Annotated in this window: 100 protein-coding genes, 1 other RNA gene and 1 pseudogene (1 of these 102 cut by a window edge); 67 read left to right on the top strand and 35 right to left on the bottom strand. The window is 73.7% G+C overall.

Going from position 1 to position 113815, the window contains the following annotated elements; all coding sequences use genetic code 11:
* From ACTG9Q_RS08685 to ACTG9Q_RS08670, 4 genes are all read left to right on the top strand, one after another.
* A protein-coding gene (locus ACTG9Q_RS08685; protein WP_455572710.1) for a carbohydrate ABC transporter permease crosses the window boundary here: on the top strand, window positions 1-62 show its end. The gene continues 865 nt to the left of window position 1, outside the view; 62 of the gene's 927 nt are visible here — the last part of the coding sequence; the start codon falls outside the window, past its left edge; it ends in the stop codon at window positions 60-62.
* Window positions 62-892 (top strand): carbohydrate ABC transporter permease, encoded by an 831-nt coding sequence (locus ACTG9Q_RS08680; protein WP_455572137.1) that lies wholly within the window; start codon window positions 62-64, stop codon window positions 890-892. The genes ACTG9Q_RS08685 and ACTG9Q_RS08680 overlap by 1 nt, the downstream gene beginning before the upstream one ends.
* 6 nt (window positions 893-898) lie before the next feature.
* A complete protein-coding gene (locus ACTG9Q_RS08675) occupies window positions 899-2080 on the top strand; it encodes an ABC transporter ATP-binding protein (RefSeq protein ID WP_455572136.1) in 1182 nt (393 codons plus the stop codon).
* 115 nt (window positions 2081-2195) lie between these two features.
* Window positions 2196-2552, top strand: a complete 357-nt coding sequence (locus tag ACTG9Q_RS08670; RefSeq protein ID WP_455572135.1) for a peptidase inhibitor family I36 protein — start codon at window positions 2196-2198, stop codon at window positions 2550-2552.
* Here the strand turns inward: ACTG9Q_RS08670 and ACTG9Q_RS08665 are convergent.
* Together ACTG9Q_RS08665 and ACTG9Q_RS08660 are read right to left on the bottom strand one after the other, a co-directional pair.
* On the bottom strand, window positions 2549-3412 hold the full coding sequence (locus ACTG9Q_RS08665; RefSeq protein WP_455572134.1) for a chromosome partitioning protein ParB: 864 nt from the start codon (window positions 3410-3412) through the stop codon (window positions 2549-2551). The two genes, ACTG9Q_RS08670 and ACTG9Q_RS08665, sit on opposite strands and share 4 nt — an antisense overlap.
* A 1-nt stretch (window position 3413) precedes the next feature.
* Window positions 3414-3761, bottom strand: a pseudogene (locus ACTG9Q_RS08660) (metallophosphoesterase); the annotation flags it as partial.
* Between the two features lie 191 nt (window positions 3762-3952).
* On the opposite strand from ACTG9Q_RS08660, the gene ACTG9Q_RS08655 reads away from it, so the two are divergent.
* Complete coding sequence (locus ACTG9Q_RS08655; protein ID WP_455572133.1) at window positions 3953-5140, top strand: PPE domain-containing protein; 1188 nt, start codon at window positions 3953-3955, stop codon at window positions 5138-5140.
* 735 nt (window positions 5141-5875) lie between these two features.
* Here ACTG9Q_RS08655 and ACTG9Q_RS08650 read toward each other — a convergent pair.
* On the bottom strand, window positions 5876-6187 hold the full coding sequence (locus tag ACTG9Q_RS08650) for a hypothetical protein (protein WP_455572132.1): 312 nt from the start codon (window positions 6185-6187) through the stop codon (window positions 5876-5878).
* A 147-nt stretch (window positions 6188-6334) separates the two neighbouring features.
* Here ACTG9Q_RS08650 and ACTG9Q_RS08645 point away from each other — a divergent pair, with 147 nt between their 5' ends.
* From ACTG9Q_RS08645 to ACTG9Q_RS08625, 5 genes are all read left to right on the top strand, one after another.
* Window positions 6335-6508 carry a hypothetical protein gene (locus tag ACTG9Q_RS08645; RefSeq protein WP_455572131.1) on the top strand — a complete coding sequence of 58 codons (174 nt, stop codon included), beginning with the start codon at window positions 6335-6337 and terminating at the stop codon, window positions 6506-6508.
* A gap of 1 nt (window position 6509) precedes the next feature.
* Window positions 6510-7328, top strand: coding sequence for an ESX secretion-associated protein EspG (locus tag ACTG9Q_RS08640; protein WP_455572130.1), 819 nt, complete (start codon window positions 6510-6512; stop codon window positions 7326-7328).
* A gap of 91 nt (window positions 7329-7419) precedes the next feature.
* Window positions 7420-8760, top strand: coding sequence for a WXG100 family type VII secretion target (locus ACTG9Q_RS08635; RefSeq protein ID WP_455572129.1), 1341 nt, complete (start codon window positions 7420-7422; stop codon window positions 8758-8760).
* A 507-nt stretch (window positions 8761-9267) separates the two neighbouring features.
* Entirely contained in the window at window positions 9268-9606 is a 339-nt protein-coding gene (locus ACTG9Q_RS08630; protein ID WP_455572128.1) for a hypothetical protein, read from the top strand.
* Window positions 9606-10424, top strand: coding sequence for an ESX secretion-associated protein EspG (locus ACTG9Q_RS08625; RefSeq protein ID WP_455572127.1), 819 nt, complete (start codon window positions 9606-9608; stop codon window positions 10422-10424). The genes ACTG9Q_RS08630 and ACTG9Q_RS08625 overlap by 1 nt, the downstream gene beginning before the upstream one ends.
* 150 nt (window positions 10425-10574) lie before the next feature.
* Here ACTG9Q_RS08625 and ACTG9Q_RS08620 read toward each other — a convergent pair whose 3' ends face one another.
* Window positions 10575-11663 (bottom strand): magnesium and cobalt transport protein CorA, encoded by a 1089-nt coding sequence (locus ACTG9Q_RS08620; RefSeq protein WP_455572126.1) that lies wholly within the window; start codon window positions 11661-11663, stop codon window positions 10575-10577.
* 372 nt (window positions 11664-12035) lie between these two features.
* On the opposite strand from ACTG9Q_RS08620, the gene ACTG9Q_RS08615 reads away from it, so the two are divergent.
* Window positions 12036-12542, top strand: coding sequence for a MaoC family dehydratase (locus ACTG9Q_RS08615; RefSeq protein ID WP_455572125.1), 507 nt, complete (start codon window positions 12036-12038; stop codon window positions 12540-12542).
* A 40-nt stretch (window positions 12543-12582) separates the two neighbouring features.
* Entirely contained in the window at window positions 12583-13701 is a 1119-nt protein-coding gene (locus ACTG9Q_RS08610) for a DUF2332 domain-containing protein (RefSeq protein ID WP_455572124.1), read from the top strand.
* 6 nt (window positions 13702-13707) lie between these two features.
* Here ACTG9Q_RS08610 and ACTG9Q_RS08605 read toward each other — a convergent pair whose 3' ends face one another.
* Window positions 13708-14130, bottom strand: a complete 423-nt coding sequence (locus tag ACTG9Q_RS08605) for an NUDIX hydrolase (RefSeq protein ID WP_455572123.1) — start codon at window positions 14128-14130, stop codon at window positions 13708-13710.
* 144 nt (window positions 14131-14274) lie between these two features.
* Between ACTG9Q_RS08605 and ACTG9Q_RS08600 the strand changes: the two genes are divergently transcribed.
* From ACTG9Q_RS08600 to ACTG9Q_RS08585, 4 genes are read left to right on the top strand one after another with little or no spacing between them, the layout of a single operon-like run.
* Window positions 14275-14436, top strand: a complete 162-nt coding sequence (locus ACTG9Q_RS08600) for a hypothetical protein (protein WP_189208286.1) — start codon at window positions 14275-14277, stop codon at window positions 14434-14436.
* 19 nt (window positions 14437-14455) lie between these two features.
* Window positions 14456-15025, top strand: a complete 570-nt coding sequence (locus tag ACTG9Q_RS08595; protein ID WP_455572122.1) for a PH domain-containing protein — start codon at window positions 14456-14458, stop codon at window positions 15023-15025.
* A gap of 57 nt (window positions 15026-15082) precedes the next feature.
* On the top strand, window positions 15083-15946 hold the full coding sequence (locus ACTG9Q_RS08590) for a PHP domain-containing protein (protein ID WP_455572121.1): 864 nt from the start codon (window positions 15083-15085) through the stop codon (window positions 15944-15946).
* On the top strand, window positions 15946-16560 hold the full coding sequence (locus ACTG9Q_RS08585) for a MarC family protein (RefSeq protein ID WP_455572120.1): 615 nt from the start codon (window positions 15946-15948) through the stop codon (window positions 16558-16560). The genes ACTG9Q_RS08590 and ACTG9Q_RS08585 overlap by 1 nt, the downstream gene beginning before the upstream one ends.
* On the opposite strand, the gene ACTG9Q_RS08580 is transcribed toward ACTG9Q_RS08585, so the two are convergent.
* Complete coding sequence (locus tag ACTG9Q_RS08580) at window positions 16547-16906, bottom strand: ArsC/Spx/MgsR family protein (RefSeq protein ID WP_455572119.1); 360 nt, start codon at window positions 16904-16906, stop codon at window positions 16547-16549. The genes ACTG9Q_RS08585 and ACTG9Q_RS08580 overlap by 14 nt on opposite strands.
* 87 nt (window positions 16907-16993) lie before the next feature.
* On the opposite strand from ACTG9Q_RS08580, the gene ACTG9Q_RS08575 reads away from it, so the two are divergent.
* Both ACTG9Q_RS08575 and ACTG9Q_RS08570 read left to right on the top strand, forming a co-directional pair.
* On the top strand, window positions 16994-17800 hold the full coding sequence (locus tag ACTG9Q_RS08575) for a RecB family exonuclease (RefSeq protein ID WP_455572118.1): 807 nt from the start codon (window positions 16994-16996) through the stop codon (window positions 17798-17800).
* Window positions 17779-18141 carry a hypothetical protein gene (locus tag ACTG9Q_RS08570; RefSeq protein ID WP_455572117.1) on the top strand — a complete coding sequence of 121 codons (363 nt, stop codon included), beginning with the start codon at window positions 17779-17781 and terminating at the stop codon, window positions 18139-18141. Before ACTG9Q_RS08575 ends, ACTG9Q_RS08570 begins: the two co-directional genes overlap by 22 nt.
* 12 nt (window positions 18142-18153) lie before the next feature.
* Here the strand turns inward: ACTG9Q_RS08570 and ACTG9Q_RS08565 are convergent, their stop codons facing one another.
* Genes ACTG9Q_RS08565 through ACTG9Q_RS08555 form a run of 3 tightly spaced genes read right to left on the bottom strand, consistent with a single transcriptional unit; the run spans window position 18154 to window position 22574 of the window.
* Window positions 18154-19020, bottom strand: coding sequence for an alpha/beta fold hydrolase (locus ACTG9Q_RS08565; protein ID WP_455572116.1), 867 nt, complete (start codon window positions 19018-19020; stop codon window positions 18154-18156).
* Window positions 19021-19054: 34 nt separating this feature from the next.
* Entirely contained in the window at window positions 19055-20848 is a 1794-nt protein-coding gene (locus ACTG9Q_RS08560; RefSeq protein WP_455572115.1) for an Rv3212 family protein, read from the bottom strand.
* Between the two features lie 4 nt (window positions 20849-20852).
* Window positions 20853-22574, bottom strand: a complete 1722-nt coding sequence (locus ACTG9Q_RS08555; protein ID WP_455572114.1) for a DEAD/DEAH box helicase — start codon at window positions 22572-22574, stop codon at window positions 20853-20855.
* Window positions 22575-22827: 253 nt separating this feature from the next.
* On the opposite strand from ACTG9Q_RS08555, the gene ACTG9Q_RS08550 reads away from it, so the two are divergent.
* Together ACTG9Q_RS08550 and ACTG9Q_RS08545 are read left to right on the top strand one after the other, a co-directional pair.
* A complete protein-coding gene (locus tag ACTG9Q_RS08550) occupies window positions 22828-23496 on the top strand; it encodes a ferritin-like fold-containing protein (RefSeq protein ID WP_455572113.1) in 669 nt (222 codons plus the stop codon).
* A gap of 101 nt (window positions 23497-23597) precedes the next feature.
* Window positions 23598-23822 carry a DUF3107 domain-containing protein gene (locus tag ACTG9Q_RS08545; protein ID WP_455572112.1) on the top strand — a complete coding sequence of 75 codons (225 nt, stop codon included), beginning with the start codon at window positions 23598-23600 and terminating at the stop codon, window positions 23820-23822.
* A gap of 70 nt (window positions 23823-23892) precedes the next feature.
* On the opposite strand, the gene ACTG9Q_RS08540 is transcribed toward ACTG9Q_RS08545, so the two are convergent.
* A complete protein-coding gene (locus ACTG9Q_RS08540) occupies window positions 23893-24219 on the bottom strand; it encodes a DUF4873 domain-containing protein (RefSeq protein WP_455572111.1) in 327 nt (108 codons plus the stop codon).
* Between the two features lie 9 nt (window positions 24220-24228).
* Entirely contained in the window at window positions 24229-24963 is a 735-nt protein-coding gene (locus ACTG9Q_RS08535) for a TetR/AcrR family transcriptional regulator (protein WP_455572110.1), read from the bottom strand.
* A gap of 73 nt (window positions 24964-25036) precedes the next feature.
* On the opposite strand from ACTG9Q_RS08535, the gene ACTG9Q_RS08530 reads away from it, so the two are divergent.
* Together ACTG9Q_RS08530 and ACTG9Q_RS08525 are read left to right on the top strand one after the other, a co-directional pair.
* Window positions 25037-25948, top strand: coding sequence for an AurF N-oxygenase family protein (locus ACTG9Q_RS08530; protein ID WP_455572109.1), 912 nt, complete (start codon window positions 25037-25039; stop codon window positions 25946-25948).
* Window positions 25949-26070: 122 nt separating this feature from the next.
* Entirely contained in the window at window positions 26071-27087 is a 1017-nt protein-coding gene (locus tag ACTG9Q_RS08525; RefSeq protein ID WP_455572108.1) for an alpha/beta fold hydrolase, read from the top strand.
* Window positions 27088-27096: 9 nt separating this feature from the next.
* Here ACTG9Q_RS08525 and ACTG9Q_RS08520 read toward each other — a convergent pair whose 3' ends face one another.
* The 3 genes from ACTG9Q_RS08520 to ACTG9Q_RS08510 all read right to left on the bottom strand — a co-directional run bounded on the left by ACTG9Q_RS08520 (window position 27097) and on the right by ACTG9Q_RS08510 (window position 28745).
* Window positions 27097-27234 carry a hypothetical protein gene (locus ACTG9Q_RS08520; RefSeq protein ID WP_455572107.1) on the bottom strand — a complete coding sequence of 46 codons (138 nt, stop codon included), beginning with the start codon at window positions 27232-27234 and terminating at the stop codon, window positions 27097-27099.
* Between the two features lie 115 nt (window positions 27235-27349).
* Window positions 27350-28063 carry a PP2C family protein-serine/threonine phosphatase gene (locus ACTG9Q_RS08515; protein ID WP_455572106.1) on the bottom strand — a complete coding sequence of 238 codons (714 nt, stop codon included), beginning with the start codon at window positions 28061-28063 and terminating at the stop codon, window positions 27350-27352.
* Window positions 28064-28112: 49 nt separating this feature from the next.
* A complete protein-coding gene (locus ACTG9Q_RS08510; protein ID WP_455572105.1) occupies window positions 28113-28745 on the bottom strand; it encodes a TetR/AcrR family transcriptional regulator in 633 nt (210 codons plus the stop codon).
* A gap of 174 nt (window positions 28746-28919) precedes the next feature.
* Between ACTG9Q_RS08510 and ACTG9Q_RS08505 the strand changes: the two genes are divergently transcribed.
* The 4 genes from ACTG9Q_RS08505 to ACTG9Q_RS08490 all read left to right on the top strand — a co-directional run bounded on the left by ACTG9Q_RS08505 (window position 28920) and on the right by ACTG9Q_RS08490 (window position 33158).
* Entirely contained in the window at window positions 28920-29867 is a 948-nt protein-coding gene (locus ACTG9Q_RS08505) for an alpha/beta fold hydrolase (protein WP_455572104.1), read from the top strand.
* A 54-nt stretch (window positions 29868-29921) separates the two neighbouring features.
* Entirely contained in the window at window positions 29922-31016 is a 1095-nt protein-coding gene (locus tag ACTG9Q_RS08500) for a DUF3152 domain-containing protein (protein ID WP_455572709.1), read from the top strand.
* Window positions 31017-31111: 95 nt separating this feature from the next.
* Window positions 31112-32290 (top strand): adenylyltransferase/sulfurtransferase MoeZ, encoded by a 1179-nt coding sequence (moeZ, locus tag ACTG9Q_RS08495; protein WP_455572103.1) that lies wholly within the window; start codon window positions 31112-31114, stop codon window positions 32288-32290.
* A 79-nt stretch (window positions 32291-32369) separates the two neighbouring features.
* Window positions 32370-33158 carry a TIGR02569 family protein gene (locus ACTG9Q_RS08490; RefSeq protein WP_455572102.1) on the top strand — a complete coding sequence of 263 codons (789 nt, stop codon included), beginning with the start codon at window positions 32370-32372 and terminating at the stop codon, window positions 33156-33158.
* Here ACTG9Q_RS08490 and ACTG9Q_RS08485 read toward each other — a convergent pair.
* The gene (locus ACTG9Q_RS08485) at window positions 33155-33886 is read right to left on the bottom strand and encodes an esterase/lipase family protein (protein ID WP_455572101.1); all 732 of its coding nucleotides are present in this window, start codon (window positions 33884-33886) and stop codon (window positions 33155-33157) included. The genes ACTG9Q_RS08490 and ACTG9Q_RS08485 overlap by 4 nt on opposite strands.
* Before the next feature lie 265 nt (window positions 33887-34151).
* Here ACTG9Q_RS08485 and ACTG9Q_RS08480 point away from each other — a divergent pair, with 265 nt between their 5' ends.
* The 3 genes from ACTG9Q_RS08480 (at window position 34152) to ACTG9Q_RS08470 (ending at window position 39169) form a co-directional block, all read left to right on the top strand.
* Window positions 34152-36215, top strand: a complete 2064-nt coding sequence (locus ACTG9Q_RS08480; protein WP_455572100.1) for a molybdopterin oxidoreductase family protein — start codon at window positions 34152-34154, stop codon at window positions 36213-36215.
* Window positions 36212-37654: an FAD-dependent oxidoreductase gene (locus ACTG9Q_RS08475; RefSeq protein WP_455572099.1), complete on the top strand. Its 1443-nt coding sequence runs from the start codon at window positions 36212-36214 to the stop codon at window positions 37652-37654. The genes ACTG9Q_RS08480 and ACTG9Q_RS08475 overlap by 4 nt, the downstream gene beginning before the upstream one ends.
* Before the next feature lie 123 nt (window positions 37655-37777).
* Window positions 37778-39169, top strand: coding sequence for an MFS transporter (locus ACTG9Q_RS08470; protein WP_455572098.1), 1392 nt, complete (start codon window positions 37778-37780; stop codon window positions 39167-39169).
* A 7-nt stretch (window positions 39170-39176) separates the two neighbouring features.
* On the opposite strand, the gene ACTG9Q_RS08465 is transcribed toward ACTG9Q_RS08470, so the two are convergent.
* Together ACTG9Q_RS08465 and ACTG9Q_RS08460 are read right to left on the bottom strand one after the other, a co-directional pair.
* Entirely contained in the window at window positions 39177-40991 is a 1815-nt protein-coding gene (locus ACTG9Q_RS08465) for a hypothetical protein (RefSeq protein ID WP_455572097.1), read from the bottom strand.
* A 68-nt stretch (window positions 40992-41059) separates the two neighbouring features.
* Window positions 41060-41644: a hypothetical protein gene (locus tag ACTG9Q_RS08460; protein ID WP_455572096.1), complete on the bottom strand. Its 585-nt coding sequence runs from the start codon at window positions 41642-41644 to the stop codon at window positions 41060-41062.
* 197 nt (window positions 41645-41841) lie between these two features.
* Between ACTG9Q_RS08460 and nirB the strand changes: the two genes are divergently transcribed.
* The 6 genes from nirB to ACTG9Q_RS08430 all read left to right on the top strand — a co-directional run bounded on the left by nirB (window position 41842) and on the right by ACTG9Q_RS08430 (window position 48100).
* The gene (nirB, locus tag ACTG9Q_RS08455; RefSeq protein WP_455572095.1) at window positions 41842-44358 is read left to right on the top strand and encodes a nitrite reductase large subunit NirB; all 2517 of its coding nucleotides are present in this window, start codon (window positions 41842-41844) and stop codon (window positions 44356-44358) included.
* Window positions 44355-44702 (top strand): nitrite reductase small subunit NirD, encoded by a 348-nt coding sequence (gene nirD, locus ACTG9Q_RS08450; RefSeq protein WP_455572094.1) that lies wholly within the window; start codon window positions 44355-44357, stop codon window positions 44700-44702. Before nirB ends, nirD begins: the two co-directional genes overlap by 4 nt.
* A 23-nt stretch (window positions 44703-44725) precedes the next feature.
* Window positions 44726-45856: a uroporphyrinogen-III synthase gene (locus ACTG9Q_RS08445; RefSeq protein WP_455572093.1), complete on the top strand. Its 1131-nt coding sequence runs from the start codon at window positions 44726-44728 to the stop codon at window positions 45854-45856.
* Window positions 45853-46524 (top strand): sirohydrochlorin chelatase, encoded by a 672-nt coding sequence (locus ACTG9Q_RS08440; RefSeq protein WP_455572092.1) that lies wholly within the window; start codon window positions 45853-45855, stop codon window positions 46522-46524. Before ACTG9Q_RS08445 ends, ACTG9Q_RS08440 begins: the two co-directional genes overlap by 4 nt.
* Window positions 46525-46607: 83 nt before the next feature.
* Entirely contained in the window at window positions 46608-47585 is a 978-nt protein-coding gene (locus ACTG9Q_RS08435; protein ID WP_455572091.1) for a pirin family protein, read from the top strand.
* A 326-nt stretch (window positions 47586-47911) separates the two neighbouring features.
* On the top strand, window positions 47912-48100 hold the full coding sequence (locus ACTG9Q_RS08430) for a hypothetical protein (RefSeq protein ID WP_455572090.1): 189 nt from the start codon (window positions 47912-47914) through the stop codon (window positions 48098-48100).
* A 56-nt stretch (window positions 48101-48156) separates the two neighbouring features.
* Here the strand turns inward: ACTG9Q_RS08430 and ACTG9Q_RS08425 are convergent, their stop codons facing one another.
* Window positions 48157-48444 carry an MGMT family protein gene (locus ACTG9Q_RS08425; protein WP_455572089.1) on the bottom strand — a complete coding sequence of 96 codons (288 nt, stop codon included), beginning with the start codon at window positions 48442-48444 and terminating at the stop codon, window positions 48157-48159.
* A complete protein-coding gene (locus tag ACTG9Q_RS08420; protein ID WP_455572088.1) occupies window positions 48441-49190 on the bottom strand; it encodes an alpha/beta fold hydrolase in 750 nt (249 codons plus the stop codon). Before ACTG9Q_RS08420 ends, ACTG9Q_RS08425 begins: the two co-directional genes overlap by 4 nt.
* A 120-nt stretch (window positions 49191-49310) precedes the next feature.
* On the opposite strand from ACTG9Q_RS08420, the gene ACTG9Q_RS08415 reads away from it, so the two are divergent.
* The 4 genes from ACTG9Q_RS08415 (at window position 49311) to ACTG9Q_RS08400 (ending at window position 57373) form a co-directional block, all read left to right on the top strand.
* On the top strand, window positions 49311-52439 hold the full coding sequence (locus tag ACTG9Q_RS08415; protein ID WP_455572087.1) for an ATP-dependent helicase: 3129 nt from the start codon (window positions 49311-49313) through the stop codon (window positions 52437-52439).
* Window positions 52440-52494: 55 nt separating this feature from the next.
* Window positions 52495-55764 (top strand): ATP-dependent helicase, encoded by a 3270-nt coding sequence (locus ACTG9Q_RS08410; RefSeq protein WP_455572086.1) that lies wholly within the window; start codon window positions 52495-52497, stop codon window positions 55762-55764.
* 107 nt (window positions 55765-55871) lie between these two features.
* The gene (locus tag ACTG9Q_RS08405) at window positions 55872-56933 is read left to right on the top strand and encodes a potassium channel family protein (protein WP_455572085.1); all 1062 of its coding nucleotides are present in this window, start codon (window positions 55872-55874) and stop codon (window positions 56931-56933) included.
* Window positions 56934-56962: 29 nt separating this feature from the next.
* Complete coding sequence (locus tag ACTG9Q_RS08400) at window positions 56963-57373, top strand: hypothetical protein (RefSeq protein WP_455572084.1); 411 nt, start codon at window positions 56963-56965, stop codon at window positions 57371-57373.
* A gap of 12 nt (window positions 57374-57385) precedes the next feature.
* Here the strand turns inward: ACTG9Q_RS08400 and ACTG9Q_RS08395 are convergent, their stop codons facing one another.
* Window positions 57386-58621 (bottom strand): neutral zinc metallopeptidase, encoded by a 1236-nt coding sequence (locus ACTG9Q_RS08395; protein ID WP_455572083.1) that lies wholly within the window; start codon window positions 58619-58621, stop codon window positions 57386-57388.
* Between the two features lie 67 nt (window positions 58622-58688).
* On the opposite strand from ACTG9Q_RS08395, the gene ACTG9Q_RS08390 reads away from it, so the two are divergent.
* From ACTG9Q_RS08390 to nudC, 5 genes are all read left to right on the top strand, one after another.
* On the top strand, window positions 58689-60392 hold the full coding sequence (locus ACTG9Q_RS08390; protein ID WP_455572082.1) for a DUF2207 family protein: 1704 nt from the start codon (window positions 58689-58691) through the stop codon (window positions 60390-60392).
* A gap of 94 nt (window positions 60393-60486) precedes the next feature.
* Window positions 60487-61902: an LPXTG cell wall anchor domain-containing protein gene (locus ACTG9Q_RS08385; RefSeq protein WP_455572081.1), complete on the top strand. Its 1416-nt coding sequence runs from the start codon at window positions 60487-60489 to the stop codon at window positions 61900-61902.
* Between the two features lie 104 nt (window positions 61903-62006).
* Window positions 62007-63290: a M16 family metallopeptidase gene (locus tag ACTG9Q_RS08380; RefSeq protein ID WP_455572080.1), complete on the top strand. Its 1284-nt coding sequence runs from the start codon at window positions 62007-62009 to the stop codon at window positions 63288-63290.
* Window positions 63291-63327: 37 nt separating this feature from the next.
* Window positions 63328-64683, top strand: coding sequence for a M16 family metallopeptidase (locus ACTG9Q_RS08375; protein ID WP_455572079.1), 1356 nt, complete (start codon window positions 63328-63330; stop codon window positions 64681-64683).
* A 74-nt stretch (window positions 64684-64757) separates the two neighbouring features.
* Window positions 64758-65777, top strand: a complete 1020-nt coding sequence (nudC, locus tag ACTG9Q_RS08370) for an NAD(+) diphosphatase (RefSeq protein WP_455572078.1) — start codon at window positions 64758-64760, stop codon at window positions 65775-65777.
* A gap of 38 nt (window positions 65778-65815) precedes the next feature.
* Here nudC and ACTG9Q_RS08365 read toward each other — a convergent pair whose 3' ends face one another.
* Genes ACTG9Q_RS08365 through ACTG9Q_RS08350 form a run of 4 tightly spaced genes read right to left on the bottom strand, consistent with a single transcriptional unit; the run spans window position 65816 to window position 73794 of the window.
* Window positions 65816-66982 (bottom strand): DUF2399 domain-containing protein, encoded by a 1167-nt coding sequence (locus tag ACTG9Q_RS08365; protein ID WP_455572077.1) that lies wholly within the window; start codon window positions 66980-66982, stop codon window positions 65816-65818.
* A complete protein-coding gene (locus tag ACTG9Q_RS08360) occupies window positions 66972-71057 on the bottom strand; it encodes a TIGR02680 family protein (protein WP_455572076.1) in 4086 nt (1361 codons plus the stop codon). Before ACTG9Q_RS08360 ends, ACTG9Q_RS08365 begins: the two co-directional genes overlap by 11 nt.
* Window positions 71054-72277, bottom strand: a complete 1224-nt coding sequence (locus ACTG9Q_RS08355; protein ID WP_455572075.1) for a TIGR02678 family protein — start codon at window positions 72275-72277, stop codon at window positions 71054-71056. Before ACTG9Q_RS08355 ends, ACTG9Q_RS08360 begins: the two co-directional genes overlap by 4 nt.
* A complete protein-coding gene (locus tag ACTG9Q_RS08350; RefSeq protein ID WP_455572074.1) occupies window positions 72277-73794 on the bottom strand; it encodes a DUF2397 domain-containing protein in 1518 nt (505 codons plus the stop codon). The genes ACTG9Q_RS08355 and ACTG9Q_RS08350 overlap by 1 nt, the downstream gene beginning before the upstream one ends.
* 103 nt (window positions 73795-73897) lie before the next feature.
* Between ACTG9Q_RS08350 and ACTG9Q_RS08345 the strand changes: the two genes are divergently transcribed.
* A complete protein-coding gene (locus ACTG9Q_RS08345; protein WP_455572073.1) occupies window positions 73898-74830 on the top strand; it encodes a cobalamin biosynthesis protein in 933 nt (310 codons plus the stop codon).
* Window positions 74831-75008: 178 nt separating this feature from the next.
* Here ACTG9Q_RS08345 and ACTG9Q_RS08340 read toward each other — a convergent pair whose 3' ends face one another.
* The 3 genes from ACTG9Q_RS08340 to ACTG9Q_RS08330 are packed head-to-tail and all read right to left on the bottom strand — an operon-like array spanning window position 75009 to window position 77106.
* Window positions 75009-75797 (bottom strand): SURF1 family cytochrome oxidase biogenesis protein, encoded by a 789-nt coding sequence (locus ACTG9Q_RS08340; RefSeq protein ID WP_455572072.1) that lies wholly within the window; start codon window positions 75795-75797, stop codon window positions 75009-75011.
* A 20-nt stretch (window positions 75798-75817) separates the two neighbouring features.
* A complete protein-coding gene (locus ACTG9Q_RS08335; RefSeq protein ID WP_455572071.1) occupies window positions 75818-76660 on the bottom strand; it encodes a fructosamine kinase family protein in 843 nt (280 codons plus the stop codon).
* The gene (locus tag ACTG9Q_RS08330; RefSeq protein WP_455572708.1) at window positions 76657-77106 is read right to left on the bottom strand and encodes a low molecular weight protein-tyrosine-phosphatase; all 450 of its coding nucleotides are present in this window, start codon (window positions 77104-77106) and stop codon (window positions 76657-76659) included. The genes ACTG9Q_RS08335 and ACTG9Q_RS08330 overlap by 4 nt, the downstream gene beginning before the upstream one ends.
* Window positions 77107-77486: 380 nt before the next feature.
* Here ACTG9Q_RS08330 and cobC point away from each other — a divergent pair, with 380 nt between their 5' ends.
* Genes cobC through ACTG9Q_RS08310 form a run of 4 tightly spaced genes read left to right on the top strand, consistent with a single transcriptional unit; the run spans window position 77487 to window position 81176 of the window.
* Window positions 77487-78518, top strand: coding sequence for an Rv2231c family pyridoxal phosphate-dependent protein CobC (cobC, locus tag ACTG9Q_RS08325; RefSeq protein WP_455572070.1), 1032 nt, complete (start codon window positions 77487-77489; stop codon window positions 78516-78518).
* Window positions 78515-79354 (top strand): Nif3-like dinuclear metal center hexameric protein, encoded by an 840-nt coding sequence (locus tag ACTG9Q_RS08320; protein WP_455572069.1) that lies wholly within the window; start codon window positions 78515-78517, stop codon window positions 79352-79354. Before cobC ends, ACTG9Q_RS08320 begins: the two co-directional genes overlap by 4 nt.
* Window positions 79351-80088, top strand: coding sequence for a zinc ribbon domain-containing protein (locus ACTG9Q_RS08315; RefSeq protein WP_455572068.1), 738 nt, complete (start codon window positions 79351-79353; stop codon window positions 80086-80088). The genes ACTG9Q_RS08320 and ACTG9Q_RS08315 overlap by 4 nt, the downstream gene beginning before the upstream one ends.
* Window positions 80089-80090: 2 nt before the next feature.
* Window positions 80091-81176, top strand: a complete 1086-nt coding sequence (locus ACTG9Q_RS08310) for a bifunctional RNase H/acid phosphatase (RefSeq protein ID WP_455572707.1) — start codon at window positions 80091-80093, stop codon at window positions 81174-81176.
* An 8-nt stretch (window positions 81177-81184) separates the two neighbouring features.
* Here the strand turns inward: ACTG9Q_RS08310 and ACTG9Q_RS08305 are convergent, their stop codons facing one another.
* A complete protein-coding gene (locus tag ACTG9Q_RS08305; protein WP_455572067.1) occupies window positions 81185-81721 on the bottom strand; it encodes an NAD(P)H-dependent oxidoreductase in 537 nt (178 codons plus the stop codon).
* 73 nt (window positions 81722-81794) lie between these two features.
* Between ACTG9Q_RS08305 and rnpB the strand changes: the two genes are divergently transcribed.
* The 12 genes from rnpB (at window position 81795) to ACTG9Q_RS08245 (ending at window position 93561) form a co-directional block, all read left to right on the top strand.
* Window positions 81795-82174: RNase P RNA component class A (gene rnpB / locus ACTG9Q_RS08300), an RNA gene on the top strand.
* Between the two features lie 345 nt (window positions 82175-82519).
* Window positions 82520-82804: a hypothetical protein gene (locus tag ACTG9Q_RS08295; protein ID WP_455572066.1), complete on the top strand. Its 285-nt coding sequence runs from the start codon at window positions 82520-82522 to the stop codon at window positions 82802-82804.
* 19 nt (window positions 82805-82823) lie between these two features.
* Complete coding sequence (locus ACTG9Q_RS08290) at window positions 82824-83276, top strand: hypothetical protein (RefSeq protein ID WP_455572065.1); 453 nt, start codon at window positions 82824-82826, stop codon at window positions 83274-83276.
* Window positions 83260-86184, top strand: a complete 2925-nt coding sequence (locus ACTG9Q_RS08285) for an ATP-binding protein (RefSeq protein WP_455572064.1) — start codon at window positions 83260-83262, stop codon at window positions 86182-86184. The genes ACTG9Q_RS08290 and ACTG9Q_RS08285 overlap by 17 nt, the downstream gene beginning before the upstream one ends.
* Before the next feature lie 40 nt (window positions 86185-86224).
* Window positions 86225-88237: a magnesium transporter gene (locus ACTG9Q_RS08280; RefSeq protein ID WP_455572063.1), complete on the top strand. Its 2013-nt coding sequence runs from the start codon at window positions 86225-86227 to the stop codon at window positions 88235-88237.
* 3 nt (window positions 88238-88240) lie between these two features.
* Window positions 88241-88870 carry a hypothetical protein gene (locus tag ACTG9Q_RS08275; protein ID WP_455572062.1) on the top strand — a complete coding sequence of 210 codons (630 nt, stop codon included), beginning with the start codon at window positions 88241-88243 and terminating at the stop codon, window positions 88868-88870.
* A gap of 1 nt (window position 88871) precedes the next feature.
* Window positions 88872-89873: a C40 family peptidase gene (locus ACTG9Q_RS08270; protein ID WP_455572061.1), complete on the top strand. Its 1002-nt coding sequence runs from the start codon at window positions 88872-88874 to the stop codon at window positions 89871-89873.
* 17 nt (window positions 89874-89890) lie between these two features.
* Window positions 89891-90373 (top strand): hypothetical protein, encoded by a 483-nt coding sequence (locus ACTG9Q_RS08265; RefSeq protein ID WP_455572060.1) that lies wholly within the window; start codon window positions 89891-89893, stop codon window positions 90371-90373.
* Between the two features lie 8 nt (window positions 90374-90381).
* Window positions 90382-90585, top strand: a complete 204-nt coding sequence (locus tag ACTG9Q_RS08260; protein ID WP_455572059.1) for a hypothetical protein — start codon at window positions 90382-90384, stop codon at window positions 90583-90585.
* A 27-nt stretch (window positions 90586-90612) separates the two neighbouring features.
* Window positions 90613-92010 (top strand): RNB domain-containing ribonuclease, encoded by a 1398-nt coding sequence (locus tag ACTG9Q_RS08255; RefSeq protein ID WP_455572058.1) that lies wholly within the window; start codon window positions 90613-90615, stop codon window positions 92008-92010.
* A 92-nt stretch (window positions 92011-92102) separates the two neighbouring features.
* A complete protein-coding gene (gene npdG / locus ACTG9Q_RS08250; RefSeq protein WP_455572057.1) occupies window positions 92103-92777 on the top strand; it encodes an NADPH-dependent F420 reductase in 675 nt (224 codons plus the stop codon).
* The gene (locus tag ACTG9Q_RS08245) at window positions 92770-93561 is read left to right on the top strand and encodes a helical backbone metal receptor (protein WP_455572056.1); all 792 of its coding nucleotides are present in this window, start codon (window positions 92770-92772) and stop codon (window positions 93559-93561) included. Before npdG ends, ACTG9Q_RS08245 begins: the two co-directional genes overlap by 8 nt.
* Here the strand turns inward: ACTG9Q_RS08245 and pip are convergent.
* Window positions 93532-94455, bottom strand: a complete 924-nt coding sequence (pip, locus tag ACTG9Q_RS08240; protein ID WP_455572055.1) for a prolyl aminopeptidase — start codon at window positions 94453-94455, stop codon at window positions 93532-93534. The two genes, ACTG9Q_RS08245 and pip, sit on opposite strands and share 30 nt — an antisense overlap.
* Before the next feature lie 24 nt (window positions 94456-94479).
* Between pip and ACTG9Q_RS08235 the strand changes: the two genes are divergently transcribed.
* Complete coding sequence (locus ACTG9Q_RS08235) at window positions 94480-95406, top strand: glutathione S-transferase family protein (RefSeq protein ID WP_455572054.1); 927 nt, start codon at window positions 94480-94482, stop codon at window positions 95404-95406.
* A 41-nt stretch (window positions 95407-95447) separates the two neighbouring features.
* Here ACTG9Q_RS08235 and panB read toward each other — a convergent pair whose 3' ends face one another.
* From panB to secA2, 3 genes are all read right to left on the bottom strand, one after another.
* Window positions 95448-96311 carry a 3-methyl-2-oxobutanoate hydroxymethyltransferase gene (panB, locus tag ACTG9Q_RS08230; RefSeq protein ID WP_455572053.1) on the bottom strand — a complete coding sequence of 288 codons (864 nt, stop codon included), beginning with the start codon at window positions 96309-96311 and terminating at the stop codon, window positions 95448-95450.
* 126 nt (window positions 96312-96437) lie between these two features.
* Window positions 96438-98156, bottom strand: a complete 1719-nt coding sequence (locus ACTG9Q_RS08225; protein ID WP_455572052.1) for an NAD+ synthase — start codon at window positions 98154-98156, stop codon at window positions 96438-96440.
* 53 nt (window positions 98157-98209) lie between these two features.
* Window positions 98210-100552, bottom strand: a complete 2343-nt coding sequence (gene secA2, locus ACTG9Q_RS08220; RefSeq protein ID WP_455572051.1) for an accessory Sec system translocase SecA2 — start codon at window positions 100550-100552, stop codon at window positions 98210-98212.
* A gap of 249 nt (window positions 100553-100801) precedes the next feature.
* Here secA2 and ACTG9Q_RS08215 point away from each other — a divergent pair, with 249 nt between their 5' ends.
* Complete coding sequence (locus tag ACTG9Q_RS08215) at window positions 100802-102277, top strand: alpha/beta hydrolase (protein ID WP_455572050.1); 1476 nt, start codon at window positions 100802-100804, stop codon at window positions 102275-102277.
* On the opposite strand, the gene ACTG9Q_RS08210 is transcribed toward ACTG9Q_RS08215, so the two are convergent.
* The 3 genes from ACTG9Q_RS08210 to ACTG9Q_RS08200 are packed head-to-tail and all read right to left on the bottom strand — an operon-like array spanning window position 102261 to window position 105519.
* On the bottom strand, window positions 102261-103811 hold the full coding sequence (locus tag ACTG9Q_RS08210) for an MFS transporter (RefSeq protein ID WP_455572049.1): 1551 nt from the start codon (window positions 103809-103811) through the stop codon (window positions 102261-102263). The genes ACTG9Q_RS08215 and ACTG9Q_RS08210 overlap by 17 nt on opposite strands.
* A 1-nt stretch (window position 103812) precedes the next feature.
* Window positions 103813-104505: an LppX_LprAFG lipoprotein gene (locus ACTG9Q_RS08205; RefSeq protein WP_455572048.1), complete on the bottom strand. Its 693-nt coding sequence runs from the start codon at window positions 104503-104505 to the stop codon at window positions 103813-103815.
* A 51-nt stretch (window positions 104506-104556) separates the two neighbouring features.
* On the bottom strand, window positions 104557-105519 hold the full coding sequence (locus ACTG9Q_RS08200; protein ID WP_455572047.1) for a GlxA family transcriptional regulator: 963 nt from the start codon (window positions 105517-105519) through the stop codon (window positions 104557-104559).
* A 50-nt stretch (window positions 105520-105569) separates the two neighbouring features.
* On the opposite strand from ACTG9Q_RS08200, the gene ACTG9Q_RS08195 reads away from it, so the two are divergent.
* The 4 genes from ACTG9Q_RS08195 to ACTG9Q_RS08180 all read left to right on the top strand — a co-directional run bounded on the left by ACTG9Q_RS08195 (window position 105570) and on the right by ACTG9Q_RS08180 (window position 113415).
* A complete protein-coding gene (locus ACTG9Q_RS08195; RefSeq protein WP_455572046.1) occupies window positions 105570-106883 on the top strand; it encodes an MFS transporter in 1314 nt (437 codons plus the stop codon).
* 17 nt (window positions 106884-106900) lie between these two features.
* The gene (gene glnA / locus ACTG9Q_RS08190; RefSeq protein WP_455572045.1) at window positions 106901-108244 is read left to right on the top strand and encodes a type I glutamate--ammonia ligase; all 1344 of its coding nucleotides are present in this window, start codon (window positions 106901-106903) and stop codon (window positions 108242-108244) included.
* Window positions 108245-108257: 13 nt separating this feature from the next.
* Window positions 108258-109775, top strand: coding sequence for an amidase family protein (locus tag ACTG9Q_RS08185; protein ID WP_455572044.1), 1518 nt, complete (start codon window positions 108258-108260; stop codon window positions 109773-109775).
* 130 nt (window positions 109776-109905) lie between these two features.
* Complete coding sequence (locus ACTG9Q_RS08180) at window positions 109906-113415, top strand: FkbM family methyltransferase (protein WP_455572043.1); 3510 nt, start codon at window positions 109906-109908, stop codon at window positions 113413-113415.
* Window positions 113416-113815 lie beyond the last annotated feature (400 nt).

Here is a 113815-nt window from a genome sequence, read left to right as displayed (position 1 = left end):
CCTTCCTGTTCGTCAAGGTGTTCGGCACGGCGGCGCCGGGCAGTGACGGGGGGCGGCGCTGATGGCTGTCACGACCGGTACCAAGGCCAAGTGGACCCTGCTGGACATCGTCGTCGTCGTGTACGCGCTGGTGCCCGTGCTGTGGATCGTGTCGCTGTCGTTCAAGACCAAGGAGACCCTGACCGACGGCAACTTCATCCCGCGCGCCTGGACGACGCAGAACTACGTCGACATCTTCAGCACCAACACCTTCCTGCGCGCGCTGTTCAACTCCATCGGCATCGCGCTGATCTCCACCCTGATCGCGGTGGTGCTGGGCACGATGGCCGCCTACGCCATCGCCCGGCTCGAATTCCCCGGCAAGCGGGCCCTGGTCGGGGTCTCGCTGCTCATCGCGATGTTCCCGCAGGTCTCGCTGGTGTCCCCGCTCTTCGAGATGGAGCGCTCGCTGGGCCTGTTCGACACGTGGCCGGGCCTGATCCTGCCCTACATCACCTTCGCGCTGCCGCTGGCGATCTACACGCTCTCGGCCTTCTTCCGCGAGATCCCGTGGGAGCTGGAGAAGGCGGCGAAGATGGACGGCGCCACGCCCGCCCAGGCGTTCCGCCGGGTGATCGCGCCGCTGGCCGCGCCGGGGGTGTTCACCACGGCGATCCTGGTGTTCATCTTCTGCTGGAACGACTTCCTGTTCGCCATCTCGCTGACCTCGACCGAGGCATCGCGGACGGTGCCCGCGGCGTTGTCGTTCTTCACCGGGTCCTCGCAGTTCGAGGACCCCACCGGGACCATTGCCGCCGCCGCGGTGGTGATCACGGTCCCGATCATCGTGTTCGTGTTGTTCTTCCAGCGCCGCATTGTCGCGGGGCTGACGTCCGGCGCCGTGAAGGGCTGAGTGACCATGGCCGAGATCATTCTGGACAAGGTGAGCAAGCGTTACCCAGACGGCGCGCTCGCGGTGTCTGACGTGGACCTGGAAATCGCCGACGGCGAGTTCATCATCCTCGTCGGCCCGTCCGGCTGCGGGAAGTCGACCACGCTGAACATGATCGCGGGCCTGGAGGACATCACCTCCGGTGAGCTGCGCATCGATGGGCAGCGGGTCAACGAGCGCGCGCCCAAGGACCGCGACATCGCGATGGTGTTCCAGTCCTACGCGCTGTACCCGCACATGACGGTGCGCGAGAACATGGCGTTCCCGCTGCGGCTGGCGAAGGTCGACGACAAGATCGTCCAGCGCAAGGTCGACGAGGCCGCGGGCATCCTCGACTTGGTCCAGCACCTGGACCGGCGCCCGGCGAACCTCTCCGGCGGCCAGCGCCAGCGCGTGGCGATGGGGCGGGCGATCGTGCGCAACCCCAAGGCGTTCCTGATGGACGAGCCGCTGTCCAACCTCGACGCCAAGCTGCGCGTGCAGATGCGCACGTCGGTCTCGAAGATCCAGAAGCGGCTGGGCACCACCACCGTGTACGTCACCCACGACCAGACCGAGGCGATGACCCTCGGCGACCGGGTCGTGGTGATGCGCGGCGGGTACGTCCAGCAGATCGGGTCGCCGCAGTTCCTCTACGAACAGCCGCTGAACCTGTTCGTGGCCGGGTTCATCGGGTCGCCGTCGATGAACTTCGTGCCCGCGCGGCTGGAGAACGGCAGCGTGGCCAGCGCGTTGGGCACGTTCCCGCTGACCGACCGCATCCGCCACCTGCTGGAATCCGCCGACGCGCCGCGCGAGGTGATCATGGGCCTGCGCCCTGAGCACTTCGAGGACGCCGCGCTGCTCGATGAGTCGGCGGCGGCGGGCGGCGCGGTCTTCGACTCGACCGTGGACGTGCTGGAGTCGATGGGCTCGGACAAGTTCGCCTACTTCACCGTCGAGGGGGAGATCGCGACCTCGGCGGAGCTGGAGGAGCTGGCGGCGGACGCGGGCTCGGCCGAGCTGACCGCCGACGGCACCCAGATCGTCACCCGGCTGTCCGCGTCCTCACAGGCCAAGGAGGGCAGCGACGCCCGGATCTGGTTCGACACCGACAAGATCCACTTGTTTGACCCACAGAACGGCCGGAATCTCACCTACTCCGATTGAGGATGTGGACAACTCGGCGGCCTGTGGACAACTTCCGCGCCTGTCCGCCGGATCAGGGCAACCTGGACTTCGAGGCGCCCGCGACCGGCGGGCGCCCGAAGCCCAGGAGGTTTCCATGTCCATCCGCGCTTTCCTCGCCGCCCTGCTCGCCGTCGCCGGCCTCGCATTCCTGACCACGCCCGCGAGCGCGGACCCCGCGCCCGCGTGCGACCGCGGGGAACTCTGCCTCTGGTCGGCTTCGTCCTACCGGGGCGAGGCGATCCGGCTGAGCCTGTCGAACACCAATCCCGGGGAGTGCGTGCCGCTCTGGCTCGACACGCGCTCGTTCGCGAACCTGCTGAGCAGGGCGGTGACGATGTACCAGAGCGTCGACTGCGCGACCGAGGGTGAGTTCGACACCTATCCGGGGCAGGGGACATATGTGCCGTGCGCGCCCTTCGTGGTGCGCGCGGTGCAGGTCTGGTCGCCCTAGAGGCCCATGCGGCGGGCGAGCCGGGGGCCGTCGCGGATGGCGGAGATCACCTCGTCGTCCCAGCGGTGTGAGCGGATCAGCCGGTACCGCTCGGCGATCACCCACAGGTATGCCTCGGCCTCGGTCTGGGTGGTGATCAACCCGGCCTGGCGCACCATGGTCACGACGGGGACGAACTCCTCCTCGTACCAGCGGCGGGCCACGGTCCTGCGGTCGTGGAAGGTCTGCTCGTCCTGCATGAGGCGGAATCCCCACGCCTCGACGGCCTCGCTCAGCTCGCTGTACTCCCACGCGTCGGAGAGCCGGATCGCGTCGCGCGCGGGGGCGGGGAGCGGGACGCGGTCCAGGAAGATCCGGCGGTAGTCCTTGACGATCAGATCGCCGCGGTAGCGGATTCCCTCGGCGGAGAGGCGGGTGACGATGTCGGTGACGTAGGCGTCGATCGTGCGCAGGTTCATGGCGTGCGCCACCGAGACCCGGTGGTGCCCGTCGATGACGAAGTGCAGGTCGCCCACCCGGTAGACCGCGATCGGCGGGACGGGCTCACCCCGGCGCTGCGCCAAGGCCAGCCGTTCCCAGCGGGTGCGGGCGCGGCCGGAGGTGGGCCGGAACCGGCGGTCGAAGTCGCGGGTGCGGTCGACGCTGCCCACGATCGAGTCCAGGGTGATCACCCGCAGGCCGAGCTTGCGCTCGCCGAGCCTGCCCAGGGCGCCGACGACCTCGTCGAAGGGCAGCATGATGTTGACGTCGTCGGGCTCGCGGCGCAGCCAGGCACCGAGCCGGGAGAGCACCTGGCGCCTGCGCATGCGCAGGAAGTCGTTCTCGGCGTCGGCGGCGGGGAAACCCGTGTCACGGGGCATGGTCTGGCTCCGGGCTGTCCGGGATCGAGCCGCCGAGCCCGGCGATGCGCAGGCCCGCGACGTCGGCGACCCGCAGGTCGGTGTTCACCGCGCCCGCGGGTCCCGGCCACTCGGCGGGCAGCCCGTCGCGGGTCCAGAGCCCGCCGCCGGAGCGGCCGTGGCCGGAGAGGTCGACGTCGTGCTTCCTGGGGACGAACACGCACGGCCGGTCGTGGGCGTCGATGAGGAATTCGAGGTAGTCGAACGGCAGGTCGCCCGCGGCCAGCACGAGATCGACCCGGTGGCGGCGCACCTGGTCCGTCCAGAGCTGGTCGACCACCTCGTCGGCGACGGCGGGCACTTTCGGCACGCGTCGAGCGTACGTCCGGGCCGGTGACGCCGCGGGTCGGCGAAATGGCCGGGGCACACGGCAGTGAAACGCGGAACTGTGAAACGACGACAAAGGCGGAAGGGGGAACGAGTGGTGCTATCGGCGCGTCCGAGCGACTAGCGTGATCGTCGAAAGCGATCGTCTGCAGACCATCGAGGGGAGATCGGGCGATGGCCGCCGGGCAGACAGGCTCAGGGCAGTCGGGTCCAGGGCAGGCAGGCTCAGGGCAGGGGACAGGGGACACCGACGGCAGGCCGGTGGGGGACCGGTACGTCGTCGGCGGGGTCAACTGGGAGTCGTACTCGCTGGAGGCGCTGGTCGCCATGGTCGCCGACAACGCCAGCCCGGTCCAGCTCGAGGAGCTGGCCGACGACTGGCGCCAGGCGGGCAACGAGGTCACCGACGCCGCGGTGGTGCTGGAGACCGCGCTGTCGCAGCTGATGGAGTTCTGGTCCGGCTACGCCGCCGAGCAGGCCCGCCGCGACGTCGCCGCGAACGCCCAGTGGCTGGGCGACCTCGGCGAGACCGCCCACCACATCGGCGACCCGATCCAGGAGGCGGCTGGTGCGCTCAAGGCCGCCCAGGACGCCATGCCCGCGATCCCGCCCCCGCCGGTGGTCCCGCCCGCCCACTCCGTCGACGGCGCCGACGCCGCCCTGACCAGGGGCGGCCCGCTGGCCGCGGCCATCAGCGGCACCGCGACCGGCGCGGAGAGCGCGTTCGCCGCCGAGCAGGAGCAGGTCCGCCTCAAGGCCATGGCGGTGGAGGCCATGCGCCGCTTCGAGGGCGCGGCCATCGGCATCGACGAGGCCACCCCCGCCTTCGCCGAGCGCATCGAGTCCACCCCGGTGGTCCCGGGCAGGCCGGGCGGGCCAAACCTCCCCGACCCCGTCCAACTGCTCCCGCCGCCCACGTCGGTGCCGCCTACGGGAACCGACGAGGAGCGCTGGGACGCACTCACCGGCGGCACCTCGACGTCAGCATCCGCGGACCCCGCGGCCCGCTCAGCCCCGGCGGGCTCATCCGGCATGTTCGGCGGCGGCTCGGTCACCGAGGGGGGCGCGAGTGGCGGAGGTGGCGCCGGTGCCGCCGTCCGCCAGCCGATGCGCGGAGGCCCTGCCACCGGCCTCACCGAGACGTTCAACCCAGGCAACCGCCCGGCAGGCTCTCCCACAGGCGCCCCGCTCGCGGCGAGCGCGGGTGGCGCGGGCTCCGGCATGGGCGCGGGGATGCCGATGGGCGCGGGCATGGGTGCGGGCGCGGGTGAGGCGGGCGAACACCGCAGGCGGTACCCGTTCGACGCGGAGAACCCGTTCGCGAACGACCAGAAGGCGTCACCGCCAGTGATCGGACTCTAGGGGGCAGGGAAACCGACGATGCGAGACCAGTTCGACACCACGCCGAACCACCCGGCCCTCGACCCTTCCGCCACGCCCCACCCGGGCTGGCCGACAGCCGAACAGGCCGCCCCCTTCAGCACCCACGCCTTCCCGCTCCCCACCCAAGCCGGCACCTGGCGGCCGGATTCCGCCCAGGACGCGCCCCCCAGCAACGACCCTCTCACGGCCCAAACCCAGCCGGTCGGGTGGCCGTCAGGCCCCGCCCAGGGCGTGCCTGGCCAGCCCCAGGGCGCACCCCCCGCCCCGCCTTGGGCCGAGCCCGGAAACGCTGGAGCGGGTTCTGGCCAGGGTGGCCCGGGTGGCCCGGAGAGTGCCGTGTCCGCCCAAGGGGCGCCGCCGTCCGCCGGCATCGGCGCCACGCTGAACCCACCGTCGGGTCCCGACGACTTCGGAGGCGGAGCAGCTTCCGGCGCCCCCGCTCTGGCGGGCCCAGGCGCGGGCTCGCCGGTTTCATGGCCGCCTGGAGCCCCGGGACCGGCCACCGCAGGCCCGGGGCCGGGCGCGCCTGCGCAGGCAGGTCCGGAGCCGGGTGTTCCCGCTACTGGTGGGCCCGGTGGACCGCCCTCGGGCAACGGCGGACCTGCCGATGCCAGGACCGGGCTGGACACTCCGCCCGACCACAGCACCGATCCCGCCAAGCACCACACCGGACCGACCGGCAAGCCCGACGGCGGGCCGGACACCACAGGCCAGTCAGGCAATGGAGGACAGAACACCGGCCAGCCGGGCGGCAGCGGACAAGGCGGCAGCGAGCAGGACAGCAGCCAGGAAGGCAGCGGCCACCCAGGCACCGGTGGACAGGGCAGCGCCCAGCAAGGCACTGGTGGGCAGGGCCGCGGCCAGCAGGGCAGTGGTGGGGAGGGCAGTGGCCAGGCGGGCAGTGGTGGGCAGGGCGGCGGTCGGCAGGACTTGGATCGGCAGGGTGGTGGGGGACAGGGCAGCGGGCAGGGCAGTGGTGGGCAGGGTGGGGCTGGGCAGGGCGGGGCTGGGGAGTCGCGCGGGCACTGGGATGTTGATTTGGAGCGGTTGCAGGGGTTTGCGATCGCGGTGTCGGCGGCTCGGACTGGGTTGGGGGCGGTGCAGACGTTGGTGAGTCAGATGCAGGGGGAGGCGTATACGCCCAAGTTGGGGACCAGTCCGGTGGGGGAGCAGTTGGCGCGCAAGTTTGACGACCGGCTCAACAGCGCCGCCGGGTTGCGGCCGTTGCTGGCCGAGGCGGTGCGGCGGATGGATGAGTTCATCCGCAGTGCCGAGACCGTGCGGGACGCCTATGCCGAGTCCGAGGCGGAGGCGGAGGCGCTCATCCGGCGGGCTGGGCGGAGCTGAGATGACCGGGCTGGCCACCGAGCGGGATCGCGGCGGGGCGCGGGTCGCCGTGCTGCACCCGGAGGAAGTCGACCTGCTGTGCGCGTTCGCGGGGGTGGCCGCGCCGTTCCCGGTGCGCATCCGTTCGCGTGGGGAGACCGAGGCGGAGCGGCGGGCCGGGTTCTCGCGGGCGCGGGCGCGGCTGGCCGGGCGGGGGCTGGCCGACCACGGCGGGCCGCGTGGGGTGGCTGGCGACTTCGTGCACCTGCTGCGTCAGGGCGGGGGCGCGCTGGATCTGGTGGTGGCGCGGCGGGGGCGGGTGGCTGGGGCGGTGGTGCTCGCGCATCGGGAGGACGCCGTCCTGGTCGAGCAGGACATGGACCGCGCCTGCGGGCCCGTGCGGCTGCTCGCCCTGCCGGTGCGCGACGCCGTCGACGGGCTGCTGCGGCTGGTCCCCGACCACCCGGCGGCGATGGCGGCGCCGTTCAGCGTTTCGCGCACAGCCCTGGAGCGCGTCCACCAGGCCATCCTCACCGCCCCCGGGCCGCTGAACCCGGACGACCTCGACCGGCTGCGGGCCGCGCACGGCCTGGACGACCAGACCGCCCGCCGGATGGTCACCCATCTGCAGCCGGTCCTCGGCAACGGCCAGGCGGGCATCGCCGTACGCCGTGGCCTGGCCGAGGAGTGGACGCGCACGGGTGAGGAGCTGCGCTGGCTCGACACCGCCCGCGGCCGGTTCACGCTGGCGGGCGGCGCCGCGGAGTGGATGAGCGTCAACCCCTTCGGCCCGGACGACCTGCGCGCCGGGGTGCGGGCGCTGGCCGGGGAGCTGTGGTGAGATCCCCTCAACGTGCCTGCCCGGAAGGCTCCCGGACGTCGGGGGTCTTCGCTACCGTGACAGTCGGAACCGAGGGTTGAGGGGGTCGGGGATGATCGGCGAGGTCGAGCAGCTGGTCCAGCGCTATCGGGCGTCGGCGGAGGCGGCCGCCGCCGCGCGCGCCGAGGCCGAGCGCGACCGGCGCAGCCGCCGCAGGGAGAACGACCGCTGGGTGACCGGCGGCGTGCACTGGGACGGCTACAGCCTCAAGACGCTGCAGCGGATGGTCGGCAACAACGCCAACGCCAACCAGCTCGACATGCTGGCCGACCAGTGGGCCCAGCAGGGCAGGCGGATCAGCGACGGCGCGCAGGAGCTGAGCCGGTCGATGCAGCGGCTGCTGCAGTTCTGGACCGGTGCGGCCTCGGAAGGCGCGCAGCGAGCCGTGGTGCGCAACGCCGCCTGGCTGTCGGAGACCGCCGAGACGGCGTCGACCATGGCCGGTCCGGTCGAGCAGGCGGGCGGGGCGCTGCGCTCGGCGCAGAGCACGATGCCCGGCGGGTCGCCCAGCAGCCCGTGGCTGGGCACGATGGGCGGCGGGGCCGCGGCGGGCATGGCCATCGGCGGCCCGGTCGGCGCGGTCTTCGGCGCCGCGATCGGCGGCATCGCCAGCGCGTTCGGGTTCGGCAGCAACAAGAAGAAGATGAAGCGCAAGGCCGTGCAGACCATGCAGCGCTACGAGAACGCGCTGCTCGGCATCGACGGCCAGACCCCGCAATTCAGCGCCCCGGCCGACGGCGTCGATCCCGGCGCGAACCCGGTCCAGACCCGCCCGCCGAGCACCGGCGTGCCCGGCCCCGGCGTCACGCTGCCCGGCGGCACCGCGCCGGACCTGGTCGGCGGCCCCCGCGTGCCGCCGCCGATGCCCACCCCGGGCATGGGCACCACGCCCAGCTTCGTCCCCGGCTTCGACGCCGGCTGGGATCGTCGCTGGCAGGGCCTGACCGGGTTCGGCCCCGGCGCGGGCGGTGGCGCTGGCGCGGGCGGGGCGCACGGTCTCGGCATGGGCAACGGCCTCGGCTTCGGCGGGATGCCGGGCGCAGGCGGCCTCGGCGCGGGCCGCGGCGGCGCGGGCGCCGGGCGCGCGGGCATGGGTGCGGGAGCAGGACGCGGCGTCGGTGTGGGCGCGGGGGCGGGCGCGGGCGGCAACCGCGGCGGCGGCGCCTACGGCCGCGGCGGCGCCCTGGGCGAGCGCACGCGAGGCGCGGCGGGCCGCTTCGGCCGGGGAACCGGCTTCGGCGACCCCCACGGCCGCGGCACAGGCGGCTACGGCGCTGGCGCGGGCGGCGCCCGCAAGGAAGAGGACAGCGAACACCGCAGGCGCGTGCCACTGGAGGAAGACCCCTTCACCGCACACGACCTCCGCGCGGCGCCACCGGTCATCGGTCTGTAGGGAGGGTCGTGCGCGAGCCCACGCTGAAGGGCCGGTCCACGCCGCGCGGTCTTCGCGCGGCACCGCCGGTTGTCCAGGCGTGGGCGGGATTTGCGCGGAAGTCCGCATCGAGGGCTCCATGCGCGTCGCGTGGTCTTCGCGCTGCGCGGCCGGTTGTCGAGGCGTGGGCAGAACCTGTGCGGAAATCCGTGCGGTGCGCGTCGCGTGTGGTGCGCCCGGTCGCTGGTGTGTGGGGAAGGTCGGTGCGCGAGCCCGCGCTGGAGCGCCGGTTCATGCCGCGTGGACTTTGTGCGATGCCGCCGGTCGCCGAGGTGTGGGCGGGATTTGCGCGGGAGTTCGCGTCAAGGAATCGGTGCGCGTCGCGTGGCGTGGGTGTGGCGCGGCCGGTTGTTGGTGCGTGGGGAGGGTCTGTGCGCAGGACCGCGGTGGTGGGGGTGCTGGGATGACTTGTCAAGGCCGCGAGTTGCGGGTGGTGTCGTCGGGCAACGGGCTGTAGGAGGAACTTCGATGTATGTCGACAACGCGGGTTCGGGGTGGCAGGTCGAGCCTGAGCGGGTGCGGGAGTTCGCCGCCGCCCTCGAGGACGTGCGGCGGGATCTGGACGCGATCGTGGCCGACGTGGCCGGGTTGGGTGCGGCGGAGATGCAGCCGATGCTGGGGACCAGCCCGGTCGGGGAGGAGCTGGCCGAGAAGTTCAACGATCGGCTCAGCGGGGAGCTGGGGCTGCGCGGGCAGCTGGAAACGGCGTTGCGCCGGATGGAGGAGTTCGTGGCCAGCGCGGAGAAAACCGCGCAGGGCTACCAAGGCAGTGACGAGAACGCCGCCGAGCGCTTCCGCTTCACCTGATGGACCTGGTGACCCGGGCCGGGACGGCCCTGCACCCGGTGGAGGTCGACCTGCTGTGCACCTTCGCCGAGGTCGCCGCGCCCTTCCCCATCGACGTGCCCGCCAGTGGCGAGTCCGAGGTCGAGCGGGCCGTGCTCTTCCGCGACGCCGCCGAGCGGATGCGGGAGCGCGGGCTGGCCGACGAGCGGGGGCCGCTGGACGTGGCCGAGGAGTTCGTCTACCTCCTGCGCGCCTGCACCGGCGTGCTCGACCTCGTCGTCACCACCGACAAGGGCACCCGCGCCGTGGCGGTGCTGACCGCGCGGGACGACGCGCTGGTGGTCAGCCAGGACTCCGCCGACCAGTTCGGCATGATCCGGCTGCTGCCGACCACAGTGGACGACGCGGTGGCGCGTGTGGCCCGGCAGGTTCCGCAGGCCGACGCCCCGCTGACCACGCCGTTTACCCTGCCGCGCCGGGCGATCCAGGGCGCGTTCGAGGCGATGGTGACGCGGATGCCCGAGGACGGCGGCGATCCGGTGCCGATGACCGCCGCCGAGATCGACGAGCTCCTGCGCTCGCACGGCATCTCCGACCGCGTCGCCAACCGGATGGTCTCCGCGCTGAACCCGGTCGTGGGCCACGGCCAGGCCGGGATCGCGCTGCGCGACGACACCGAGGACCAGTGGCACCGCAGCGGCCCCGAGCTGACCTGGCTGGACACCCCGCGCGGGCGCTACCGCCTGGCCGCGGAGGACGAGGGCTGGATGAGCGTCAACCCGCTCTCCGCCGACGACCTGCGCGCGGAGCTGCGCGCGCTCGCGGCCAAGATCCGTTAGCGGCCCGTGGGGGAAACACGGCCTAGCCGGGGGCTTGCGAGATCAGCACGGTCACCATCGTGATCCAGGTGACGACGCTGGCCAGCAGCCAGAACTTCAGGTTGGACAGCAACCGGGCCATGGGAGACCTCCCATCGGTGGGGCGGGGAACTAGAGCCAGCGGTTCTTGCGGAAGATCCGGTACAACACCAGGCACGCCAGGAAGATCGCGAGCATCACCAGCGGATACCCGTAGCGCCACTTGAGTTCGGGCATGTGGTCGAAGTTCATGCCGTACACCCCGACCACCATCGTCGGCACGGCGATGATCGCCGCCCACGAGGTGATCTTGCGCATGTCGGTGCTCTGCTGGAGGGTGATCTTGGCCAGCGTCGCGTCGACCAGGGTGGTCAGCAGCTCGTCGTAGCTGCTGACGCGCTCGGTGACGGTGGTGAGGTGGTCGTCGACGTCGCGGAAGTAGGAGCGCACGTCCTCGGCGATCAGCGCGGAGCAGCCCTCGGCCAGGCGCTTGAGCGGGCTCGCCAGCGGCATCACCGCGCGGCGCAGCTCCAGCATCTCCCGCTTCATCAGGTAGATGTTCTCGGCGCTCACGGTGCTGCGCGGGGCGAAGACCGCCTTCTCGATCAGGTCGATGTCGGTCTCGAACGACGCGGTCACCGCGAGGTAGCTGTCCACGACCTGGTCGGCGATGGCGTGCAGCACCGCGGCGGGGCCACCGGCGCGCAGCCGCTCCGGCGAGCGCTCCAGCTCCGCGCGCAGCCCGTGCAGGCCCGAGTGCTTGCCGTGGCGGACCGTCACCACGTAGTCGGCGCCGAGGAAGACCATGAGCTCCCCGGACTCGACGATCTCGTTGGCCGTGGTCGGCGACTCGTGCTCGACGTACCGCACGGTCTTGAGGACCATGAACAGGTTGTCGTCGTAGCGCTCCAGCTTGGGCCGCTGGTGGGCGTGCACGGCGTCCTCGACGGCCAGCTCGTGCAGCCCGAAAGTGTCGGCCACGCCCTGGATCTGGCGCTCGTCGGGCTCGTGCAGGCCGATCCAGACGAACCCCTCACCGCGCCCGCGCACCTCGGCGACGGCGTCGGTGTGGCTCCAGCGGCCGGGCAGGCGCGCGCCGTCGACGTACACCCCGCAGTCCACGACATAGGCGGACAGCGGCACGGGCAGCGGCGGCAGCGCCCGGTCGGACGTGCGGTGGATGCGGCTCTTGCGGCCGCCCAGCGAGGGGATGTGAGGCATCGCGGGCTCCAGGGCTCACGTCACGACCACGGCGCGACGGGTCCGGAGGGCGCGCGGGCCGCTCCGGTGGCGGAGCGTCCTGGCCGGCGGTGCGGAGCCCTAGCGAACGGCTCCCCCGGTAAGGACGCGGGGACTACTGCATCCGGTCGCGTTTTCATGACCAGGTCCTTCACCCATGCGTCCTCACCTCCTCTGGCCGGTGGCGGCGGGGCGTCAGCCCGGCTCTCGCCACGGATTAAGGGTACCCGCGTCCGGCCAGGGGATGTGCGGCGGAGTGGCGATCACGCCGGTGGACTGCCTCACACAGGTGTTGCGGCAGGCCGGGCGGGGCCGTACAAGTGACCTACTCGCCAGTCACTTAGTGGAGGACCAGTGCAGTTCGGGCGGTACTACGAGGAGTTCGAGGTCGGCGCGGTCTACAAGCACTGGCCGGGCAAGACGGTGACGGAGTACGACGACCACCTGTTCTGCCTGATCACCATGAACCACCACCCGCTGCACCTGGACGCCAACTACGCCGAGAACACCACCGACTTCGGCAAGAACGTCGTGGTGGGCAACTACGTCTACTCGCTGCTGCTGGGCATGTCGGTGCCCGACGTCTCCGGCAAGGCCATCGCCAACCTGGAGGTCGAGTCACTGCGCCACATCGCGCCGACCTTCCACGGCGACACCGTCTACGGCGAGACCGAGGTGCTGGACAAGACCCCGTCGAAGTCCAAAGACGACCGCGGCGTCGTGTACGTGGAGACCCGCGGCTACAAGCAGGACGGCACCGTCGTCTGCGTCTTCCGCCGCAAGGTCATGGTCCCCAAGGTGTCCTATGGCGAGGCCCGCGGCGGCGAGCAGCCGGGGCGGCCGGAACCCAAGGCCCGCTAGCGCTCCCAGGCCCCGCCCGAGTGGACTAGCGTTGCCGGGCGTGGCTCCCTCGCACCCCCTCGACGAGATCCGGTCCCGGCTACGCGTCTTCGCCGACAGCGAGGCGGCGGGTGAGTCGCCGCTGTACGAGCACCTGGCGCGCCAGAGCGCCGAGGACCCCGACGTCGCCGCCCTGCTGACCGCGGCGCCCGCCGAGTTCGCCCAACCGACGCTGCTGCTGGCCGCCGCGCACCGGGTGCTGCAGGCCAACCCGTTCCACGAGCTGGTCAACTACTACCCCTCGATGGGCGGCACCTACGGGCTCGACAGCGGCACCTGGCCGCTGTTCCGCTCCTTCGTCCTCGACCACGCCGACGCCGTGCGCGCGCTGGTGGCCACCCGCACCACGCAGACCAACGAGGTCCGCCGCGCCGCCCTGCTGTACCCGGCGGTGGCGCTGGCCGCCAAGGCCGCCGCGGCGCCGCTCGGGCTGCTGGAGGTCGGGTGCAGCGCGGGCCTGCTGCTGGGCCTGGACCGCTACGCCTACCGCTACCAGACCGAGCAGGCGGGCCAGATCGCCGCGGGCCCGACCAAGACCCCGGTCGGCCTGCACTGCGCCCTGCAGCTGGCGCCGGGCGCGGTGCTGCCCGCCGTGCCCAAGAAGCTCTCCCTGGCCGCCCGGGTCGGCCTGGACCGCGCGCCGGTCGACCTCGACGACGAGGACGCCGTCGCGTGGCTGGAGGCGTGCGTGTGGGCCGACCAGCCCGAGCGCCAGCGCCTGCTGACCACCGCGGTGGGCCTGATCCGCAGGGACCCGCCCGAGGTCGTGCGGGGCGACGCCGTCGACGACCTGGCCGCCGCGGCCGCGCGCGTGCCCGCCGACACCGCGCTGGTGGTCCTGACCTCCAACACGCTGGCGTACCTGTCCGAGGACCGCCGCGCCGATTTCGTCGCCGCGCTCGCCGAGTTGGCGGGAAGCCGTCCCACGTGGTGGATAAGCCACGAGGGCTACCGGGCCGCGCTCTCTCTGGTGTTGCCCGATCGGAGTGATTTGGCAGGCGATTCCGGGAGTGCCACTTTCGGGGTCCTGGGTCTCACGACATGGGAACGGGGGCGTCCGAAAACCGCCGCCCTGGCCCGCACCGCGATGCACGGCGAGCGGCTGGCCTGGCTGGCCTGATCAGCCTCAACGGGGCAGCGCGGACCACCCGCGCAGGGTCTGCGCGAGTTCGTCCACGAGTTCACCGGATGTTTCCATTGTGGTGAACGTCGCAAGGTCTGCCCAGCGGACGTCCGAGGCATCGTCCCCGGCCCGAAGATCACCGCCCGTCACCGCGCAGGCGTAATCGTGGATCTCGAACACCCCGGAGGGCGCAAGGCGCTCCACGCGGCCGACGAACGCGCCGACGGTCGCGACGAGGCCGGTCTCCTCGCGCAACTCCCGCCGCAGCGCCGCCGCGTCGGACTCCCCGGGTTCCACCTTTCCCCCAGGTAGCGACCACTGTCCCGCCCCCGGCGGGCGGGCTCGGCGGATGAGCAGAATGCGCCCGGAATCGTCGTGGACGACCGCTCCGACGCACCTGATCCGCCCAGTCCCGCCACTAGTCACAACCACGCAGCGTAGTGAGGACCCGGTGGTGACGGTCCGCGTTGACCTATCCCGGGGACTGGACTCCCGCCCGTCAGCAGAGTGCGGTACAACGGTTTTCAACAGCGCCACAACGAGGTGCGTAAGGGAGCGGGGTAGATCGCCGTGGACGTCAAGAAGGTTCTCATCTTGACCGGGGCCGCGCTGCTGGTTTTCTTCTTGGTCACGCAGCCAGTCGCGTCTGCCGGAATCGTCAACTCCATCATCACGACCCTCCGCGAGGGCGCGGAAGCGATCATCACCTTCGTCCGTACTGTTTTCAGCTGACAGGCGGTAGCGTCGAACCATGTTCGCGCCTCGGGACCCAGACGAGTACCTGCTCGAATCCGAGCGCCGGGTCATCAGGGTGCGCAGGCATTGGGCGTTCCTGGCCTGGCAGGTGTTCGAGGCCGTCGCGCTCCTCGCTGTCTGCGTGATGATCTCCTACCTGCTGCCGCCGTCGATGTGGCTGCTGCAGAACATCCTGTGGTACGTCGCGCTCGCCGTGCTGCTGCGGTTCACCTACCAGGTCATCGAGTGGTGGGTCGAGCGCATCGTGGTCACGGACAAGCGGTTCATGATGACCACCGGGGTGTTCACCATCCGGGTGCTGATGATGCCGATCAGCAAGGTCACCGACCTGACGTTCAAGCGGACGTGGGTCGGCCGCCTGTTCGGCTACGGCACGCTGGTCGTGGAGTCGGCGGGGCAGATCCAGGCGCTGAACAGCATCGAGTACCTGCCCAGGCCCGAACAGGTCTACGACGCCATCTCGGAGCTGACCTTCGGCGACAAGAAGGCCCAGGCCGAGCGGTTCTCGATGATCAAGGCGCAGCGCATCGCCCGCGGCAAGCGCAAGGCGGCGGGCAAAGCCTGACCGGGCAAAGCCTGACCGGGTGGGGCGTGACCCGCGTCATCGGCCACACTGGCCTACGTGCGGATCGACCTCCACTGCCACTCCACGGCCTCTGACGGCACCGACAGCCCGGCCGGGCTGGTGGCCGCCGCCGCGCGGGCCGGGCTGGACGCCGTGGCGATCACCGACCACGACACCACCGCGGGGTGGGCCGAGGCCGCCGCCGCCCTGCCGCCGGGCCTGGCCCTGGTCCGCGGGGCCGAGCTGACCTGCGTGTCCCACGACGGCCGCGGCGGGCACTGCACCGTGCACCTGCTGGCCTACCTGTTCGACCCCGCCGCCGAGGCGATGGTGGCCGAGCACGCCCGCACCCGGGCCGAGCGGCGCGCCCGCCTGCACGTCATGGCCGGGCGGATGGCCGCCGACGGCTACCCGGTCGACGCCGACACCCTGCTCGCGGGCCTGCCCGCCGACGCCACCGCGGGCCGCCCCCACCTGGCCCAGGCACTGGTGAGGGCGGGTGTCGTGGGCTCGGTGAGCGAGGCGTTCGCCGAGCTGCTCAACGGCCGCAACAACTACTACGTGCCCAGCCACAAGACCCCCGTGCTGGACGCCATCGCCATGGTCAGGGCCGCGGGCGGGGTCTCGGTGCTGGCCCACGGCTTCGCCCACCGGCGCGGGCCGATCGTCTCCGCCGAGGTGGTCTCGGAGATGGCCGCCGCCGGGCTCGACGGGGTGGAGGTCGACCACCCCGACCACGACGCCGAGTCCCGCGCCCGGCTGCGCGCGCTGGCCGACGAGCACGGCCTGCTGGTCACCGGGTCCAGCGACTACCACGGCACCAACAAGACCACCGGCCTCGGCGCGGAGACCACCGACCCGGCGATGCTGGAGGCCATCAGCGAGCGGGCCACCGGCGCGGCCGTGCTGGTGGGCGCGTGATGAGCGTCTTCGACGCCACGCTGTTCGCCAATGCCACGATCACCCTGCTGGTGATCATGGACCCGCCCGGCACGATCCCGGTGTTCCTCACCCTGACCGGGCGCAAGACCAAGGAGACGCGGCTGCGCGCGGCCCGCCAGGCCGTGCTGGTCTCGTTCCTGGTGATCAGCCTGTTCGCCGTCGGCGGGGAAGCGATCCTCAGCTATCTCGGAATCGGCATCCCGGCGCTGCAGGGCGCGGGCGGACTGCTCCTGCTGCTGATCGCGCTGGACCTGCTGACCGGCCGCGGTTCCACGGAGCAGGAGATCGCCGAGGACGTCAACGTCGCGTTGGTGCCGCTGGGCACGCCGTTGCTGGCCGGGCCGGGCGCCATCGCGGCGACAATCGTGTTCGTGCGCCAGGCCGACGGGCAGGCATCGTCCTATTTGGCGCTCGGTGCCGCGATTGTCACCGTGCACGTGTTCCTGTGGTTGTGCCTGCGTTATTCCGGTGCGGTCATCCGGTTCATCAAGGACAGCGGCATCACGCTGCTGGCCAAGATCGCCGGTCTGCTGCTGGCGGCCATCGCGGTGCAGCTGATCGCCGACTCGGTCCGCGGGTTCATCTCCGGTTAGCGCCGATCGCCTCCTCGATCGCCTCCGGAGTGCGCGCGAGGACGGCGCGCCCGTCGTCGGTGAGGATGATCGGGCGCTCGATCAGCACCGGGTTCGCCGCCAGCACGGCGATCCACGCGCCGCGCTCGCGGGGCAGCCCCGCCAGGCCCAGCTCCGTGGCGCGGGGCTCCTTCATCCTGGTGATGTCCCACGGCTGCGCGTCCAGCCTGGTCAGCACGTCGTCCAGCTCGGCCCCGGTGGGCGGGTCGTCGAGGTAGCGGCGCTCGGTGTGGCCGGGCGCGACCTCCCCGAGAGCGGCCTTGGCCGAGCGGGACTTCGAGCAGCGCGGGTTGTGCCAGATCTCCATGGCCGAGATTGTGCAGGGCGGGCGCGGATAGTGTCGGTGGGGCTGCGTACGGTGTGGGCCGTGCATGGTCAGCTGGGTTTCGACAGCATGCCGCGTAAGTTGATCAAGGTGACGCCGTCGCGGCTGGGGGTGTGGGCGGACTGCCCGCGCCGCTTCCGCATGGCCTACCTCGACCGGCCGACGCCGCCGCGTGGTGGTCCCTGGGCGCACAGCACGCTGGGGGCGGTGGTGCACAACGCCCTCAAGGCGCTGTTCGACCTGCCGGTGCGGGCCAGGGGGCCGGAGGCGGCCGCGGGACTGGTGCGCACGCACTGGAAGGACGACGGCTTCGCCAACGCCGAGCAGGCCGCCGACTTCCGCGACCGCGCCGCGGGCTGGGTGCGCGATTACGTCACCGAGCTCGACGTCACCCACGAGCCGGTCGGGCTGGAGCGCTGGGTGTCCGCGCCGGTGGGCACGATCGTCGCCGAGGGCCGCGTCGACCGCATCGACCAGCGCGGCGACGAGGTCGTCATCGTCGACTACAAGACCGGCAGGCACGCCCTGACCACCGACGACGCCCGGGGCTCCCAGGCGCTGGCGCTGTACGTGCTGGCCGCCCGCCGCACGCTGCGCAGGCCGTGCACCAAGATCGAGCTGCACCACCTGCCCAGCGGCACGGTCTCGGCCTGGGAGCACACCGAGGAGTCCCTGGCCCGGCACCTGCGCCGCGCCGAGGAGAGCGCCGACGAGTTCCAGCTGGCCACCGACACCATGCGCGCGGGCGGCGACCCCGACGTGCTGTTCCCCGCCCAGCCGGGCCGCCAGTGCGGCTGGTGCGACTTCCGGCGCAGCTGCTCCGTCGGGCAGGCCGCTGTCCCCCCGCTGGAGCCATGGGCGATGCTGTCGACGTGACCGGCCCCACCGAACGCCTGCCCACCGCCGAGGAGACCACCGTCGAGCTGCCCCGCCAGGCCACCCGGCCCGGCGGGATCTGGCGCGACCTGACCGGCGCCATCGCCATCGGCCTGTGCGGCCTGGCCCTGGCCGTGCTCGGCCTGCAGATCTTCGCCTGGACCCAGCCCGACGTGCCGGGCCCCGGCGTCGTCGTCCTGCTCGGCCACTTCGCCGCCGCGGTCGCCGCGGTGATCGCCCAGCGCCAGGCGGACCGCACCCGGGGCGCGCAGGCCGCGCTGGCGATGCTGCTCGTGGCCATCGCCTGCGGCCTGGCCATCTGGTACTTCTGGTGGGCCTGACCCGAATCCGGGTCAGTTCAGCCAGGTCGACCAGGTCGGCAGCAGGACGTCCAGCAGCGCCTCCGGGGTCTCCACCGCGGGGGAGTGCGCCGCGCCCATGATCGCGGCGAAGTCGGCCTCCAGCCGGTCGGCCATGTCCCGCTGCACCGCGGGCGGCCAGGTGTCGTCGGCGACGCCGCAGGCCACCAGGCAGCCGGTGCTCGTGCTGCGCAGCCGCCGGGACAGGTCGGCGACCAGGTCCGGCTCGGTGCGCAGGCCGCGGCCCATGCCCAGCAGGCTCGCCGGGGTGTTGCGCATGAACCGGGCGCGGTAGAACTCCCGCAGCGGCTCGGGCAGGCTCTGCCAGCGCGGGTTGGTGCGGTTGAGCACCTCCTGCGCCTTCTGCGCGGCCTCGACGCCGTGCTGGCGCAGCAGCGGGTCGCCCAGCTCCAGCACCTGCCTGCGGGCGCCCTGCGGCAGCTCGCCGGGCCCGGAGCTCAGCAGCGTCAGCCCCGCGACGGGCGCGCCCGCCAGGACCGCGCGGCGGGCCACCAGGCCGCCGAAGGAGTGGCCGAGCAGCAGGACCGGCCTGCCGTCGGCGGCCAGCTTCTCCACCAGCTCGGCCAGGCCCGCGCCCAGCGCCGCGGGCAGGTAGGCCGTCTCGTCGTCGGGCCCGGGCGTCTCCATCTGCCCGGGCAGGTCGATGGCCAGTGCCTGATAACCCGCGTCGGCGATCGGGTCAAGCAGTGGCGCGAAATCCTCCTTGGACCCGGTGTACCCGGGGACCAGCAGGACCACCGGGCCGTCCCCGGTCGAGCGCAGTGCCGCGTAGCGGCCCGGCAGCTCGACGCGGACGGCGCGGTGCGGGGTCAGTTGCGAATACACCGGTACCTCGGACATAGCAACAGTGTGCGCCTGGGTGACCCCGTGAGTCTTATCGCAGAGCGACCAAGGTGTTGCCGCGCTGCTCCAAAACCATGGGTCCGATGGCGGCCAGGACGACCACGCCGGTGTGGGCGCCGCGGTCCACCGCCAGCGTGCCGACTAGGGAGCCGTCGACCTGGTCGAGCACCGCGAGCCCGTCGGCGACCGGCACCAGCATCCGCCCGGCGAAGACCACGCCCGGCCCGAGGGTGTCCTTGACCGTCCACAGGGGCGTCAGGTCTTCCATCGACAGCGCGATCGTCTGCGAGCCGCTGAACCAGTAGTAGGCGCCGGTGGCGGTCACGGTGTCGGCCACCGCGTCGGACACGCGCAGGTCCGCATCGGGCACCGCCAGCGGGGTGCTCGACACCTGCGAGCCGTCGTCGCCGTAGACGACCAGCCGCGCGGGGCCGGGCAGCGCGACCGCGGTGTACCGGTCGGTCATCGCCACGACCCGCCCGTCTTCGCTGCCCAGCACGATGCTGGTCAGCACCTCGGGGCGGTCGGCGTCCTTGCCGGTGGCCTTGTAGACCGTCAGCCGGTCGGCCACGTCCTCGGGGCACCGCTCGACGACCGCGATGCGGCCCGCGTTCATGAACACCGAGTCGTACGCGCAGCCGGTGCGCGGCTGGCGCTCGGGCACGACCGGCGCGGGGACTTGGCCGTACTCCATCGTCTCCACGAGGTCCGAGCGCAGGGTGGTGATCAGCTCGGTGCCGGAGGCGGTGAGGTAGGTGCCGTCGTCGATCAGCTCCGCGCCCGCCTCGGCGTCCCAGTTGCGCTGCGCCGCGCGGGTGCCGTCGGTCGAGGCCAGCGCGGTGACCTCGCTGCACCCGCCCGCGCCGCGCGGGTCGTGCCCGGGCAGCAGCTCACCGTCGGTGCGGTACACCGCGACGGCGCGCTCCCAGGCCCCGGTGACCGTGCACAGCGGCAGGTCGCGCCGGTAGCTCCAGAGGACGTCGCCGGTCTGCGGGTCGCGCCCGCTGACCTCGCCGCCGTCCCCGGTGACCACGACCGGGCCGGTGGCGACCGGCTCCGGGGTGGCCGGGCTCTCGGCGCGCCACGCCTCGCCCAGGGACGGGGGGAAGAAGTCGGGGGGCGCGGGCGAGGTCAGCTCGGGACCCACGAGCGGGGTCGCCGCGGTCGCCCTGATGTCGCTGGCCTGCCACGCGACCACGCTCGCGGCGACCACGGCCACGACGAGGCCGAGGCCGATGAGGAGGTCGCGGGGCCGGGTGAAGCGGGTCCGCTCGACCGGCTCGACCGGCGGCGGTGGCGGCCCGGCCAGCACGTCCTCGCCGATGGGCCAGGTCTGGAAGTCCTGGGCCCGGCCGTTGCCGCCGACGGCGGGCGAGAGCCCGTCGTCGTACGGCGCCGGGAAGCCCGTGGGGGTCGTCGCGTCGGAGCCGTCCACCGCGGGCGCCCGGTCACGGCCGCCGCTCGTCTGACCGCCCTGGTCGCCCCGGTCACCCTGGTCGCGCCGGTTGCCCTGTGCGGACGGTTCGCCCTGGTCGCCCTGGTCGCCCTGGTCGCCCCGGTCGCCCCGGTTGCCCTGGTCACCCTGGCTGCCCTGGTCGCGCCGGTCGCCCTGTGCGGACGGGGCCGGCTGGACCGGCTGGGCGGTTTCCGGGGGAGCTGGGGTGCCGTCGGCAGCGCGGGGGTGTTCGCCAGTCGCCGGGGGGGCGACTGGCGTCGCCTGGTCGCGCTGCGTGGGCTCCGACGGCGCCGCGGCGCCATCGGCACTGGTCGCGGGCCCTGGCGACGCCGGAGCGTCCCCAGAGCCGGGAGGCTCCGGTGCGGTCACCCCGTCAGTCTGCCGACCCCGGTGTTTCGCCGGTGTTCGACCCCGGCGTGTCGGCGCCGACCTCGGCCGTGTCGCCCGCGCGGCGGCGCCTGCGGGTCCGGCTGCGGGCGGGCTTGGCCTGCTCGCCCGCGCTGTCGGGGGCCTGCTCGTCGGTGGTCTGCGGCGCCTCGGCCTCGCCCGAGACGTCGGCCCCGGCCCGCCTGCGGCGCCTGCGCGGCCTGCTCGCGCTGTCGCCGGAGTCCTCGCCGGGGGTGGCCGTCTCCCGCTCGCCGGGACCGCCCGCGCCGCCCGGTCCGCCGCGGCGGGGGGTGCGGCTGCTGCTGGTGGTGCGCCGGGAGCGGTCGCTGCCGCCGCGCTTGTTGCGCCCGCCCAGGTCCTCCTCCGGCTCGGCGTCCAGCCCGGCGCGGGTGCGCTGGGCCATCGGGAGCCTGCCGGTGGACTTGTCCGGGATGTCCAGGTCGGCGAACAGGTGCTCGGAGGTGGAGTAGGTCTCCGCCGCCTCGGGCATGTTCAGGCCGAGGGCGTCGCTGATCATCTTCCAGCGCGCCTCCTCGTCCCAGTCGACCATCGTGATCGCCACGCCGGTCTTGCCCGCGCGGCCGGTGCGGCCGATGCGGTGGACGTAGGTCTTCTCGTCCTCGGGGCACTGGTAGTTCACGACGTGGGTGACGTCGTCGACGTCGATGCCGCGGGCGGCCACGTCGGTGCAGACCAGCACGTCGACCTTGCCGGAGCGGAACGCGCGCAGCGCCTGCTCACGGGCGCCCTGGCCCAGGTCGCCGTGCACCGCGCCCGCGGCGAAACCGCGCTCGACGAGGTCGTCGGCGACCTTCTGCGCGGTGCGCTTGGTCCTGGTGAAGATCATCGTCAGGCCGCGGCCCTCGGCCTGCAGGATGCGGGCCAGCACCTCGACCTTGTCCATCGAGTGCGCCCGGTAGACGAACTGGCGGGTGCGCTCGTGGATGGCGCCCTGGTCGTTCTCCTCGGCCCTGATGTGCGTGGGCTGGTGCAGGAACGTCCGGGCGAGGGTGATGATCGGGCCGGGCATGGTCGCCGAGAAGAGCATCGTCTGGCGCTCGTCGGGGACCATCGTCAGGATGCGCTCGATGTCGGGCAGGAAGCCCAGGTCGAGCATCTCGTCGGCCTCGTCGAGCACCAGCCCGCGGACCTTGCCCAGCACCAGGTGGCGCTGCTCGGCGAGGTCGAGCAGGCGGCCCGGGGTGCCGATGACGATGTCCACGCCCTTGCGCAGCGCGGCGATCTGCGGCTCGTAGGGGCGGCCGCCGTAGATGGCCAGCACGCGCACGCCGAGGTGCTTGCCCGCGTCCTTGATGTCGTGGGTGACCTGCAGGCACAGCTCCCGGGTCGGCACCACGACCAGCGCCTGCGGGGTGCCGTCGCCGGGGGAGACGACCCGCTGCAGCAGCGGCACGCCGAAGCCCAGCGTCTTGCCGGTGCCGGTGCGGGCCTGCCCGATCAGGTCGTCGCCCGCCAGGGCCAGGGGCAGGGTCAGCTCCTGGATGGCGAAGGTGCGCTCGATGCCCGCCTCGACAAGCGCGCGCACGATCTCGGGGTGCACGCCCAGTTCGGCGAACGTCGGCGAGTCCGAGCGCACCGGCGCCCCCGCCTGCAGCGGGTGCGAGGGGTCGGAGTCGGGGACGCCTGCCTCGCTGTGTTCCAGGGTGACCGGGTCGAGTCCGGTGTCGTCGTTAGTCAGGGTGATCAACCTCTCTATGTACCAGCGCGCACGGCCCTGGTCTGGCCGCTCGACCGCGCTGCCGGAATTCCCCCACGGACTCTGGCCTGCGCGGGAGGGCTCTGCGAGGCATGCGCGCACCCTCCGCCCCGGGCCGCGGCGGTTGCGCCGCGGGAGTGCTCCGGGGTCTTCGCCACCCGACGGCGCCGTGGTGTCGCGTGGCGCCCCGTCGTCGGGTGTCCTGCCGAGTCTACCCGTGGGGCCTGCCGGATACGCTTCCAGCATGGAGAACGCGGAGGTCGGGGGGCGCGCCGCGCTCTCCCCGGGTGTTGTCGACCTGCTGGGTGTGCTGGCCTACGGCGAACTGTCGGCCTTCGACCGCATGGCCGAGGACGCGCGGACCGCGCCGACGTTGTCCGGGCGGGCGGCGCTGTCGGAGATGGCCGCGGCCGAGATGGGCCACTACATGACCATCGCGAAATACCTGGCCGGGCACGGTGTGGACGTCGAGGACGCCATCCGCCCGTTCATCGGCCACATCGACACCTGGCACGCGTCCACCGCCCCGCGCTCCTGGCTGGAGTCCCTGGTCAAGGCCTACGTCGGCGACGGCCTGGCCGCCGACTTCTACCGCGAGATCGGCTCCTGGCTCGACGGGGACACCTCCGCGCTGGTGACCGAGGTGCTCGCCGACACCGGCCACTCGGCCTTCGCCGAGCGCGAGGTGCTCGGGGCCATCGAGCGCGACCGCACCGTCCGCGACCGGCTGGCCCTGTGGGGCAGGCGGCTGCTGGGCGAGGCGCTGACCCAGGCCCAGTACGTCGTCGCCGAGCGCGACGGCCTCGCCGAGCTGATCGTCGCGGGCACCGGTGACCTGGCCGGGATCGCCGCGCTGTTCCGCAAGTTGCAGCAGTCCCACGGCAAGCGGATGACCACCCTCGGCCTCGGCTGAATTACGCGCCGGGTGAACACGCTCGCCCCTGGCCGCCGCGCGGGTCCGCGCTCCACTAGCCTTCGTCCCAGGCAACTACCTGTTTTCCCATGGAGGTCGGCGTGGAGGTCAAGATCGGTGTCGCGGACACCGCGCGGGAGCTCGTGCTGAACAGCACCCTGACTCCTGACGAGGTCGAGGCCCTGGTCGCCGACGCCCTCAAGAACAGCTCGGGCCAGCTGGCCCTGGTCGACGACAAGGGCCGTCGGTTCCTCATCCCGTCCGCCCGCGTGGCGTACGTGGAGATCGGCGGCGTGGACTCCCGCAAGGTGGGCTTCGCGCCCTGACAGCAGCTCGACACGGAGAAGGGGCGCACCCGCAAGGTGCGTCCCTTCTCCGCGTTCGCGGTGGTGGGACTCAGACGTCGGCGCGGTCCAGGGTGGTCTGCACGACGAACGGCGGCCTGCTGGTGCCCATGATCCGGTAGCGGCCCCACGGGTCGGGGTCGGACAGCTCGCCCTCGGCCTCGCCGCCGGGGGTGCGCAGGACGGCCTTGGTCTTGCGCCCGCCCGCGAGCTCGGAGACCGCCGGGTCGGCCTGGATGCGGCCGTACCAGCGGTAGTAGCCGTCGATCGGCTGGAAGTGGCCGCGCAGCTCGACCCGGACGGGCAGCTCCCGCTCGCCGACGACGAGGGTCGCCTGGCCGGTGTAGCCGTCGTCCTCGGGGTTCTCCTGGTGGGTCATCAGTGCCTCCTAGCCTGCCGCGGCGCCGTCGCCCAGCTTGATCACTTTGTTGATCTCCAGGGGCTTGTTCGGGTCGATGGTGACGCCCTGCTTGCGCATCGTCCCGTCGATGGCCGCCCAGATGGTCTCGGTCAGGTACTCCACGACGGCGTCGCGGCTCATGGTGCGCCGCTCCAGCCACCACTCGCCGACGTTCTGCACCATGCCGACGATGCCGTGGCCCCAGACCTCGGCGCCGCCGGAGTCGAGCTTGAACGCGCGCATGTAGTCCCCGAGGAGGGTGGCCAGCGCGCCCGCGATGACGCCCTTGTCCTCGGCGACGATGTCGGAGTCGATGCGCCGGTCGCCGAAGGTGCGCCGGACCAGCAGCCGGTAGAGGTTGGGGTACTCCTCGATGATCGAGAAGAACGCGTCGAGGCTCTTGCGGATGCGCGGCAGCGGCGCCTCTTCCCGGTTCATCGCCGGGATCAGCCGCTCGAACAGGATCTCGGTGCCGCGCTGGCCCAGGGCGACGAACAGGTCGGCCTTGTCGGTGAAGTGGCGGTAGAGCACCGGCTTGGTGACCCCGGCCTCGGCCGCGACGTGCTCCATGCCCACGTCGGGGCCGTGCTCGGCCAGCGCGCGCAGCGCGGCCTCCACGAACTCCTCACGCCGCGCGGCCCGGTGCGACTTCCACCGGTCCCGCCGGGCGTCGCCGGACAGTTTCGCCGTGTGTCCCTTGACACGATCCGCCATGACACTCATGCTACCAGAGGTAACTGTTACTCGAAGTAACGCGCATGACGCGTAGACAGCGACTTGAGAAGGTGACTCGACGATGAGCCGCGCGCTGCAGGTGGCCAAGGTAGCCGATCGGGAGCGGACCGCGGGGCGGCTGCTCAAGTCCTCGGCCGACAAGTTCTACGACCCCGACGTCGACATCGACTGGGACGCCCCGATGGTCGAGGGCAAGCACTTCCACCCCGAGCACCGGGTCTCCCTGTACGGGACCGAGCTGTGGGAGCGGATGACCCCCGAGCAGCGGCTGGAGCTGGGCAAGCACGAGATCGCCAGCATCGCCAGCAGCGGGATCTTCTTCGAGGTGCTGCTCATGCAGATGCTGCTCAAGCAGGTCTACAAGCACGACCCGACGACCGACCACGTGCACTACCTGCTCACCGAGATCGCCGACGAGTGCCGCCACTCGACGATGTTCGGCAAGGCGTGCAAGCGCATCGGCGTGCCCGCCTACGGCCCGCGCAAGTGGATCAGGAGCCTGGCGAAGGTCCTGCCCGTGCTCGGCCGCGGCCCGTCGGCCTACGCCGCGATCCTGGTCGCCGAGGAGGTCCTGGACCGGATGCAGCGGGAGAGCACCGCTGACGAGGACCTGCAGCCGCTGGTCCGCATGGTCAACCGCATCCACGTGCTGGAGGAGGCGCGCCACGTGACCTTCGCCCGGCAGGAGGTCGCGCGCGGCATGGCCGAGGCGGGCTGGGCGGCCAAGCAGTACCACCGGGTCATGACCGCGCTCGTGTCCTACTTCGTCGCGCTGAGCCTGGTGAACCCCCGGGTGTACGAGGCCGTCGGGCTGGACAGGCGCGAGGCGTGGAAGGCGGCCAAGAACAACCCGCACTTCCAGGAGACCATGCGCTACTGGGGCGAGCGGATCATGGGCTTCCTGACCGAGGCCGACCTGGTGGGCGGGCCGTCGATGGTGCTGTGGCGCCGCTCGATGCTGCTGCCGAAGTGATCACCTCCGACGGCGGCGCCCCGCGCGTGGCCACACGCCCACGCGCTTGACCACGAGGTCGTGGACCCAGGTCACCTGCGCGGCCCTGGGACAGCAGGCTACTGAGTAGTAGGTTGGGGTCCATGTTCCCCATGTCCGACGGGACCGCCCTGCACGTCGAGGACAGCGCGGCCCCCGACGCCCCGGCCACCGTCCTCCTGTCGCACGGCTGGACCAGCGACCGCCGCGTGTGGGACGCCCTGCACCCCCTGCTGACCCCGCACGCCCGCGTGATCCGCTTCGACCACCGCGGCCACGGCCAGTCCGCCCCCTACCCGGCCGCCACCCTGGCGAGCCTCGGCGACGACCTGGCCGAGCTGATCACCACGTCCGTGCCCACCGGCAGGCTGGTCCTCGTCGGCCACTCCATGGGCGGCATGGCGATGATGGCCCTCGCCGCCCGCCACCCCGACCTGGTCCGCTCCCGCGTCCACGCGGCGTTTTTCGTCTCGACGTCCTCGGGCCGCATGAGCGAGATCACCTTCGGCCTCCCCCGCCCCCTGGTCAAAGCCGCCCTCTCCCTGCGCACCCTCCGCCCCAAACGCCCCACCCACACCAACCCAGCCGAGACCGCGCCCACCCTGGCAACCGACCCAGCCGGAACCGCGCCCACTTCGGCGAGCGACCCGGCCGAGACCGCGCCCAAGCCGCCCGCTCTCGATGTGACCGCGCCCGCCGAGGCCGCGCCCGCCGAGACCGCGGTGGTCACCTCGACCAGGCCCCAGCGCAAGCTCGGCCCGCTCCAGGCCCGAGCCCAGCGCGCCTTCCTCCGCTGGCTCCTGTTCGGCACCCGCTACGACCGCGCCGACCTGGACTCCGTCGCCGCCCAGCTGGCCGCCGTCCACCGCCGCTCCGCCGCCGCCCTGCGCACCTCGATCACCCGCCACGCCGCCGCCGAAGCCCTCCGCACCTACCGCGACATCCCCACCCAGGTCCTGACCGGCTCCCGCGACCGCCTCATCCCCGCCGAGCACTCCCGGGTGATCGCCACCGAACTCCCCAACGCCGAACTGGTGGTCTACGACAACGCGGGCCACATGCTCCCCTACGAGCGCACCACCGACCTCGCCACCCGCATCACCACCGCCATCCGCGACTGACCAGTCTGCTCAATCCTTGTCGAGGTCGACGCCGAACCCGGCTGCCACGTCCTCAAGGCCGTGCCGCTCGCCCGAGTCGGTGAGCGTGCGGGCCCACGCGACCGTGATCAGTTTCAGGCCGTCTTCCAGCGACTCCGGATACCGCAAGCGCTCCACCTCCTTGTGTCTCGCGGTCGTCGGGGCCTGCGCTGAGGAGGGCGCGGTCCAGGGCTGTCGGCCTGGTCGGCGGTGACCGGGCCGGGCGGGTGGTGGTGGTCGACGGTCAGGGCCGCCAGGCGCCGTCCTCCACGACGTCGCCCACGACGGCGGTCACGTTGTCGCGGGCCCCGGCCTCGCAGGCCAGGCGGACCAGGGTCTCCACGCACTGGTGGGGGTCCGCGGAGCGCAGGGTGGACAGGGCGGACAGCAGGTCGGCCTCGTCCAGGGCGTCGGTCAGCCCGTCGCTGCACAGCAGGTAGCGCTCGCCCGCCACGGCCGGGCGGGCCCAGACGTCCGGGCGCACCGTCGAGTCCATGCCGACCGCCCGGACCAGCGCGCGCCGGTTGGGGTGGCGGGCGCCCTCCTCGGCGGTCAGGTGCCCGGCGGCGACCAGCTCGGCGCCCAGCGTGTGCGGGGAGCTGAGGATCTCCACCCGGTCGGTCTGCACCAGGGTGACGCTGTCGCCGACGTGCGCCCCCCGCACCCAGCCGTCCGCGCTCAGCACCGCCACGGCGAGCGTGGTGGCCATGCCCTCGGTGGCCGGGTCGGTCGCGGCGTAGGCGCGCACGGCGGCGTTGGCCCGCGCGGCGGCCTCCTCCGGCGCCATGTCCGGGCCCGCGGCGGCCACCGACTCCACGGTCAGCCGGGAGGCCACGTCGCCCGCGGGCGCGCCGCCCACCCCGTCGGCCACCGTGATCAGCCGGTCACTGGCGTACCAAGAGTCCTGGTTCGTCTCGCGCCCGCCCAAGGCGCTGATTCCCGCTACTGAGAGCCGCATGTCACCACGGTGCCGGCCCGGTGCTGAGGACGGCAGGGGGAGGTCTCCCTCATTCGTGCGAGTGCAGCGGGAAGCCGCCGCCGATGCCGCGCCAGGCCAGGGTGGAGATCAGCGAGATGGCCTCCTCCTTCGGCACCGAGCGCGAGTCGTCCAGCCAGGCGCGGGCGGCCACCTGGCTGACCCCGACCAGGCCCACCGCCAGCAGCCGCGCGCGGTGTTCGTCCAGGCCGGCGTCCGATGTGATCGTGGCGGTGATCGCGTCGACGCTGGCGCTGGTCGCCCGGGAGACCGCGTCCTGCACCAGCGGCTCGTTGCGCAGGTCGGACTCGAAGACCAGGCGGAAGGCCTGGCTCTCGCCGTCGACGAAGTCGAAGTACGCGCGCACCGCGTTGCGGACCCGGGTCTTGTTGTCCGAGGTGGTCTCCATCGCCGTGGACACCCGGCTGATCAGCTCGTCGACGTGCTTCTCCAGCAGCGCCATGTACAGCTCGAGCTTGCCGGGGAAGTGCTGGTAGAGCACGGGCTTGCTGACGCCCGCGCGCTCGGCGATCTCGTCCATGCCCGCGGCGTGGTAGCCGTTGGCGGCGAACACGTCCTGGGCCGCGGCCAGCAGCTGGGCGCGGCGCGCCGTGCGCGGGAGTCTCGCCCCGCGGCCGCCGTTGTGCTGCATCGTCTCCGACATGCGTCCCCTCGCTCGCTGCGTGGTTCGGGCCGAGGTCATCCGGCCCAGTCATCGAGACTACTTGGCGGTAGCCCTCCGCCGGAATCTTTGTGCGATGACCCCGTCTGGCTCATTATCCGATGTGACCCAGAACACTGTGCGGCGCGTCGTGGTGAACCGTTGCACACTCGATGGATGACGGTCGAGCTCTCCGACGCACAGCTGCCCCCTGTCGATCCGGCCCGCCCGGCGTGGCCGGGTGAGGTGGAGACGATTGGCGGCGTGCGGCTCTACGTGCGCCGCACGCCGGGCCAGGGCGAGGTCCCCGCCGTCTACGTGCACGGCCTCGGCGGGTCCGCGACCAACTGGACGGACCTGGCCGACCAGCTCGCGGGCCACGCCCCCGGCATCGCGCTCGACCTGCCCGGCTTCGGCCGCAGCGCGCCGCCGGAAGACTACGACTACACGCTGCGCGCCAACGTCGACACCCTCGTCCAGGTGCTGAGCGGGCTCGACGCGGGCCCGGTGCACCTGCTCGGCAACTCGATGGGCGGGGCGATCTGCCTGCTGGCCGCCGCCCAGGCCCCGGAGCTGGTCAAGACCCTCACGCTGATCTCGCCCGCCGTGCCGGACCTGCGCCCCGACCCGCGCAGGCTCTCCGACCCGCGCATGGCCCTCGCCCTGCTGCCCCTGCTGGGCAGGCGCTTCCGCCGGAGCCTGGTCTCCATGAGCCCGCGCGAGCGCACCCGGCAGATGCTGGAGCTCTGCTTCGCCGACCCGACCCGGGTCAGCCCGCAGCGCGTCGCCGAGGCCGAGGCGGAGGCCGCCGAGCGCGCCGAGATGGCCTGGTTCCACCCCGCGCTGACCCGCGCCACGATCGACCTGATCCGCTCCTGGCTGGTGGTCGGGCCGCGCTCGATCTGGCGGGCCGCGCCCCGGATCACCGCGCCCACCCTGGTGGTCTGGGGCACCCGCGACCGGCTCATGTCCGTGCGCAAGGCCCCGCGCACGGCGCGGGCCATCCCCAACGCCCGGCTGCTCGTGCTCTCCGACGTCGGCCACGTCGCGCAGATGGAGCGACCCGACACCGTGGCCCGCGCGGTGCTCAGCCTGTGGTCCGCCGCTGCGGCCAACCGGTGGTAGCCCGGTTACGCGCCGCGCACGAGCGGGTATGGCACCCTAGACGCCGTGAGCCGGATGACGCAGGGGGAACGGGACACGTCGGCGATCTCGTCACCCTCCGCAGCCACCACCGGTGAGGAGCCAGCCCTGGCCACCGACGACCGCTACCGCCCCGGCACCCGCCGCACCTCGGGCGAGCCGCTGGCCGCGTCATGGCACCCGGAACCCCCGGCCGACCGCGCCGGCGGGCGCAAGCCCCCCCGGCGCGGCGTGCGCGGCTTCCTGACCACCTACGGCTGGCGGATCTACGCCGTCCCGCTTCTGCTAGCGGTGACCGTCCTCGTGCTCTTCCAGACCGCGGGCGAACGCGGTCCAGCGGGCGCGGGCGACGGGCTGAACCCGGCCATGTCCGCCCCCGCGGAGCCTGTCGACCCGGAGCAGACCGAGCCCGCCGTGCCCGGCATCACCGAGAAGCCCGGCCCGGTCGACCTCGACATCCCGAGCGCGGAACTGCCCGCCGGGCCCGCGTTCACCAAGGCGGGCAAGGCCACCTTCCGCACGGTCCCCGGCGCGGGCAAGAAGGTCGGCGCGGGCCAGCTGTTCACCTACACCGTGGACGTCGAGGAGGGCATCGACGCCGCCGAGTACGGCGGGGACGAGACCTTCGCCAAGCTGGTCGACCGCACCCTGGCCGACCCGCGCGGCTGGACCAGCCTGGGCGAGGTCGCCCTGCAGCGGGTCGGCCCCGAGCACCCCGACCCCACGTTCCGGGTCAGCCTGACCACGCCCGACACCGTGCACCGGCCGGAGATGTGCCTGTACTCGATCAAGTACGAAGCCTCCTGCTACCGCCACAGCGAGCGCCGGGTGCTGGTCAACCTGGCCCGCTGGGTGCGCGGCGCGGTGGCCTTCGACGGCGACATGCTCACCTACCGCCAGTACGCGATCAACCACGAAGTGGGACACGCCTTCCGGATCGGGCTGCAGCACGTCGGCTGCGCCAAGGCCGGTGAGCTGGCCCCGGTGATGATGCAGCAGAGCTTCGGGGTGGCCAACAACTACGTCGCGCAGCTCAACCGGGCCGTGGGCCTCAACGACCAGGTGAAGTCCGACGGCCTGGTGTGCAAGCCCAACGCCTGGCCCAACCCGCAAGCCCAACCCGCCAACTGAGCGCGGGCGTCCCGCCATCTGGGAAGCGGGAAGCGGTGGTGGGATCGTGGCGTTGCACGCCTTAGACGCGATACGCCCCTGTTATAGGAGGACCGATGGCCGGCAGTCTGCCGCCGCTTGTGGAGCCCGCAGCGGAACTGACCAAGGATGAGGTGGCCCGCTACAGCCGTCACCTGATCATCCCCGATGTCGGGGTGGACGGGCAGAAGCGGCTCAAGAACGCCAAGGTGCTCGTCGTCGGCGCGGGCGGCCTGGGCAGCCCGGCCCTGCTGTACCTGGCCGCCGCGGGTGTCGGCACCCTCGGCGTCGTCGACTTCGACGTCGTCGACGAGTCCAACCTGCAGCGCCAGGTCATCCACGGCGTCTCCGACGTCGGCAAGCCCAAGGCGCTCTCGGCCAAGGAGTCCATCGCCGAGATCAACCCGCTGGTGGACGTGGTCACGCACGAGGCGCAGCTGACCACCGCCAACGCGCTGGAGATCTTCGCCGACTACGACCTCATCCTCGACGGCACCGACAACTTCGCGACCCGCTACCTGGTCAACGACGCCGCGGTGCTGCTGGGCAAGCCCTACGTCTGGGGCTCGATCTTCCGGTTCGAGGGCCAGGTCAGCGTCTTCTGGGAGGACGCGCCCAACGGGCAGGGCCTGAACTACCGCGACCTCTACCCCGAGCCCCCGCCGCCGGGCATGGTGCCCAGCTGCGCCGAGGGCGGCGTGCTCGGCGTGCTGTGCGCGTCCATCGGCTCGATCATGGTGACCGAGGCGATCAAGCTGCTGACCGGCATCGGCGAGCCGCTGCTGGGTCGGCTGATGGTCTACGACGCGCTGGAGATGTCCTACCGCACCATCAAGATCCGCAAGGACCCCGAGACCAAGCCGATCGAGGGCCTGATCGACTACGACGCGTTCTGCGGCGTGGTCTCCGACGCGGCGCAGAGCGCGGCGGCGGGCAGCACCATCACCCCGCTGGAGCTGAAGGAGAAGTTCGACCGCGGCGAGGACTTCGTGCTCATCGACGTCCGCGAGCCGCACGAGTACGAGATCGTGAAGATCCCGAACTCGGTGCTCATCCCCAAGGACCGCATCCTCTCCGGCGACGCGCTGGCCGAACTGCCGCAGGACAAGCCGATCGTGCTGCACTGCAAGTCCGGCGTCCGCTCAGCGGAGGCGTTGGCCGCGCTGCACAAGGCGGGTTTCTCCGACGCGGTGCACGTCGGCGGCGGCGTGCTGGGCTGGGCCAAGCAGGTCGACCCCAGCCTGCCGACGTACTGACCCCTTCGGTGACGCGCGGGCGCCCGGCCCGCGCGTCACACCGGGGAAACGTCGTGCGCACCGGGTAGCGTCCCCGGCCGTGAGCACACCGCCCCCGCAACACGTCCGGGCCGCGTTCGGCGTCAGGGACGCCGAGCCCGCCCTGATCGAGAACGGGCCGGTGTGGCGCTGTGACGACATCGCGCTGCGCCCGGCGGGCAACCCGGCCGAGGCGTCCTGGGTGGCCCAGACCCTCGGTGAGCTGACCGTCCCGGACCTGCGCATCGCCCGCCCGGTGCGCTCCAGCGACGGCCGCTACGTCGTCGGCGGCTGGGTCGCGTTCCGGTTCGTGGACGGCAGGCCGGAGCCCCGCTACGACGACGTGGTCTCCGCGTCGCTGCGTTTACACGAGGTCACCAGGGACCTGGCCCGCCCCCGCTTCCTCGGGATGCGCGCCGACGTCTTCGCCATGGCCGACCGCGTGGCCTGGGCCGAGGAGCGCGCCGAGCTCGACCCCGGCCTCGGCGGCAGGCTGTTCGCCCTGCTCTCGGAGTCCCGGGGCGAGATCACCGCCAAGCCCCAGGTCGTGCACGGCGACCTGTTCGGCACCGTGCTGTTCGACGGCGACGCCGCCCCCGGCCTGGCCGACTTCACCGCCTACTACCGCCCCGCGGAGTGGGCGGCCGCCGTGGTGGTGGTCGACGCGCTGGCCTGGGGCGGCGCCGACGACGGGATCGCCCGCCGCTGGTCGCACCTGGCGGACTGGCCCCAGGCGCTGCTGCACGCCCTGCTGTTCCGGCTGGCGGTGCACGCCCTGCACCCCAAGTCGACACAGCGCTCGATGCGCGGCCTGGAGCGCGCGGCCAACCGCGTGACCGAACTGCTCTAGAGCGCGAAGCAGTTGAGGCGCACCGGTTCTCCGTTCAGCGCGTCGCGGACCCCGTCGTAGACGGTGCCGTCCAGCGCCATCCCGACGTGGGCCACCGCCCGCACCGGGCACTGGGACTGCACCAGCACGTTCGTCGCGCCGTCGGCCATCGCGGCGTTCCACACCGGCTGGACCAGCTCGTCGAGCAGGGTGAACAGGTTGGTGTAGCGGACGGACCCGACGGTGTCGTCGCCTGCGTTGAGCGTGCCGAGGAACGACGAGCCGACGCGCATCTGCTGGCAGGAGACGATCGTCAGGCAGTTGCCGCCGCCGAAGAAGTCGGCGATGTTGGCCACCACCGTCCCCTGGTTGGGCACGGCCAGGTTGACCAGGCTGCCCACCTTGTCCGCGCCGCCCTCGTACTTCAGGTACTGCCGGGCCACCAGCCCGCCCTGGGAGTGCGCGACCAGGTCGACCGCGCCCGCTCCGGTGCGCGCCCGGAAGTCCGCCGCGAAGCGGGCCAGGTCGCGGGCCGAGGTGCGGATGTCGGCGGTGCCCAGGCCGGTCAGCTGGAAGATGGCCACCTGCTTGCCGTCGGCGCGGAGCCGGGCGGCGAGTGGCTCGTAGAAGAATGCCGGTCCAAAGGTGCCTGCCACCACGATCACCGGCCGCGGCGCGGCCGACGCGGGGACGGCGGTGGCGGTGAGGACCAACAGGGCGGCGGCGATTGCTCCGATAAGTCGGCGCATCACAGGGGGCCTCCTTGCCCGAACGGCGGTTACCCGCCGGTAATTTGTGATCCGACTCACCGTAAGTTCGTCAACCCCCCACCGACAAGACGTCCCCCACCAGCATTGTTCCGGTAGACAACGACCTTTGTGCGCCGCATCCTCACGGCAGGCGCTGTTCTCCTGCGCAGGCAAGTTCGCACGCCGGAAACATGGCCGCATCAGCGGGTAACACGGCGTGCTTACGTTCACAAGCGTTCCCACGCCGCCGGACCAGGAGACGGGCATGACGAACGTGGCCGCCCCCGCCGTCGACACCCACTGCCCCTACTGCGCCCTGCAGTGCGGGATGCGGCTGTCCGGCGCCCGCGTCGAGCCGCGCGAGTTCCCCACCAACCGCGGCGGGCTGTGCCAGAAGGGCTGGACCTCCGGCGCGCTGCTCACCAGCGCCCACCGCCTCACCACCCCGCTCATCCGCGTCGGCGGCGAGCTGGTGCCCGACTCCTGGGACGACGCCCTCGACCTGGTCGCCGCCCGCGTCACCGCGCTGCGGGGCGAGCACGGCGCCGACTCCGTCGCGGTGTTCGGCGGCGGCGGCCTCACCACCGAGAAGGCGTACCTGCTCGGCAAGTTCGCCCGGGTCGCGCTGGGCACCGCGCAGATCGACTACAACGGCCGGTTCTGCATGTCCTCGGCCGCCGCCGCGGGGACGCGCGCGTTCGGCCTCGACCGCGGGATGCCCTTCCCCATCACCGATGTCGCCGCCGCCGACGCGGTGCTGCTGGTCGGGGCCAACCCGGCCGAGACCATGCCGCCGTTCCTCCAGCACCTCAGGAACGCCGCGGGCTCCGGCGGGCTCGTCGTCGTCGACCCGCGGCGCACCGCGACCGCCGAGCAGGCCACCCTGCACCTGCAGCCCCGCCCCGGCACCGACCTGGCCCTGGCGCTGGGCATCCTGCACGCCGTCGTCGCCGACGGCCACCTGCGCGGGGACTTCGTCGCCGAGCGCACCACCGGCTTCGACGCCGCCTGGCGGGTGGCCGCGGCCTGGTGGCCCGAGCGCGTCGAGCGGGTGACCGGCGTCGCCGCGGCCGACCAGCGCCGCGCCGCCGCGCTGCTCGCGGGCGCCGACCGCGCGGTCGTCCTCACCGGCCGCGGCAGCGAGCAGCACGCCCGCGGCACCGACACCGTCTCGGCCTGGATCAACCTGGCCCTCGCCCTCGGCCTGCCCGGCACCCCCGGCGCGGGCTACGGCTGCCTGACCGGCCAGGGCAACGGCCAGGGCGGCCGCGAGCACGGCCAGAAGGCCGACCAGCTCCCCGGCTACCGCAGGATCGACGACCCGGCCGCGCGCGCCCACGTCGCGGGCGTGTGGGGCGTCGACCCGGACTCCCTGCCCGGCGCGGGCCGCTCGGCCTACGAGCTGCTCGACTCCCTCGGCAGCGGCGGCGGACCCAAGGCGCTGCTGGTGTTCGGCAGCAACATCGTCGTCTCCGCCCCCCACGCCGGGCACATCACCGACCGACTGTCCTCTCTGGACCTGCTGGTCGTCGCCGACTTCGTGCTCTCGGAGACCGCCGCCCGCGCCGACGTGGTGCTGCCGGTCACCCAGTGGGCCGAGGAGGACGGCACGCTGACCAACCTGGAGGGCCGGGTCCTCCTGCGCGCCAAGTCGCTCGACGCGCCCGAGGGCGTCCGCAGCGACCTCGCCGTGCTGCGCGGCCTGGCCATGCGCCTCGGCCAGCCCGCCGAGCGCTTCCCCGACGACCCGCGCGCGGTCTTCGCCGAACTGCGCCGCGCCTCCGAGGGCGGCCCGGCCGACTACTCCGGCGTCACCTACGAGCGCCTGGCCGCCGGTGAGGAGCTGTTCTGGCCGGTCCCGGCGGAGGACCACCCCGGCACGCCCCGGGTGTTCCTCGACCGCTTCGCCCACCCGGACGGCCGCGCCCGCTTCACCCCCGTCGACCACGGCGGGCCCGCGGAGCCGGTCGACGACGACTACCCGCTGCTGGCCACCACCGGCCGCGTCCTGCAGCACTACCAGTCCGGGGCGCAGACCCGCCTGGTCGCCGAGCTGGCCGACGCCGTGCCCGAGGCGTTCGTCGAGGTGCACCCGGACACCGCCGAGCGCGCCGGGCTCGCCGACGGCGACTGGGCCAGGGTCGTCTCCCGCCGGGGCGAGACCCGCGCGCGGGTGCGCCACACCCTGACCGCCCGCCAGGACACGGTGTTCCTGCCCTTCCACTTCCCCGGCGCGCAGCGCGCCAACCTGCTCACCAACCCCGCGCTCGACCCGACGAGCCGGATGCCCGAGTTCAAGGTCTGCGCAGTCCGACTGGAGGTCTCATGAGCGCGCGCCGCGTGGTGGTCGTGGGCTATGGCATGGCGGGGGCCCGGCTGGCCGAGGAGGTCCGCCGCCGGGACCGCTCCGGGGAGCGGGTGGCGCTGACCGTGATCGGGGCCGAGCCGCACGCCGCCTACAACCGGGTGCTGCTCTCGGCGGTCGTCGCGGGGACCATGAGCCCGGACTCGGTGCGCCTGCAGGACGGCGACTGGGCCGAGCGCCACCACGTCGACCTGCGCCTGGGGGTCGCGGTGACCGCCGTGGACCGCGCCGCGCGCACCGTCGGCCTCTCGGACGGGTCCAGTGTGGACTACGACGCGCTCGTCCTGGCCACCGGCAGCCGCGCCTGGGTGCCGCCCACCGAGGGGCTGCGCACCGACGACGGCACCCTGGCCGAGGGCGTGGTCACCTTCCGCGACCTCGACGACTGCGCCGCCATCCTCGACCGCGCCCGCCCCGGCGCGCCGGTCGCGGTGCTCGGCGGCGGCCTGCTCGGCCTGGAGGCCGCCCGCGGCCTGGCGGGCCGGGGCAGCCTGGTGACCGTCGTGCACCCGGTCGGGCACCTGATGGAGCGCCAGCTCGACGCGGGCGCGGGCGCCGTCCTGGCCGCCACCCTGGGCAGGCTGGGCATCGAGTTCCGCCTCAACCGGGTCGCCGCCCGTTACGTGCCCGGCGACGGCCTCAAGCTCGACGACGGCAGCCACGTCCCGGCCGACCTCGTCGTGGTCTCCGCCGGGGTGCGCGCCGAGACCGGGATCGCCGAGGCGATGGGCCTGACGTGCGACCGAGGCGTGCTCGTCGACGACGCGCTGCGCACCAGCGACCCGCGCGTGCACGCCATCGGCGACTGCGCCCAGCACCCCGGCACGGTCTCCGGCCTGGTGCAGCCCGCGTGGGAGCAGGCCGAGGTGCTCGCCGACCTGCTCACCGGCGCCGCCCCCGCCGCCCGCTACCGCGGCACCCCGGTCGTCACCCGGCTCAAGGCCCGCGGCGTCGACCTCGCCGCCCTCGGCGACGTGCACGCGTCGGTCTCCGACGGCGACGCCGAGGTGCTGTGCCTGCAGGACCCGACCCGCGGCCGCTACGCCAAGCTCGTCCTGCGCGAGGACCGGGTGGCCGGGGCGATCCTGCTCGGCGTGCCCGACGCCGCGGCGCTGGTCACCCAGCTCTACGACGCGAAGACCCCGGCCCCGTCCGACCGGCTGGCCCTGCTGCTGGGCCGGGCGCTGCCCGCGGCGGGCGTGCCCGCGCACAGCCCGGCCGAGCTGCCCGCGTCGGCGGTGGTGTGCCGGTGCAACACCGTCTCCAAAGGACAGCTGGTCAAGGCGTGGCGGGGCGGCGCGTGCTCGGTGGCCGACCTCGCCGCCACCACCAGGGCCACCACCGGCTGCGGCGGGTGCGCCGAGGCGGTGCGCGGCATCGCCGACTGGCTCGCCAAGGCGTGACCCTCACCGCCGTGCCCGCGCCGCTGTGCGGACAACGTGCCGGGCCTGTCACGACAGGCCACCCGCCCGCAATCCCCGCTGCCTAGCGTTTCCCACGACACAGCGCCACGAGGAGGAACGTCCATGAGCACCACCGTCGAGTCGCCGCCAGAGCCGAAGGGCGTGGCCCGCAGGGGCCGCTGGATCGAGCACTGGGAGCCGGAGGACCCGGCGTTCTGGGCGGGAACGGGGCGCAGGACCGCGAACAAGAACCTCGTCTTCTCCATCTTCGCCGAGAACCTGGGCTTCAGCGTCTGGGTCCTCATGAGCATCGTGGTGGTCAGCCTCGGCTCGGTCGGCCACGACTTCTCCGTCGGCCAGACGTTCTGGCTGCTCATCGTGCCCAACCTGGTCGGCGCCGCCCTGCGGGTGCCCTACACCTTCGCGGTGCCGCGCTTCGGCGGTCGCCTGTGGACGACCATCAGCGCGGGCCTGCTGCTCATCCCGTGCGCCATGCTCGCCGCCGCGGTGCTCGGCGAGGGCACCCCGTACTGGTTCTTCCTGCTCACCGCGGCGGCGATGGGCTTGGGCGGCGGCAACTTCTCCTCGTCGATGGCCAACATCTCCTTCTTCTACCCCGAGGGCAAGAAGGGCCTCGCGCTCGGCCTCAACGCCGCGGGCGGCAACATCGGCGTCGCGCAGACCCAGCTGCTGGTGCCCATCGCCATCAGCGTCGGCACCGGGGTGAACCTGGTCTACGCCGCGCTGATGTGGATGCCGCTGATCGTCCTGGCCGCGGCCTGCGCCTGGTTCTTCATGGACAGCCTCACCTCGGCCAAGCCCGACGGCACCTCCTACCGGCAAGCGCTGTCCAACAAGCACACCTGGGTGATGTCGTTCCTCTACATCGGGACGTTCGGCTCGTTCATCGGCTTCTCCTTCGCGTTCCCGTCGCTGATCAAGATCGCGTTCGTCGACCACACGGGCTTCGTCGCGCTGGCCTTCATCGGCGCGCTCATCGGCTCGGTGACCCGGCCCTTCGGCGGCTGGCTGGCCGACCGCTTCGGCGGGGCGCGGATGACCATGGTCATCTTCGTCGGCCTCGGCGTGGGCGCGATCGGGGTGATGGCCAGCGTGTCCGCCAACAGCTTCGCGCTGTTCTTCGGCTCGTTCGTGCTGCTGTTCGTGCTCACCGGCATGGGCAACGGCACGACCTACCGGATGATCCCGGTGATCTTCTCCGCCGAGGTCAGGCGCACGGCCGCCGAGACCGGCGAGCACGTCGAGTCCGCGCTCAAGCGGGCCAAGCGACAGGCGGGCGCCGTGGTCGGCATCGCGGGCGCGGTCGGCGCGCTGGGCGGCGTGTTGGTGAACCTGGTCTTCAAGTTCTCCCTGGAAGCCGCCGGGACCCTCACCCCCGCGCTGGTCGCCTTCCTCGGCTTCTACGCGGTCTGCGTCGCCGTCACCTGGTGGTTCTACCTGCGCAAGTCCTTCGCCGTGGAGCGCGCGCCCAGCCTGGCGTACGCGGGGGTCTAGGCACGGCTCACCGGCCGGACCCGGAGGCCAGCACCGGCATCCGCCGCCAGGCCGCCGCGTCCGAGAGGTCCCGCGGCGCCTGCGCGCAGACCACGTAGCGGTGCGGCGCCATCGCCGCGGGCCTGCCCGCCAGCCCGTCCCGGCACCGCTCGTGCAGCTCGGCCACCGACGCCTCCCCGGTGACGTAGGCGACCAGCGCGCCGTCCTCGACGAACACCGCGGCCCCCAGCAGCGCGCGCACCTGCGCGAGGTCGACCCAGCAGGAGTCCACTTGGCACCACCCGGGACCGGGGACCACCCGGTCGATCCCGGACACCTCGGCGAACTCCGCGACCGGCACGTCGCGCTCGGCGGCGGCGAGCACCAGCCGCTCCACCGCGCGCAGGAACCGGGCCGGGTCGGGCACGTACGCGGTGTCGGTGTGCAGGCGCAGGTCGACCTCGGCGGCGGACACCGCGCCCAGGGTGAGGTAGAACGCCGTCGGCAGGGGGCGGTCGAACATCGGCTCGAACCGGGTCGCCGCGGGCTCACCGGGGTCGGGCTCACCGGGGTTGGGCGTGGCGGGGTCAGGCATGGCGAGATCGGGCTCACCGGGGTCGGGCATGGCGGGGTCAGGCATGGTGGGGTCGGGAGTGGCGGGGCCGGGGTCGGCGATGCCGAGGTCGCTGAAGACGCAGTCGCGGTGGAACCGGGTGCCGCGCTCGCGGCTGACGGCGTCGATGACCTCCCACAGCCGCACGGAGTCGAAGTGGGCGCACCGGTAGGCGGCCAGCGTCGCCGAGGCCATCTGCCGCGCCAGCCCGTCGAAACCGCCGCTGCCGGAGACGTCGTAGGACACCAGCGCGTCCTGGGCGAGCGGCCCGATGTAGTCGCGCCAGGCCGACCGGAACCGGTTGCCCGAGATCGACACCAGCACCCCGGGGTCGGTGCCGGTGTGCGCCGCGAGCAGGCCGACGGCCGCGGCCAGCACCACCGCCGACGGGCCGACCCCGGTGCGCGCCGCCACCGGCCCCAGCGCGCGGGCCAGCGCCGCCGACAGCATCCGCACCTCCCGGTGCCCCGGCATGCCGTCGGGGTGCGGCACGGTGAACACCGCCTGCGGCGCCTCCCGCAGCCTGGCCTCCCAGTGCCGCAGCGACGCCGCCGTGCGCCGCAGGCCCGCGGGGGAGTGCTCCCACTCGGCCTGGTCGAGCGGCTGGTGCCCGCTCGGCCCGCCCGAGTCCCCGCCCCCGCCTGAGCTGTCGCCCCTACCTGAGTCCTCGCCCCCGCCCGAGTCGTCGCCCCTGTCCGAGTTGTTGCCGCTGTCCGAGTTGTTGCCGCTGCCCGGGTTGTCGCCGCTGAGCAGGTCGGCGCACTGCTGCCCCAGCATCGCCGCGCTGGCCGCGTCGACGGCGGCGTGCGAGAGCAGCAGCACCGCGATGAACGCGGCGCCGTCGCGGGTCACCACCAGTGCGCGCACGGGCGGGTCGGCGGTGACGTCGAACGGCTCGCCGAGCAGCCGCAGCACCAGCGGCCCGACGAACTCGACCTCCTCGCCGACCAGCTCGTGCACGGTGACCGCCACCCGCCCGGACTCCAGCACCCGCTGGGTCCGGCCGTCGAACACCGTCCGCAGCGACTCGTGCCGCGCGACGAGCACCCCGAGCGCGTCGGCGACGTCCTCGGCGGTGCGCCCTGGCGGGACCGGCACGAACGCGGGCAGCGCGTCGCCGCCGTCGGCCCCGAGCCACCGCAGCACGTTGTGCTGGCCCAGCGTCACCGGCCCCGAGCGCGCGCCCGGGAGGCTGAAGGGGACCCACAGTGTGCGCACCGGCAGCGACATGGGCGGATCTTAGCCAACGTGGGGACGAAATCGTTGCGACGAAAAGGTTCCACGGTCGAGAGGACGGCCTAGATATCGTCGAGCTGGTCGAAGAGCACCTCGGTGATGGCCTTGGCCACCGTGCACGGCTTCTCGACGGCCTCGTAGGTGCCCAGCACGGTCAGGTGCGAGCCGTGCTGGTGCGGCCGCTTGGCCGCGTCGATGGCCACCGAGAACCCGCAGTCCTTCCCGGCGTTGCCGCCCACCTGGTAGGTGCTGTTGCCGAACAGCGCCGCGGTGGGCCGGTAGCTGGGGGTGCCGGGCGGCTCGGCGCGGAAGAAGACCGACGCCGTGGTCGTGCCCCGGTTGTAGGGCAGGGCGTAGCGGCACAGCTGCCCGGTGGACTCCGCCGCCCTGACCTCGACGTCGATGCCGGTGACCCGGCGCAGGACGGGCAGGTAGCGCCCGCAGTCCAGCACGGCGGGCGCCCGCTTGGGCGTGGTGACCAGGACCGTGCCCGCGGTGAGCACGGGCTCGTCGCCGACGGCGGCGGGCCCCGGGTCGGCCACGGCCGAGCGGGGCGCCTGCGCGGCCGGGTCGGCGGGCGCGCAGGCCGAGAGCAACAGGGCCGACAGCACGGTCGAGACGAGTGCCGCGGCGGATCGGGGACGCACGGCGACGACGGTAGGGCGCGCGGCGCCGGAAACCCAAGTTACTCCGGGGAAATCAACCGATCGTGCGCCAGGTCACCCGCACGGGCCGCCGACCCGCACGGAGAGGCATCCGTAACCGGCGGGAAACAACCGGGAATCCCGCGCGACACCAGCGAATCGGAGCATGGCGGGCAGGCTCCACGCGAGGAGGGCAAGGCATGACGCGGACAGTGGTCGTCGTCGGCGGCGGCATGGTCGGGCACCGGCTCGTCCAGGCATTGCGCGACCGCGACGCGGACGGCTCGTGGCGGGTCGTCGTGTTCGCCGAGGAGGGCCGCCCCGCCTACGACCGGGTCGCCCTCACGTCCTATGTGGACACCTGGGACCCCATGGCGCTGCAACTGGAAGGCGCGGAGTACACCGGCGACACCGCCGTCGCCCTGCACCTGGGTGACCCGGTCACCGCGATCGACCGCGCGGCCAAGACCGTCACCACGGCATCGGGCCGCACGCAGCCCTACGACGCGCTGGTCCTGGCCACCGGGTCGGCCCCGTTCGTGCCCCCGGTCCCCGGCCGCGACCTGCCCGGCTGCCACGTCTACCGCACCATCGACGACCTCGACGCCATCCGCGCCTCCGTCGAGGGCGCGCGGGGCGCCATGGGCCGGGGCGCGGCGATGGTCGTCGGCGGCGGCCTGCTCGGCCTTGAGGCGGCCAAGGCCCTGCGCGACATGGGCGTGTCCCCGCACGTGGTCGAGCTGGCCCCCCGGCTGATGCCGCTGCAGGTCGACGAGGGCGGCGGCGCGCTGCTCAGGCGCCTCATCGAGCGCCTGGACGTCACCGTGCACCCGGGCACGTCCGCCACCGCGATCGAGGGCGACCGGGGCAGGCTGCTGGCCAGGCTGGCCAACGGCACCGAGCTGGACCTGGACCTGATCGTGTTCTCCGCGGGCATCCGGCCGCGCGACCAGCTCGCCCGCGACTGCGGACTCGGCGTCGGCGAGCGCGGCGGCGTCGTGGTCGACACCGCCTGCCGCACGACCGACCCGGCCGTCTACGCCATCGGCGAGTGCGCCCTGGCGGGCGGCCGCGTCTACGGCCTGGTCGCCCCCGGCTACGCCATGGCCGAGGTGGTCGCCGACCGCCTGCTCGGCGGGGGCGCGGAGTTCACCGGCGCGGACATGTCCACCAAGCTCAAGCTGATGGGCGTGGACGTGGCCAGCTTCGGCGACGCGCACGCGGCCACCGAGGGCGCCTTGGAGGTGGTGGTCAACGACGCCGTCGCGGGCACCTACCGCAAGCTCGTCGTCTCCGACGACGCCAGGACCCTGCTCGGCGGCGTCCTCGTGGGCGACGCCACCGACTACGCCACCCTGCGCCCGCTGGTCGGCCGTCCGCTGCCCGCCGAGCCGGGCGTGCTGCTCGCCCCGGCGGGCGGCGGTGGCGGGGTCGGGGTGGGCGCGCTGCCCGACGACGCCCAGGTCTGCTCGTGCAACGCCGTGACCAAGGGCGCCATCCGCGACGCGATCCTCACCGCGGGCGCCGACGACGTGCCCAAGATCAAGGGCTGCACCCGCGCGGGCACCGCGTGCGGCTCCTGCGTGCCGATGCTCAAGCAGCTGCTGACCTCCTGCGGCGTCGAGCAGTCCAAGGCGCTCTGCGAGCACTTCGCGCACTCCCGCGCCGAGCTGTTCGAGATCGCGCGGGTCACCGGCGTCACCACCTTCACCGAGCTGGTGTCCCGGCACGGCACCGGCCGGGGCTGCGACATCTGCAAGCCCGTCGTCGCCTCGATCCTGGCCTCCCTGGGCAACGGCCACATCCTCGGCGGGGAGCAGGCGGCGCTGCAGGACACCAACGACCGCTTCCTGGCCAACATGCAGCGCAACGGCACCTACTCGGTGGTCCCGCGCATCCCCGGCGGCGAGATCACCCCGGCCAAGCTCATGGCCATCGCCCAGGTCGCCGCCGACTACGGGCTCTACACCAAGATCACCGGCGGGCAGCGCATCGACCTGTTCGGCGCGACCGTCGACCAGCTCCCGGAGATCTGGCGGCGGCTGGTGGACGCGGGCTTCGAGTCCGGCCACGCCTACGGGAAGGCCCTGCGCACGGTGAAGTCCTGCGTCGGGTCGACCTGGTGCCGCTACGGCGTGCAGGACTCCGTGGGCCTGGCCATCGAGCTGGAGCTGCGCTACCGCGGCCTGCGCTCGCCGCACAAGCTCAAGTCCGCGGTCTCCGGCTGCGCCCGCGAATGCGCCGAGGCCCGCGGCAAGGACTTCGGCGTCATCGCCACCGAGACCGGTTGGAACCTCTACGTGGGCGGCAACGGCGGCACCCTGCCCCGCCACGCCGACCTGCTCGTGTCCGATGTGGACAAGGAGACCCTGATCCGCACCATCGACCGGTTCCTGATGTTCTACATCCGCACCGCCGACCGCCTCCAGCGCACCTCGGTGTGGCTGGACTCCATCGAGGGCGGCCTCGACCACGTGCGCGACGTCGTCGTGCGCGACAGCCTCGGCATCGCCGCCGAGCTGGAGGCCCAGCTGGCCGACCACGTCGCCGGGTACGCCGACGAGTGGGCGGGCGTGCTGGCCGACCCGGAGAAGCTGGCCCGCTTCAGCTCGTTCGTCAACGCCCCCGGCACGCCGGACCCGACGATCTCCTTCCGCGCCGAGCGCGGGCAGTCGGTCCCGGTGCTGCTGGGCACCCCGGAGGTGGTCTCCCGATGACCCAGGTCGTCCCCGCTCCCGTGTGGACCCCGGTCTGCGCGCTGGCCGCGGTCCCGAGGGAGACCGGTGTCGCGGTCCTGCTGCCCGACGGCAGCCAGGTCGCCGTCTTCCGCACCCACGACGACGCCGTCTTCGCCCTGGGCAACATCGATCCGTTCAGCGGGGCCGCCGTGCTCGCCCGCGGCATCGTCGGCGACCTGCGCGGCACGCCGGTGGTGGCCTCCCCCATGCACAAGCAGCACTTCGACCTGCGCTCCGGGCACTGCGTCGACGACACCGACGTGTCGGTCCCCACCTACCCGGTCCGCGTCCTGGATGGAACCATTCAGCTGGGGCGCCGGTGACCGCGCTCCTGAAGGAGAGCGCCGTGACCACGACCCGAGTCGGCCCGCTGGCCGGCTACACCGTGGGGGTCACGGCCGCCCGGCGGGCCGACGAGCTGGGCGCGCTGCTGGAGCGCCGCGGCGCCGAGGTGCTCTACGGCCCCGCCATCCGCATCATCCCGCTGGCCGACGACAGCGACCTGCTGGCCGCCACCACGAGCCTGCTCAGCGGCCCGGTGGACGTGGTCGTGGCCACCACCGGCATCGGCTTCCGCGGCTGGATGGAGGCCGCGGAGGGCTGGGGCCTCGGCCCGCGGCTGCGCGAGGTGCTGGCCGGGGCGGACGTGCTCGCCCGCGGCCCGAAGGCCAAGGGCGCCGTCCGCGCGGCCGGGCTGGTCGAGGCGTACTCCCCGGAGTCCGAGGCCAACGCCGAGCTGCTGGAGCACCTGCTGGGCACGGGAGTGGCGGGCAGGCGGGTCGCCGTCCAGCTGCACGGCGAGCCGCTGCCGGAGTTCGTCGACACCCTGCGCGGCGCGGGCGCGGAGGTGGTGGAGATCCCGGTCTACCGCTGGACCGGGCCGCTCGACACCGCGCCGCTCGAGCGGCTCATCGAGGCCGTGCTGGCCGGCCAGGTGGACGCGGTCACCTTCACCAGCGCCCCGGCGGCGGCCAGCGTGCTGGAGACCGCCGACCGGCTCGGCCGACTGGAGCCGCTGCTCGACGCCCTGCGCGCGCGGGTGCTGGTCGTCGGCGTCGGCGCCATCACCGCCGGACCCCTTGTCCGCGGCGGCGTCCCCGTCGTGTGGCCCGACCGCGCCCGCATCGGCGCGCTCGTCCGCGAGCTGTGCGACACCATGCCCGGCCGCGCCACCCGCGTGCGGGTCGCGGAGCGGGAGCTGGAGCTGCGCGGGCAGGCGGTGCTCGTCGACGGCGAGCTGCGCCCGGTCGCGCCCGCCCCGATGGCCCTGCTGCGCGCCCTGGCCGCCAACCCGGGCAAGGTCATGTCCCGGCCCGCGCTGGCCGGGGTGCTGCGCCGCCACTCCGGCCGTGAGTCCACTGTGGATGAACATGCGGTGGAGACGGCGGTGGGCAGGCTGCGGGCCGCGCTCGGGGTCACCGGTGTGGTGCAGACCGTGGTCAAGCGCGGCTACCGGCTGGCGGTGACCGCGGCGTGACCCTCGTCCTCGTCGCGCACGGGACCAGGTCGCCAGCGGGCGCCGCCACCGTGGCCGACCTCGCCGAGCGGGTCCGCGACCGGCTGCCCGAGGTGCCCGTCCGGGTCGCCTTCGCCGACGTCCGCGCCCCGGACGTGACGACCGCGCTGCGCGCCGTGCGCGGCCCGGCCGTCGTCGTCCCGCTGTTCCTCGCCGCCGGCTACCACGTGCGCGTCGACGTCCCCGCCCAGGTCGCCCTCTCCGGGCGCGCCGCGGTGGTGACCGCGCACCTCGGCCCGGCCCCGACCCTGGTCGCCGCCCTGCACGAGCGCCTCGCCGCGGCGGGCTGGCGGCCCGGGGACACCGTCGTCCTGGCCGCGGCGGGCTCATCGGACCCGCGCGCCCTGGCCGACACCCGCCGGGCGGCGATCCTGCTCGGCGCCCGCACCGGCGGCCCCGTCCGCGTGGGCCACGCCGCCACCGCCGCGCCCGGTATCGCCGAGGTGGTGGCCGAGGCCCGCGGCCGGGTCGCGGTCGCCTCCTGGCTGCTGGCCCCCGGCCTGTTCCACCAGGCCGCGCTGGACAGCGGCGCCGATGTCGTCGCCGCGCCGCTGGGCGCGCACCCGAGGGTCGCTGACCTGGTCGTCCGCCGGTACGTCGAGGCCCGCGTGTACGCGACCGCCGCCTGACCCACGGAATAATTGCGCCAGCAACTAGGTTGACGGGGCTGAGCGCCACCGAACCCTGGGGGCCACGACCGTGAGGAGGCGACATGCCCGCCGTCACCGCGGACACGCTGACCCTGCCCCGCCTGCCCGACCTGCCCGAGCGCGCCACCGCGTGGCGGCGCGTCACCCGGACCGTGCGGGCCCAGAAGTTCCTGGAGGGCGAGGGCTTCCAGGTCCGGCGGCCCTTCCCCGGCGTCGACCTCTCCCTCGCCGACCCGTTCCTGCTGCTCGACCACATGGGCGCCGTCGAGTACGGCCCCGGTGAGGCCAAGGGCGCCCCGTGGCACCCGCACCGCGGGTTCGAGACCGTCACCTACATGATCGATGGCGCCATGCAGCACACCGACTCCATCGGTGGCGGCGGCCTCATCACCGACGGCTCGACGCAGTGGATGACCGCGGGAGCAGGGATTCTGCACAACGAGATGCCGCCGCAGGACATGGTCGCCAAGGGCGGGCTGTTCCACGGTGTGCAGCTGTGGGTGAACCTGCCGAGGTCGCTGAAGATGGCCCAGCCGCGCTACCAGGACATCGCCGCGGCCGACGCCCGGCTGCTCTCCAGCGACGACGGCGGCGCGCTGGTCCGGCTGATCGCGGGCGACCTCGCGGGCCACGCGGGACCGGGGGCGACCCACACCCCGATCACGTACCTGCACGCGACCCTCTCGCCGGGGGCGCGCCTGGCCATGCCGTGGCCGACCGAGTACAACGCGCTGGTGTACGTCCTCTCCGGCCGTGGCACCGTCGGCGCGGAGGCCCGTCCGCTCGCGGAGGGCGCCCTCGCCGTCCTGGGCGCCGGGGACGCGCTGACCATGCGCGCCGCCGACACCCAGCCCGGGTCACCCACCGGCTGGGAGGTCCTGGTGCTCGGCGGCAGGCCCATCAACGAGCCGGTCGCGCGCTACGGCCCGTTCGTGATGAACACCCGCCAGGAGATCGTCCAGGCGTTCGAGGACTACCAGGCGGGCAGGCTGGGCCAGATCCCCGTCGCCCACCGGACCACGGCCGACGAGTCGCGGTAACCGGGTGCCCGGATAACCGCGATTCGCGAGCGGTCCTCACGGAAGTGGGCGGCCATCGCGGGGGTATCGGACCAGGGAATGGGTCGTCCTCAGTGGACGGCCCATTCTTTGTGTCATTTCAGTAACGACGTCGCTGCGTATTGCGAACAGGCAAAGCCGATTGCGTCGAGTAACGCGTCGCTAACAGTACGAGGTGGGGCTATTTGGGGGTTGAGTCGATCACTTCTGCCTGAAAGAGTGAATTCTATTCGCGGCAGGCTACGCCGTGGGCTGCTCCACGTAGCGACCTCGACGCTCTCCCCGGCGGCCTGCCCAAGGAGGATTCGATGACGCTTGCCCAAGAAGTGGTCCCCGTGATCGGCCGTGCCGCGGCTCGTGAGCTGGAGACTCGGCACCACGCGAAGCAGTGCGCGCAGGCCATGCGCACGGTAGCCGACCACGCCAACGACGCCACGGACTGCGCCACCCTGCTGGAGATGCTCGGCCTGGACGCCGGCTACCGGACCGCGGGCTAGGACCTGTCCTCAAACCCCGATCGCGACTCTCATCGACCGGGGTTTGAGGACAGGCCCTAGGGCTCCCAGCGGTACCGGCGCAGGTCGACCCTCTCCCCGTCGGCCAGCACGCCCTCCGCGCGCAGCAGCTCCAGCTGCCGCCGGAGGATGTGCGGCGCCGGTGTGCCGCTCGCCCTCAACACCCGATGCCACGGCAGGTCGTGCCCGTCCTCGCTGAGGACGCGCCCGACCAGCCGCGGCGTCGACGCGCCCGCCAGCGCCGCGATGTCGCCGTAGGTCGACACGGCGCCCGGCGGGATCGACCGCACCAGGTCGCGGACGCGCTCGTGGAGTTCCTCGTTCACGCGAGCCCGGCCACCAGCTCGCCGACCCGGTCGGGCTCCTCCAGGTACACGACGTGGCCGCAGTCGATGTCGACCAGCTCGACGTCGGCGCCGCACCCGGCGAGGTACTCCGCGCCCACGTAGTCCGCCTGCCCCGCCCGCACGAGCACCGTGCGCACGCCCGGCGGCGGCACGGGGGCCTCGCGGCACATCTCGCTCCACGCCGTCGCGATCGCGGGCGGGCAGTAGCGCGGGTGCCACCCGCGCGCGGACTGCGTCCAGTGCGCCGCGACCTCCTCCTCGACCGCCTCATCGGTGGCCGATGGCCAGTCGCCCCGCTGGGCGGCAAGCGCTTGCCCGCGGTCGGCGACCGTGTCGCCCGCGCTCTCGGCGTTGGCCAGGGCGTCCTCGGGGCGCACGCACACCGCCGGGTCGAGCAGGAGCAGTGACCGCACCCGCCGCGGCGCGAGCCGGGCCAGGTGCAGGGCGACCACGCCGCCGTAGGAGTGCCCGACGACCATCGCCGAGTCCAGGCCGCGCGCCTCGATCACGGCGAGCACGTCGGCGGCGTGCTGCTCGAGCGTCCACGGCGGCAGCACCGTCGAGCGCCCGTGTCCACGCAGGTCGGGGGCCAGAACCCGGTACCCGGCGAGCTGCTTCTCGGCGAGCCCGCGGAACCGTCCGCCGTGGCCGGTCACGCCGTGCAGCGCCACCAGGACGGGCCCGTCGGCTGGTCCGAACTCGTGTACGTGCAGGGCGTCGGCCATGGTCGGCAATCCTTCCATGGGCGTGCCGCGCGCGGGTCCGCAGAGGCCGCGTGGTGCAATCGGCGCGTGGCAGGCGGAAGCTCCCCCTTCGCCCCGCAGCTCGTTCGACGGCCTGCGGCAGTGGGGCGCGCCACGCGGTGGGACGAGGACGCCCAGCGCGTCCTCGGGGGAATCGACGGTTTCGTCCGGGTCCTCGGTGGACCGGGCACCGGCAAGACCACTTTGCTCGCCGAGGCCGCCGCCGACCGCATCGCGGGCGGCGTCCGCCCCGACCACGTGCTCGTCGTCACCACGAGCAGGCGCGCGGCCACCGACCTGCGCGCCCGGATCACCGCCTTGCTCACCGAGCGCGGCGAGCGGGGCCTCTCGCGCACGGTCCGCGAGCCGCTGGTGCGCACCGTCCACTCCTACGCCTTCGCGGTCCTGCGCATCCAGGCGATGATCCACGGCGGACCCGGCCCCCGGCTGCTCACCGGCCCCGACCAGGACGCGGTGATCCGCGACCTGCTCGACGGCGACATCGAGACCGGGGCGCGGGACTGGCCGGAGCGGCTGCGGCCCGCGCTCGGCGTCGCCGGGTTCGCCGAGGAGCTGCGGGACCTGCTGCTGCGCGCCGCCGAACGCGGGCTGGGACCGGAAGACCTGGTCGAACTAGGCAAGAAGCACGGCCGGGACGAGTGGGTCGCCGCGGGCGTGTTCGGGCAGCAGTACGAGGAGGTCACGCTCCTGCAGGGCGCCGCGGACAGCGGTGTCGCCCACACGACCGCGCCCGCGCTGGACGCCGCCGAGCTGGTCGCCAGCGCCGTGCTGGCCTTCGAGACCGACGACGACCTGCTGGGCGCCGAACGCGCCCGCGTGCGCCACCTGCTCGTCGATGACGCCCAGCACCTCGACCCGCTGCAGTTCCGGCTGCTGCGAATCCTGGGCTCCACCGCCCGGGAGTTCGTCCTCGCGGGCGATCCCGACCAGGGCGTGCAGTCCTTCCGCGGCGCCGACGCGCGCCTGCTGCGCGACATCGAGCCCGACGACGGCACGGTGGTGCTCAAGCGCGGCCACCGCATGGCGCCCGCGGTGCGCAGGGCCGTCTCCCACCTGGCCGCCCGCCTGCCCGGCGCGGGCCGGGTCCGGCCCGACCGGAGCAAGGCCGAGGGCGGGTCGGTGCTGGTGCGCCTGCACGCGTCCTCGGCCGCGGAGGCGTCCTGGGTGGCCGACCAGCTGCGCCGGGCCCACCTCATCGACGGCGTGCCCTGGTCGGACATGGCGGTCCTGGTCCGCTCGGCCACCCGGTCGGTGCCGGTGCTGCACCGCGCGCTCGCGGCGGCGGGCGTGCCGGTGGCCGCGCCAGGGGACGAGCTGCCGTTGGCCCAGCAGCCCGCGGTGAGGCCGTTCCTGGCGCTGCTGCGCTGTGCGTCCGCCCCCGCGCAGCTGGACCCGGCCACGGCCGAGCTGCTGCTGTCCTCGCAGCTCGGCGGCGCGGACCCGCTGGCGCTGCGCCGGTTGCGGCGCGGGCTGCGCAGGCTGGAGGTCGCCGCGGGCGGGGACCGGCCCAGCGACGAGCTGCTGGTCGAGGTCCTGGACTCCGATGACCTGCTCACCGCCCTGGACAGCGCCGAGTCCGGCCCGGTGCGCCGGGTGGCGGGCCTGCTGAAGGCCGCCCGCCAGGGGATCGCCGAGGACATCGGGCTGGAGCGCGTCCTCTGGGAGGTCTGGCAGGGCAGCGGCCTCGAAGCCCGGTGGGTGGCGACCGCGGCGCGCGGCGGCCCGGTCGGCGCGCAGGCCGACCGCGACCTCGACGCCGTCGTGGCCCTGTTCCACGCCGCCGAGCGCCACGCCGACCGGCTGCCCGGCTCCGGCGTGGGCGCCTTCGTCGAACACCTTGTGGGACACCGGATCGCGGGCGACACGCTGGCCGCCAGCGCGCCGCGGGGCGAGGCCGTCGCGGTGCTGACGGCGCACGCCGCCGCGGGTCGCGAGTGGACGGTCGTCGCGGTGCCCGGCGTGCAGGAGGGGGCCTGGCCCGACCTGCGGCTGCGGGGGTCGCTGCTCGGCGTCGAGCGGATGGTGGACGTGCTCTCCGGCGTCGACCTGACCGAGGAGGTCTCGGCCACCGCGCCGCTGCTGGCCGAGGAGCGCCGCCTGCTGCTGGTGGCCGCCAGCCGGGCCCGGCGCAAGCTGCTGGTCAGCGCGGTGCGCGGGGAGGAGGAGCAGCCCTCGCGGTTCCTCGCCGAGGTCGCCGGGGTGGCAGCCGAGGACGCCGAGGAGCTGGTGCCGGTCGCCAAGGCCGAGCGCGCGCTCGTGCTGGCCGACCTCGTCGGCGAGCTGCGGCAGGTCGTCTGCGACGGCGCGGCCGACCCCGGGCGCCGGGGGCTGGCGGCGCGGCAGCTGGCCCGGCTGGCCGACGCCGGGGTGCCCGGCGCGCACCCGGACGAGTGGTACGGGCTGCCGGAGATGTCGACGCTGGTGCCGCTGCGCGAGGCGGACAAGCCGGTGCGGGTGTCGCCGTCGGTGGTCGAGGTGCTGGTCAAGTGCCCGCTGCGGTGGCTCGTGGAACGGCACGGCGGGTCCGATCCGGCCGAGCTCGCGGCGGTGACGGGCACGCTCGTGCACGCCCTGGCCCAGGCCGCCGCCTCCGGCGCCTCGCGCGAGCAGCTGATGAGCGAGCTGGACAAGGCGTGGTCGTCGGTGGACGCGGGCGCGCCGTGGTTCTCGCGCCGCGAGCAGCGGCGCGTGCGGGCCATGGTGGACACCTTCCTGGAGTGGATGCAGGCCACCCGCGGCGAGCTGACCCAGGTCGCCGTCGAGCGGGACGTGACCGTCGAGCTGCCCGACGGGGTCACCGTGCGCGGGCGGGTCGACCGGGTGGAGGCCGACGCGGACGGGCGCCCGGTGATCGTCGACATCAAGACCGGCAAGTCGCCGGTGAGCGTGGACGACGCCCGGGAGAACCCGCAGCTCGCGGTGTACCAGCTGGCCGTGGCGTACGGGGCGTTCAAGCAGGACGGGCTCGCCACCGAGCCCGGCGGCGCGACACTGCTCTACGTGGCCAAGCGCAGCCGCGGCAAGGCGACCGAGCGCGGCCAGGCGCCCTTGGAGGGCGAGGCGCTCGATCACTGGCTGAAGGTCGTGCGCGAGGCCGCGCAGTCCACGGTGGGCCCGGAATACGCCGCGATGGAGAACCCCGACTGTCCGCGGTGCCCGGTGCGGACCGCGTGCCCGCTCAATTCCAGTGGCCGCCAAGTCACCGAATGACCGGCAGGGCGATGAGAAGTCCCGGCGGTAGTCTCGAACGCGTGAGCGACCGGACATGAGCCTCCCCCTTCCCGGTCTCGCGCTGGTCAGCCCCGCCGAGCTGGCCCACGAACTCGGCATCACCGCCCCGACCCGGGAGCAGGCGGCGGTCATCGCCGCGCCCACCGAGCCAGCCCTGGTGGTGGCGGGCGCGGGCGCGGGCAAGACCGAGACGATGGCCGGGCGGGTGGTGTGGCTGGTCGCCAACGGGCTGGTCACCCCTGACCGGGTGCTGGGCCTCACCTTCACCCGCAAGGCCGCGCGCCAGCTCGCCGACCGCGTGCGGGCCCGGCTGCGCAGGCTGGCGGGCGCGGCCGTGCTGGACAAACTGGACCCGTCCGGCGAGCGGCGCGCCGCGGTCTACGCCGGTGAGCCGACGATCCTGACCTACCACGCGTACGCGGGCAGGCTCGTCGCCGAGCACGGCCTGCGGCTGCCGGTGGAGCCGGGCGCGCGGCTGCTCACCGAGACCGCGTCCTGGCAGGCCGCGCACCGGGTCGTCGGGACCTGGGGCCAGGACCTGGAGACCGACCTGGTGCCCGCCACGATCACCCAGCGGGTGCTCGCGCTCGCGGGCGAGCTGGCCGAGCACCTGGTGGACGAGGACGCGCTGCGGCGCTCGGCGGAGGAGCTGTGCGCGGCCATCGAGTCCGCGCCCCGCGCGCCCCGCCAGCGCCAGGAGCTGACCCAGAAGCTCCAGGAAATCCTGGTGACGCAACGGTTCCGCGTGGCGCTGCTGTCCCTGGTGGCCGGATACACCGAGCGCAAGCGCCGGGAGGGCGCCGTCGACTTCGGCGACCAGATGTCGCTCGCCGCGCGCCTCGCCGAGACGGCCCCGGAAGTCGTGGCGGGCGAACGGGCCCGCTACGGCGCGGTCCTCTTGGACGAGTACCAGGACACCGGGCACGCCCAGCGGGTGTTGCTGCGCGCGCTGTTCGGCTCGTCACTGTCCTATCCGGACGCCGAACCGATGACCGTCACCGCGGTCGGCGACCCGGCACAGGCCATCTACGGCTGGCGCGGGGCGAGCGCGGCCAACCTGCCCCGGTTCGCCACGGACTTCCCGCGCCGGGTGGGCGCCACGCTGGTGCCCGCGGCGAAGTACGGCCTGCTGACCAGCTTCCGCAACCCCGCCGAGGTCCTGGACCTGGCCAACGCCATCTCCGAGCCGCTGCGGGCGCAGGGCCTTGAGGTCGACGAGCTGCGCTCCCGCGACGGCGCGCCGGTGGGCGACGTGCGGCTGGCCCTGCTGGCCGACGTGGACACCGAGGTGCAGTGGGTGGCCAACCAGGTGGCCGACCGCTGGCACGCCGCCGTCCAGGAGCACGGCACGGCCCCGACCGCCGCGGTGCTGGTCCGCAGGCGCGCGGACATGGCCGAGCTGGCCACGGCGCTGCGCGAGCGCGGGCTGCCGGTGGAGGTCGTCGGGCTGGGCGGCCTGCTGGACGAGCCGGAGATCCGCGACCTGGTCAGCGCGCTGCGGGTGCTCATCGACCCGCTGGCGGGCACGGCGGCGGCGCGGCTGCTGACCGGGTCGCGCTGGCGCCTGGGCGCCGCGGACCTCGCCGCGCTGTGGGCGCGGGCCAAGTCGCTGTCGGAGGCGTACGCCCCGCGGCAGGCTTCCGGCCCCTTCGACGCGATGCCCGGCGAGGGCGCCGAGCAGGCCGGGCTGGTCGACGCCATCGACGACCCCGGCGAGCGCGTGGCGTACTCCGACCTCGGGTACCGGCGGGTGCGCGCGCTGGGCAACGAGCTGCGCAACCTGCGGCGTCGGCTGGACCAGCCGCTGCCGGAGCTGGTGGCCGACGTCGAGCGGACCATGCAGCTCGACATCGAGGCCACCGCCCGGCGCGGCGGCGCGGGCCGGGCGCACCTGGACGCCTTCGCCGACGTCGTGGCCGACTACGCGCGCGCCAGCCCGTCGGCGAGCCTGTCCGCGCTGCTGGACTACCTGGCGACCGCCGAGGACGCCGAGGACGGGCTGGAGCCCGGCGAGGTCGAGGTGGCCGATGACCGGGTGCAGATCCTGACCGTGCACTCGGCCAAGGGCCTGGAGTGGGAGATCGTCGCCGTCCCGCACCTGGTCAACTCGGTCTTCCCGACCGGGCGCCGCGGCGGGTCCTGGCTGACCTCGGTCAGCGAGCTGCCCGCCGAGCTGCGTGGCGACGCCCAGGACCTGCCGGTGCTGCGGTTGGCGGGCGCGGCCAACCGCAAGGAAGTCGAGAACCTGCTGGAGGAGCACAAGGCGGCCTTCGCGGAGCGCGCGCTGCTGGAGGAGCGCAGGCTCTGCTACGTCGCGCTCACCCGGTCCGAGCGCGCCCTGATCGTGTCCGGGCACTGGTGGGGGCGCACCGGCGGCAAGCCCCGCGGGCCCTCGGAGTTCCTGACCGAGCTGGCCGCGTTCGTCGGGGCCGCGGACCACGACGTGGTCGAGCTGTGGGAGCCCGCGCCGGCGGAGGACGCCGACAACCCCCTGGTGGCCACGGTGAGGTCCGCCCAGTGGCCTGCCGACCCCCTCGGCGACCGCCGCACCGACGTCGTGGCCGGGGCCGAGCTGGTGCGCGCCGAACTGGCCGTCCTCGGCAGCGCCCCGGACGACCCCCCCGACGACCCCGACGGCTGGGTGCGCGACACCGACGTCCTGCTCGCCGAACGCGCCGCCGCGGCGGCCCGCCGCGAGCAGGTCACCCTGCCGGAGCAGCTCTCGGTCAGCCAGCTGGTCGAGCTGGCCGCCGACCCCGACGCGCTGGCCAGGCGGCTGCGCAGGCCCCTGCCCTTCCCGCCCAACCCGGTGGCCCGCCGCGGCACCGCCTTCCACAGCTGGCTGGAACGCCGCTTCGGCTCCCGGGCCCTGATCGACCTCGACGAGCTCCCCGGCGCCGCAGACGACGACGCGGCCCCGGACGAGGACCTCGACGCCCTGCGGGAGGCGTTCCTGCGCTCGCCGTGGGCCGAGCGCGTGCCGCACGAGGTGGAGGTCCCCTTCGCCACCGAGATCGACGGCTTCGCCATCCGCGGCCGCATGGACGCCGTCTTCCGCGACCCCGACGGCGGGTGGACGGTGGTCGACTGGAAGACCGGCGCCCTTCCGGACGCGGATCGCCTGCCCGCCCTCACCGTGCAGCTGGCCGCGTACCGCCTGGCCTGGGCGGACCTGGTCGGGGTCCACCCGGACAACGTCCGCGCCGCCTTCCACTACGTCCGCGGGGACCGCACGCTGCGCCCCGCCGACCTCCTGGACAGCGACGGCCTGCGCGACCTGCTGCGGTCGGTGCCGCTCGCATGAGGTCGTGACCAGGCAATCGCCTGGTCGATACCGCCACCCTGGCCACCGTCGGGGCCGGGCGGGGGTTAACCTTCGGCCGTGACGCGGATCGCTCGGGGGCCTGGCCGATGACTCGGTTCAAAATCACTGGCGCGCTGAACGAGCGGAGCGAGCACGGTCTGGTCGGCGTCATCCGGATGCCCACCGCGCTGATCAGCCCGATCACCTCGATCATGCGCAGGGTCGTCGGCGCGCTGCTGGCGCTGTTCGCCACGGTGCTGATCGTCTACCTGGACCGGGACGGGTACAAGGACTCCAACGGGGACGGGGTGACGTTCCTTGACGCCTTCTACTACGCGACGGTTTCCCTCTCGACCACCGGGTACGGCGACATCACGCCGTTCACCGACGGGGCCCGGCTCATCAACATCCTGGTCATCACCCCACTGCGGGTGCTGTTCCTGATCGTGCTGGTCGGCACCACGCTCGAGGTGCTCACCGAGCGGTCCCGGCAGGCGTTCAAGATCCAACGGTGGAGGACGAAGGTGCGGGATCACGTGGTGGTCGTCGGCTACGGCACCAAGGGGCGCTCGGCGGTGAGCGCCGTGCTCTCCGAGGGGCTCGACCCGAGCCGCATCGTCGTGGTGGACACCGACCAGGGGATGCTCGACGCGGCCTCGCTGCTCGGGCTGGTCACCGTGCACGGCTCGGGCACCCGCTCCGACGTGCTGCGGGTCGCGGGCGTGCCGCGGGCCCGCTCGGTCGTGGTGGCGTCCAGCCGGGACGACTCGGCGGTGCTGATCACGCTCACCGCCCGCGAGCTGGCCCCCAACGCGCAGATCGTGGCCGCGGTGCGCGAGACGGAGAACGTCCACCTGCTGCGCCAGTCCGGCGCCAACCAGGTCGTGGTCTCCAGCGAGACCGCGGGCAGGCTGCTGGGCATGGCCACGCACACCCCGACCGTGGTGGACATGGTCGAGGACCTGATCACCCCGAGCGAGGGCCTGGCCATCTCCGAGCGCGAGGTCGAGGAGAGCGAGGTCGGCGGGTCGCCGCGGCACCTGGCCGACATCGTGCTGGGCATCGTCCGCAACGGCAAGCTCTTCCGGGTGGACTCCGCCGACGCCGACGCCATCGAGCGCGGCGACCGCCTGCTCTACATCCGCAAGGTCACGCCCGCCTCCGACTGAGGGCTTGCGCGGAGTGCGACGATCCGGGGGTGCGCGTGCCGCCGGAACTGCGGACGCCCGCCGCGGTGGCGGGGGTCGCGCTGCTGAGCGTCCTGGTGGCCGTGCTGTTCTCGGTGGCGGGCGCGTACCGGCTCTGGTCGGCGACCGCGCGCGGCTGGGAGACGACCGGGCGGGTCACGGTCGCGGTCTCCTGCGCCGACGGAACGCGCCCCGAGGAGGTCGAGTACCGGCGCGACGGCCCGCCGGTGCGCGCCGAGTTGGACGCGTGCGGGCACCGCGACGGCGAGGAAGTCCCCCTGACGGTCACCGACGACGGCGTGCACCTGGGCGGCGCCCGGTCGGGGGCGACCACCGACGCGCGCGTCCTCGGGGGAGTCCTCGCGGTCTTCGCCGGACTCGCGGGCGCGGGCTACGTCGTGCTCTACCGGCGCGGTCTTTAAGAGGCGCGGTCTTTAGGAGACGTGCTCCGAACCCGCTGCCCACGTGTTGCACGGGGCCGTGCGGTTGTTGGTGAAGCCGTGCTCCTGCCAGGCGCCGTAGTTCTGCGGGGAGCCGTGGTCGCGGGGCACGCCCTGCTGCCAGTCGCCGCGCTCGTAGCCGTCGGCGAGCATGTCGCGGATGACCGCGTCGCTCATCGAGCCGCCGCCGTGCTGCGCGCCCGCGAACCACATCCCGCCGAAGCACTGCGCCTGCAACTCCGAGCGGCGCGACAGCTCCAGGCCCGCCGCGGTCTGGTCGCCCGCCTCGTAGCGGGCGTCCCAGTAGGCCGCGTTGATGCCGGAGATCGCCTGGATGTGATGGGCGAACTCGTGGGAGAACACCGAGAGGTACTTGCCCGCGCGGTTGCCGTTGCGGTCGGTCTGCAGGCCGTCGAAGGGCATGTAGATCGTGTTGTTCTGGCCGCAGTAGAACGCCGACCACGTCGCGGCGCTGCCCCCGCCGCAGGGGCTGCTCCACCGCGTCCCGCTCGGGAACTCCAGCCCCGGGGTGGAGTACGGCAGCCCGGCCCGGTCCATCACCGGCGCCCACGCCTGCTCCATGCAGGGCAGCGCCGCGGTGAAGAACGCGGCGGCGCTCTTGGGGTCGCTGCGCCAGGCGGGGAGCTGACAGGTGACGACGTTGGCGCCGTTGCTCGCGCTGTGGATCGGGTTGTCCGCCAAGGCGTACACCGGCTTCGGACCCGCGGGGGTCGTCGGTGCCGTGGTGGTGGGTTCCGCGGTCGTGGTCTCGGTGGTCGTGTACTCGGAGGTCGTGGTCGCCGTCGTGTAGGCCGTGGTGGAGTACGGGGCGTAGGAGGAGTACTCGTACGCGGTGGAGGACGGGGACGCGTAGCCGACATCGTCGACCGGGTCGGAGTCGGCGACCACGCTGAGCGTGCCCACCAGGCCCGCGGCGAGGATCAGCACCGCGACCACCGACACCGCGATGACCGGGCCCGCGTTCGACTTGCGCGGCACCGGCCGGTAGTGCGGCCACGGCGGCGGGGCGTAGCCGTAGGGCTGTTGGTGGGGCTGCTGATAGGTCTGCTGTGGATAGTGGGGCATCGGGGGCAGCGGACGCGCGTAGGGCGGCGGGGCCACCGGGCGTGGCGGCGGCATCGGCATCGGCGGCTGCATCGGCGGCCGGTACCCGCCCTGGTGCGGCGGCCTGCCGGGCTGCTGCCACGGGCCGGGCGGCGGCTGCGTCATCGTCAGTTCCCCCAAGATGTCCGAGATCGCCGGTGAGCATAAGCGGGCTCGGCTATCGTTCGCTGCCGTGTTGACGAAATGGGGGGCCGCCGCCGGACTGGTGGCGGTCGGGATCGCACTCGCAGGCCAGCCGTCGTTCCCGTCGCCGCCCCCGGGCGCGCCGAGCATCGACTTCCCGATGCCCTCACTGGGGCCGACGGTGGGAGGGGACCGGCCGCCGATCATCGTCCCGGCGCCGCCGACCGGCGGCCCGCGGCCGACCCGCGAGCCCGGCAGGCCGATCGTGCTGCCGCGCAGCGTCAACGTCCAGCTCAAGGTGCAGCGCGACGGCAGCCTGACGGTGGTCGAACAGGTCATCGTGCAGGCCAAGGGCACCATGACCCGCACGGCCCCGCTGCGCATCGGCGACCGCGTGTTCACCGTGCGCGACACCGCTGTCGACGGCAACGGCACCGCCGAGGTGACCGCCGACGCGCTCGTGCTCACGCTCGGCGAGGGCGCCTCCACCGTGACCTACACAGTGGACGGCGCCGTCGCCGACACCGGGGACCACCAGCAGTTCCGCTGGCAGGTCGCCAGCGGCTGGGACACGAAGCTGGTGTTCGTGCGGGCCTCGCTGCTCACCCCGAAGCCCGGCCGGAACTTCGCCTGCCTCGCCGGGGCGGCCAACACCGAGGACCGCTGCGACTCCGCCATGACCGACTCCGGCGGCATCCTGCGGGTCGTGCACTCCAACTTGGACACCGGTGCGCGCGTCGATGTCGCCGCCGACCTGCCGCCGGGCCTGGTCCCGGCCACGGCCGAGTTCGACTCCGCCGCGGTGGGCGGCGGCCCGTTCGCGCTGACCCCGCTCAGCGGCGGCGGCCTCGGCGTGGTCCTGCTGCTGCTGATCGGCGGGTTCGCCGTGCTGCTGACCGCCCGCGGCCGCGACGCGCAGGCGCTGGCCGCCGACGCCGCGCCGGTCGACGTGCTCGTCGGCGAGGGCGACCGGGTGGCCTTCGCCTCCCCCGACGGCGTCCTCCCCGGCCAGGCGGGCACGGTGATCGACGAGCGGGTCGACCCGCGCGACCTGACCGCGACCGTGATCGACCTCGCCGTCCGCAACTACCTGTGGATCACCGAGGCGGGGCCGGACTGGCAGATCGTGGCGCGCAACGCGCCCGATGATTCCCTCACCAAGTACGAGCGCGCGGTCTACGCGGCGCTGCTGCCGCCCGGCACGGACTCGGTGACGGTCTCGGCGCTGCGCGGCTCGCCGCCGGAGGTCGCCGGTGTCCGGTCCGCGGTCTACGCCGACGCCGTCTCCCGCGGCTGGTTCTCCCGCACCCCCGGCGGCCTGGGCACGGTCGGTCTCGTCGGGGTGGCCGCCGCGGTGGCGGGCGTGGCGCTGGCGGTGGCCCTGGCGCTGAGCGGCGGTCCGGCTCTGTTGGGGGTCGCGCTGCTCCTGGCAGGCATCGGCTTGGCGCTGGGCGGACGGCTGCTGCCCGCCAGGACCAAGCGCGGCGGGCTGCTCGTGCGCCAGGTCCGCGGTCTGCACGGCCACCTGCGCGCGGCACGGCCGGACCGGGTGCCCGCGGCCGACCGGGAGATGGTGTTCTCTCGTTCCCTCCCCTACGCGGTGGCGTTGGATGAGACCGCGTCGTGGCTGGAGCGCAACGGCGTTATGGGTGGCCTGTATTGGTACGGAATCCAGCAGCCCGACCCGCGCGGGCTCGCGGCCCGATTCGTGGAGCTCATTGACGAATTGGACGCGGTGTTCGGCAAGCGCTGACCATCTTTTCGGGTGGGGGTGGAGTCGTTATCCGCGCCCGGGGTACCGTGCGCGAGATTTTCTCATCACCCGATCAGGTGCCTGGGGAGGCTCGTTGTTCACCACCGTGACCCGGGCGGTCCTCGCGGCCGCGGCTGGCCTCACGTTGGCCGCCGCAGTCGCGCCCGCCGCGTTCGCCCAAGAAGACCCGACCGACCTCCCCCAGCCCAGTGTGGTGATCCGCGCGGTCAGCGTGTGCGCGGAGGACGGGACCTCCGACGTCGAGGTCATCCTCGACGACGCGATGGACCCCTACACCGTGGCCCTGTCCGGGTCGGGGCACGCTCCCCAGGAGACCGTGTTCGACGAGGAGAACCAGGTCCACCGGACCGTGTTCGAGGACGTCGAGGTCGGCCAGTACGTGGTCGAGGTCGAGGGCGCGGACAACCCCTCCGACGGCGCGCCGGTCACGGTGAAGGCGTGCGCGGACAGCAAGCCCACCGACCTGGAGCTGACCGTCGAGGTCGAGTGCCGCGGCGGCTGGGGCCTGGCCACCTTCCAGGTCGCCAACCCCGACACCGGGGAAGTGCGCAACTACTCGCTGAGCATCGAGAACCCCACGGACTACGAGATCACCGAACTCGCCCCGGGGCTGTTCCTGCGCATCACCGAGAACCTGTTCGACGACGGCACCTACACCGCGTCGCTGTCCGGTGAGGCGCTCGCCGAGCCGATCACCGAGACCTTCGAGGTCAAGTGCGCGCCCGTCAACGCGCCCGGCGTCTACAGCTACGCGCGCTGCGACGGGAAGGGCGATGTGACCACCCCCGCGGTCGTCTACGCGGTCATCTCCAACCCGAACCGCCACGAGGTCGAGTACACGGTGATCGCGGGCGACGTGACGCGGCGGGTCGCCGTCGCGAGCAGCTGGCAGGAGACCGTCGACCTCGGGCCGTTCCCCGGCGGGGACTACCCGGTGACCGTGGTCGGCTCCGACGGCACCGAGACGCCCACCCACGTCGTGGTGGACCACTGCGAGGACGTCGCCATCGATGACGACGGGCTGCAGGTCGCGGTGCGGTGCGTGGACGGCGAGTCGGTCGTGACCGTGCGCTACTACGCCGTGGGCCCGTACCCGGCCAAGCGCACCTTCAAGATCAAGGACCTGCCGGAGTTCGACGAGGTCGTGGAGTTCACCAAGGACGGCCCGTACCAGTGGACGCGGTACGACAACGCCTTCGAGGACGGCGCCTACACCGCGACGCTGACCGGCGCCGGGCTCAAGACCGTCGAGACCTTCACCGTCGACTGCGTCGAGGGCACCCCGACCACCACCACCGCGCCCACGACCACGGGCACCTCGGTCCCGGCGACCACGACCACCCCGCTGCCCCAGGGCGCCCGCCCGCCCGTGGACGAGCTGCCGGTCACCGGCGCGGCCGTCGGCGGCATGGTCGCCCTCGGCCTGGCCGCGCTCGGCCTCGGCGGCGGGCTCGTCCTCGCCGCCCGGCGCAGGCGCCCGACCTCCTGATGGCCACCCCGGGAACGCCCGCCTGAGCTGGGCGTTCCCGGGGTTGTCCACAGGCGGGGAGTTTTGGTGACGGCGGGTGGCGCCGCTCCCGTAGGCTCGCTGCCGTGACCGTTTCCGAGAAGCTGCACAGGTCCACCCTTCCCAACGGCCTGCGGGTGGTCCTCGCCCCGGACCCGACCTCGCCGGTCGTCGGGGTGAGCGTGCACTACGACGTGGGCTTCCGCTCCGAGCCGGAGGGGCGCACCGGGTTCGCCCACCTGTTCGAGCACCTGATGTTCCAGGGCAGCGAGAGCCTGGAGAAGCTGGCGCACTTCCGGCACGTGCAGTCCTCCGGCGGCACCTTCAACGGGTCGACGCACCCGGACTACACCGACTACTTCGAGCTGCTGCCCTCGGCGGCCCTGGAGCGCGCGCTCTTTCTCGAAGCCGATCGGATGCGCGCGCCCAAGCTGACCGAGGAGAACCTCCGCAACCAGATCGACGTGGTGAAGGAGGAGATCCGGCTCAACGTGCTCAGCAAGCCCTACGGCGGGTTCCCGTGGATCCTGCTGCCGCCGGTGCTGTACCAGACCTTCCCCAACGCCCACAACGGCTACGGCGGGTTCGAGGACCTGGAGCAGGCGAGCCTGGCCGACTGCGCGGCCTTCTTCGACACCTACTACGCGCCGTCCAACGCCGTGCTGACCGTGGCGGGCGACTTCACCGTCGACCGGGCGCTCGCGCTGATCGACAAGCACTTCGGCGACGTGCCGTCGCGGCCGAAGCCGCGGCGGCCCTCCTTCGCCGAGCCGCCGCCCGCGGGCGAGCTGCGCGCCGACCACCCCGACGCGCTGGCCCCGCTGCCCGCCGTCGCGCTGGGCTACCGCGTGCCCGACCCGGAGACCGAGCTGGACGGCTACCTGGCGCACCTGGTGCTCGCCGGTGTCCTGACCGACGGCGACGGCTCCCGGCTCCAGCAGCGGCTGGTGTACGCCAACCGGATGGTCACCGACGTCAACGCGGGCTGCGGGCTGTTCGGGCCGTTCGAGGCGCGCGACCCGGACACCTTCACCATCAGCGCGATCCACTCGCCCGAGGTCGAGGTCGACCGGGTGCTCGGCGCGATCGATGAGGAGCTGGACCGGCTGGCCCAGACCCCGCCGGACGCCCAGGAGCTGGCCAAGGTCACCGCGCGCTGGGCGGCGAGCCTGCACAAGGAGCACGACCGGCTGGTCAGCCGCACCCTGGCGCTGGGCTCGTTCGAGCTGATGTTCGGCGACCCGAGCATGATCGACGCGCTGCCCGGGCGGATCTCGGCGGTGACGGGGGAGGCGGTCTCGGCCGCGGCCAAGTCCCTGCGGCCCGATTCGCGCGCGGTGCTGACCGTGACCCCGGCGGGGGACAAGTGATCACCCCCAGTCCGTCCCAGTGTGTAGGAGGAGCCCAGTGAGCCGTACCGCCGAGCAGATCGGGCGCACCGAACTCGGTCCGCGCCCGCTGCCCCCGCTCGGTGACCAGCGCCCGGCGACCCCGCCCGCCGCGCTCGACACCGTGCTGGCCAACGGGTTGCGGGTGATCGCCGTGCACCACCCGACCGTCCCGATGGTCGAGGTGCGGCTGTGCGTGCCGTTCGCGGGCGCCGACCCGACGCACGCCGCGCGCGCGGAGGTGCTGGCCTCGACGCTGCTCACCGGCACGCAGCGCCGCGACCGGGTGGCCGTGGACACCGAACTGGCCCTGGTCGGCGGCGAGATGTCCGCGGTCGTGGACCCCGAGCAGCTCACCGTCAGCGCGAACGCCCTCGCCGAGGGCTTCGACACCCTGCTCGACGTCCTCGCCGACACCCTCACCGGCGCGGTCCACAGCGACGACGAGGTCGACGGCGAGCGCGGGCGCCTGGTGGAGCGGATCACCGTCGCGGGCTCGCAGCCCAGGGTCATCGCCCGCAAGGCGCTGCAGAAGCACCGCTACGGCGACCACCCGTTCACCAGGGAGATGCCCGAGGCCGAGGACGTCGCCCGGGTCGAGGCGGCCGAGGTGCGCGCCCTGCACGCCGAGGCGGTCGTGCCGCGCGGCAGCGTGCTGGTCGTCGTCGGCGACCTCACCCCGCAGGACGTGGTGTCCCGGGTGGACGCCGCCCTCGGCGGCTGGGTGTCCGAGCGGTCCGCGAGCGTGCTGCCCCCGCTGCCCGAGCTGGTCCCCGGCGAGCTGGTGCTGGTCGGCAGGCCGGGCGCGGTGCAGTCCCAGCTGCGCCTCTCCGCCCAGGCCATCCCCCGCACCGACCCGCGCTACGCGGCCCTGCAGCTGGCCAACCTGGCCTTCGGCGGCTTCTTCTCCTCGCGGCTGGTGGAGAACATCCGCGAGGACAAGGGCTACACCTACCACGCCCGCTCCTACTCGGAGTTCAGCCCGAGCGGCGCGACCCTGCTGGTGGAGACCGACACCGCGAACGCCGTGACCGCGGGCGCGCTCCTGGAGATCCGCTACGAGCTGGGCAGGCTCGCCCTGAGGCCGCCGACGGAGTCCGAAGTGGAGACGGTCCGCCAGTACGCGGTGGGGCTGCTGCTGACCTCGACGGCGTCGCAGGCGGGCCTGGCCTCGCAGCTGTCCGGCCTGGCTCCCCTGGGGCTGGGCGTGGACTGGCTGGTGGGCCACTCCGAGCGGATCAAGGCGGTGACGGTGGAGCAGGTGGCCGAGGCCGCCCGGGAGTTCTTCGCCCCCAACCGGTTCACCGGCGTCATCGTCGGCGACCCGGCGGGCTTCCCCGAGCTGGAGCTGCTCGGCGGCGTGCGCGCGCTCTGAGCGTTCGGCTGGTGTTCGGCTGGTGTTCGGCGACCGCGTGAGCCGAGGGGCTGCGGCGCGGGTGGAAACGGAAAGTGAGTGTCGTGGACGCGGGAACAGGACGGCTGTTCGGCCTCGCGGAGGTGCCCGCCCTGTCCCGCTCCACAGTGGACCGCGACGACGAGGTCCGCAGGGACGGGTCCCGCCTGGACGAGCTGTGGGCCAAGGGCCAGGTCCTCCTCGTCGACCGCCAAGGCCGAACCCCAGTCCGGATCTCAGACCGCGTCGACCCGGCCACCACCCCACCCGCCCTGGCCTTGCGGAACGCGGTGGAGGTGCGGCCGGAGCGGCCCGGGGACGCGGTGTTGCTGGGGACGCTGGACGGGCTGGGGTACTGGTCCGTCCCCGCCGAGGAGCCCATGACCGGGGAGGCGGTGCCGCCGCCCAACTCCTGGGGCTTGTGGCCGGGGGCGCGGTCGGTTGCGGGGGAGGAGTGGCACGACCTGCGGGCGGTGGGCGGGCTGCTGGACGACACCGCGGCCGGTCTGTTCACCACCGCGGTCGCCGTGCACGGCTGGCACGCCCGCGCCGGGTTCTGCTCGCGCTGCGGGGAGCGGGTCCTGCGGATCGCGGCGGGCTGGGCGACGCGGTGTTCGGGATGTGCGCGCGAGGAATACCCGAGGACCGATCCCGCGGTCATCTGCCTGGTGCACGACGGCGTCGGGGACAACGGCGAGCAGGTGCTGCTCGCCCGCCAGCCGGTGTGGCCGCCGGAGCGGTACTCCGTGCTGGCCGGGTTCGTGGAGGCGGGCGAGTCGCTGGAGGGGTGCGTCGAGCGGGAGATCGCCGAGGAGGTGGGGGTGGCCGTGCGCGGCATCCGCTACCTCGGCAGCCAGCCGTGGCCGTTCCCCCGGTCGGTGATGATCGCCTTCACCGCCCACACCGACCCGACAACCCCCCTGCGGCTGGCCGCGGGCGAGATCGAGGACGCGCGGTGGGTCTCCCGCGCCGAGGTCCGCGCGGCCCTGGCCGCCGGTGGCGAGGTCCACGGCCTGCGGCTGCCGGGCTCCACCTCCATCGCGGGCCAGATGCTGGCAGGCTGGGCCCGCGCCTGAGAGCGGTCCGTGCTGAAGCAGGCGGCGCCCTCAGGTGGCTATAGGTCGTTGAGGAGCAGGTCGGTGACCACTTCCTCGGGCACCGCCCAGCCCGCGCGCATCGCGTCGGGGAGGGTGGGGTCCCAGGGGGTGGGGCCGGGGTCGCCGTCGAGGGCGGGGAGGTCGATGTCCTGGGCGCGGGCGTGGTCCAGGGCGGCGCGGTAGTCGTCGGCGGCCATGCGCCACGGGGTCGCGCCCAGGGCCAGGACCTGGCCGGTGACCAGGAGGCCCGCGGGGTCGAAGTCGGCGTGCACGGCGAGGTCGCCGCTCTCGGCCAGGCGGGACAGCAGCACCCGGGCGGTGGGGCTGAGCCGCCCGGACAGGCACACCAGCGGCGCCCGCAGGCCCGCGTCGGCGGCGGCCTCGACCAGGCGCGGGCGCGAGCACACCCACACCGTGTCCACAGTGGTCTGTCCCAGAAGCCGGTCCAGGCCGCGCAGGGGGACGTGCACCGGGCCGGTGAGGCCGGGGAAGCCGTGCACCAGGACGGCGTCGCCCGCGCCGTCGGTGACGCCGCAGCGTTCCCACAGGCGGGTCTCGTCGCGGCGGGACTTCGGCAGGGCGACGCCGTGGGCCAGGGCGGCTGCCCGCAGGACCAGGGCGCCCGCCTTGCGCCCCGGGTCCAGGCAGTGCTCGTCGCCCGCCTCACGGGCCACGCCGACGCGGGAGAGCCAGGTCGGCGGGGCGTGGGCCGAGGTGAGGTGCAGGCGGGCGAGCACGGCGGCGGCCCGGGCGGCGGGCTCGGCGAGGCGCTCGGGGGCGATCTTGGCGTAGCGGCGGACCTGGTCGACCCACACCGCCGCCCACGGGGCCGCCGAGAGACCGGCCGAGGCCAGGGCGTCCCGCAGGAGGTCGTCGGTCCACTCGCGGCGCGCGGCGTCGACGCCGGGCTGGTCGGGGCGGTGCTCCGCGGGGGAGCCGTGCACGTCGGCCAGCAGGTCGGACAGCCCGCGGTGGAACACCGACCGGACGGAGCCGTCCAGGTCGGCCACCGGGATGGTGGTGCCGACGCCCGCTTCCAGGGTCCGCCCGATGAGTGCCGTCACCGCGGCGGCGGCCGCCGGGGTGGGCGCCTTGTAGCCCAGCTTCACCTGCCCCCGCTGCACGGCCTTGCGGGCCTGCCGCCACAGGACCTCGTACTCGGGGCGCCGCGGGTCAGGGGTCATCTCGGTCCAACGCCGCGCCGTCCCAGGTGGTGTGCGTGCAGGCGACGCCGTGGCCGGACTTCGGGCGCAGGACGTCGTAGATGTGCATGCGGGGGATGCGGTCGGACACGCCCCAGCCGCTCGGCCAGGTGATCACCCAGTCCATGTCCAGGTCGACCAGCAGGCCCAGCATCCGGGCGATGGTCGGGTCGTCGAGGCGCTCGAACGCCTCGTCCAGCAGCACCAGCCGCAGCGGGGACATCGCCGAGCCCGAGCTGATCGCCCCGTAGAAGGCGGCCGCCGCGGCGAACAGGGTGACGTACGAGATCAGCCGCGTCTCGCCGGAGGACAGCTGGCGCAGCCGCCGCGAGCGCGGCTTGCCGTCGGGGCCGGTGTCGCGCACCCGCACCGTGAAGGAGTACCAGGAGCGGTAGTCCAGCGCGCGGGCCAGGATCTCGCCGAAGCCCGCCGACGCCGCGTCGCGCTCGGCCTCGATGCGCTCGGTGAACACCTGCTGGAGCCGGGCGTCCTGCTCCGGGGTGCGCTGCGCGAACGGCGTCCGCAGCAGCCTCAGACCCTCCAGGGTGGACTCGTCGAGCCACGGCGCCGGCTGCCACTCCAGCCGCACGTGCACGCCCTGGCTGGACCGCGCGGTCTCCAGCACCTCGTTCATCCGCCGGGTCAGGTCCTCGGCGACGGCGATCTGCGCGGAGAGCCGCTCGGCCAGCTCCCGCACCAGGTGCAGGGCGAAGATCCCCTGGTAGCGCTCGGTCAGGAAGTCCCGGCGCTCGGCCAGGTGCCGCGCCACCCGGCGGGCGGCGACGGCGACCGGCGCCGGGCCGTCCTCGGCGGAGACGACCACGGTCAGGATGCCCGCGTGCCGCTCGGGGGCGACGTTGTGCGTGCCCGCCAGCGCGGCCTGCAGCGTCTGGAGCTTGGTCAGCACGGCGTCCTCGCCGGGCAGGCGCTTGCTCGCCGCGACCGCGTCGGCCAGCAGGGCGAAGGCGTCCGCGTCCGAGGGCGGGCGCTCGACCGGCAGCGCGGCGGGCCACACCCCGGGCGCGTCCAGCGCCTCGGCGAACCCGCGCGCCGCGGCGGCGGCAGCGGCGGTCCTGCTGTCGATCTCGCCGCCGCGCGCCTCCAGCAGGGTCTGCGTCTTGACGACCTGGTTGGACATCTCCGTCGCCGCCCGCCGGGCCGACGGCAGCTCGTCGCGGGTCGCCTTGCGCTCGCGGTCCAGCTCGGCGAGCTGGCCCTGGACCCGCACGGCCTCGCCGCCGACCGCGGCGGTCAGCTCGGCGAGGGCGGCGGCCTCGCGGTGGAACTCCACGCACTGCTCCTCGGCCACGGCCTCGGCGGACTCCCGGTCGGCGACCGCGGCGTGGTAGTCGTGCATGGCGTCGGCCAGGTCGCGCACGGTGCCCGCGCAGCGCCTGCCCAGCGCGTCGCGCAGGCTCGCGGCCAGGTCCCGCAGCCCGGCGGCGGAGCGGTGCGCCGCGCGCAGGGTCTCGGTGTCGGTGGCCAGGCCCGCCTCGCCCGCGTCGCGGGCCAGCTCGCCCGCGGCGGCCTTGAGCCGTCCGTCGGCGGCGGTGTGGTCGCCGCGGCGCTGCTCGGCGCGGGCGGTGGCCTCGGCGGCCTGGCGGCGCGTCTCGTCGGCGCTGACCCGGGCGCCGATCAGCTCCCGGTCGTCGGGGAAGGCGTCGAGGTGGGCGTCCCAGACGGCGACGGCGTCGGAGTGCGCGCGCAGCCGCCCCTCGGCCTCGGTCAGCTCCTCGCGCAGCCGGGCCAGCTCCCCGGTCAGCTCGGCGGCGGCGCGCTGGCGGGCGGCGGCCCGCGCGCCCGCGCCGACGTACTCCGCGTCGGGCTTGGCCAGCAGGCCGTGCAGCACGCCCGCGCGCCAGCGGCCCGAGGGCCACACGGTCAGCCCGTCGTGCTCGCCGCCGTAGGACACCGCCAGCAGCAGGGCGCCGACGGTGTCGGCGGAGACCGGCGAGTCCGGTCCCACGGCGGGCACCAGGGCGGTCGAGAGCGGTTCGGCGGCGGCCCTGCCGGGCGCGGCGACGATGCCGCCCTCGTCGCGGGCGGTGCCGTCGGCGGCGACCCACGCGGAGAGCAGGCCGCTGGCCTGCAGCGCCGCCTCCAGCCCGGCGCGCTCCTCGGCGTCGACGCCGCTGGTGAAGTCGACCAGCCGGTAGAAGGGCGCGCCGGTCGCCGGGTCGCGGTCGGCCCGGTCGTACGGCGGGGCGGGCGGGGTGGCGTCGACGCCCTTGCGCAGCTCGATCGTGCGCGCCTCGGCGGCGGCGATCGCGGCGACCAGCGCGTCCACGCCCTGGCGCGCGGCGACGGCCCGCTGGCGCAGCCCGGCGAGGTGCGGCGCGGCCCACTGGCGCATGGCGTCGCGGGTGGCCCGCGAGACCTCCGGGTCGGCGAGCACGTCCATGGGGGTGGGCGGCATCGGCGGGCGCGGGGCGTGGTCGTCGGCGAACGGCCCGGCCGAGGTCCACGCCAGCACCCGCTCGCACCACACCTCGGCGGCCACGCCGAAGCGCTGGCGGGCCTCGTTGCGCCGACCCGCGGACTCGGTGGCCTCGATCTGGGCGTCGCGGGCGGCGGCGCGCCCGGCGTCGAGGGCGAGGCGGTCGCGGTCGAGCTTGATGGCGCGCTCGTGCAGGGTCATCGCCAGCGCGGCCCGCTGGGCCACGGCGCCGCCCACCTCGGCGGCGCGGTCGGCGGCCTCGGTCAGCGCGGTGGTCAGCGCCTCGGGGGCGACCCGCGGGGGCTCGCGGCGCTGCACTTCCAGCGGCTCGGCCTCCGGATCGGGCTTGGCGCGCACCCGGTCGGTGACCGTGGTGGTGGCCAGGTCGGGGGCCGGTGGCACGGTCGGGCACAGCCGCGGGTCGAGGCCCGCGGCGGCCAGACCGTCCGATGTGGACTCGGTGAGGGCGGTGGCGTCGGCCAGGTCGTCGCCGAGGCGGCGCAGGACCGTGAGCACGGTCTCCACCGCGCGGTCGGTGTGGTTGCGGCGGACCGCGGCGTTGTCCAGCGCGGTGCCCGCCGCCTCGCGGGTGCGCTCGACCAGCTTCTCCCGGTCGCGCAGGTCGCGCAGGCCCTGGTAGGCGGGCAGCGCCTGCAGGGTGTCGATCGCCGACTCCAGCTCGGCATCGCGCTCCTCCAGCACCCGCACGCGCTCCTCGGCAGCGGCGTGCCGGTCGGCGTCGGTGACGGCCTTGGCGGCGAGCTTGTCGACCTCGGCGTGCGCGGAGTCCAGCGCGCGGCGGGCGGCGTTGGCGCGCTCGCCCGCGGCGTGCAGGGCGCCGAGGGCGTAGCCGGAGTAGCCGGTGAGGAAGGCGCTCATCGCGGTGTCGGCGGCGCCGAGGCGGCTGATGTTCTCCCGGATGGACTCCAGGTCCTCGAACGAGGTGGCCAGCTGCTCGACCACGCCCGCCTCCAGCGGCGGCAGCGCGTCGGAGAGGATCTGCTCCAGCTGCCCGTCCTGCACCTTCAGCCCGATGTCAGGGTTGCGCAGGGTCCGCTGCAGGTGCAGCAGGTCGCCGTAGCGGGCGGCCGGGACGCCGTAGACCTCCTCGGCGACGCGGGCGCGGAAGCCGGTCTCGTCGTAGATCCGGTCGGCGCCGAGCACGTCGCGCAGGGCGGCGGGGCCCAGCGGCACCCGGTCGGCGGAGACGAGCCGGAAGTGCGTGCCGACCCGCGACGGGGTGACGAAGCGCCAGGAGTCGCTGATCGCCTGCGAGGTCGCCGACGCCTTGACCCCGAGCCCGCAGGTCAGGAACTCCTCGCCCGCGGGACCCTCCCTGCGCAGCTCGACCCAGGCGTAGCCGATGCGGTTGGGCCCGCCGTCGTAGTCCTCCAGCATGAGGCGGCGGATGGACACCGTGCCCGCGCCCTTGGAGCCCAGGTAGCGCAGGTCGCCGTCCAGGCACAGCGGCAGCAGCAGCTCCAGCGTGCGGGACTTGCCCGAGCCGTTGGTGCCCTGGAACACCGCCCGGCCGCCGGAGAAGTCGAAGGTCTGCTCCCGGTACTGCCAGATGTTGACGATCCCGCCGCGGTGCAGCCGCCACCGGCCGAAGTCGGTCACGGTGCTCCTCCCTGACTGTCGGTGCCATCGGTGTCGAACAGCGACCACCCTGGTTCCGGGGGCGGGGGCGCCGGGTCCGGCACCCGGCCCGGGGCGTCGTCCGGCCGCGGGAGCCAGCGGTGCGCGGCCGGGCTGAGCAGCCAGCCCGCGCCGTCGGGGGCGGCCAGCCCGAGCCGGGTCAGCAGGTCGGCGACATCGCCGACCAGCGTCGCCATCTCCTCGGTCGCCTGCCGGGACCACGCCGAGGGGAAGTCGTCGACCAGCCGGTCGCACACCACGCGCAGCCGGGTCCGGGTGACGGGCACGCGGCCGTCGGCGCGCCGCTCGCCGTCGAGCAGCTCCGGCAGGGCCAGCAGCGCGATCCGCGCCACCGTGCCCGTGCCCGGGAAGACTACGTCAGTCAGGTACTCCTCCGGGTCGGTCACCGCCACGCCCTCGGCGCGGATCTCGGTGACCAGGCCGAAGCAGCGCTCCAGGAGCACCGACTCGCGGCGCTGCCCGCGCAGCAGCCAGTCGCGGTGCCCGTCGGCGAGGTCCGCGCGCAGCGTGACCGGGTCCTCGACCAGCCGCCTGCGCACCGCGTGCTCGGGGGTGGCCGCGCTCGCGGCGCGGGCGATCAGCTCGGCGGCGGAGTCGGCCTCGGCCGGGCGGCCGGTGAGCAGCTGGCCCAGCAGGTCGGTGTCGATGGTGATGAGGGCCTCCGCGCCCGCGACCGTCCCGTCGGTCTCGGTGATCACGCCCAGCGCGATCAGGTGGCGCAGGGCGGCGGTGAGGGCGCGGCGGTCGGCGAGGTCGTCGGTGACGGTCAGGCCCGCCTCGTTCCCGGCGGCCCGGACGTCGGCGACCAGGCGGGAGAGCAGCACCTGCCTGCCGACGCCGGTCAGCGCGGCCAGCAGCAGGCACAGGTAGGCGTAGGCGCGCGGGGCCAGGCCCGGCTCGCCGCGCTTGGCGCCCGCTCCCGGACCGGCCTTGTGCAGCCGCGCGAAGCGGCGCTGCACGACCAGGCGGTAGCCCAGCAGCGCCGCGAACATCTCCTGGAGCGCGACCCGGTAGCGGTAGACCAGGGGCAGCAGGTCGCCGTCGGGCCCGCCGGGGCGCAGCAGCGGGTGGCGCAGCAGGACGCGCGCGCAGCGGGCCACGTTGGCGGCGTCGATGTCGGACAGCTCGCCCAGGACGTCCCGGCCGCGCACCGGGGTGTCGCGCATCGGGGTGCCGCGCATCAGGCGCCCGCCCTGCTGATCGCCAGCGCGGTGTCGCGCAGGGTCAGCGCGCCACCGTCGCTGCGGATGCGGGTGACCCGGCCGGGCGCCGGGGTGACCGTGAGGGTCAGGCCGCGCACCTGGTCGGTGGCCTCGCCCTCGTCCTGGGCGCTCTCCCGCTGGGCCATCGCCAGCGTCAGCAGCTCGCACAGCGCGCCGAGGGCCTGCCTGGACAGCACCGCGGCCTCGATGTCGGCCGCGGCGGCGGCCAGCTCGGCCGAGGCGGCCTCCCGGCGCTCGTCGGCGGCGCGGGCCTGGGCCAGCAGGCTCTGCTCGGTGATCGGGTCGTCCATGATCCGCGACGGCCGCCCGCGCGCGCCCCGGTCGCCGCGCCCGCGCACGCTCACCGACACGTCCACCGCGGGCCCGTCGCGCCACGGGGTGTGCTCGTCGTCGGCGTCGTGCTCGGGGGCGGGCAGCAGGTTGCGCGCGGAGTAGAGGCCGAACGCGGCGGCGTAGAGGTCGTCGGCGGTCTCGGTGTCGGCGGTGTCGAACCAGGCGGCGAGGCGCAGCAGCTCGCCGCGGCGGCTGGGCAGCAGCCCGCCGCCGGTGGTGGCCCGCCGGACGGTGGCCAGCAGCGCGCCGATCGCGCGGGTCGTGGCCTCGCGCAGCGCGGTGACCTGGCTGGGGTGGCCGGGGCGGTCGGCGAACCAGTCGGCCAGCTCCTGCCAGTCGGCCTCGCGGCGGCCGCGGGTGCGCTCGACGCCCGCGCCCAGCGGCTCGTCCGGGCTGAGCAGGCGCAACAGCTCGGCGCGCGCCGGGGCGAGGGTGCTCAGCGCGGTGGCGATGGCCGGGGTGTGGCGCAGCACGTCCTCGACGACGACCTGGATGTACTCGACCAGCAGGTTGCGGAAGCCGGAGATCTCCTCGGGCGCAAGGTGGTTGCGGGTCAGGACCTGGCCGAGGTAGGCGTAGAAGTCGCGGACGGTGGCGGCCAGCTCGGCGTGCTGCAGGAACAGCGTGGTCACCCGCTCGGCCAGCTGCTCGCGGGCCCGGCGCGCGGCGGGGTTCTCCCGCACGGCGGCCAGCGTGGCGCCCAGCTCGGCCAGGCCGCGCTCGATCGCGGGCAGCAGCTCCCGCGACACCTCGCGCGCGCCCTCGGGCACCCGCAGCAGCGCGTCGACGTCGCGCTGCACGCGCACGGCCAGCTTGCCGACCTGGTAGCGCATGCTGCCCTGTTGGAACTCGGCGATGCTGGCCGCGATCGTCTCCCGGCGGCCCAGCACGAGGTTGCCCCAGTCGACCAGCTGGCGCAGCCGCGGGATCACCACGTCGATGTGCGACTCGCCGATGTCGACGCGCCCGTCGCGCTCGGCGGCGGCCAGCGCCTGGGACACCTCGCCAGCGGACAGGTCGGCCAGCAGGGTGGAGGTGAACAGCCGCATGATCGCCAGATAGGTGCGGTGGTGCTCGCGGGGCTGCAGGTAGGCGTAGAGCTGGAGCCTGCGCTCGGGGTCGGTCTCCTGCTCGTGCTCCACGCCGGGCCACGATAGTCCGACCGCCCGACACCCGCGCAGCCTGCCCGCGTGCCCGCGATACGGTTCCCCCTCCAGGGGGAGCACGTTGCAGGGGAGGGACGCCGTGTCGGCGCCGCGCGCGATCGGACTGCTGCTGGGGGCCGCGGCCGACGCCGCGCTGGGCGACCCGCGCCGTGGCCACCCCGTCGCCGCGTTCGGCCGGGTGGCGGGGCTGGTCGAGAAGGTCGTGCACCGCGACCACCCCGCCGCGGGCGTGGTCTACACCGCCGGACTGGCCGGGGCGGTGGTCGGGCTCGGCGTGGCCGTCGAGCGGGCCGGGCGGACGCGGCCGGTGCTCAGGACGCTGACGACGGCGCTGGCCACCTGGGTCGTGCTCGGCGGGCGGTCGCTGGCCGCCGAGGGCACGGTCATCGGCAGGCACCTCGACGCCGGGGAGCTGGAGAGCGCCAGGCAGCGGCTGCCCGCGCTGTGCGGGCGCGACCCCGAGCGGCTGGACGGCCCGGCGATGGCCCGCGCGGCGGTGGAGTCGGTGGCGGAGAACACCTCCGACGCGGTCGTCGCGCCGCTGCTGTGGGGCGCGGTGGCCGGTGTCCCCGGGCTGCTGGGGTACCGGGCGGTGAACACGATGGACGCGATGGTGGGCTACCGCTCGCCGCGCTACCGGCGCTTCGGGTGGGCGTCGGCGCGCCTGGACGACCTGGTCAACTACCTGCCCGCGCGGGTGGCGGCCGGGCTGACCGTGGCCGGCGCGCCCGTCGTCGGCGGCAACCGGCGCAGCGCGTGGGTGGCGTGGCAGCGCGACGCCGCCGCGCACCCGAGCCCGAACGCGGGCCGGGTGGAGGCGGCGTTCGCGGGAGCGCTGGAGGTCCGCCTCGGCGGGCGCACCGTCTACTCCCACGGGGTGGAGGACCGGCCGGTCCTGGGCGACGGCCGGATGCCCGACGCCGGGCACGTGACCAGGGCGGTGGAGCTGTCCCGCGTCGTCGGCTGGCTGGCCGCCGGAGTGGCCGCGGTCATCGGACTGCTGCGGCGCTAGTGCAGGCTGGATCGCGCCTGTTGTTCGGTTTGCCGCGGCTTATCGGTCTGCCGCGGCGTTGGACCGTCGGCTGGGTCGCCCCTGTTCATCGGACTACGGCTTATTGGACTGCGGCTTATTGGACTGGCGCGTGTCGGACTGCGGCTTGTCGGACTGCGGCTTGTCGGACTGGCGCGGTTTATCGGACCGCCGCGGCGTTGGCCTCGTCGTCGGCCAGGATCTCGGCCACGGACTTGCGGCGCGGCTTGTCCAGCGCGCCGCCGGGTTTGATCTCCCGCCAGGTGAAGTAGCCCAGCCCGAGCACCGTCATCGCGCCGAAGGCGATCCACTGCAGCGCGTAGGAGAAGGACGGGCCCGCTTCGAGCTGGGGCAGCGGCAGGGCGCCGAGGACGCCGGGGGCCCCCGCTTCGAGCTGGAGGTAGCCGGGCAGGCTGCCGGGGAGCACGGCCTGCGGGTCGATGGCGTAGACCTGCCGGTACTTGCCGTCTTGGAAGGTGGCCCGCCCGTTCTGCTCCCGCTCCCCGACCCGCACGCGGGCGGTGAGCGTGACCGGGCCGTCGGGGGCGGGCGCGAACCCGGGGACCGAGACGCCCTCCGCGGGCCGCACGAAGCCCCGGTCGACGATCACCGTGCTCCCGTCCGGCAGCCGCAGGGGCGTCAGCACCTCGAACGCGGCGGCCCCCTGCACGGTCCGCAGCCGCGCGACCGCCTCGTGCTCGGGCAGGTACGTGCCCCGCACGGTCACCAGCCGCCACTCGGTGGTCCGGCTGGGCTCGGCGCCGCCGAGCTGCTCGAAGGGCACCGGCCGCGCCTCGAACGAGGCCTGCAGGGCGGCGTTGGTCTCCTGCCGCTCGTCGTGGCGCTGGAACTGCCAGGGGGCGAGCAGCGTGAAACACGCCGTGGCGAACAGACCCACCACGAGCGCCGTGAGCAGCCAGCCCGGCCGCAGCAGCAACCTCAACCGCACGGGACCACGGTAGGCCAGGCTCACCCGGCCAGTGCCGCCCGGGCGGCGCTCACGGTCTGGCGGGCATAGCCTGCCCCGAAGAGCACGGTGTGCACCAGGAGCGGGAACAACTGGTGCAGGGGAACGCGTCCGCGCCACCCGGCGGCCAGCGGGCGGTGCTCGTCGTAGGCGGCGAGGACGTCGGCCAGGTGTGGGCAACCGAACAGCGCGAGCATCGCCAGGTCGGTCTCGCGGTGGCCGCCGTGCGCGGCGGGGTCGATCAGCCAGGCCCGGCCGTCGGCGGCCCACAGCACGTTGCCGTTCCACAGGTCCCCGTGCAGGCGCGCCGGTGGCTCCACAGGTCCGGCGAGGTCATCGATGCGGTCGCACACGGCCTCGACCACCGCGGCGCCGCTGTGATCGATGACGTGGCGGTCGACGGCGTCGCGCAGGTAGGGCAGCACGCGGTGTTCGGCGTACCAGCGCGGCCAGTCCGGTCCCGTGGCGTTGCGCATGGGCGCTTGGCCGATCCAGGCGTCGGTGGTCGGGCCGTACCCGAAGGCGTCCGCGCCGCAGGCGTGCAGCTCGGCCAGGCCGCGCCCGAGCGCGACGGCCGCCGCCGTGGTCGCGAGGCCGGGCTCGACCTGGTCCATCACCACCCAGGTCTCGTCGGCGGCCCGCACCCCGGGCACCGGCACCGCGGCGGCCTCGGCCAGCCACTGCAGCCCGGCGACCTCGGCCGCCGCCTGCCCGACCACGCCGTGCCGCTTGGCCACGACCAGGTCCCCGTTCTCGAGGTCGACCTCGTAGACCGCCGACCCGACCGCGTGCACCCCGGCCACCGGGAGCTGGAGCAGCTCGGCCACCGCCGCGGCCGGGCTCACTGGGCGCGGACCCAGTCGAGCAGGCCGGGGCACGCGGCCTCGACCATGGCCAGCACCTCGTCGAACCCCTCCGTGCCGCCGTAGTACGGGTCGGGGACGTCGAGGGAGTCGGCGGCGGGGTCGAACTCGCGCAGCAGCCGCACCCGGTCCGGCCCGACCCTGCGGCGCAGGGCGCGGGCGTGCCCCTGGTCGAGGGCGACGAGCAGGTCCGCGCCGAGATGGTCGTCGTCGAGGACGGCGGCCACGTGGGCGCTCGGGTAGCCGCCGTGGGTCAGCACGTCCTGGGTCCGCGGGTCGGCGGCGTCGCCGACGTGCCAGTCCCCGGTGCCCGCGCTGCTCACCCGGACCCGCTCGGACAGCCCCGCGCGGCGCAGGTGCTCGGTGAAGACGATGGCGGCCAGGGGGGAGCGGCAGATGTTGCCGGTACAGACGAAGCAGATGTGAATCGAGTCGCGCACAGCCCCGAAGTCTGCCCGTGCCCGCCCGCCCGCACGAGCCAGGCCGTGGACAACAGGCCGGACTGCCAGGACCATCCACCGCCAAGACCGCCTGCGGCCCGGGACCGCCCCGCGACCCAAGACCGCCCACTGCCCAGGACCATCCACCGCCCAAGACCGTCCCGCTGCCCAGGACCGTTCCACGGCACTGTCAGCGACCGGCACTGCCCAGGACCGTCCCGCTGCCCAGGACCGCTCCACGGCCCAAGACTCTCCCCACAGCCCCAGGACCGTCCCACGGCCCAAGTCGGCCCACGGCACTGTCGGCGACCGGCGCTGACCAGGACTCGCCCGCCCTCCGCATCCGAAACACGCCCTAGACTCCCGCCGTGACCCCCGATCCGCTGCGCCACCACGGCGACGTCGACGCCGTGCCCGGCCTGGTCGACCACGCCGTCAACGTGCGCGGCGAGCACCCGCCGGGGTGGCTGCGGCAGCGCCTGGTCGACGCCCTCGACCACATCGGCCGCTACCCCTCCGCCGCCGACGACCTCGCCGCCCGCGCGGCCGTCGGCGCCCGGCACGGCCGCGGCGCCGACGAGGTCCTGGTGCTCAACGGCTCCGCGGAGGGGTTCGCGCTCCTGCCGCACCTGCGCCCCCGCAAGGCCGCGGTCGTGCACCCCGCCTTCACCGAGCCCGAGGCCGCCCTGCGCGACGCGGGCGTCCCCGTGCACCGCGTCCTGCTCGACCCCGCCGACGGCTTCGCCCTGCACCCCCAGGCGATCCCCTACGACGCCGACCTCGTCGTCATCGGCAACCCCACCAACCCGACCTCGGCCCTGCACCCGGCCGAGGCCATCCGCGCCCTGTCCGAGCCCGGCCGCACCGTCCTGGTCGACGAGGCGTTCATGGACGCCGTCCCCGGCGAGCCGGAGAGCCTGGCCCGCGACCGCTCGGTCCTGGTCTTCCGCAGCCTGACCAAGATGTGGGCCCTGCCCGGCCTGCGCGCGGGCTACGCCCTGGGCCACCCCGACACCCTCCGCGCCCTCGCCCGGCACCGTCCACAGTGGCCGGTCAGTACGCTGGTCCTGGCCGCCGTCGTCGCGTGCAGCGAGGACCCGGCGGTCGCCGAGGCCGCCGTCGCCGCGGCCGAGTACGCCGAGCACCGCGAACACCTCGCGGCCAGGCTGGCCGAGCACGGCGTGAAGGTCCACGGCCCCGCGCACGCCCCGTTCCTGCTCATCGAGGTCCCCGACGGCGAGCGCGTCCGCACCGGGCTGCGCCGCCGCGGCGTCGCGGTCCGGCGCGGGGACACCTTCCCCGGCCTCGGGCCCGACCACCTCCGCGTCGCCGTGCGCGCCCCCGAGCAGTGCGGCCCCCTCCTCGACGCCCTGCGAGCCGAACTGGAGGTCGCGCGGTGAGCACCGGGACCACGGTGGCCGACGCCATCGCCGCGCTGGAATCCGCCTACCCGCCCGCGCTCGCCGAGAGCTGGGACGCCGTCGGCCTGGTCTGCGGCGACCCGGCCGAGCCGCTCACCCGCGTGCTGGTCTGCGTCGACCCCACCGAGGACACCGTCGCCGAGGCCGTCGAGACCGGCGCCGAGCTGATCGTCGCCCACCACCCCCTGCTGCTGCGCGGCGTCCACGGGGTGCCCGCGAACACCCCCAAGGGCGGCCTCGTCCACACGATGGTCCGCGGCGGCATCGCGCTGTTCTGCGCCCACACCAACGCCGACGCCGCCGACCCCGGCGTGTCCGACGCGCTGGCCCAGGCCATCGGCCTGACCGTCACCGGCCCGCTCAACCCCAACCCCGACGGCCGCACCGGCATCGGCCGCGTCGGCGAACTGCCCGCGCCCCAACGCTTCGCCGACTTCGTGGCCATGGTCGCCGAGGCGCTGCCGCACACCGAGGGCGGCGTCCGCGCCGCGGGCGACCCCGACCGGCCGATCAAGAAGGTCGCCGTCTCCGGCGGCGCGGGCGACTCCTACCTCGCCACCGCGACCGCCGCCGGGGTCGACGCCTACGTCACCGCCGACCTGCGCCACCACCCCGCCGCCGAGCACCTCGCCGGACCCGGCGCCCCCGCCCTGGTCGACCTCGCCCACTGGGCCAGCGAGTGGCCCTGGTGCGAGCAGGCGGCGGGCGTCCTGCGCGCCGCGCTCGGCGGTACGGTCCTGATCGACGTCTCGACCCGCCGCACCGACCCCTGGACCTGCCAGGCGTCGCAGATATCCCGGAGGTCCACCAGGTGAAAGCCGATTCCGCCGTTCAGCGCGGCCTGCTCGACCTCGCCGAGATCGACGCCGAGCTGTCCCGCATCGACCACCGCCGCCGCAACGCGCCGGAGCTGGCCGAGATCGCCGAGGCGGAGAAGGCCGTCATGGCCCGGCGCGACGCCCGCGTCGCCGTGCAGACCCAGCTCGACGACCTCGACCGCGAGGTCGCCAAGCAGGAGAAGGAGATCGACGCGGTGCGCGCCCGCGAGGACCGCGACCGCAAGCTCCTCGACGGCGGCACCACCGCCGCCCGCCAGGTCGCCGACCTCGAGCACGAGCTGGCCAGCCTGACCAAGCGCAAGACCGCGCTGGAAGACGACCTGCTCGAGCTGATGGAGCGCCGCGAGGCCGTCGAGGGCGACAGCCAGCACACCGCCGTCGAGCACGAGAAGGCCGACGCCGCCCTGGCCGAGCTGCGCCACCGCCACCAGGAGAACCTCGCCGACCTCGACACCCAGGAGACCCGCAGGGCCGCCGACCGCGCCAAGGTCGCCGCGAACGTCCCCGGGCCCCTGCTCGCCCTCTACGAGCGCAAGCGCGCCGCCAAGACCATCGGCGCCGCGCTGCTGCGGGCCCGCCGCTGCGGGGCGTGCAGGCTCGAACTGGACCGCAGGGTGATCTCCTCGATCAAGGACGCCCCCTCCGACGAGGTCATCGAGTGCGAGGAGTGCGGGGTCATCCTCGTGCGCACGCCGGAGTCGGGCCTGTGAGGGTGCGCATCGAGGCCGACGGCGGCTCCCGCGGCAACCCGGGCCCCGCGGGCTACGGCGCGGTCGTCTTCAGCGACACCGGCGAGGTGCTGGCCGAGCGGGCCGAGGGCCTCGGCGTGGCCACCAACAACGTCGCCGAGTACTCCGGGCTGATCGCCGGGCTGCAGGCCGCGCTGGACCTCGGCGCCGAGGTGGCCGAGGTGCGGATGGACTCCAAGCTGGTCGTCGAGCAGATGGCGGGCCGCTGGCAGGTCAAGCACCCCGGCCTGCGCCCGCTGGCCCGCCAGGCCAGTGCCCTGGCGGGCCGCTTCGCCGAGATCACCTACACCTGGATTCCGCGCGCCCGCAACCAGCACGCCGACCGCCTGGCCAACGCGGCCATGGACGCCCAGGAGGGCATAGCGCCCAAGGGGCAGGCGCCCCAGCCCGCTCAGACCTCCCCGACGGCGTGGACGGGCGCGCGCGGCGAGCCGACCAGGCTCCTGCTACTGCGCCACGGCCAGACCCCGATGTCGGCCGAGCGGCGCTACTCCGGCCGCGGCGACGTCGCGCTGACCGAACTCGGCCGCGCCCAGGCCGATGCCGCCGCGCGCAGGCTCGCCAAGGTCGACGGCGTCGACGCGGCCACCCCGGTCGTGGCCTCCCCGCTGACCCGCGCCGCGCAGACCGCGCGGGCGGTGGCCGCGGCGACCGGCGGGGAGGTGCTGACCCATACCGGCCTGATCGAGACCGACTTCGGCGACTGGGAGGGCCTGACCTTCGCCGAGGCCGCCGCGCGCGACTCCGACCTGCACACCCGCTGGCTCTCCGACTCCACCGTCCCCGCCCCGTCGGGCGAGAGCTTCGACGTGGTGCACCGCCGCGTCCGCAAGGCCCGCGACGAGCTGATCGCCCGCTACGGCGGCCGCACGCTGATCGTGGTCAGCCACGTCACCCCGATCAAGGCGCTGCTGCGGATGGCGCTGGACGCGGGCCCGAGCCTGCTGTTCCGGCTGCACCTGGACCTTGCGTCGCTGTCGATCGCCGAGTTCTACCCCGACGGCAACGCCTCCGTGCGCCTGGTCAACGACATCTCGCACTTGGGCTAACCCGGCGGCTAGCCCGCCAGCCGCCGCCTGCGCCCCAGCGCCAGGGAGAACTCCGCCACCGCGTCGGCCACCCGGGCCGCCGCCTCGGCCTGGAGGTCGCCGTGGGCGTCGGCGACCGCGGCCGACGGCACGAACGGCCCGTCCAGCACCCGGGTCGCGCCCAGCTCGCGCAGCAGCGGCCGCAGGCAGAACTCGACCGCGCCGCGCCCCTGCGGGCCGCCGGTGGTCAGCGGCAGGATCGGCACCCCGGCCAGCGCGCCCTTGGGCAGCAGGTCCAGCACCGACTTGACCAGCCCGCAGTGCGCCGCCCGGTGCACCGGCGCGGCCACCACCATCCCCCTGGCGTTCGCCATCGCCGCGAGCGCCGCGACGATCACCGGGTCGGACCGGTCGCCCTCCAACAGCGCGACGGCGGGCAGCGCGCACGCCTCCACCAGCGCGACGGGGTGGCCGAACCCGCGCAACTCCCGGACCGCGTGCGCGCTGAGCAGGCCGACATCGCCACCGGGGACACTGGCCCCGGACACGACAACCGCCCGTTCCATGATCACCAGTAGATCAGCGGGCCCGGTCGGCGGCAACGCGCTCCATGCTCTGCCTTATCCTTGGTGGAGCGGGCGAGTCGGCAGGGCGGCCGCGGCGGCCTCACAGCCGTCGAGGAAAGTCCGGACTCCGCAGGGCAGGGTGGTTGTTAACGGCAACCCGGGGTGACCCGCGGGACAGTGCCACAGAGAACAGACCGCCTGGTTCGACCAGGTAAGGGTGAAACGGTGGTGTAAGAGACCACCAGCGCCCCGGGTGACCGGGGCGGCTAGGTAAACCCCACCCGGAGCAAGGCCAAGAGGCAGGCCCGAGAGGGCAGGCCGCGCAGGCGTTCGAGGGCGGCCCGCCCGAGCCTGCGGGTAGGCCGCATGAGCCTGGCGGCGACGCCAGGCCGAGATGGATGGTCGCCACCCGGGCAACCGGGTACAGGATCCGGCTTACGGCTGGCTCGCCCGCCCAACACAGGTTCTACACCGATCGGCGTAACCTCGCTCGGCGGAATGTGCCTGTCGAGCTGTGAAATCACCCACGCTGGGTCGCAACGTCGCGGGCAGCCGGGTGAAACAGGAGCGGGACTAGGAAAATCGGGTGGTCGTGGGGTGTGCCGGGCCCTGTCCGCACGATGATGGGGTGTGGTCAGATGACACCGCACGGCAGCCAGGGAGGGTCAGTGGACCAACGGAACGCTTTCGGCTAGCTACCGTTCGTAATGGCAATCTAGTGCCCGTCATGCTCTACTCGACAGGCACTGCACGGACCTGCCGCGCAGAGCACGGTCTCCGCGCACTTGGGAGAAAGACATGACCACCGCGTTCCTCGCCTCACTCGCGGAGCTGGCCCAGGCGCCCGCCCCCGAGCCCGGCACAGCCGGCATCCGCACCTTCATCCTTGACAACATCGTTCCCCTCCTGCTGCTCGTCGTCGCCCTCCTGCTCCTCTGGCTGGGCGGCGGCAAGGGCGACAACTCCGGTGTCATGCGCAGGCTCGGCGGTGTGATCGTCGCGCTGGCCATCATCGGCCTGGCCGTGTCCAACGCGGGAGTGGGCATCGGCGAGTGGCTCGCCAGCCTGTTCACCAACAGCTGACGGGCCGGGAGACACGCACGTGCGGATACGCACCGACGACGAGGTCTACCGGGTCGACGCAGTGTGGCTCGGCCCGCCCAAGGCCACCTTCCCGTGGCGGGCCCGCTACGTGGCCTGGGGCGTCGGCATCGTCGTCTACCTGCTTGTCCTGACCGTCCTGCGCAACATGGGCGTCGGCCTGTTCTGGTCGTTCGCCTGGGGACTGGTCCTGACCATCGCCATCACGATGGTCATCTGCTCGCGGATCAGCCACGAGCGCCCGCTGGGCGCCGTGCTCACCATGTGGGCCCGCGAGCTCACCGCGCCGCGCGAGGCCGAGGCCGCCGCGGGCGGCGCGGCCAGCGCGGCGCAGGTCCGCGTGCGCGCGGAACTGCCCAGGAAGAAGCCACGCGGCCGCCGAGCCCGCGCGGCCCGGAAGACAGCCCGGACGACAGCACAGACAAGGGAGGTCAGCGGTGTTCGGACGCCGTAAGCGCGAGCAGCAGGAGCTCGCGCGGTACTCGGCGGGGGCACCGCGCGACCGGGCCCAGCCGGGCCCCGGCAGGCACGCCCCCCAGGCGCGCTACGAGCCGCCCACCACCCCCAAGCGCGGCAAGCGCCTGCCTGGAGAGTCCGGCATCCCCAACTACACCCCCGAGATCGCCGCGCGCACCATCGACGGCCATCTCCTGCGCACCGGCAGCGACGTCTACGCCTGGTACCGGCTGGCCCCCCAGCGCTGGTCGTTCCGCTCGGACTCCCAGCGCCAGGACCTCATCGCCGCGATCGCGGGCCAGTACGCCGAGCTGTCGGGCCGCTGGCTGCACCTGCGGGTCACCACCCGCCCGTACCCGATCCGCATGTGGGCCGAGGCGCACGTCCACAACGCCGTCAACCGGCTGCCGGACGTGCCGGGCGCGCTGAGCTTCGACGACTACCTCGTCGGCGAGCAGCAGCAGCTCATGGGCCGCTCGATGGCCGAGAAGGAGGTCTACCTCGGTGTGCAGGTCCAGTCCCGCAACGTGGTGGACCGGGCCGTCGAGCGGGCCGCCCCGCTGCTGCGCAAGGTGTTCCCCGAGGCCGTCGACGCCGAGCTGCTCGCCGTGGAGAGCGAGGTCGAGCACCTCGACCAGGTGATGTCCTCGGCCGGGCTGGAGGGCCGCCCGGTCACCGCCGAGGAGATGTCCTGGCTGATGCACCGCTCGTGCTCGCTCGGCCTGCCCGCGCCGCGCAACATGCCCGCGGTGCCCGGCGCGGCCTGGGAGCCCGAGGACCTGGCCAGCTTCACCGACGCCGCCGACTTCCACCAGGAGCCCTACTCCCCGAGCGTGGTCGTGCGCGGGCGCACCGGGTCCAACGCGGGCGTGGCCCGCAACGTCGTCGTGCTGACCGTCGGCATGATGCACGGGCTGCAGATCCCCGAGGTCGACGACCCGTGGGTGCAGCGCAGCGACCGGCTGTCCGGCTCCGTGGAGTGGTCCGCGCGCATCTACGTCCGCAGGCCGGAGGAGGTCTCCGGCGAGCTGGCGCGGCAGATGAACAAGGTCCGCTCGCAGGTCAAGCACTACACCGACGAGCACGAGCTGGAGCCGCCGCAGTCGCTGGCCCGCCAGGCGAGCCGGGTGCTGGAGATCGACGACGAGATGACCTCCGGCTTCACCTCGCTGGCCACCCGGGTCCGCTCGTGGTGGCGGCTGGCCGTCTCCGGGCCGACCGAGCGCGACGCGCTGCGCCTGGCCCAGCAGCTCCTGGAGCTGTACAAGCCCAAGGTCGCCATCGAGCACCCCGAGGCGCAGTACGCGATGGCCAGGGAGTTCATCCCCGGCGAGCCGCTGGCCTCCGCCGCCTACATGCGCCGCGGCTCGGTCATCTGGGCCGCGTCCTCGGTGCCGACCGCGACCGCGGAGGTCGGCGACCGGCGCGGCATCCTGCTCGGGGAGACCTGCACCGCCACCCGCCGCCCGGTCGCCTGGGACCCGTGGATGGCCCAGGAGATCCGCGACGGCTCCGGCCTGACCGCGATGGTCGCCGGGCTCGGCGGCGGCAAGTCCTTCCTCGGCGGCGGCGTGGTCTACAAGACGCTGCGCTCCGGCGCGCACTGGACGATCCTGGACCCCTCCGGTCCGCTGGCGAAGCTGTGCGAGCTGCCCGAGCTGCGCCCCTACGCGCGTCCGATCAACCTGCTCAACGCCCAGGCGGGCATCCTCAACCCGTACCGCGTGGTGGCCGAGCCGCGCCTGGAGCACTTCCTCGACGACGAGGACCCCGAGCGCGCCTGGCGCCGGGAGAAGGCGCTGGCCGCGGCCACCCGCCGCCGCCTGGTCCTGGACGTGCTCACCGGCCTGCTCCCGTACGAGGTCGCCCGCCTCCCGCAGAGCCGCATCGTGCTGCTGCGCGCGGTCCGCACCGTCGGCGGGCGCGCCGACGCCGACCCGAGCCTGGTGTTCGAGGCCCTGCGCCGCGACGCCAGCGAGCACCACGAGCACGCCGTCGTCGTCGCCGACTTCCTCGACGAGATGAAGGAGCGCATGTCGCTGCTCATCCCCGAGCGCGGCGCCGACCCCTACGACGAGCAGCGCGACGACCGCCTCACCGTGCTCACCATGGCCGGGCTGACCCTGCCCAAGGACGGCGTGGGCCGCGAGCACTGGACCGACGCCGAGGCCCTCGGCGTGGAGATGCTCAACCTCGCCGCCTGGCTGACCCAGCGCTCCATCTACGACCGCCCCAAGGACATGCGCAAGGGCGTCTGGATCGATGAGGCGTTCTTCCTCGCCGAGGTGCCCACCGGCCGCGTCCTGATGAACCGCTTCGCCCGCGACTCCCGCAAGTGGAACGTCCGGGTGCTGCTGTCCTCGCAGATCCCCGCCGACTTCCTGCGCATCCAGGGGTTCGTGGCGCTGCTGGACTCGGTGTTCATCGGCCGCCTCGACGACGACCAGGCCCAGGCCGACGCGCTGCGCCTGCTCAAGGTGCCCGTCGGCGCGGGCTACGAGCAGGTCGTGGCCAGCCTCGGGCGCCGCCCCGGCAGCCACCGCGGCCTCACCGAGCGCGACACCGCCCCCCGCCAGTTCATCTTCGCCGACGGCGCGGGCGGCGTGGAGCGCATCCGGATCGACTTGTCCGGCCAGCACCTCGACCACCTGCGCTCGGTCATGGACACCACCCCGGACGCCCAGCGCGAGCGGGTGCTGCCCGAGGCGCAGGGCACCCACGCGCCGGTCATCCCCGAACCGCAGCGCCGCGAGCAGATCGAGGCCGCCGCGCTGCCCAGCGACGAGGAGTTCGAGCGGGCCGCGGAGTTCGAACTCGGCTTGACCGAGGAGGACTACGTCGGCGACCCGCCCGAGCCGACACCACCAGGTGAGGGCAAGAAGCCCGGCCGCGAGGACGCGGCATGAGACCCGGAGTTCGTCACCTCTGCGAGATTGGTGGGGGCTAATGATCACGGTTCTGCTGGTGGTGGCGGCCGCCGCGCTGCTGACCGCGGCGCGGCGGCGGGCCAGACGCCGAGGCGGTGAGCTGGGCAGGCGTTCGGCGATGGCGGTCGTCGTCGGGATCATCGGCCTGCACGCGCTCATCGGCAGCCCGGCGATGGCGCAGGAACTCGACTGCGTGCCCAACCCCGAGCGCCCCGGCTCGGGCATGGTCGGCGCGATCGACCCGCCCAAGGGCAACGGCGAGGCGGGCACCCCATACCAGGTGTACGGGTTCGCGGGCATGGTCTGGCACGTCTACGACGAGTCCTGCAACGGCCTGGTGCCCAGCGGCGTGACCGACCCGGGCGCCACGATCGACAACTGGGCGGGCAACGAGCTGTTCAACCTGGCGAAGATCATCGTCGGGGCGACCAACTCCCTGCACTACACCCTGCTCGACGGCGGCATCCTCGGCGGGCTCAACGACCAGATCGGCGAGGCGGCCCAGTCGGTCTTCAACAACATCTACGCCCAGCTGTTCAGCCTGTTCGCCCTCATCCTCGCCGTGCTGATGTTCCGCCAGATCTGGCGCGGCGACCTCGCCGCGGTCAGCAAACGCGCGCTGTTCGCCCTGGGCGGCATGTGGCTGGCGGCGTCGTCGATGGTGCTGGTCACCAACTACGACCGCATCGATGACTTCATCGTGCGCACGACGACCGGCATCCAGGCGGGCTTCATCGACCCGGGGCAGAGCCGGGTCGGCTACGACATCCTGCCGACCGAGCTGCACAAGAAGATCGTCTACGAGAACTGGACCCGCGGCGTCTTCGGCTCCCCGGACTCCCCGCAGGCCAGGGACTTCGGCCCCCGGCTGCTCGACGCCCAGGCGTGGACCCGCGACGACGTGGTCACCGGCCGCGACGCCGACAACGCCGCCGAGCAGGCCAAGAAGGCCGAGTACAAGGCCATCGCGGGCCAGCTCGGCCCGGCGACGGGCTACTTCAAGGGCACCGACGGCAGCCGCACCGGCGCGGGCGTGCTCGCGTTCCTCCAGTCGATCTTCTACTCGCTGTTCCAGTTCTTCGCGAAGCTGGCGGTCCTGCTGGCGCAGCTGCTGCTGCGGATACTCGCGCTGGCCGCGCCGGTCATCGGCCTGGTCGCGCTGGTCCACCACGACATCCTGCGCCGGGTCGGGCGCGCGGTCGGCGCGGTGATCCTCAACGTGCTGGTGCTGGCCATGCTGGCGGGCATCCACTTCAAGTTCCTCGAACTGATCTTCTCCCCCGACGCCGGGCTCTCGCTGCTGACGCAGATGCTGCTCGCGGCCATCGTGACCTTCGTCTTCTTCCTCATCGGCAGGCCCATGCGGCGGATGTGGCAGATGCTGGAGATGTCGATGGGCGCGGCCGGGGCGTCGGTGGCCGGGCCGGGGACCGGGATCTTCTCCCGGTTCCGCCGCAACAAGCACCACGGGCCCACCCCGCAGGACAACTTCTGGGAGAACCTGCGCGAGGAGGAGGAGCCCTCCGAGGCGGGCGCCCTGGTGCGCGGCGGCAGGCGGCACCGGCCGGAGGCGGCGAACCCGGTCACCGTCGCCGCCGAGCGCATGGACACCAACCGCGCCCAGGTCGGCGGGCCGCGCGCGGCCATCGGCTCGGGCAGGCAGCAGCTGGGCCCCGGGCAGGAGACCGGCGTGTACGTCGCGGGCGTGTCGGGACGCAGCGGCGCCGCGCACCTGGTGACGCGCGGCACGAGCCGCACCGTGGACACGGTGCCGGTGGCCGACCGCGGCTGGGACCGCGGGGAGGACGCCGTCGTGGTGCCCTCGCGCGTGCCGAGCAGCCGGATCGGCGACCCGGCGACCGAGCCCGCCGCCGCCCCGCTGCCGCGCCCCGCCGACATCGAGGTCGTGGCAGGCAGGCCGGTGCACGTGGTCTACCGGCCCTCGCGCGGCCTCGAGGTCGCCGCTGAGGCCGTCCGCAGGCCGCTGCCCCGCCAGGACGGACCCCTCGAGAACGACCGGCTGGTGAGGTAGGCCGTGCCGATCCGGACCAACCGCGGCCGGGCCGCGGTCTACCGCAAGCTGTGGGGCTGGCCGTTGCGCTCGCCCCGGCACCTGGCCATCGCCGCGTTCATCGCCGCCCTGGTCATCACCGGGGCGGGCATCGTGATCCCGAAGCTGACCGGCTCGGACACCCCGAGGGCCGCGGGCTCGCCGTCGACCAGCGCCACCATGGGCTCGAACTCCCGGGTGGTCGGCTCGCGGGTGGTGCAGCTGCCCCCGGACTTCGGCTCCGAGAGCGCCAGGCCCAGCCAGACCCGGGTCGAGCCCACGCTGACCCCCTCGCCCGCCGCCGCCGACCCGCGGGCGGTCAAGGTCGCCACCGACTGGGCGGGCGCGTGGGTGCGCCACCCGGAGGGCATCACCGCCGAGGCATGGCAGGACCAGCTCCGCCCGTACACCACCGAGGAGTACATGGTGAAGCTGACGAGCACCGACCCCAGGAACATCCCCGCAACGGAGGTAACCGGCGAGCCCCGAGTCGTGGTCTCCTACCAGAAGTCCGTCGTGCTGGAGATCCCGACCGACGGGCCGCTGCTCCGGTTGACCACGGTGGAGACCGACGCGGGCTGGCGGGTGTCCGAGCACGCGATGGGGGAGGGGTGACATGCGCGGGTCGGTGATCGTCGTGGGCGTCACGGTCGTCGGTCTGGTGACCGCGATCGGCACCGGCGCGCTGACGCTCATCCAGCGCGACCACGCCGCCGACACCGCGGCCTTCGCCACCGTCTCCTGCAACGCCAGCGTCGGCCCGACCACGGGGGGCACAGGGTCGGGCGCGGACGACGCCGCGAACCTCACCGGCGAGCAGCTCCGCACCGTCGGGGTGATCATCACCATCGGCAAGCAGCGGGAACTGCCGCCGCGGGCGTGGCAGATCGCCATCCAGGCGGGCATGACCGAGTCCGGGCTGCGCAGCCTGGACTACGGCGACCGCGACTCCCTCGGCATCTTCCAGATGCGCCCGTCGATGGGCTGGGGATCGCCGAGCCAGGTCACCGACCCGGTGTACGCGGTCAACAAGTTCTACGACGTCCTGCTGACGGTGCCCGACTGGGACAAGCAGCGCCCCGGCGAGTCCGCCCAGGACGTGGAGCGCTCGGCCTTCCCCGACCGCTACCACCGCTGGGAGGCGATGGCGACCCACCTCATCGGTGACGTCGGCCAGGTCACCGACGCCAGCGGCTGCGGGGAGGACACCGGCCTGCTGCTGCCCGCGCCGACGCAGGCCGCGGGCGAGGCCATCCAGTTCGCCCTCGGCCAGCGCGGCAAGCCCTACCAGTGGGGCGCGCTGACCACCCACCAGAACTCCTTCGACTGCTCCAGCCTCATGCTGCAGGCCTACCGCGACGCCGGGATCAGCCTGCCGCGCACGTCCCGCGAGCAGTGGCACGCGGGCGCGTACCTGCCCGTCGAGCAGGCCCAGCCCGGCGACCTGCTGTTCTGGGCCCGCGACACCAGTGACCCGCGCACGATCCACCACGTGGCCATGTACATCGGCGACGGGAAGATGGTGGAGGCGCAGCAGAACGGCGTCCCGGTGCACATCCGCCCCATCGAGTGGACCGAGGGCGGTCTCCTCGACTACGCCGTCCGCCCCGGGGCATAGGCCCAGGAGGAGACCCCATGACGATGTACAACCCGGAGTCGCTGCCCCGGCACCCGGGCCCGCCCGCGTCGAGCATCCCGCTGCGCGACTTCCTCGACTCCGCGCGCCGCCCGGGGGTCAGCCCCGGCTACGCGGTGCTCCCGCGCTCGCTCGGCGAGGCGATGCCGCTGCCGTGGCAGCAGCAGATGGCGTACCTGCTCTACGAGTTCCACCAGGTCTACGCGCACCTGGAGTGGCCGGAGTACCGCGTGGTGCCCTCCCGCAAGGAGCGGCTGGTCGACCTCGACGAGGACCAGCTGGCCGAGGTCGGCTGCATCGTGGAGATCGACGCCGACGGCGAGCTGGTCTACCGCGAGCGCAACGGCAGGCGCATCGACAACCCCGAGACCTACGAGGTGCTGGTCTCCTGCCTCGACCCGATCCCGGGCCAGCAGCTCAACGCCAACCAGGACACCCCGCCGCGCGGTCTGCCCATGCGCCAGGCCCCCAACTGGGGTTAACCTCGATCATGGCCAAGGACGCGAACCCGCCCGAGGGCTGGTGGTACAACACCCGCACCGGCGAGGTCGAGCACGGGCAGCTGGCACGGTCCATCGACCGGCTCGGTCCCTACCCCGACCGCGAGAGCGCCGCCCGCGCGCTGGAGACCGCCAGGGAGCGGACCCAGGCCGCCGACCGGGCCGACCGCGCGTGGCGTGGGGACGATGACTGACCCCCGCTGAGCGCATAGGGTGCCGGTGTGGACACCGAAGCGATCGGCCGAGGCGATTTCACCAGTGTGCGGACCGAGTTCGGCCTGCCCGACCGGTTCCCGGCCGCCGTGCTGGCCGAGGCCGAGCGCGCGGTGGACACCGGCCCGGTCGGGGAGCGGGTGGACCGCACCGACATCCCGCTGGTGACCATCGACCCGCCCGGGGCCAAGGACCTCGACCAGGCCATGCACATCGAGCGCCTGGGGGACGCGGGCTTCCGCGTGCACTACGCGATCGCCGACCTGGGCGCGTTCGTCGTGCCGGGCGGCGCGCTCGACACCGAGGTCCGGCGGCGCGGGCAGACGCTGTACCTGCCCGACGGGTCGGTCCCGATGCACCCCTCGGCGCTCTCCGAGGGCGCGGCGAGCCTGCTGCCCGGCCAGACCGCGCCGTCGGCGCTGTGGACGCTGGACCTCGACGCCTCGGGTGAGCCCGTCTCGGTGCGGGTGGAGCGGGCGCTGGTGCGCTCGATCGAGCAGTTCGACTACGAGTCGGTGCAGGCCACCGTCGACGCGGGGACCCCGCACCCGTCGGTGGCCCTGCTGCCCGAGCTGGGCGAGCTGCGGCGGGCGGCGGCCATCCGGCGCGGCGCGCTGGAGCTGCAACTGCCCGAGCAGGACGTGGAGCCGGTCAGCGGCGGCTGGCGGCTCCTGCTGCGCGGGCGGACCAAGGTCGACGCCTGGAACGCGGAGATCTCGCTGCTGACCGGGATGGCGGCGGCCACGATCATGCTGCGGGCGGGCATCGGCGTCCTGCGCACCCTGCCCGCGCCGACCGACGACGACCAGGCGTGGCTGCGCCGCTCGGCGGGCGTGCTGGGCATCGAGTGGCCCGAGGGCCGCACCGCCGCCGAGGTGCTGGCCGGGCTGGACCGCTCGTCGCCCGCGGCGATGGCCCTGTCGATGGACGCCACCCGGCTGCTGCGCGGCGCGGGCTACACCGCCTTCGACGGCGCCGCGCCGGAGCTCGCCGCGCACGCGGGCATCGCCGCGCCGTACGCGCACGTGACCGCGCCCCTGCGGCGGCTGGTCGACCGGTTCGGCACGGAGGTGTGCCTGGCGGTGTGCGCCGGTGACGAGGTGCCCGACTGGGTGCGCCAGGCGCTCCCGCTGCTGCCTGCCCTGATGGAGGCATCCGACGGCCTGGCGGGCAAGGTCGACCGGGCCTGCCTCGACCAGGTGGAGGCGTGGGTGCTGGCCGAGCGGGTCGGGCAGGAGTTCGACGCCGTCGTGCTGCGCGCGGAGGGCGAGTCGGCGGAGGTGTTCGTGCCGGACCCGCCGGTGCTGGCCAAGGCATCCGGCGCGGACCTGACCGAGGGCGAGATGGTCCGCCTGCGCCTCGTCGAGGCCGACCCGGTCGCCAGGCGCGTGCGCTTTGCCCGGTGAGATCAGCCGGAGGCCGGCCCGGTGGGGCAGGCCGGTGAGGTCAGCGCGCTGTCCGCGTGGTGCTGTGTTCTTGGCGTATGGAAGGGATCAATGTGACCAGTGACGAGACCGCGGGCCCGACTGTCGGTGTGCTCGGCGGCACCGGCCCGCAAGGCCGCGGCCTGGCGCTGCGCTGGGCGAAGGCGGGCATCCGCGTGCTGATCGGTTCGCGCTCGGCGGAACGCGCCGCCGACGCCGCGCGGGAACTCTGCGCCGCGGCGGGCGTTGAATCCGTGGAAGGCCGGGACAACGCGGCCTGCGCGGCGGGATCGGACGTCGTGCTCGTCGCCGTGCCCTGGGACGGCCACGGCGACCTGCTGGCGGGCCTCAAGGCCGAGCTGGCCGGGAAGGTCGTCGTCGACTGCGTCAACCCGCTGGGCTTCGACAAGCAGGGCCCCTACGCGCTGGCGGTGCCCGAGGGCAGCGCGGCCGAGCAGGCCGCCGCCCTGCTGCCGGACTCCCGCGTCACCGCCGCCTTCCACCACGTCTCCGCGGTCCTGCTGGCCGACCTGTCGATCGCCGAGATCGACACCGACGTCCTGGTCCTCGGCGACGACCGCGAGGCCACCGACACCGTGCGCGCCCTGGCCGACGCGATCCCGGGCATGCGCGGGATCTACGGCGGCAGGCTGCGCAACGCCCACCAGGTGGAGGCCCTGACCGCCAACCTGATCGCCGTCAACCGCCGCTACAAGGCCCACGCCGGACTCCGCGTCACCGATGTCTGACCGGCTCGACGACCTCGGCGCGGCGGTGCCCGGCACGGGCCCGCCCGCGCGGGTCGTCAGCCTGGTCCCGTCGCTGACCGAGGCCGTCGAGACGAGCGCGCCCGGCCTGCTCGTCGGCGCCACCGACTACTGCGCCCACCCCGCCTCGCTCGACGTGGCCAGGGTCGGCGGCTCCAAGTACCCCACCGTCGCCGCCGTCCTGGCGCTGTGCCCGGACCTGGTGATCGCCAACTCCGAGGAGAACCGCCCCGAGGACGTCGGGGCGCTGCGCGCGGCGGGCGTGCCGGTCTGGGTCACCGCCGCGCCCACGACCGTGCCGCACGGGCTGGACTCCACCCGCAGGCTGATCACCGAGGGGCTGCGCCTGCCCGAGCCGCCGTGGCTGTCCGAGGCGAGCGCGCTGTGGGCGGAGACCCCCCCGGTGTGGGCGACGGCCGTGGTCCCGGTGTGGCGCAAGCCGTGGGTCGTCCTCGGCCGGGACACCTTCGCGGGCGACGTGCTGCTGCGCCTGGGCGTGGCCAACGCCTACGCCGAGCACCCCGAGCGCTACCCGCGCCCACCACTGGCCGAGCTCCAGGGCACCGCGGCCAACCTCGTCGTCCTGCCCGACGAGCCCTATGAGTTCACCGCCGAGGACGGTCCGCAGTTCTTCCCCGGCAAACGGTCCGTGCTCGTGGTCGGCCGCCACCTCACCTGGTACGGACCCTCCCTCGTGAAAGCCCGCGCCGAGCTGGCCGCCGCGCTGCGCAGGCCGCTACCGGAAGCCGTCGGTGGCGGCGCGTAGCGCGGCGAGCACCCCGGGGTCGGCCACCGCGTGGCCCGCGCCCGGCATGATCCGCAGCGTGGAGCCCGGCCACGCCTGGTGCAGGTCCCACGCGCTGACCGGCGGGCAGACCGCGTCGTAGCGGCCCTGCACGATCACCCCGGGGATGCCCGCGAGCCGGTGCGCGTCGCGGACGAACTGGTCCTCGGCGAGCCAGCCCAGGTTGGTGAAGTAGTGCACGGCCAGCCGCGCGAACGGCACCGCGAACGCCGGGTCCTGGTACTGGGCCGCGATCACCGGGTTCGGCAGCAGCGACACCGTGGCGCCCTCCCAGGCGCTCCACTCGATCGCGGCGGCGGTCGGGTCCGGCCCGGCGAGCAGCGACCGGTACGCCGCCAGCGGGTCGGCGCCGGGCGGGACCGGGGCCAGGAACCGCGCCCACGCCTCCGGGAACAGGTGGCCCGCGCCGCCCCGGTAGAGCCAGTCCAGCTCGCGCTCGCGCAGCAGGAACACCCCGCGCAGCACGATCTCGCTGACCCGCGCCGGGTGCGCCTGGGCGTAGGCCAGCGCCACCACGCAGCCCCACGAGCCGCCGAACAGCTGCCAGCGGTCGATGCCGAGGTGGACCCGCAGCCGCTCCATGTCCGCCACCAGGTGCCAGGTGGTGTTGGCCGTGGTCGAGGCGAAGGGCGTGCTGCGCCCCGCACCGCGCTGGTCGAACAGCACGATCCGGTACGCGGCGGGGTCGAAGTGCCTGCGGTGGAGCGGGTTGGTGCCCGCGCCCGGGCCTCCGTGCAGGACAACGACCGGCTTGCCCGCCGGGTTCCCGCTGACCTCCCAGTGCAGCCGGTGGCCGTCGCCGACGTCGAGCAGGCCCGACAGGTGGGGATCGATCGGCGGGTACAGCGCGTTCATGCCGCCAAGGTTAGGGTCGGACCCATGGCGACGGCGCAGTTCGGCGGGGAAACTTCGCGGCGCGGAGAGTTCGTCCGCCAGTCCAACCGGTTCACCGACCGGGTCACGGCCGAGGGCCCGAGGGTCCCCGAGGCCGGGCGCTACCGCCTGGTCGTCAGCCTGGCGTGCCCGTGGGCGCACCGCGCGGTCATCGTGCGCGGGCTGCTCGGCCTGGAACAGGCCATCTCCCTGGGCGTGGTCGACCCGATCCGCGACGAGCGCGGCTGGCGCTTCACCCTCGACCCCGACGGGCGCGACCCGGTGCTGGGCGTGGAGCACCTCTCCGAGGTCTACCTCGCCACCGACCCGGACCACCGGGGCCGGGTCACCGTGCCCGCCCTCGTCGACACCGCCACCGGCACCGTGGTGAGCAACGACTACCCGCGGATCACCCTCGACCTGAGCACCCAGTGGCGCGACTTCCACGCCCCCACCGCCCCGGACCTCTACCCCGTCGATCAGCGCGCCGAGATCGACGCGCTGATCGAGCCGATCTTCCACCACGTCAACAACGGCGTGTACAAAGCCGGGTTCGCATCCACACAGGCCGCCTACGAGAAGGCTTACACCGAGTTGTTCGCCGAACTCGACCGCCTGTCAGAGCGGCTGGCCACCAGCCGGTACCTGATGGGCGATCGGCTGACCGAAGTGGACATCCGGCTGTTCACCACGCTGGTGCGGTTCGACGCGGTGTACCACGGGCACTTCAAGTGCAACCGCCAGAAGCTCAGCGAGATGCCGGTGCTCTGGGCCTACGCCCGCGACCTCTACCAGACCCCGGGGATCGGCGAGACCGTCGACTTCGACCACATCAAGCGCCACTACTACGCCACGCACGAGAAGATCAACCCGACGGGCATCGTCCCCGCGGGCCCCGACCTGTCCGGCTGGGCGGAGCCGCACGGACGCTGACACGCCCGCGCGGCCCACCCTGGTTATGGCCCTGCTCTGGCTCAGTGGAACACGTGCTCCGGGCCGGGGAACTCCCGGTTGCGCACGTCCGCGGCGAACTCCTGGGCCGCGCCCAGCAGCACCCCGGCCATGTCGGCGTAGCGCTTGACGAAGCGCGGCGGCTTGGCGCGGCGCAGGCCCGCCATGTCCTGCCAGACCAGCACCTGCCCGTCGCAGTCCGGCCCGGCCCCGATGCCCACGGTCGGCACCCGCAGCTCGTGGGTGACCCGCTTGGCCACCTCGGCGGGCACCATCTCCATGACGACGGCGAACGCGCCCGCCTCCTGCAGCGCCAGCGCGTCGGCCACCACCTGCTCACCCGCGTCGCCGCGGCCCTGCACCCGGTAGCCGCCCAGGTTGTGCTCGCTCTGCGGGGTGAAGCCGATGTGGCCCATCACCGGCACGCCCGCGTTGGTGATCGCCTGGACGTGCGGGGCGAACGCGCGCCCGCCCTCCAGCTTCACCGCGTGCGCGCGGCCCTCCTTCATGAACCGCACCGCCGTGCCCAGCGCCTGCTCGGGGGAGAGCTGGTAGGAGCCGAAGGGCAGGTCGGCCACGACCAGGGCGCGCTTGGCCGAGCGGGTGACCGCCGCGACCAGCGGCAGCAGCTCGTCCACCGTCACCGGCAGCGAGGTCTCGTAGCCGTAGACGTTGTTGGCCGCGGAGTCGCCGACGAGCAGGACGGGGATGCCCGCCTCGTCGAACAGCTCGGCGGTGTACATGTCGTAGGCGGTCAGCATGGGCCAGTGCTCGCCGCGCGCCTTCATGTCCTGCAGGTGGTGGATGCGGACCCGCTTGGCAGGCGTCGCGCCTTGCCCTGCGGCGCCGGACCCGTACGGGGCGGCGGTTTCCTGGGTGTCGGACATCGCTGGTCGACCGTCCTTCCCTCGAGGCCCGCGTCGTCGCGGGTCCCCGGGTATTCGCGGATGGCTTACCGGCCCAGCGTGACACCGCGATCGTGCTCGCCGCGTGCCGTTGGGACGGAGTTCACATCACCCCTCGCGCCAGCCGCTGGTGATCGGCAGGCGCCGGTCGCGGCCGAACGCCTTCAAGGTGATCTTCGTGCCCGGCGGGTACTGGCGCCGCTTGTACTCGGCGCGGTCGACCATGCGCAGCACCCGGTCGATCAGCTCCGGCTCGAACCCGGCGCGCACCAGGTCGGCGTAGCCGCGGTCGCCCTCGATGTAGTCGTCGAGGACGGCGTCGAGCAGCGCGTAGTCGGGCAGCGAGTCGGAGTCCACCTGGCCGGGGCGCAGCTCGGCCGAGGGCGGCTTGCCGATGGAGTTCTCCGGGATCGGCGGGACCTCCCCGCGCTTCTCGGCCTCGGCGTTGCGCCAGCGCGCCAGGTCCCACACCACGGTCTTGGGGACGTCCTTGATGGGCGCGAACCCGCCCACCGCGTCGCCGTAGATGGTGGAGTACCCGACCGCCAGCTCGGTCTTGTTGCCGGTGGCCAGCACGAGGTGGCCGTGCTGGTTGGACAGGCCCATCAGCGTCACGCCCCGGCAGCGGGCCTGCACGTTCTCCTCGGCCAGCCCGGTGAGCGCCAGCTGCCCGACGAACACCTCCACCATCCCGGCGATGGGCTGCACCGAGTAGTGCAGGCCGGTGCGCTCGGCCAGGTCGGCGGCGTCGGAGCGGGAGTGCTCCGAGGAGTACACCGAGGGCATGGACACCCCGTGCACCGCGTCCGCGCCGAGGGCGTCCACGGCCAGCGCCGCGCTCACCGCCGAGTCGATGCCGCCGGAGAGCCCCAGCACCACCGAGCGGAAGCCGTTCTTGTGCGTGTAGTCGCGCAGGCCGGTGACCAGCGCGGCCCAGATCTCGGCCTCCTCGGGCAGCGGCTCGGCCACCTCGCCGGGGTGCCGCGGCGCGTACGCGGGCAGCGGCTCGGCCGAGAGCGTGACCCGGCGGACGGCGAAGTCGTCCACCACGTCGGTGTCCGCCCTGCCCGCCCCGCCGGGCAGGGCGAGGTCCAGCAGCGCCAGGTGCTCGACGAACCGCGGCGAGCGGGCCAGCAGCGTGCCGTCGGCGGCCACCACCATCGAATCGCCGTCGAAGACCAGGTCGTCCTGCCCGCCGACCTGGTTGACGTACACCAGCGGCGCCTGCGCCTCCCGGGCGCGGCGGGCCACCAGCGGCAGCCGGGCGCCGTCCTTGGCGCGCTCGTACGGCGAGGCGTTGGGGGAGACGATCAGGTCGACCCCGGCCCGGCCGAGCGCGGCCACCGGCCCGCCCTCCTGCCAGACGTCCTCGCAGATCACCATGCCGATCTCCAGCCCGCGCACCCGCACGACCTCCAGCGTCGTGCCCGGCTTGAAGATCCGGTGCTCGTCGAACACGCCGTAGTTGGGCAGGTGGTGCTTGAACTGGCGGGCGGCTACCGTCCCGCCGTGCAGCACGGCCGCGCCGTTGCGCGGGCCCACCTGGTCCCGGTCGAGGTAGCCGACCCAGACCGGCACGTCCCCGCAGCCCGCCTCGGCCAGCGCCTGGGCGAGGGCCGCGAGCGCGGCGCGGGACGCCTCGCCGAAGGACTCGCGCAGGGCGAGGTCCTCGACCGGGTACCCGGTCAGCACCATCTCCGGGAAGACGACGGCGTGGGCGCCCGCCTCCACGGCCGTGCGGGTCCACCGCACGACCGCGGCGGCGTTGCCCACCAGGTCGCCGACGGTCGGGTTGACCTGGGCGAGCGCGATGCGTAGCTGCGGCATGTGGTCATCCTCCTCCACGTTTTCGCCTGGGAGGCGAAAATGTGACGGGCGTGTCAGCCCTTGGCCTTCACCTTCCGCATCGCGGCGCGGACCCGCTGCAGGGCCTGCTCGGCGTCGGAGTCGAACGGGTTGTCGTGGACCATGTACGTCCACGTCGAGCTGGGGCGGCGCAGCCCGGCCTGTTCGAGGTCGATGCCGTCCGCGGTCACCTCGGCGGTGTCCAGGGTCTCCACCGACAGCTCGGCGACCTCCTTGAGCAGGCCCTTGAACTCGCCGATCGCCGCCCGGTGGAACTCGTCGATCGGGGTCTCCCTGGCCAGCGCGCGCAGGTGGATCGTCTCGCGCACGTCGGACAGGAACGCCAGGTGGTCCGACCAGCGCCGGTCCAGGTGGAACAGCACGATCCGGCGGGCCACCGCGGTGAGCATGTCCTCGTCGAGCTTCTCGGCCAGCTCCGACCACCGCTGCGGGCTGCGCTCCTCGAGCTGGCGCGCGGCCAGGTCGGTGCGCAGGACGTCGTCGCGGTAGTCCAGGACGATGGCCCGCTGGTGCTCGATGAGCCGGGTGTAGCGCCAGGTGTTGCGGTGGATGTCGAGGTTGACGCCCTCGGCCACCCGCTGCGCGTGTGCGATGAACCGCGCGGAGGTGGCGTCGGCCAGCCTGCCGTCCTCGTCGGGCTCCGCGCCCGGCGTGGCCTCTGGCGCGTACTGGAGCACCAGGTCGTCGGCCAGGCTGGTGAAGACCACCGAGCCGCCCGGGTCGCCCTGGCGCCCGGAGCGGCCGCGCAGCTGGTCGTCGAGCCTGCTGCTGGTGTAGTGGCCGGTGCCGACGACCAGCAGCCCGCCCAGTTCGGCCACCCGGTCGTGCGTCTCGGTGTCACCCTCGGCCCCGCCCAGCCGGATGTCGGTGCCGCGCCCGGCCATCTGGGTGGACACCGTGACCGCGCCGTGCGCGCCCGCGTCGGCCACGATCGCGGCCTCCTGGGCGTCGTTCTTGGCGTTGAGCACCACCGGGTCCACCCCGGCATCGACCAGGTTCTTGGCCAGCCGCTCCGACTCGGCGACGTCCATCGTGCCGACCAGGATCGGCCGCCCGGTGCCGTGCACCTCGATGATCTCGGCCAGCAGCGCCTTCTCCTTGGCCTCGACGGTGTCGTAGACCCGGTCCGGCTCGTCCTCGCGCACGCACGGCTTGTTCGGCGGGATCACCGCGACCTTGAGGTCGTAGAACTCGCGCAGCTGCTCGGCCACCGCCGACGCCGTGCCCGTCATCCCGCACACCCGCTGGTAGCGCCCGATCAGGCCCTGCACCGAGATCGAGTCCAGCACCTCGCCGCTCTCGGTCCGCTTGAGCTTCTCCTTGGCCTCCACCGCCGCCTGCAGCCCGTCCGGCCACCGCTGCAGCAGCGCGATCCGCCCGCGCGAGGTGTTGATCAGCTGCACCTTGCCGTCGCGGACGATGTAGTCCACGTCCCGCTCCAGCAGGGCGTGCGCGTGCAGGGCGGCGTTCACCGCGGCCAGGCGGTCGCTGTGCTCGCCGGAGTACAGGTCGATGTTGCCCAGCGCCTTCTCCACGATCCCGGCGCCGCGGGTCGTCAGCCAGGCGTTGCGGTTGTCCTCGTCGCGCTCGTAGTGCGCGCCGGGGCGCAGCGTCCGCACGACCGCGGCGACCTCGTGGTCGTCCTGCACGCCGTCGGTCGCCCCCGCCATGACCAGCGGGACCCGCGCCTCGTCGACCAGCACCGAGTCGGCTTCGTCGACCAGCGCCACGTCCGGGGCGCGCTGCACCAGGTCGGCCTCCTCGGCGGCCGTCCGGTCGCGCAGCACGTCGAAGCCGATCTCGCTCACCGCGCCGTAGGTGACGTCCATGGCGTAGGCGTCGCGCCGCTCCCGCGGGCTGGAGTCCTGGGTGACCCACCCGACCGACACCCCGAGCAGGGTGAACACCGGCCGCATCCACTCCGCGTCGCGGCGGGCGAGGTAGTCGTTGACCGACATGACGTGCACCGACCGGCCCTGCACCGCGTACCCGGCCGCGGCCAGCGCCCCGGCGAGCGTCTTGCCCTCGCCGGTGCCCATCTCCACCACGCGCCCGTGCAGAAGCTCCATCGCGCCGATGAGCTGCATGTCGTAGGGCCGCTCGTCGATCCCGCGCCGCGCGGCCTCCCGGCCCAGCGCGCACAGCTCGACCATGCCCTGGCTGTCGAGCCCGCCCGCGGCCTTCCCGCGCAGCTCCTCGGCGGCGGCGGTCAGCGCGGCGTCGTCGAGCTTGGCGACCCGCTCCTCCCGCCACTCGATCGAGGCCAAGACGTCGGCGTACTTCTTGAGGTCGACGGTGGCGGGCCGCTCCAGCAACCGCTGGAACCGGCCCTTGACCCGTGTGAGCAACCCAGCCACGTCCGATGGCCACCTTCCCGTCGCCTGTGTCAGGCGGAGTCGTCATGACACCGCCTGACACCCTGCCGCGATTCTCGAACCCTGCCACCTAACGCCGGAGGATGACAGGTGAGTTCCGCGCACCGGTGAACAGGATCGCCCCCGTCGGCCCTCTCCGCCGCTCGGCGCTGCCACACTGGAGCGGTGTCCCGGGTGCGAACTGTCCTGTTTCTGGTCGTCCTGTCGCTGCTCACGGCCTGTACAGCGCGAATGGCGGGCACCCCGAGCGCGGGCCAGGTGGAGCGCCTCGGCCCGGTCGGCCCGGTCCCCTCTGGCCTGGAGACCTTCTACGCCCAGCCGCTGACCTGGCAGGACTGCAGGCCGCTCATCCACGACGACATGAGCCGCGCGACCTTCTCCGACCGCGCCGCCCGCTGCGCGATGCTGACCGTCCCGCTGGACTACGCCAAGCCCGACGCCCGCACGATCCGCGTCGGCGTCCTGCGCATCCCCGCCTCCGGCGAGCGGGTCGGCTCCGTGGTGGTCAACCCCGGCGGCCCCGGCGTGTCCGGCATGGCCGCCGCGGTGTCGATGGCCCCCCGGTTCACCCGGACGGCCCTGGGCGAGTCCTACGACCTCGTCGGCTTCGACCCGCGCGGCATCGGCGTCAGCGAGCCGCAGATCCGGTGCCTGACCGCCGCCGAGACCGACGCCGACCGGCTGGAGCCGGACGAGGACACCGTCGCCGAGGTCGAGGCCGAGAACAAGGACTTCGCCGCCAAGTGCGCCCAGCGCAGCGGCGGCGACGAGGTGCTGGCCAACGTCGGCACCCGCGACGTCGTCCGGGACATGGACATCCTGCGCTCCGCCCTGGGCGAGGAGAAGCTGACCTACCTCGGCTACTCCTACGGCACCCGCATCGGCACCGCCTACGCCGAGGCGTTCACCGCCAACGTCCGCGCGATGATCCTCGACGGCGCCGTTGACCCGCTGGAAGACCCGGCCCAGCAGTCCATCGGCCAGGCCAAGGGCTTCGACAAGGCCCTCGACGAGTTCTTCGCGAGCTGCTCGGACTGCGCCATCGGCGACGACGACGCGCTCACCACCGCCATCGAGGCGATGGACGACGACCCGCTGCCGGTCGGCGACCGGGCCCTGTCCGCCTCCGACGTCGTCACCGGCATCGCCGCGGCCCTCTACGACGACCAGACCTGGCCGATCCTGCAGGCCGCCCTCGACGGCCTCGCCGAGGGCGACGGCACCCAGATGCTGTTCCTGGCCGACCTCTACCTCGGCCGCGACCAGAACGGCGAGTACTCCAACACCACCGACGCCCTGGTCGCCGTCCGCTGCGTGGACGAGCCCCGCATCACCGACCGCGCCACCGTCGAGAAGCTCACCGCCGAGGTCGCCGAGGCCACCAGGGGCTCCTTCCTCACCGGCACCGACCCGCCGATCCCCGCCCTGGACACCTGCGCCTTCTGGCCCGCGCCCAACACCGCCGAGCCGCACCAGCCCGAGGTCGACGGCCTGCCCCAGGTCCTGGTCGTCTCCAGCACCGGCGACCCGGCCACCCCGTACCAGGCGGGCGTCAACCTGGCCAAGGCCCTCGACGCCCGGCTGCTCACCTACGACGCCGTCCAGCACACCGCTTTCCTGCAGCGCGACCCCTGCGTGGACGACATCGGCGTCCGGTACTTCCTGGACCTGACCCTGCCCGCCGAGGACGTCACCTGCCAGGGCTGACCGGCTCCCGCGCCACCGCGCCCCGCCGCGGCGCGAGCCACAGCGCCAGCACCGCGCCCGCCGCGCACACCACCGCGGTGATCAGGAAGATCTCGGTGTACTGCGTCAGCAGGGCAGCGTCGACCGCCGCCCGGTACTCGGCCAGCTCCCGCGCGGCGACCGCCGGGTCCTTGCCGAAGGGCAGCGGCACGGCCAGGTCCGCGGTCAGGCTGTGGAAGCGGTGCAGCCCCCACGCCGACAGCGCCGCCACCCCGACCAGCATCCCGGTCATGCGCGCGACGACGACACCGGCCGACGCCACCCCGTGCTCGCGCGCCGGGACCGCCTTGAGCACCGCGGCCGACAGCGGCGCGATCACCAGCCCCAGGCCGAAGCCCGCGATCGCCAGGTCGGTGTCCAGCCGCGGCAGGCCCAGCGCGTACCCCGCCGAGAGCACATCCCGCGGCCAGGACGACATCAGCAGGTAGCCCACCCCGGCGACGGCCATGCCCGCCACGGTGACCACCCGGTCGCCGTGGCGGCCCGCCAGCACGCCGCCGAGCACCGCGCCGATCGGCAGCGCCACCAGGAAGCGCAGCAGGAGCAGCACCCCGCCGCGGTCGTCGCGACCGAGCAGGGTCTGGGCGAACAGGTCGACGTTGACCAGGGTGACCATCAGCGCGCCGCCCGCGGCCACCGAGACGCCCAGCGCGACCAGGAACGGCCGCATCGCCACGCCCGCCGGGTCGATCAGCTTCGTCGTCGCGCGCCGCTCCCACACCAGGAACGCCACCGCGACCACGAGGGCGCCGATCAGCACGGGCACGCCCCAGGACGGCAGCACGCCCGCACGCGGGTCGGGGTTGTACAGCCCGACCACGGCCAACCCCAGCGCCGAGGCCAGCAGCAGCCCGCCGACCACGTCGACGCGGACGGGGGTACGGGCCTGGGCGGGCAGGCTGACCTGGACGGCGATCATGGCCAGCACGGCGAGGGGGACGTTCACCCAGAATACGCCGCGCCAACCCGAGATCTCGAGCGTGTTCGTCCACAGCGGAATGCCGGCCACCGCGACCCCGTACAGGGGACCGAGAACGCTGCCCAGCTCCTGCGCCCCGCCCACCGCGCCGAGCACCGCCGACCGGCGGCGCTCGCTCCACAGGTCGGCCACCAGCGCCATCGTCACCGGCAGCAGCGCCCCGCTGGCCACACCCTGCACGACCCGCCCGACCACCAGCACGGTCAGGTCCGCCGACAGCGCGGTGATCACCGAGCCCGCCAGGAACCCGGCCAGGCACACGTGCAGCACGAGCTTGCGCCCGAACCGGTCGGATGCCTGCCCCAGCAGCGGCATCGCCGCGATGTAGCCCAGCAGGTAGCCGGTCACGATGGGGGTGACCTGCTCGAGCCGGTTCACCGGGATGCGCAGGTCCTCGATGATCTGCCGGATCACGCTGACCACGACGTAGGTGTCGAGCGCGCCGAGCAGCACGGCCAGCCCGGCCGCGGCGATGGCGACCCGGCGGCCCCGGGCCGGGGCGTCCACTGTGGTCACCTCAGGCGGGCGGGGTCACCGTGACCGGCTTGTCCACATCGGACAGCACCAGGTCCACGGTGGCGGGCCCGCCGTCGCCGGGCAGCGACACCGACGCCTTCACCGGCTGCTTGGTGTCCTCGCGGACCCACACGGTCATCTCGACGTCCGCGGTCGCCCCGGGCACCAGCGCGGAGACGTCCTCGCGGGTCGAGGTGCCGACCACCTTGACGGTGGACACGCCGTCGACGTCCTCCCGGGCCACGGTCCGCGGGTTCCTCAGGGTCGCCAGCACGTGCGCGACGCCGCGCTCGGGGTCCAGGATCGCCGAGGGGTCGTACAGGCTGGTCCCGAGCATCGCGGGCAGCTGCTGCCAGCCGCCGGTGGGGCCCTTGATGTAGAGCTTGCCGTCGACGAACACGAACTCGCCGTCGAACAGGTTGCCCATCAGCGTCAGCCTGACCGTGCCCTTGGCCGCGCCCTCCCGGGTGAGGTCGCCCTCGGCCGCCTGCACCGGGATGGCCGCCACCGTGCCGTTCACCGTCAGGGCGAAGTGCGCGGTGGAGATCGGCTTGCTCGCCTCCGACGCCTCGCGCAGCACCTGCGCCCCGTCCGGGAGCGCGACCGCCTCGTCCCCCGACGACGTGCACCCGGCGGCCAATCCGACCGCCAACCCCACGGCAAGCATCCCGACGAAACCTCGGCGCGTGACCATGCCGGGAATGGTAGGCCGCCGAACCTGAGAACAGCGCGGCGCGCCACCGGATCAGGGCGCCGGGCGGAAAGTTTTGCGGTAGGCGAGTGGGGAGACCCCGATCGCCGTGCGCAGGTGCTGGCGCAGCGACGCGGCCGTGCCCAGCCCGCAGCGGCGAGCCACCTCGTCCACCGGCAGGTCCGTGCCCTCCAGCAGCTGCTTCGCGCGGCGCACCCGCTGCTGGATCAGCCAGGTCCCGGCCGACTCCCCGGTCTCGGCCCGGAAGCGGCGGGAGAAGGTGCGCACGCTCATCCGGGCGTGCGCGGCCAGCGCGGCCAGGTCCAGCGGCTCGGCGAGGTGCTCGACCGCCCACGCCCGGGTCGCCGACACCCCGCCGCCATCGCCACCGGGCAGCGGCTGGTCGATGAACTGCGACTGCCCGCCCTCCCGCCACGGCGGCACCACGCAGTACCGCGCCGCCCGGTTGGCCGGGCCGCTGCCGAAGTCCGAGCGCACCACGTGCAGGCACAGGTCCAGCCCGGCGGCCAGACCCGCCGAGGTCAGCACGTCGCCCTCGTCGACGAAGAGCACCTCCGGGTCCAGGTCCACGCGTGGGTACAGCGACCGGAACTTCTCAGCGAACCGCCAGTGGGTCGTGGCCCGCCGCCCGTCCAGCAGCCCGGCCGCGCCCAGGACGAACGCGCCGGTGCAGATCGAGATCATCCGGGTGCCCGGCCGCACCGACGCCAGCGCCGCGGCGAGGTCGGCGGACAGGGTGCCCAGGTGGCGCGGCCCGACGGCCATCGTGCCCGGCACGATGACGGTGTCCGCCTCGGCCAACACCTCCGGACCATGGTCGAGCACGGCGCTGAACCCCGCCGTCATCCGGACCGGCTTGGCGTCCACCCCGCACACCACCACGTCGTAGAGCGGGCGCTGCTCGTCATCCACCGCGGCGCGCATGACCTGCGGCGGGATGCACATGTCGAACCCGACCGCCTCCTCGACCGCCAGGACCACCACGCGATGCGCCATGGCCAGATCTTGACACATATTGGCAATCAGGCCACTAGTCGATCAGCGCGATGCTGGGCAAGCTCACCGCCGTGACCCACCTGAAGGAGCCCGTCGCGCCCGCCCGCCGCCCGCACTGGGCCTGGTTCGTGGCGGCGACCGCGTTCGTCGCCCTCGTCGGCGCCGCGGGTTTCCGCGCGGCCCCGAGCGTGCTCATCGACCCCCTGCACCAGGAGTTCGGCTGGTCCACCGCGACGATCTCCGCCGCGGTGTCGCTCAACCTCCTGCTCTTCGGCCTGGTCTCGCCCTTCGCCGCCGCGCTCATGGACCGCCTCGGCATGCGCCGCGTCGTGGCGAGCGCCCTGCTGCTGGTGGCCGCGGGCAGCGGCCTGACGGTGTTCATGACCTCCAGCTGGCAGCTGCTGCTCCTGTGGGGTGTCTGCGTCGGCGTCGGCACCGGCGCGATGGCGCTGACCTTCGTCGCCACCGTCACCTCCCGGTGGTTCGTCCGCCACCAGGGCCTGGTCGCGGGCGTGCTCACCGCGGGCGGCGCCGCGGGCCAGCTGGTCTTCCTGCCCGTGGTCGCCCACCTGTCCACCTCCCACGGCTGGCGGACCGCGTCCCTCGCGGTGTGCGTGGGCGCGCTGGCCGTCGTGCCCCTGGTCGTCTTCGCCCTGCGCGAGCACCCCGCCGACGTCGGCACCACCGCCCTCGGCGCCCACCCGGACGCCCCGCCCCCGCCCGCCCCCACCACGGGGCGCAGCGCCGCCCGCGCCCTGCTCGTCCTGCGCACCGCGGTGCGCCACCGCACGTTCTGGCTGCTCGCCGGTGGCTTCGCCATCTGCGGCGCGTCCACCAACGGCCTGATCGGCACCCACTTCGTCCCCGCCGCCCACGACCACGGGATGCCCGCCACCACCGCCGCGGGCCTGCTCGCCCTCGTCGGCCTGTTCGACATCGCGGGCACCATCGCCTCGGGCTGGCTCACCGACCGGGTCGACCCCCGCCTGCTGCTCGTCGCCTACTACAGCCTGCGCGGCGCCAGCCTCCTCGTCCTCCCGCACCTGTTCGCCGCGACGACCGAACCGCCGATGTGGGCGTTCATCGTCTTCTACGGCCTGGACTGGGTCGCCACCGTCCCACCCACGGTCGTGCTGTGCAGGCGCGTCTTCGGCGCGGACGGCCCCATCGTCTTCGGCTGGGTGTTCGCCGCCCACCAGATCGGCGCCGCCGTGGCCGCCCTCGGCGCGGGCGTCATCCGCGACCACCACGGCTCCTACGACAGCGCCTGGTACATCGCGGGCGGGCTCTGCGCGGTCGCCGCCGCGCTCTCCCTGCGGATCAAGTCACACCGACCGGCTGAGGAAGCGCCCGCCACCCGGTGATGTCTACGCTGCGCGGTATGGATCGCCAGCAAGACTTCGTCCTGCGCACGCTCGAAGAGCGCGACATCCGGTTCGTCCGGCTGTGGTTCACCGACGTGCTGGGCTTCCTCAAGTCGGTCGCCGTCGCCCCCGCCGAGCTGGAGGGCGCCTTCTCCGAGGGCATCGGCTTCGACGGCTCGGCCATCGAGGGCTTCGCCCGCGTGTACGAGTCGGACATGGTGGCCAAGCCCGACCCGTCGACCTTCCAGGTCCTGCCCTGGGAGACCCCCGGCGGCGAGCCCTACTCCGCGCGCATGTTCTGCGACATCGCCATGCCCGACGGCGCCCCCTCCTGGGCCGACCCGCGCCACGTGCTGCGCCGCACCCTCTCGCGCGCCAGCGAGGCCGGGTTCACCTGCTACGTGCACCCGGAGATCGAGTTCTTCCTGCTCAGCACCCTGCCCGCGGACGGCTCGGCCCCCGTGCCCGCCGACAACGGCGGCTACTTCGACCAGGCCAGCCACGCCACCGCGACCCACTTCCGCCGCCACGCCATCGAGACCCTGGAGGCCATGGGGATCTCGGTGGAGTTCAGCCACCACGAGGGCGCCCCCGGCCAGCAGGAGATCGACCTGCGCTACGCCGACGCCCTCACCATGGCCGACAACGTGATGACCTTCCGCTACGTGGTCAAGGAGGTCGCCCTCACCCAGGGCGTGCACGCCTCCTTCATGCCCAAGCCCTTCACCGACCAGCCCGGCTCGGGCATGCACACCCACGTCAGCCTGTTCGAGGGCGACCGCAACGCCTTCTACGACAGCGAGGACCCCTACCAGCTCTCGGCCACCGGCAAGACGTTCGTCGCGGGCCTGCTCCGCCACGCCCGCGAGATCTCGGCGATCACCAACCAGTGGGTGAACTCCTACAAGCGCCTCATCGTCGGCGGCGAGGCCCCCTCCGCGGTCTGCTGGGGCCACGCCAACCGCTCCGCCCTGGTCCGCGTCCCGATGTACTCCCCGGGCAAGGCGTCCTCCCGCCGCGTCGAGATCCGCTCGCTGGACTCCGCGTGCAACCCCTACCTGGCCTACTCGGTGATACTGGCCGCGGGCCTCAAGGGCATCGCCGAGGGCTACGAACTCCCCCCGGCCGCCGAGGACGACGTCTGGTCGCTCTCCGACGGCGAACGCCGCGCGGCGGGCTACTCCCACCTCCCGCAGAACCTCGGCGAGGCCCTGGCGGAGATGGAGAACTCCGAGCTGGTCGCCGAGACCCTCGGCGAACACGTCTTCGACTTCTTCCTCCGCAACAAGCGCACCGAATGGGACGCCTACCGCCGCAGCGTGACCCCGTACGAACTGCGCACGATGCTGCCCGTCCTCTGACAGGCTCGGACAGGTGGACATCGCCACCTTCCAGCGCCTGCGCCAGGCAGGCCAGACCAGCGCGCTCGAGCAGACCCGCGCCTGCCTGGCCCGCATAGCCGAGGTCGACCCGTTCCTGCGCGCCGTCCTCACCGTGGCCCCGGACGCCGAAGCCCAGGCCAAGGCCAGCGACGACCGCGCCGCCGCGGGCTCGCCGCTGGGCCCCCTCGACGGCGTCACCGTGCTGCTCAAGGACAACATCGACACCGCCGACCTGCCCACCACGGCCGGATCACGCGCCCTCGCGGGCTCCCGCGCACCCCGCGACGCCGCCGTCGTGCGCGGCCTGCGCGCCGCCGGTGCGGTCGTGCTGGGCAAGGCGAACCTCTCCGAGTGGGGCAACTTCCGCTCCACCCGCTCGGTCTCGGGCTGGTCCGCACTCGGCGGCCAGACCGCGAACCCGCACGTCCTCGCGCACAACCCCAGCGGCTCATCGTCCGGCTCGGCCGCCGCCGTCGCCGCGGGCCTGGCCCAGGTGGCCATCGGCACCGAGACCAACGGCTCCATCGTCCGCCCCGCGGCCTACTGCGGGGTCGCGGGCCTGAAGCCCACCGGCGGCCTGCTGCCGACCGAGGGCATCATCCCGATCACCCCGCACCAGGACACCGCGGGCGTCTTGGCCCGCCACGTCGCCGACGCCGCCATCACCCTCGCCGTCCTCACCGACCACCACGAGGGCAGCACCCGGCCCGGTGCGCGTCCCGCCCGGGCGGGACGCACACCGTTCGGCGGCGAGCGGGCTGCGCGCGCCGGGGAGGCGGCGGGTCGGGTGGCAGACCGGGATCGGACCGGTCTCGACCTCGCCGGGCTCGTGGCACGAGCCACTCCCGCGGCACTGCGCGGCCTGCGGCTGGGCATCTGGCGACGGCCGGGAGACCCGTTCACCGACCGCGTCCTCGCCGACACCGTCAACGCCCTCACCGAGGCCGGGGCCATCTGTGTGGACGTCGACGTGCCGCACGTCAACGAGATCGACGAACTGTCCTGGCTCGCCGTGGTGGCCGAGTTCCGAGGCGCGCTCGAGGAGTACCTGCGCACGCGCCCGGACGCTCCGGCGAGCCTGTCCGAACTGGTCGAGTTCAACCGTGTCGACCCGATTGAGCTGTCCCAGTTCAGCCAGGACATCTTCGAGCTGGCCCTCGACGCCGACCCGCGCCACCGCGACCACCGGCCAGCCGCCACCAGGCTGGCCCGCGCCGCGATAGACGAGACCGTCGCCGCCCACCGGCTCGACGCCATCGCCGCCCCGACCAGCGGGCCCGCCGAGGTGACCGGGGCCCCCGGCTCCCCGGTCGACTCGGCCACACCCGCCGCCGTCGCCCGCTACCCGGCCATCACCGTCCCTGCGGGGTCGGCAGGCCCACTGCCCATGGGCATCACCTTCCTCTCCGGCGCCCACCAGGACGACCGGCTCCTTGTCCTCGCCGCCGCGTTCGAGCGGCACGTCCAGGCCCGCCGCGACCCGGAGTTCCTCCCGGCCATCCCGACCTGACTCCTCCAGGTTGCCCACCGCCCCCAAGCGCTGTCGACGGTCACTCCCAGCCCTGTGGACAACTCGCCCACCGCAACTTCGCCCGTCTGGGGGGCGACACGTCGACCCGCGGACGCACTAGGTTGGCCCGGTGCCCGACGCGTCCCCGCCCGGCCCGCTGGTGATCGCCTGCACGGTGGCGGCCGCCGCGGACCTCCCCGCCGCCCGCATCACCGAACGCACCCACCTCGAGCACCACCCAGGCGCCAGGTTCGCCCTGCTCGTGGTCGACTCCGACGCCGAACCCGGCGTCCTGCGCCCCGCCGACATCGGCGTCACCGCCGCTGACCTGGCCGTACTGGCCATCGGCCACACCGCGCGGGAAGCCGCCGCCGCGCTGCGCCCCCGGCTGATCGAGTGGCTGCTGGCCCAGCACGACAGCCCGGTCCTGCTCCTCGACCCGCACGTCCGCGTCTACGCCCCGATGGCCGACCCGCTCCTGGCCGCGCTCGGCGACGCCGCCCTGCTCCTGGTCCCGCGCGTCCTGCGCCCGCTGCCCGACGACGGGCTCCGCCCCACCGCCGCCGACCTGCGCGCCGCGGGCATATACGACAGTGGCCTGATCGTCGCCGCGCCCGGCGCCGAGCACTTCCTGCATGCCTGGGCCGACGCCGCGGTCGCCGACCCGGCCCGCGCCGCCGAGGTCCTCGACGGCGCCCCCGCCCTGGTCGACCACCGGGTCCTGCGCGACCCCGGCCTCGGCCTGTCGCTGTGGAACGCCGCCCAGCGCCCGCTGGCCAAGACCGCCGACAACACGCTCACCGCGGCGGGCGCCCCGCTGCGCACGGTCGACTTCGCCGACTTCGACCCGAACCGCCCCTGGCTGTTCAGCGCGGGCATCACCGACCGCCCCCGCATCCTGCTCTCGGAGTTCCCCCTGCTCGGCAGGCTCTGCGCCGAGTACGCGGGTGAGCTCGACATCGCGCCGACGACCCCCATCGTCCGCTTCGGCTGCCTGCCGGACGGCACCGAGATCCCCGCGCCCCTGCGCTCGGCGTTCCGCACGGCGCGCCGCGGTCCGCTCGACCACCGGCCGTCCGCCGACCCCACCGAGTTCCTGCACTGGGCCTGCGAAACCGACCCCGCGCACCCGGGCGTGAGCCGCTGGGCCGCCGCGGTCTGGGCCGACAGCCCCGACCTGCGCTCCCGCTTCCCCGACCCGGTCGCCCCCGCCTACCGTGCCTGGTGCGCGACCGACGGCGTCCTGAAAGGCGGACTGCCGCAGCGCGCGATCCCCGGCGTCCCCGGCGAGGTCGCGCTCCTCGACCAGATCGGCGTCACCGTGCTCGGCGATGGCGTCCTCGCCGACCGGGTGCGCCGCGCCGCCGAGGCCTCCGGCGTCCCGGTCGCCGACGACTGCCGCTACCCGGTCGTCCTGCTCTGCGATGCCATGGCGACGGCTCCGCGGCATCGGCACGTGATCGCCGTGCGCGAGACCGTCGGGCCGCTTCCGGAGGAGATCGCCGAACGCTGGCTGCCCTGGCCGTCCCTGGCCCCGGCCTCTGACGGGATCACCACCCACACGGTCCCGCTCCCGGTCGCCGACCCCGGCGCCCGCGACGACCCCGACGCCGCCCGCGCCGCTCTGGGCCTGGGCGACGGTCCGGTCTTCGTCGCCATGGCCGAGCGGGCCGACGACGTGATCGCGGCGTTCACCGCGGCCTTCCCCGAGCGCCAGGACGCCCGGCTGGTGCTCCTGGTACCGGAACCGGTGGCACGAAGTGAGGCCGCCGAACGCCTCCGCCTGACCTCCGCCAGCGACCCACGGGTGCGACTGGTCACCGACGAGGACCGGTTCCCGCGCGCCATAGACGCCGCCACCTGGGCGGTGTCGCTGCACCACTCCGACGACCCGGAACTGACCCGGGTGTACGACTGGCTCATAGCGACGTCCCTGCGCGGTGTTCCGATAGTCACCATCACCGGGGGCCTGGCCGCCGAGCTGTTGGGCGGGGACGGCTGCGTCGCGCTACCGGCCGACAGCGCGGACAAGCTGGTGACGCGCGCGTTCCGCGAACTCGCCGACGACGCCGCGACGGCGGACAAGGTGGGCGTCGCCGCGCGCACGCACCTGTCGGAAGCCCTCTCGCTCTCGGTCTCCGGGGGAGCGGTCCGCAGGCGCGTCGAGCTGGCCTACCGAGGATGGCGGGCAGGCCGGGCACTGGCCTCCGCCACCGAGGAAGACCCGCTGCGACCTCTGCTCGCCGCCCGGCACGCGCTGTTGCGCAAACCGGACGTCGACGTGGGACACCGCATCCCGATGGCGCCTGCCTTGCGTCGCGGAGTCCTGCGGGTGCTCAACCACTACGACGCGCACCTGACCTGGGTCATGTCCTCGCTTCTGGACAGCATGGAGCGCACAGCCGCGGGACTGGTCGACCGCCAGGACCGGATCGCCTCCGCGGGCGCGAACCTCGACACCGACCTGCTCCGCGCCGACCTCGACCTTGTCGTGGACCGCAACACCCAGCTCAGCAGGCAGGTGATGGCCACCGGCGAGGAGGTGTCCCGGCTGCGTGCCGAGGTCGCCGACGGCGTTCGGACCGTGGGTGACTTCGCCGCGCTGGTGCGGAGGAACCCGAGCAAACCTGGGGACTCGGGCGTCGCGGAGCAGGTGAGCGCGCTCACCGAGGCACTGGAGACCAGCCAGGCACGCATCGGCGCGCTCGAGGAACGGCTCTCGCGGGAGCTGACCGACCGGGACACCTCGCTGGAGCTCAGTCGCTGGTCGGCCGATCAGGCCCTGCGGGCCACAGACGCCCTGCGCAGGGTCGTGGTCAGGCAGCACGAACGGGTCGAGGCCGACGACGTGGTCGACGTGCCCAGCTCGTTGGTCCTCTGTGACGCGGGCCTGATCCGGCTGCCCGCGCAGGACAGCGTCATGTCCGCGGTCCTGTCGAGCAACGGCGTGTGGGAACCGGACGTCGCCGAGCTGGTCGACTCGCTGATCGAGCCCGAATCGGTGTTCCTGGATGTCGGCGCCTACGTCGGCTACCACTCGCTGCGAGTCCTCGCGCGACTGGGCACCAGCGGGACCGTGGTCGCCGTCGAACCCGACCCGGACGCGGTGAAGCTGTTGCGGCACAACGTTTCCTCCAACGTCGGCGCGTCGATCGCCGAGCGGCTCGCGGTCCTGGAGGTCGCCGCCTGGGACGGTCCAGCGGCACTGGTGGCGAGCCCGGCCGCCGGGGGCGGCTACCGGGTCGCGCCTCAAGATCCGCAAACAGTGACCACCGCCACACCGACTGAAGTTGCGCTCCCGGGCGCCAGGCTGGACCGCGAGATGGAGTCGGTCGGGGGTGCCGAAGGGCAGCGCCTGTCGGTGGTGAAAGTGGATGTTCCCGGCCGCGGGCACCGGATTCTCGGCGGTCTCGTGCGCAGGCTCCGCAAGGACCGCCCACACGTGATCGTCGCTATCGATGGGCCGTTGACCAGTGGTTTTGGGGACGACCCCGCAGTGGTCCTGCGGGAGTTCCGCACCTGGGGCTACGAGCTGGTGCGGGTGGGCGATGACCGCGCCGTCGCGCCTGACGACGTGCTCGACGAGGTGCTGTCCGGGGCGGTGCGCACGCTGTGGCTCCGACCGGTCGCAGGCCGCTGACCAGCCGATTTGACTTAGTGGATCGAGGCCGCGTAACTTTCTCCATGTCGCACGGAGCGCCGGAACGAAGAGGGCCTGAGAGCCTGAACGAGACGGAAACTCTAGCCGGGTCGAGCGGGTTGACACCGCGAATCGAACCGAGTAACGTTGTGCGTCGTTGCCCGAGCCAGAACTTCCGGTAAGGATCTTACGGTCCTCCACGGATAGGTCGGTGGGCAAAACCAAAGCGAGGCAATATCAGCCTCTGATGGCTTTGCGGTTCATCCGCCTAAGCTGTCGGATGTGCGTGTGTTGTTTGAGAACTCAACAGTGTGCCGATAAAAGCCAGTAGAGCTTTTATGAAGTGAACCCGTTCAATTGGGTTCCTTTGAGTATATTTTTGACCAGATTTCGATTCTGG

The organism is Actinokineospora lacus, assembly GCF_053813445.1.
The sequence above is the reverse complement of the archived record's forward strand: the minus strand, read 5'-3'. Positions and strand labels throughout refer to the sequence as shown.

What these genes read in the sequence shown, in the direction of transcription:
- ACTG9Q_RS08680 (WP_455572137.1), top strand. Translation starts at nt 62, where the DNA reads ATGGCTGTCACGACCGGTACCAAGGCCAAGTGGACCCTGCTGGACATC.
- ACTG9Q_RS08675 (WP_455572136.1), top strand. Translation starts at nt 899, where the DNA reads ATGGCCGAGATCATTCTGGACAAGGTGAGCAAGCGTTACCCAGACGGC.
- ACTG9Q_RS08670 (WP_455572135.1), top strand. Translation starts at nt 2,196, where the DNA reads ATGTCCATCCGCGCTTTCCTCGCCGCCCTGCTCGCCGTCGCCGGCCTC.
- ACTG9Q_RS08665 (WP_455572134.1), bottom strand. Translation starts at nt 3,412, where the DNA reads ATGCCCCGTGACACGGGTTTCCCCGCCGCCGACGCCGAGAACGACTTC.
- ACTG9Q_RS08655 (WP_455572133.1), top strand. Translation starts at nt 3,953, where the DNA reads ATGGCCGCCGGGCAGACAGGCTCAGGGCAGTCGGGTCCAGGGCAGGCA.
- ACTG9Q_RS08640 (WP_455572130.1), top strand. Translation starts at nt 6,510, where the DNA reads ATGACCGGGCTGGCCACCGAGCGGGATCGCGGCGGGGCGCGGGTCGCC.
- ACTG9Q_RS08635 (WP_455572129.1), top strand. Translation starts at nt 7,420, where the DNA reads ATGATCGGCGAGGTCGAGCAGCTGGTCCAGCGCTATCGGGCGTCGGCG.
- ACTG9Q_RS08630 (WP_455572128.1), top strand. Translation starts at nt 9,268, where the DNA reads ATGTATGTCGACAACGCGGGTTCGGGGTGGCAGGTCGAGCCTGAGCGG.
- ACTG9Q_RS08625 (WP_455572127.1), top strand. Translation starts at nt 9,606, where the DNA reads ATGGACCTGGTGACCCGGGCCGGGACGGCCCTGCACCCGGTGGAGGTC.
- ACTG9Q_RS08620 (WP_455572126.1), bottom strand. Translation starts at nt 11,663, where the DNA reads ATGCCTCACATCCCCTCGCTGGGCGGCCGCAAGAGCCGCATCCACCGC.
- ACTG9Q_RS08595 (WP_455572122.1), top strand. Translation starts at nt 14,456, where the DNA reads ATGTTCGCGCCTCGGGACCCAGACGAGTACCTGCTCGAATCCGAGCGC.
- ACTG9Q_RS08585 (WP_455572120.1), top strand. Translation starts at nt 15,946, where the DNA reads ATGAGCGTCTTCGACGCCACGCTGTTCGCCAATGCCACGATCACCCTG.
- ACTG9Q_RS08580 (WP_455572119.1), bottom strand. Translation starts at nt 16,906, where the DNA reads ATGGAGATCTGGCACAACCCGCGCTGCTCGAAGTCCCGCTCGGCCAAG.
- ACTG9Q_RS08575 (WP_455572118.1), top strand. Translation starts at nt 16,994, where the DNA reads ATGCCGCGTAAGTTGATCAAGGTGACGCCGTCGCGGCTGGGGGTGTGG.
- ACTG9Q_RS08570 (WP_455572117.1), top strand. Translation starts at nt 17,779, where the DNA reads ATGGGCGATGCTGTCGACGTGACCGGCCCCACCGAACGCCTGCCCACC.
- ACTG9Q_RS08565 (WP_455572116.1), bottom strand. Translation starts at nt 19,020, where the DNA reads ATGTCCGAGGTACCGGTGTATTCGCAACTGACCCCGCACCGCGCCGTC.
- ACTG9Q_RS08550 (WP_455572113.1), top strand. Translation starts at nt 22,828, where the DNA reads ATGGAGAACGCGGAGGTCGGGGGGCGCGCCGCGCTCTCCCCGGGTGTT.
- ACTG9Q_RS08540 (WP_455572111.1), bottom strand. Translation starts at nt 24,219, where the DNA reads ATGACCCACCAGGAGAACCCCGAGGACGACGGCTACACCGGCCAGGCG.
- ACTG9Q_RS08535 (WP_455572110.1), bottom strand. Translation starts at nt 24,963, where the DNA reads ATGAGTGTCATGGCGGATCGTGTCAAGGGACACACGGCGAAACTGTCC.
- ACTG9Q_RS08530 (WP_455572109.1), top strand. Translation starts at nt 25,037, where the DNA reads ATGAGCCGCGCGCTGCAGGTGGCCAAGGTAGCCGATCGGGAGCGGACC.
- ACTG9Q_RS08525 (WP_455572108.1), top strand. Translation starts at nt 26,071, where the DNA reads ATGTTCCCCATGTCCGACGGGACCGCCCTGCACGTCGAGGACAGCGCG.
- ACTG9Q_RS08515 (WP_455572106.1), bottom strand. Translation starts at nt 28,063, where the DNA reads ATGCGGCTCTCAGTAGCGGGAATCAGCGCCTTGGGCGGGCGCGAGACG.
- ACTG9Q_RS08510 (WP_455572105.1), bottom strand. Translation starts at nt 28,745, where the DNA reads ATGTCGGAGACGATGCAGCACAACGGCGGCCGCGGGGCGAGACTCCCG.
- ACTG9Q_RS08505 (WP_455572104.1), top strand. Translation starts at nt 28,920, where the DNA reads ATGACGGTCGAGCTCTCCGACGCACAGCTGCCCCCTGTCGATCCGGCC.
- ACTG9Q_RS08500 (WP_455572709.1), top strand. Translation starts at nt 29,922, where the DNA reads ATGACGCAGGGGGAACGGGACACGTCGGCGATCTCGTCACCCTCCGCA.
- moeZ (WP_455572103.1), top strand. Translation starts at nt 31,112, where the DNA reads ATGGCCGGCAGTCTGCCGCCGCTTGTGGAGCCCGCAGCGGAACTGACC.
- ACTG9Q_RS08485 (WP_455572101.1), bottom strand. Translation starts at nt 33,886, where the DNA reads ATGCGCCGACTTATCGGAGCAATCGCCGCCGCCCTGTTGGTCCTCACC.
- ACTG9Q_RS08480 (WP_455572100.1), top strand. Translation starts at nt 34,152, where the DNA reads ATGACGAACGTGGCCGCCCCCGCCGTCGACACCCACTGCCCCTACTGC.
- ACTG9Q_RS08475 (WP_455572099.1), top strand. Translation starts at nt 36,212, where the DNA reads ATGAGCGCGCGCCGCGTGGTGGTCGTGGGCTATGGCATGGCGGGGGCC.
- ACTG9Q_RS08470 (WP_455572098.1), top strand. Translation starts at nt 37,778, where the DNA reads ATGAGCACCACCGTCGAGTCGCCGCCAGAGCCGAAGGGCGTGGCCCGC.
- ACTG9Q_RS08465 (WP_455572097.1), bottom strand. Translation starts at nt 40,991, where the DNA reads ATGTCGCTGCCGGTGCGCACACTGTGGGTCCCCTTCAGCCTCCCGGGC.
- nirB (WP_455572095.1), top strand. Translation starts at nt 41,842, where the DNA reads ATGACGCGGACAGTGGTCGTCGTCGGCGGCGGCATGGTCGGGCACCGG.
- nirD (WP_455572094.1), top strand. Translation starts at nt 44,355, where the DNA reads ATGACCCAGGTCGTCCCCGCTCCCGTGTGGACCCCGGTCTGCGCGCTG.
- ACTG9Q_RS08435 (WP_455572091.1), top strand. Translation starts at nt 46,608, where the DNA reads ATGCCCGCCGTCACCGCGGACACGCTGACCCTGCCCCGCCTGCCCGAC.
- ACTG9Q_RS08430 (WP_455572090.1), top strand. Translation starts at nt 47,912, where the DNA reads ATGACGCTTGCCCAAGAAGTGGTCCCCGTGATCGGCCGTGCCGCGGCT.
- ACTG9Q_RS08420 (WP_455572088.1), bottom strand. Translation starts at nt 49,190, where the DNA reads ATGGCCGACGCCCTGCACGTACACGAGTTCGGACCAGCCGACGGGCCC.
- ACTG9Q_RS08410 (WP_455572086.1), top strand. Translation starts at nt 52,495, where the DNA reads ATGAGCCTCCCCCTTCCCGGTCTCGCGCTGGTCAGCCCCGCCGAGCTG.
- ACTG9Q_RS08405 (WP_455572085.1), top strand. Translation starts at nt 55,872, where the DNA reads ATGACTCGGTTCAAAATCACTGGCGCGCTGAACGAGCGGAGCGAGCAC.
- ACTG9Q_RS08395 (WP_455572083.1), bottom strand. Translation starts at nt 58,621, where the DNA reads ATGACGCAGCCGCCGCCCGGCCCGTGGCAGCAGCCCGGCAGGCCGCCG.
- ACTG9Q_RS08365 (WP_455572077.1), bottom strand. Translation starts at nt 66,982, where the DNA reads ATGACCCCTGACCCGCGGCGCCCCGAGTACGAGGTCCTGTGGCGGCAG.
- ACTG9Q_RS08355 (WP_455572075.1), bottom strand. Translation starts at nt 72,277, where the DNA reads ATGCGCGGCACCCCGATGCGCGACACCCCGGTGCGCGGCCGGGACGTC.
- ACTG9Q_RS08305 (WP_455572067.1), bottom strand. Translation starts at nt 81,721, where the DNA reads ATGGAACGGGCGGTTGTCGTGTCCGGGGCCAGTGTCCCCGGTGGCGAT.
- ACTG9Q_RS08295 (WP_455572066.1), top strand. Translation starts at nt 82,520, where the DNA reads ATGACCACCGCGTTCCTCGCCTCACTCGCGGAGCTGGCCCAGGCGCCC.
- ACTG9Q_RS08280 (WP_455572063.1), top strand. Translation starts at nt 86,225, where the DNA reads ATGATCACGGTTCTGCTGGTGGTGGCGGCCGCCGCGCTGCTGACCGCG.
- ACTG9Q_RS08270 (WP_455572061.1), top strand. Translation starts at nt 88,872, where the DNA reads ATGCGCGGGTCGGTGATCGTCGTGGGCGTCACGGTCGTCGGTCTGGTG.
- ACTG9Q_RS08265 (WP_455572060.1), top strand. Translation starts at nt 89,891, where the DNA reads ATGACGATGTACAACCCGGAGTCGCTGCCCCGGCACCCGGGCCCGCCC.
- ACTG9Q_RS08260 (WP_455572059.1), top strand. Translation starts at nt 90,382, where the DNA reads ATGGCCAAGGACGCGAACCCGCCCGAGGGCTGGTGGTACAACACCCGC.
- ACTG9Q_RS08245 (WP_455572056.1), top strand. Translation starts at nt 92,770, where the DNA reads ATGTCTGACCGGCTCGACGACCTCGGCGCGGCGGTGCCCGGCACGGGC.
- pip (WP_455572055.1), bottom strand. Translation starts at nt 94,455, where the DNA reads ATGAACGCGCTGTACCCGCCGATCGATCCCCACCTGTCGGGCCTGCTC.
- ACTG9Q_RS08235 (WP_455572054.1), top strand. Translation starts at nt 94,480, where the DNA reads ATGGCGACGGCGCAGTTCGGCGGGGAAACTTCGCGGCGCGGAGAGTTC.
- panB (WP_455572053.1), bottom strand. Translation starts at nt 96,311, where the DNA reads ATGTCCGACACCCAGGAAACCGCCGCCCCGTACGGGTCCGGCGCCGCA.
- ACTG9Q_RS08225 (WP_455572052.1), bottom strand. Translation starts at nt 98,156, where the DNA reads ATGCCGCAGCTACGCATCGCGCTCGCCCAGGTCAACCCGACCGTCGGC.
- ACTG9Q_RS08215 (WP_455572050.1), top strand. Translation starts at nt 100,802, where the DNA reads ATGGCGGGCACCCCGAGCGCGGGCCAGGTGGAGCGCCTCGGCCCGGTC.
- ACTG9Q_RS08205 (WP_455572048.1), bottom strand. Translation starts at nt 104,505, where the DNA reads ATGGTCACGCGCCGAGGTTTCGTCGGGATGCTTGCCGTGGGGTTGGCG.
- ACTG9Q_RS08200 (WP_455572047.1), bottom strand. Translation starts at nt 105,519, where the DNA reads ATGGCGCATCGCGTGGTGGTCCTGGCGGTCGAGGAGGCGGTCGGGTTC.
- ACTG9Q_RS08195 (WP_455572046.1), top strand. Translation starts at nt 105,570, where the DNA reads ATGCTGGGCAAGCTCACCGCCGTGACCCACCTGAAGGAGCCCGTCGCG.
- glnA (WP_455572045.1), top strand. Translation starts at nt 106,901, where the DNA reads ATGGATCGCCAGCAAGACTTCGTCCTGCGCACGCTCGAAGAGCGCGAC.